We start from the raw sequence: 115,343 nt of genomic DNA on the forward strand, positions 1-115,343 counted from the left end.
CCTGAGAAACTCCTAGCTGTTGTACCTTTAGAACAAGAAGCTGTTACCACTTCTGGAAGCTATGAAAAATTTGTTGTTTTTAATGGTAAACACTATTCACACATTATAAATCCTGCAACAGGATATCCTGCAACTGGTTTATGTAGTGTAACTGTTTTTGGTCCTAATGCCGAAATGGCAAATGGTTTGAGCACTTCTATGATGGTACTAGGGAAAAAAGAGGGCTTATTATTCCTTAAAAAGTTTCCTAATTACAGCTGCCTGATGATTACTGATAAAGGAAAGGTTATAAAATCAGAAAACTTCCGTCTCAAAAAATTCAAGGCCAAATTATAGTTTACTAATCATAGCTACTATCTTCTTAAAAGTTAACAAAAACGAAATCTTCTTGTTTGTCTTTCGTCAAAATTAAGTTTACTTTTGCTTATATATACTTTGCATTTAGGCGTTACAAGTATGCGAGAAATTATCCATTAATTACTCTCTTTTGCCTAAACTACTAACTAAAATAGATTACTCACTCAGATAATCCTTTTAAATAAGTTGGTATGGGTATAAAACACAAATTTATAATTTAGAAAAAAATATTTTTATGAGTACAAAATCAATCTTAAACGATACTTCAATTGCTTTTCTAGAAAGCTATCTTAATAACGCTTCTCCTACTGGTTATGAAAGCGATGGTCAAAAAATTTGGATGGATTACTTAAAGCCTTATGTTGATACTTTTATTACTGATACATACGGAACTGCAGTGGGTGTTATAAACCCAGACGCTCCATATAAAGTAGTTATTGAGGGGCATGCAGATGAAATTTCATGGTATGTAAACTATATTACTGATGACGGATTAATATATGTGATTCGAAATGGTGGATCTGATCACCAGATTGCTCCATCAAAAAGAGTTAATATTCATACTAAAAAAGGAATTGTTAAAGGAGTCTTTGGATGGCCAGCAATTCATACAAGATTACGTGATAAAGAAGAGGTTCCAAAAATCAGCAATATTTTTATTGATTTAGGTTGTGAAACCAAAGAGGAAGTTGAAAAAATGGGAGTTCATGTAGGTTGTGTAATTACCTATCCTGACGAATTTATGATTCTAAACGAAAATAAATTTGTTTGTCGTGCTATCGATAACAGAATGGGTGGTTTTATGATTGCCGAAGTAGCTCGTTTGCTACATGAAAACAAAGTAAAACTTCCATTTGGATTGTACATTACAAATTCTGTTCAAGAAGAAGTTGGTTTGCGTGGTGCTGAAATGATTACCAAAACTATCAAACCTAATGTAGCTATTGTTACTGATGTTTGTCACGATTCAACTACTCCTATGATTGAAAAGAAAATTGAAGGGGATACAAAAATTGGTTTAGGACCAGTTATTACTTACGCACCTGCTGTACAAAATAATTTACGTGAACTGATAATTGATGCTGCTGAAACTAATAAAATTCCGTTTCAACGTTTAGCATCTTCTCGTGTTACAGGAACTGATACTGATGCGTTTGCATACAGCAATGGTGGAGTAGCTTCAGCTTTAATTTCTCTTCCATTACGATACATGCACACTACTGTAGAAATGGTTCATCGTGATGATGTAGAAAACGTAATTAAATTGATTTACGAATCATTACTTAAAATTGAAAACGAAGAAACTTTTTCTTATTTCAAATAAAATTTAAAATAGCTTCTTAATTAAAAAACCCCACAAATCCTGATTTAGATTTATGGGGTTTTTTATTAAAACTAACCTTAACTTTAATATCATATTATTAGTCTCTTTTTAAAAGTGCAACAGCATCTTTTGCATTAGACAACTCAGCATATTTTAATGCAGTAAAACCTTTTTCATTCTTTGCTTTAATATTTGCTCCATTTGATAACAAAATTTTTATAATCTCAACTTGATTATATCGTGCTGCAGTCATTAATGGAGTCAACTCATTTGATATTTTATTGACATCTACTCCATATTCAATAAACTTTTTAACTGTTTCGATATCCCCTTTTCTTATAGCTGTATTTAATGGTGCTGAATCAAAAGATGAAACAATAGCTTTGTCATTAATAAATGATTTTTGAACTGAATTTGAAGCTAAAGAAACATTAACAAAAGCTACTAAAGCTACTCCTAAATAAACGATTGAATTTTTCATGGTGATTGTTTTTTGATTGATGATTTTTGATTTTTTGAATTTCTATTAATTCTTATACAAATATATATTTAAAATTGGTATTATGCATTACAAGGTACTTTGTTTTAACTAATAATTAACATTTACTTAAAATTAGAGGCGGAACTTTAAATTATTGTTTTAAAATACAAGCGACTCTACTATAAAGACGCCTAAATAAAAAAAATGTTACACAATTTTAAAATAAAATAAGAGTCTGAATGTCAAATATTTAATAATTTTAAAATAACAAACCCAAAGCCCCAATAAAAACAACACCTCAAGTCTAAATTTAAGAATTGAGGTGTTGTTTAATTTAAGTTCATTATGATTAATATTCTTTTAAAATGGCTACGGCATCTACTGCTTTAGAAACTTCAGCAAATTTTAAAGCATTGTAACCATTATCGGCTGTAGTATAAGGATTAGCTCCTTTTGAAAGCAAAAATTTAATAATCTCTACTTTATTATATCTTGCTGCGGTCATTAATGGGGTAAGTCCTCCTGAAAACTTATTAACCTTAGCCCCATTTTCAATAAGCTTTTTAACTGTTTCTAAATCCCCTTTACAAATTGCATCATTTAATGGACTTACATCATAACTGATGTGCATATCGTTACTAAATGATTTATAATTTGAACCTGAAGCTAACGTCACATTTGCAAAAGCGACTAAAGCTACTCCTAAATAAATGATAGATTTTTTCATGATGATTGATTTTTGATTGATGATTATTAAATTCTAATACAAATATATAATTAAAAACAATAGTATGCATTACAAGGTATCATGTTTTAAAAGTAAAACATTCTTTAAATTGAAATTTTAACATACCTCGTATTATAACAAAGACAAAAACATTTATTATAGGACACACAAAAAAAATAAAAGTTACACATTTATATATAAAAAAACCTCAAATTGAAATTTGAGGCCTTCTACTACAATTTTAAATTAAAGCTATTTTTTAAGGATACTTTTTAAAAGTTCTACAGCATCTTTTGCTTTTGAAACTTCAGCATACTTCAAAGCAGTATATCCTCTCTCATTTTTAGTATCTAAGCTTGCCCCTTTTGAGATCAAGAACTTAATAATTTCAACTTTATTATAGCGAGCCGCTGCCATCAATGGAGTCATTCCATTTAATATTTTATTTACATCAGCTCCATAATCAATAAATTTTTTCACTGCTTCAATATCACCTTGACTGATTGCAACATTCAAAGGACTTCTGTCATAATTTTGAATAATGTATTTGTCATTAATGTGTGATTTAAAATTAGTGTTTGATGCATTTGCATTAGTCACTAAGGCAACTAAAGCAATCCCTAAATAGACGATCGACTTTTTCATGATGATTGATTTTTGATTGTTTTTTGATTGATTTTTTGATGATTTATAATGGGTGAAATTTCATAAAATTAAATTCTAGTTTTAATTAATTCAAAAAGCCCCCATCATACTAATATGACGCACAGAAAACAAAAAGGTTACATTATTAGCAGTAAAAAATTAAAAACAACACCTTATTTTTTATAACCAATTAAAATTCACAACAATAATTTTTATTTAACTTTACAATAAAAACTTAAAATGCAGTCATCAGCCAAAACAATCCAAGAATATTTATCATCACTTCCAGAGGAAAGAAAACTTTCTTTTTTTAAACTTCGTGAAACGATACTTACTAATATTCCAGAAGGGTTTACTGAAGAATTAAGCTATGGAATGCTGGGCTATCTCGTACCCCATTCAATATATCCTGATGGCTATCATTGCAATCCAAAATTGCCTTTGCCATTTATAAATATAGCATCACAAAAAAACTTTATAGCATTGTACCATATGGGAATTTATGCAAAACCTGAATTATTGCAATGGTTTGTGGCTGAATATCCCAAATACAGCAAACAAAAACTAGATATGGGAAAAAGTTGCATTCGTTTTAAAAAAATGGATGATATCCCATATGACCTAATAGCAGAACTTGTGCAAAAAATGACTGTTTCCGATTGGATTAATTGTTATGAAACACAGTTTAAAAAATCAAAATGATTATAAACCACTTAATTATAAAACTATGAATGTTATTAAAAAAATTATTCTCGGACTTTTAAGTATTGTAATGTTAGGATTGATAGTAGCGCTATTTTTACCAAATGAATATCATGTAGAGAGGGAGGTTACTATCAATAAACCAAAAGATAGTGTTTTTAACTATGTGAAATTTTTAAAGAATCAAAACAATTTTAGTGTATGGGCTAGATTAGATCCTGCAATGAGAAAAACCTTTTCTGGTACCGATGGAACAGTTGGTGCAATAGCAGGCTGGGATAGCAATGATAAAAACGTAGGTAAAGGAGAACAAGAAATAAAAAAAATTGTACCTGGCGAAAGAATAGAATATGAATTGCGTTTTATAGCTCCTATGGAATCAAATGATATGGCTTATATGACAACTGAAGAAGTTACTCCAACACAAACTAAAGTCAAGTGGGGGTTTGATGGTCGATCACCTTATCCTATGAACCTAATGCTTGCCTTTATGAATATAGATCAAATGTTAGGAGAACAACTTGAAACAGGACTTCAAAATTTAAAAGTAATTCAAGAAAGCCAGCAATAACCTAAAAAAACAAACCCCACAATTTTAAATTGCGGGGTTATTTTTTTAATTTCATTTGAGTAAATATTATTTGCTCAAGTATGCTATTACATTCTTTTCAATACGTTGATCAATATTGTCTATATCAGCCTTAACGAATTTTTCTCCTAGAATATTTTCATATAATTCGATATAACGCTCCGATACAGATTCGATATAAGCATCGTTCATATCAGGAATTTGTTGTCCTTCTTGTCCTTGAAAACCATTTTCAATTAACCAACGACGCACAAACTCTTTTGATAATTGCTTTTGCTCTTCACCTTTATCTTGTCTTTCTTGGTATCCATCTGCATAAAAGTAGCGAGAAGAATCTGGAGTATGAATTTCGTCAATTAAAACAATTACACCTTCTTTAGTTTTACCAAACTCATATTTAGTATCTACTAAAATTAATCCGCGACTTGCAGCAATTTCAGTTCCTCTTTGAAATAAAGCTCTAGTGTATTTTTCAAGAACCAAATAATCTTCTTCTGAAACTATTCCTCTTGAAAGAATCGCTTCACGCGAAATATCTGCATCATGCTCGCCATTATCTGCCTTTGTTGTTGGAGTAATGATAGGTGTTGGAAACTTATCGTTTTCCTTTAATCCTTCCGGCATAGCCACACCACAAATTTCTCTTTTTCCAGCCGCATATTCACGTGCCGCATGACCTGAAACATATCCTCTAATTACCATTTCTACCTTGAATGGGTCACATAAATGACCTACTGCTACGTTTGGATCTGGCGTTGCAATTAACCAATTCGGAACAATATCCTGAGTAAGTTCCATGAATTTAGTTGCAATCTGATTTAAGATTTGTCCTTTATATGGAATCCCTTTTGGTAAAACTACATCAAAAGCCGAAAGCCTGTCAGTAGCAACCATAACCAAAAGTTCATCGTTGATATTATAAACTTCTCTAACTTTTCCGCGGTAAACCGATTTCTGATTTGGAAAATTAAAATTAGTAGTTGTAATTGTATTGCTCATTATTATTTGTTGTGTTGTGTTTTATGAATGCAAATTTAAAATTATTTTACACTTTAAAATGATTATAATTACTCTTTTAATAGTGTTGTATTAAATAAATGCAATATTCTGTCATATTCATCAATCCAAGAGTAGGTTTCTTTAAATCCATGTGCTTCTACAGGAAACGATGAAAGGCTCCAATTCTTTTTGCCTAATTCTATAAAACGCTGAGACATACGTACAATATCTTTGTATTCTACATTATCATCTACCATTCCGTGAAGCATTAATAAGTTTCCTTTTAGATTATCTGCAAAATAAATTGGAGAGCTTTTTTTGTATGCATCTGGATCTGTTTCTGGAAAATTAAGAATATTCCCTGTATAGCCGTGATTGTAATGTGCCCAATCTGTAACAGATCGCAATGCTGCTCCAGAAGCAAATTCTCCCGGAGTAGTAAGCATTCCCATTAAAGTGATAAAACCTCCGTAAGAACCTCCATATATACCTACTCTACTAGCATCGATTCCGTAATTATCAACTAAGTATTTCTTTCCGTCTATTTGATCTGATAAATCTTTTCCTCCCATAAAACGGTATATTCCAGTTCTAACATCTCTTCCATATCCATCACTACCTCTATAATCTATATCCAAAACAGTATAACCTAAATCTGTCAACATATTATGAAACATATACTCTCTATGGTAATTACTCCAATAATTGTGTGCGTTTTGCAAATATCCAGCTCCATGAACAAATAATATTGCTGCTTTATTTTTCTTTTCCGTTTTTGGAGTATATAATCTTGCATAAACGGTAGTTCCGTCTTGTGCCTTAAATGTAATTACCTCTGGTTCTCTCCATTGGTATTTTTTAAACTCTTCTGTAGTCGAAGAAGTTATTTGCTGTAGTGTTGTATTCTTTTTATTCTCTCCAATATACAATTCCCAAGGTTTGTTTTTATAAGAATAACGTACCAGTACTGTTTTTTCATCTGGAGACAAACTTACTTCGTGTGCTCCATCTTTAGTTAAAATAGGCTCTAAAACACCATTAACTGTAGCTAATTTATAGAAGTTTCTATTTCCTGGATGTGTTGTGTTTGTTGTTAAATAAAATGTCTTTTTATCTTTTGACAAAATCAAATCTCTTACTTCCCAATTACCATTAGTAAGCTGAGATTTCTTTTTAGTCTTTACATTATAAGTGTACAAATGCGAATAACCTGTAGCTTCTGATTGAAAATAAACCGTTTCATTATCTGAAAGAAATCCTAGTGTTCCCGAATCAAAAGCATAAGACGGAATTCCTGGTCCACCAATCCAAGCTTCATCATGTTGGTGTTCGATTTCTTCAAAAGTTCCTTTATCTAAATTCAAACTAATCAACCATCGGTCTTTGTTATCCTGACTTCTAATTTCGGCTATAGCCAATGAACCTGTTGAATTATAAACTGGAGCTTGAACAACTATTAATTTATCTGATTTTTCTTTGTTCTTCAGTTTTTCATACGAATCATAATACTTAGGTACGTCCTGAATATGACTTAACGTTGAAAAATTCACAAAATAAACAGAGTCTTTGGCAACCGAATAAATTCCAAATCTAGTTTTCGCAAAATTGTCTATAGAGACTTTTTCTTTAGTATCTGGAGATTGATTATAACCATCTGCAGTTATAAAAACTTCCATTTTTTCTATTTTAACATCTAGTTTTTCAATTAAGTTAAATGTTGCGAAATTTCCGTTTGGATTAATTTTAAGACTTTGAAAATCTTCTTTTTTTCCATAGTAATACCCTTTAGGAAAATCAGATTTAATACTATTCTTTTTAGCCGCATTCCATTCTTTTTTAGCTTCTTTATCTCTAATAAATTGGAATAACTCTTTCTGCTGTGTTTTTAGAAACGAATCTTTGTTTGATTCTTTCTCTTCTTTGTCTCCGCTATTAAAATTAGAGATTTGTACAAGTGTACCTTCTTTGGTATTGTACTTAAACAAATTACCGTTTTGCTGAAAAAATAAAATTCCAGCTTCGAAGCCCAATTCTAAATTAGAAATCGGATTTGATTGCTGGAATAACTTTTTTGTAATCTTATTATTTATAGAATATGAATACAAACTTCCGTTATCGATATAATAAACAATATCGGATGTCCCATTTCTTTTAAAATCCATTTGAGAGAAAGCGGCTTCTTTTGGTTGGGCAAGTACTGGTTTTGTCATACCTTTTTCCCAGAAATAAGTACTTAATCCTAAGTCATTATTTGGATTCCAATCGAAGTAAACTTTTTTTCCATCTAAACTCCAATGTTGATTGATAGGTTGAACACCAACAAATGAGTCTCCTTTCATGATTTCCTCCAACTTTAGGGTCTGACTTTTACCTGATATTGAAAAAACCAACAAAGCAACTGCAAAGATATTTTTAGTCATTTTTATGTTATTTGATTGACACAAAAATACACTTTGAAAATTAATAATGATAAAAATAACTACATGTTAAAATTTTTGCACGCAGATTATGCAGATAAAGCAGATTTAATCCTTTTAATTGTTCTGATCTCTTGCTAAAAAATTAACCGCAAAGTTCACAAAGGTTTACGCAAAATACGCAACGTTAAATTTTCTTAATTCTTTAATGGTAAAAAGCAACTGAATGCAGTAAGCATAAGCACGCAGATTATGCAGATAAAAGCAGATTTAACCCTTTAATTGTTCTGGTCTCTTGTCAAAAAAATTAACCGCAAAGTTCACAAAGGTTTACGCAAAATACGCAACACTTTTAAATCTAGTGAATATAATCTGTGGCAAAAAAAATAATCATTAAACTATTAAGTTTCATTAAGTAGCAACGCTTAATTTTCTTAATTCTTTAATCGTGAAAAAGCTAACTGAATGCAGTACCTATAAGCACGCAGATTATGCAGATAAAGCAGATTTAATCCTTTAATTGTTCTGATCTATTGCAAAAAAATTAACCGCAAAGTTCACAAAGGTTTACGCAAAACACGCAACGCTTAATTTTCTTAATTCTTTAATAGTGAAAAAAGCAACTGAATGTAGTATGTATAAGCACGCAGATTATGCAAATAAAAGCAGATTTGATCCTTTAATTGTTCTGATCTATTGCAAAAAAAATTAACTACAAAGTTCACAAAGGTTTACGCAAAAGATGCAACGCTTAATTTTCTTAATTCTTTAATGGTGAAAAAGCAACTGAATGCAGTAAGCATAAGCACGCAGATTATGCAGATAAAAACAAATTTAATCCTTTAATTGTTCTGATTTCTTGCAAAAAAATTAACAGCGAAGTTCACAAAGGTTTACGCAAAATACGTAAGGAACACTATGCTTTTAAATCTTTTTAGCTGTTACTAAAAAGATTTAAAAGCATAGAAATATTGTTTGTAGAAAAGAGGATTCTCTTTGTATTCTAAATTGTTGCTGAAACTTTACCTAAGATTTTCTCTGATAAATATTTCGCTACACCATCTTCTTTATTTGTATTGATAACTTCCATATGTGACAACTCATTTTTTAAGTTTTGAGGTGCATTACCCATAATCAGTCCTTTTCCTGTAGATAATAACATTTTCACATCGTTAAAACCATCTCCAAAAGAAATTGCTTCATCAAAAGTTACATTTTCTTTTTCTAAAACTTTAGCTATTGCTACACTTTTATCTACAGATTTGTCCATAAACTCAAGGCAATTTGGCAAACTAAAAGCATGATGCAGTTTGTCTGAATTTGTGCTTAAGATAACATCTTTTAATGCAACTAATTTTTCATGATCATCATGTGTAAAGAATATTTTTATAGCACTGTAATCTTCCAATTTTGAATAATCTACCAATTCTGGGTGGTAAACTAAATCGGCTTGAAAACTATTTAATTTTTCACTCAATCTATTCGTAAGCCAAACATCTTCTTTGAATAAAACTGTAGTGATTTCTGGATCTACATCTACACTCAAAGCTTGTTTTACAACATCACTTTCAATATTAAAAGCAAAAAGTTCTTTCTTGTCTGGCGAGTGAATACGTGCTCCATTTGAGCTTACTAGATAAACTGGAATTTCTAGTGTATCAATAATTCCTAACGCATCAAGATGATGACGTCCTGTAGCTACAATTATTAGATAATTTTGATTGTAAAGTTCTTGAAAAACTGATTTTGTATAAGAAGAAATTTTATGTTCTGGATTAAGTAACGTACCATCTAAATCGGTAATTATTACTTTAATGTTTTTAGATTCTGAATTCATATGTAAGTGTCTACTATTTTTTGATTAACAAATTTAATGGTTTACACTCACAAGAGCAAAGTTAAACAAGCTATAAAGCTTAAAAATGGGCAAGTTTATTATTTATTTAACACTAAGTTAGAATTTAAAAAAGATATTCGTTTTACACAACTCGCTGAAGATTTGTGTAAAACGAATATCCCTAAAATTAAATTTATGTGTTGTTAAATACTAAAACATATTTTACGTTTCACATCTGACCTATCACAAAAATCTTTTCAAAAAATTAATCGTTGTTTTCTATTTGTTTATAAGCATCAATTACTTTTTTCACCAATCGATGGCGTACAATGTCTTTATCATCAAGATAAATAATTCCAATGCCATCAACATCTTTAAGTACCAATATCGCTTCTTTAAGCCCAGAGATCGTTCTTCTTGGCAAATCGACTTGACCAGGATCTCCTGTAATCATGAATTTGGCATTTTTCCCCATACGGGTCAAGAACATTTTCATTTGAGAATGTGTTGTATTTTGTGCTTCATCCAGAATTACAAAAGCATTATCAAGTGTACGCCCACGCATGAATGCTAATGGCGCAATCTGAATAATTCCTTTTAAGATATAATCTTCGAGTTTTTCATTTGGCAACATATCGCGCAAAGCATCGTAAAGAGGTTGCATGTATGGATCTAGTTTTTCTTTCATATCGCCTGGTAAAAAACCAAGGTTCTCCCCTGCTTCTACCGCTGGTCGTGTAAGTATGATCCTTTTTACTTCTTTGTCTTTAAGTGCTTTTACAGCCATTGCAACACCAGTGTACGTTTTTCCGGTTCCAGCAGGACCAACAGCAAATACCATATCATTCTTTTTAATGGTATCTACCAATAGTTGCTGATTTGGCGTCATAGCCTTGATGATTTTACCTGCAACTCCATGAACTAATATTTTGTCATGGTCGTATACTTTTTTTTCATCCTGACCATCACTCATAATCACGCGTTCAATTACATTATCGTCAATATTATTGTATCGTGTGAAATGAACCATTAATCTTTGAAATCTTTTTTCGAATTCATCTAAGACTTCTTTTTCGCCGAACGCTTTTAAAGTGGTCCCTCTTGCTACTATTTTAAGCTTTGGGTAGTACTTTTTGATTATTTCAAGATGAGTGTCTTGAGCGCCCCAAAAGTCTTTTGGAGCGATGTCTATTAGCTCGATTATTCTTTCGTTCAAATGAGGTAGTTTTAAATTAAAATTAATTCTTTTTATAAATCAAATGGCTGTCGGGTGTTTCTTTTTTTTAGTATTCAGTCTCAGTATGTCAGTGGCTATTTACGATTTTCACGAAATCTCACTTACTTTTCATAATTTAAAATATTCAATTTACAAATTAAATACTGCGATTGCGGCTGAAACTATTCTTATACTTCCATTACAAACTAAAAACCAAGACTATCATAACTATTTAATTATTTAAAAATATATTTTGTCTTTTCTTCTTTCTTTTTTGCGTTTACTATTATTAGCTTTGCATATCTCAAATTTAATAAAAATTAGATTTAAATACTACCAATAGTTATAAACAAAATGATGTCAATAATTACCCTTACTACCGATTACGGCTTAAAAGACCACTTTGTAGGCGCGCTGAAAGGGAAAATTTTATCCGAATATTCCGAAGCTACAATTGTAGATATTTCGCATGACATCGATCCATTTAACACTACTGAAGCGAGTTATATTATTGGTTCCTCTTATTTTAGCTTTCCAAAAGGAACTGTACATCTTATTGGTGTTGATATTGAACGTAATAAAGAGAACCAACATATTGCTATGCAATGGAATGATCATTACTTTATTTGTGCTGATAATGGTATATTAAGCATGCTTACCCAAAAGATTGTTCCTCAAAAAATTGTCGCCATCAATATTCACGATCGTTTTCCTGTGGAATCAACAGATTTAGATATTTTTATACAAGTTGCTTGCCATATTGCCAAAGGCGGTTTACTAAATGTTATTGGTAAAGAAATACCAGCAGTTAAAGAAGTTACTGAGTTGCAGGCTGTAGTTGCTAGCGATGGAAATTCTATTAAAGGATATGTAATTTATATTGATCATTTTGGAAACGTTGTAACTAACATTTCTAAAATACAGTTTTTAAAAATAGCAAGAGGCCGTCCGTATGAGATCGCAATGAAACCAAAAAGCATCAAAACTATTTTGCCCAATTATTCGGCAATAGCCAGCTCTGAAAAATACCCAATCAAAACCTATGAAGGGGAAAAACTAGCTATTTTTAATGAAGCAGGTTTTCTGGAAATCGCAATCTTCAGAAGCAATCCTTCTAAAGTAGGTTCTGCAAATAGTCTTTTAGGTTTAAATTATAGAGATGTAATCACTATAAAATTCCATTAATAAATTTAACCCTTAGATTTTACAACGTTTATCTTTTTGACAAAGAAAACTCAAGCAGTAGCAAATGGACGAGAAAATCATGTCTAACATGTCTTCCATTGTGGGTGTAACTGTGATTTCTCCTTCGTCGAAATGACAAAAATGAGAAAGCATTATTTTTTTATAAAAAAGAACAATCTAATTTGGTATTTTTGCGCGCACATAAGCCATTTCTCAATATGAAATCTAAATTCAGAAATCTAAAATTATAAAAATGTTTGTTCGAATAGTAAAAATGAGTTTCCACGAAGATAAAATCCCCGCTTTCATGGAAAATTTTGACGGTGTGAAAGACAAAATACGAAATGCTCCCGGAAATCGTTTTTTAGAATTGTATCAAGACAAAGAAAATAAAAGTATATTTTTTACTTATAGCTATTGGGAAACTGAAGCCGACTTGGAAAATTACCGACAATCTGAACTTTTTAATAGTGTATGGGATTTTACAAAAAAACTATTTAATGCAAAACCTGAAGCTTGGAGCGTAGACAAACTAGTAAGCTTGGAGTAGTTCTCAGTTTGCAGTCACAGTTTTCAGTATTCAGTCGCAGTTTTCAGTCTCAATTTTAACTTGAAATAAAAACAACAATTAACCAAATCAACGATTAAACAAAAATAAATGAAATCAATTGTTTTACGAGAAATAAAATCCTTTTTTGGATCTCCCATTGGCTACTTGGTCATTGCCATCTTTTTGATTAGTAATGGCTTATTTTTATGGGTTTTTCAAGGAGAATACAATATCCTTAATACTGGTTTTGCCGACCTTACCCCATTCTTTACTTTGGCTCCTTGGATTTTAACGTTCTTAATTCCTGCTGTTACTATGCGTAGTTTTTCGGATGAAAAGAAACAAGGCACAATCGAATTGTTACTTACAAAACCTTTGAGCATCTGGCAAATTGTAAACGGAAAATTCATTGGTTCGTTGCTTTTAATCATAATGGCAATTATTCCAACTTTTATTTATGTAAAGGTAATTTCGAGTTTAGGATTACCAGAAGGCAATATCGATATGGGAAGTACAATCGGTTCTTACTTCGGATTATTATTTTTAATTGGAGCTTATACTGCCATCGGAGTTTTCACCTCTACATTATCAGAAAATCAAATCGTTGCTTTTATCATAGCAGTATTTTTATGCTTCTTTTTCTATTTTGGTTTTGACGGTTTATCCTCTATTGTTCCTGCTTCTATGAATTTCATTTCATCATTAGGAATGCAAAATCATTTTAAAAGTATGAGCCGAGGTGTTATTGACACACGCGATGTAATTTATTTTTTAAGTATAACGGTGCTTTTTCTTTCGTTTACTGTATATCAACTAAAATCTTTTAAATCGTAATGAAAATCTCCTCTCAAAAAAACATAAAAACGTTACTGGTTACTATTGCGGTTTTAATTGCGTTGAATATTGCAGGTACTTTTATCTTTCACCGTTTTGATTTAACCAAAGACAAACGATATACTTTATCTCCTACTTCATTAAACATCCTCAAACAGGTACATAATCCGTTGTCTATAAAAATTTATATGCAAGGTGATTTACCAGCTGAGTTTAAGCGTTTAGAGCAAGAAACTCAACAGCTATTAGAAGAGTTTCAGGCTTACAACAAAAACATATATTTTGAATTCGTTAATCCTATGGAAAACGAAGACGAAAGCATGGATATCATTAAAGAATTGTATCGAAAAGGACTTACTCCTATTAACATTACTGTTGATGACAAAGGAAAGCAATCGCAAGCCATGGTTTTTCCTTGGGCAATTGCAACATACGACAATAAAGAGGTTAACATCCCTTTATTAAAAAACCAAATGGGTGCTTCGACTACTCAAAAAGTAATTGGTTCGGTACAACATTTAGAATATTCGATTGCTGATGCATTGAATAAAATCACAAAAGAAAAACAAAAAAAGGTCGCAATTATAAAAGGAAATGGTGAAATGAAAGAGATTTTCATGGCTAAATTTCTAATGCAAATTCGCGAAAGCTACCATATTGGTCCGTTTACTTTAGACTCTGTTGCTAAAAATCCAATGGGTACTTTGGACGCTTTGAAAAAATATGATTTGGCTATTATCGCTAAACCTACTGAAGCTTTTACTGATAGCGAAAAACAAGTTCTGGATCAGTTTATCATTAATGGCGGAAAAACATTGTGGCTTGTTGATCAAGTAAATGCCGAAATGGACAGTTTATACAATCAATCTGGAGCTACACTGGCTTTTCCAAGGGATTTGAACCTTAATGATATGTTCTTTAAATACGGCTTCAGAATTAATCCTGATTTGGTAAAAGACGAACAAGGAAGTCCAATTAAATTGGCATCAGGTGAACAAGGAAGTGCCACTCAATACCAACAATTTAACTGGAAATATGCACCACAGGTTTATCCTGAGAGCAAACATCCGATTGTAAAAAATTTAGGAGGAATCAAATTTGATTTTGCAAACCCAATCGATACCTTAAAAAATGGTATTAAGAAAACGGTACTTTTGCAATCTTCTCCTTATTCCAAAAAAATTGGTACTCCTGCCGAAATCAATTTGAATATTGTAACTGAAGAAACTTCACCTAAAGATTACGTCAATAAAGGAAACCTTCCTTTGTCTGTTTTACTAGAAGGAGATTTCCATTCGATGTACGAAAATCGTGTTTTACCTTTTGAACAAAAAACATTTTTAACTAAAGGAAAAGCAACCAAAATGATTGTTATTTCTGATGGCGACTTGGTGCGTAATCAGTTGGATAAAAATTTGGCTCCAGTAGAATTAGGCTATGATCAACGCTCAGGAAATTTGTATGACAACAAAGATTTCTTAATGAATTGCGTTAATTATTTGCTAGATGACACAGGACTTATTAACATTAGAAGTAGAGATCTTAACTTACCTTTATTAGATAAAGAAAAAGTTTACCAAGAGTATAGCATTACGCAATTCATAACTATCGGACTACCAATTCTAATTTTATTAGTCTTTGGTATAGCCTTTACTTTCCTTAGAAGAAGGAAATACAGCAAATAGATGTTAATAAAAAATTTGCAATACTAGGATTGTTTACGATATATTTGTAAAATGTATCCTAGTTTTTAATCGGACTAAAATATATACCACAAAATAAAACAAAAGAGATGAAATTTATAGTATCGAGTTCGTACTTATTAAAACAATTACAAGTTTTAGGTAGTGTAATCAATAGTAACAATACGTTACCTATTTTAGACAACTTTCTATTTGAATTAGACAATAATGAATTAACAGTTTCTTCATCGGATCTTGAAACGACGATGTCTGCAACTTTAGCGATTGATTCTACAAGCAAAGGAAGTGTTGCAATACCTGCAAAATTATTACTCGAAATCCTTAAAACATTTCCAGAACAACCTTTAACTTTTACTGTTGAAGACAATAATACTGTAGAAATTAGTTCTAACTCTGGAAAATATGCTTTGGCGTATGCAGCTGGAGAAGAATTTCCAAAATCTGTAAACTTAGAAGAGCCATCGGTTACTCTAGTTCCTTCAGATGTTTTGGCAACAGCTATTAGCAAAACAATATTTGCTGCTGGTAACGATGATTTGCGTCCTGTAATGTCAGGTGTATTCTTCCAGTTTTCACCAGAAGGATTAATATTTGTTGCTACTGATGCTCACAAATTAGTAAAATATGCACGTACTGATGTTAAAGCATCTCAGGTTGCTGATTTTATTATGCCAAAGAAACCTTTGAATATTTTAAAAAGTATCTTAGGATCTTCTGATGCTGAAGTAAAAATCGAATACAACGATTCTAATGCAACTTTCTCATTCGACAACTACATTTTAATGTGTCGTTTAATTGATGGAAAATATCCAAATTACGAAGCTGTAATTCCAAAAGAGAATCCTAACAAGTTAATGATAGACCGTTCTTTATTTTTAAGTTCTGTACGTCGTGTTGCTATTTTCTCTAATAAAACTACACACCAAATTCGTTTGAAAATTGCTGGAGCTGAATTAAATGTTTCTGCAGAAGATATTGATTACTCAAACAAAGCCGAAGAAAGATTGACTTGTGATTACCAAGGTGATGACTTGCAAATTGGGTTTAACTCACGTTTCCTTACTGAAATGTTGACTAACCTACAATCTGATATGATAATGCTAGAAATGTCTTTACCTAACAGAGCAGGAATCCTGACTCCTGTAGATGGTTTAGAAGATGGAGAGACCGTAACCATGTTGGTTATGCCAGTAATGCTAAACAGTTAACATTTAATTATGTTTTTGTTATATTAGATTTTTGATATTCAAATATAATACTTATTATTGCATAACAAATACGCTATTAACCAACCATTTTTATACTTAAAAAACCGCAGCTTCTTTTTGAAATTGTGGTTTTTTTATGTTTTAAAGTATAGTTTGAGTAAAATTATCTCGCAAAGTTTCGCAAAATTATTTCGCAAAGTTTCCCAAAGAAAACAAAGAATCACAAAGTAGTCTTCAAATCTTTACGCAAAGAATTCAATACAACTTCAACGATTTTATCATTCTGAGCGGAATCGAAGAATAACTGCTGGTTGCTCGGTATAGTTTGGAGAGCTATGTAATGAGATTCCTCCTGCGTCGGAATGACAAGTTTGTGTATAATCTTTACTCGATATTAGAGCACTCAGTAGCTTTCATCACACATCTTATAAAAACATTTCACCTTTCACGTTTAACATCTCACGTTTCACAAAAAAACTTCTCACACTCCCCCTACTATATCACTCCCATTTTTTGCATTAAGAATGTTGCGCTTTTATTTTTACAAATTCCTTCACGTAGTGTATAGTCAAAATGCAATTCATTATTCTTTATTTCAACTTCAAAACACTGATTGGTTAAAACATCAGGATATTCGTTTGTTGTCAGACATACTTCAATATCGTGTGTTGCAATTGCTCCTATTGCTTTTTTTGCAATAATCTTTTTCACTACTTCAATAGTTCCATTACGTTTATCATCTGAATTTGTACCTCTTAAAATCTCATCTAAGAGCACAAAAGCAGGTTTGTCCTCCAATGCATCCATAATTTGTTTTAAACGCTTTATTTCGGCGAAAAAGTAGGATTCACTATCTGATAGGGAATCTGATAGTCGCATGGAAACCAAAACTGGCAACGGATGCATAGTAGCCTTATTAGCACATACTACTGAACCTATTCCTCCTAAAACCATATTGATTCCTAAACTGCGTAAAAAAGTACTCTTTCCTGACATATTTGATCCCGTTAATATCATAAACGATTCTGGGAAAAATTTCACTTCGTTCCCTACTCTTGTTTCTGGATTTAGTAAAGGATGACTTAAATTTGAAAAACCAATCTTAAAATCTGTGTTTAACTCTGGAAAAACAAAATCTTTGTTATTATATGAAAAGTTAGCTAAGCTATTCAGCATTTCAAATTCTCCTATAACATCCAGCCACTCTTCTAAAACAGCAGCGTGATTGGTTTTCCAATTTAAAAGATTTTTTAAAACGTGAATATTGAATAGGAAAACACCATTAAACAATAACGCAGCTACAATGTTATTAATCGTATCCATGTTTGAAAACAACTCTGACAATTGTTTTAAGTGTGTACTCGCCTTAGCATTTTTGTAAACTAATCTCTTTTGTAGTTCAACTAATTTGTCTGACTTAAAAGTTTCGTTTTCTATCTCCTTTACCAATAAGCTATATTGCTTGATAATTTTATCAATATTTTCAGCTTTGGCTATTTCAGTTTGGATTCTTTTAAAAAACATTCCCAAAACTGTTGTGTTCAAGATAAAAGCAAAAGTTAGATAGGATAAAAATATTGTATTAGAAGTCACAAAATAAGCAATTAATAGTCCACCAAAAAGAGCTGGTAAGGCATACATTAATACTGACATTACTTTTGAGAAAGGAGCACTCTTGCTATCCTTCCACTTTAACAATGCCTGATACGCTTCTTTTGTATCCTGTCCTATTATTGCAAGTGCAAGAAATTCTTGACGCCAATCTAGCTTAGATTCTAATTCAAGTATCGCTTCTTGATTCTGCTTTATTTCACTGGATTTCAATGTATATAGCAACTGGTTTGCTAATGTTTTTTTTCCAACAAAGGTTCCTGTTCTATTTAGACTTTGAAACAAAGAATGATCTCCAAAAATATCTAAATCGTATGCGTATGGGTGGTGAAAGTCTATAAACTCTTGTCCGTTTTCAAAAAGTAGTTTTTCTCTTTTTAGAAAAGTAATTTCGTTCTTATTTATTTTTAAAAGCGTCTCTGTTAGTTTCTTTTGGAAAGACAAACTCGAATGAATACGCATTAAAACAATAAAACCTAGGAATGATAAAATAGCAGAAATAATATATACAGAATCATCTGTCTTGATATAATAATACCCTAAAACCAAACACAAAACAATACTCAAAAGTCGCAATAAACTAATGCTATTGTATTTTTTATTGATTGTATTTAAAGCATCTGAATAACTGCTGACATTTTTTTGATATTGTTCCATTGATTTAAAGTAATTATTCCTTTTAGAAATTATATTGAAATACAAATATAAGTTTACAGCAACGAAATAACTACTTTAAATTCTAGGAATATTACTATTTAACAAAGTGATTTTATTAAATCTGCCTTGAAATTATTGTTCATGCATTATCAAAACTGGTATTGCTATATCTTTTGTTAGTTTCTTAGTAAAACTCGGACTAAACAAACTTTCGAAGAAGCTTCGCTTGTAAGCAATCATAGCCAATACATCGATGTCTTTATACAAAACAAAATCTAGAATGGTTTCTTTAACTTCTTCACATGGAAGCACCAAGAATTGAACTGGCTCGTCTTTAAAATCATTTTCCCATTCTTTAATTGTTACATTCGTAACATCTGAGCTCTGGGTTTTTACATACAAGCATTTAATTTTAGCATTCATTTTTTTTGCTATACCCAAAACTTTTCGAAGTTCTTTTTTGTCTTTCTCACGGTAACGTGTGGTGAATCCGATTGTTTTTACTTTTTTAAATTTAGATTCTATAGGAACACATAAAATTGGTACTTCTACTCCTGATATCACTGCATCGGTATTTGTTCCTAAGAAAAAAGTATTCCAACCTGCAACACCTGAAGTTCCCATTACTACAAAATCTATCTTGTCTTCTTTAATCGCTTTTTTCATATTGTAAACCAAATCTCCATCCATCAGACGGTGATTCATTACAATATCATCGAGCTTACGTTCTGCCGCAATTGCTCGAAGTTTGGGAATTTCATCTTTAAACATTTCGAATTTAGCTAACTCTAATGAATTATATATAATTGCAAAATTTTCTGGGAAAAACTGGCTATCATAAACTGGAATCTCAAATGTGTGTAACAAAATGAGCTCGCCTTTAACCTGTTTTGCAAATTCTAAAGCATGCACAAATGCATTTGTAGCTACTTCAGAGAAATCGGTGGGGAATAATATTCTTTTCATCGCATTATTTAGATTAAATGTTAGTTTCTCAAATTTAACCATAAAACAGCCTCTTCGACATGACAATTATCAGTTATTTAACATTTTACAATTTCTTAAAACAAGGTTTTTTTTAGTATCAGTTTTCGGTCTCGGTTTACAGTTTCAGTTTGCAGTCTCAGTTTGCAGTCTCAGTTTACAGTCTCAGTTTACAGTCACAGTTTGCAGTCGCAGTTATCAGTTTACAGTTTACATCTTTCATTTCACTATTCACAATTCACTTTTTACATTTCACTTTTTACAATCCTCCTTTTACAATTCTCCTTTTACAATTCTCTCTTTCGGAATTTCTAGGCTTTTTTTATACCTTTGCCAGATGATAAATCAAGATTCTATAGTAGCTCTAGCAACGCCTTCGGGAGCTGGGGCAATTGCCATAATCCGAATTTCGGGTAGCGAAGCCATTACAATTGGTAATGGAGTTTTTCGTTCTATTAAAAATAAAGATTTAACTAAACAAAAGACACATACCCTACACTTAGGTCATATTGTAGATGATTCGAAGACTCTTGACGAAGTTTTGGTTTCGGTTTTTAAAGGACCAAACTCATATACTGGCGAAAACACCATCGAAATCTCTTGCCACGGCTCTACTTATATCCAACAACAAATCATACAACTATTGCTTCGAAAAGGCTGTAGAATGGCTGATCCTGGTGAATTTACACTTCGTGCTTTCTTAAACGGAAAACTAGATTTATCTCAAGCCGAAGCTGTAGCTGATTTAATTTCGTCTGACAATGAAGCTTCACACCAAATTGCTATGCAGCAAATGCGTGGTGGTTTTAGTAACGAAATTGCCAAACTACGTGAGGAATTATTAAACTTTGCTTCGCTTATTGAACTTGAATTGGACTTTGCTGAAGAAGATGTTGAATTTGCCGACAGAAGTCAGTTTCATGAATTATTGAATCGTATTGAGTTTGTATTAAAACGTTTGATTGATTCTTTTGCTGTTGGAAATGTAATTAAAAACGGAATTCCTGTAGCTATTGTAGGTGAGCCTAATGTTGGAAAATCTACTTTACTGAATGCTTTATTAAACGAAGAACGTGCTATCGTTTCGGAAATTGCTGGTACAACTCGTGATACCATCGAAGACGAATTGGTTATTGGTGGAATCGGTTTTAGATTTATAGATACCGCTGGTATACGCGAAACTGTTGATTATGTAGAAAGTATCGGAATCAAAAAAACTTTCGAAAAAATAGAGCAAGCACAAGTTGTCGTTTATTTGTTTGATGGTTTAAAGTTTCAGGCTTCTGGTACCGAATTCATTACTGAAATTGAACAAATTAAAAATAAATACCCTTTAAAACCTTTATTAATTGTAGTTAATAAAAGAGATATATTATCTGAGCAAGAAGTTTCAAATATTACAAATCAGCTTGAAAATTTAAATGCTAAACTGCTATTAATTTCTGCAAAACAGAAAATTGGTGTTGAAGAGTTAAAGAATGAATTGTTGTCTTTTGTGAATACTGGTGTCTTACGAAATAATGAAACAATCGTAACCAATACAAGACATTACGATTCTTTATTAAAAGCTCTAGATGAAATACAAAAAGTAAAATATGGCCTTGAAACTAATCTTTCAAGCGATTTAATGGCTCTCGATATTCGCGAAGCTTTATACCAATTTGGATTAATCACTGGTCAAGTTTCTAATGATGAATTACTAGGGAATATATTTGCTAATTTCTGTATTGGAAAGTAGTACAACAAAATAATGCAAAGCAATAACAAGAAAAGAGTTAAAATATTAAAAAACAATATTTTAACTCTTTTTCATTTATACTTCCTTTTGGATATTGATTGTTATTTTGATTAAATTCATACCTCTATTGTACCTCTTTTTTTGAGGAATAGAGAATATTTTTTTGGTCAAATAATAAGTTTCATCCATACTCCAACTACTGCTAGCTCTTAGTTTACTTTCTTCATCTATGCCATAAATAAAAGGTATAAATTTATATACCCAACGTTGAATAGTAGAATGGTCAACATGAACCCCACGCATTTTCATTATTTCCTCAACGTCTCTATAACATAGGGTAAATCTTAATTTGAAATACACAGCTTGAAGAATTATAGTTTTAGGATAACAATGCCCTTTGGTGTTCATTAAATTAAGAATTTAAAGGAAGACCTAAAGAAAAATCACCAGCGTTTTCTATTCATAAAAATTAAAAATTAACCGGTGCGGCACCTAAGGTCAAGGAAGAAACAATTATATTTACTATTGGTATTGACGAAAAACCAAGATGGATTAAAATTAAAAAATGAGAAAACTAATTATATCAAGCTTAGTATTACTGTCGGGCATGGCTTCATGTCAGCAAAAACAATCATCAGGTACAACTATTAAAAGTCAGGTAAAGATGGATCAGAAAATGCTGGATATTTATAAACAGGTAAAGACATACGATTACAACCCATTGTATGAGGTGGAATTTAGTCAGGATGCCTGTGGTTATGAAATTTTAATCAATGATGTCCCCCTGCACCGCTATTTGTTATTGGGTAGTGCCAATGAGCAACGTATTCCTGTTAATGATTATATACTAACAAGTGGAAAACAGGAAATTATCATACGTTTGTTTCCGCCTCAGCTGTCAGACCAAAGTTGGTCTCCTACACTTGTGGATGCTTCTAAGTTTAAGATCAAAGTAATTCATCATGCCCCTGATGCCCCTACAGAAAATTATAAACAGGTTTTTGAATTCAGCACCTCCAATAAGCCGGGAACAGAAAAATTCCTCGCCAGCGGGCAAAAGACTTTTGAGTTTAAAGGCTCTTTTGAGGCAGAAGTTCCTTATCAGTTAGTAGGATGGCGCAATTCTAAAGACCTGAGTAAAGAGAATCAGGATGAATTACTGAAAGAAGCGGTTGCAGCATATAACAATTTTAGAAATATACTGATAAAAAAAGATGTGAATGCTTATGCATCATTAATGTATGATAAAGAAGTGGAACTGGCAAAAGCTTTTTACTGGGCTACTCCTGCAGATTCTAAAGCGCGTTGGGATAAAATGAGTGATGCAGTCCTTGAGAAAAGGGACATTTTACCTTTAAAAGATTTTAAAATGGTGCTTTATGCAGGTGGAAAAGTGCTCTCTTTACAGCCGACGAGCGAGATGTACAAAGATTATCTGTCTGCCATTCATGCCCAAACTAAGGATGATGATATTCAGGTTTCTTTCCTGCTTCATAAAAAAGCGGGTAGTAATGAACTGACACCTATACGGTAACGTTATGAAACAAAAATATGGCTTTACTGATATCAGTTATACACACTAAATTATTTTCTTCAAATTCCATTTCTAGAAAATCCTGCGCCTTATCAATTTGAGTACCAGCGTGAGTGTTTTTAAAAAGATGTTACCGCAAGTTATCAAAGTAGTCTACCTTTTATTAAAATAATGAATAAGTGTTTATTTGTTGTTGTTGTTTTGTTCAGATTAGTACCTTATTTGTACCGCTTCATCTGAAAACCCTAGTAAACACTGAGGTGCTAATTTCTGTATTGGAAAGTAAATGTTCTTTTCTTAAATTTCTTTTTACTTTCTCTTATTTGACTATCACTGATTTAACGTGTTTTTCACTTTCTTGTATTGTCTTTAGTTTGTACATTTTATCTTCATGTGCACCATATGATAATTAGTTTAAAGAAGAAAAACTGCAAAATGGATAAAGAAATAGAACACAAAACACTTTGCATCAAAAAAAGTGCATAAAACACTATTTACTTTTACTAACTAATTATTTATATTTAAAATAAAAACAATGGCAAAAAATCAATTCAGTAAAAACTTCAAAGCAAAACCAGACAAAGAAAAATGGAATAAAATATGTCCACCAATGGAATACCGTGTTATTAGCGGAACAGATGCCTATTCTTTAGGAATTGTACCAACAGGAATGACAAGCATAAACACTGTTGTAATTGGTGCCTCTGGGAGCACAGCCGAAACAATTATGTATTTTGCAAACTATTTCCGAATAGACGGAACAGAAATAGACCAAGAACCATATTTTGAGTTATACGAAAGTGGTGCAACACATTCTTCTTTATATGGAATATTTCATCACGCAAACTTCGACGGAAGAACAGAAACACTAAACACAAATGAACTTTTCAAAATTTCTGCAAGTGGTTCAACTGCCGACATTCAATTTACCGCCAAACCTGACAAAAGTTCTGGAACATTAGATGAATTGAGGACACAAGGGAAAATATCAGGATTTGAATACACTTGGGGACAAGGAATGAAGAAAAATGGCGCAAAGTAAGCACAGCCTATAACGCATGCTACAAGCAAGCTGGGCATTTGGCTAAATTTAAAGTTAGTTTTGCACTTGTAAAATTTGTGTTTAATGGAAAAAACTCGCATCTTTAATCCAAAACCTCATGTAGCACCAAAACGTTATGTGACATTTGCCCAAAAACGACGAAATTATGAAACAAATCTATAATTCTGACAAACCAATTTTAGCCAAAGAACAAGATAGGTTTAACAGATATAAATTTTCAAAAAGAATTGCTGAAACAATAACTAAAAGAAATGATAATGATGGACTAGTTATTGGTTTATACGGAATTTGGGGAGAAGGTAAGTCTTCAGTTTTAAATATGATTGAAGAAGAACTAAATATCAATGAAGATGTTTTAATTGTAAAATTTAATCCTTGGAGATTTAAAGACGAAGATGCTTTAATTTTAAATTTTCTTAAAAATATTTCAGAAGTACTAAACAAAGAATTAAATACAAAAGCTGAAAAATTTGTAGATTTTTTTAAAAAATATGGAAGTATTACAACTATTTTCAATTTTGATTTATCAAAATTAAGTGAAAATTTTTCTGACACACAATTAGAAGATTTAAAAAATAGAGTAAACGACTTTCTAAAAGAAAGTGATAAGAAAATAGTAGTGATAATCGATGATATTGACCGTCTTGATAAACAAGAACTATTTTCTTTATTTAAACTAATTAAACTAACAGGTGATTTTTCAAAAACATATTATATATTATCGTTTGATGATGAAATGGTAGCTTCTGCAATTGGAGAAAGATTTGCAGAAGGAAATAGAAATTCAGGATATAATTTTCTTGAAAAAATAATTCAAGTTCCTCTTAGAATACCTCAAGCTTTGAGTAAAGATTTATTAAATTACACTTTTGAGTTATTAAATAATATCTTAGATGAAAATAAAATTGATTTAGGAACAAACGAGGAGCAAAATGTTGGATTTTTTATTTCACAAAATTTACTTTTAAAAATAAAAACTCCAAGACTCGCTATTCGGTTTTCAAATTCTTTATCATTTTTAATTCCTCTTTTGAAAGGAGAGGTTAATATTTCTGATTTAATTCTTTTTGAAGGTGTAAAAATATTTTACCCTGAACATTATGAATTCATAAAAAATTCTCCAGAATATTTTATCGAATCATATAATGATGAATTCTCCGACAATAAAAATAATTCAAAAGTTGAAGAATTTAAATCCAAAATTGGAGAATTAGATAGTAACTTATCCAAAAAAGAAAAACAAGCAATATTAAATTTACTAAAAAAAATATTTCCTTATGTAAAAGAAGCTACGGAAAATTATAATTTTAAAAATAGAGATCAAGATTGGACAAAAGAAAAAAGAATAGTTTCCTCTAAATACTTTAACAGATACTTTATTTATAGTGTCCCAAAAGATGATATTTCAGATATTTATTTTGACAATTATATAAGCAGTCTTAATTCAAAAACATTCGATGAAGTTTTAATTGAAACAAGCGAAATATTTAAATATATTGAACCTACTGAATATCTAAACAAAATATATTTTTATGAAGACAATTTAGATTGGAATTCAAGACAAATCGTTTCAAAAATAATTTGTCACAATGAAAATAAGTTTGAAGGTATGAAAGGTGGAGTTTTTATGTTTGCATCTAATAATCCAAAATCTCAAGCTGCAATAACAATTAGTAGAATACTTTTAAAACATATTAATTATTCAGAAAGACTTGAGTTTTCAAAATATTTAATGAAAAGCGGAATACCTTATGATTTTTCAAAAGAAATAAATAGATGGATGCAAGTAGGTCAAACTGAAGACGAAAAAGCAATCAAAACTGCTGATATTTATTTATTGAATAATTTACTTCTTGAGAGAGCCTTAACAGATAGCAATAAAAATAATACTAACATTTTTGAAAAATACGAAAAAAATATTTTTTCATTACTTAATATTTGGTCTGAAAAAAAATTGCAAGAATTGAGAGAATATATAACAGAGTTAATTAATTTGAATCCAAAAATTGTTTCTAAAATAATATATTCATTAACATCAACAATATACAGTTCCTCTAATCCAAATCCTTATAAAATAGATTTTAAAAAAGAGAGTTTTGAATTGCTAAAAAAATATTGTGACATTGTTAATTTTTACAACGTTCTAATTGAGGAATATTCAACCGAGATAGAAGACAAAGAAGTAATCTTTTTTGATGTAGATGAAGGGCAAAGTATTCAAAATGCAATGCGTCAATTTATACATTGGTATAATTTAGAAATTAAATCTTTAACGACTGAAATTAAGGAAAATTAAAAACGTCACATAACAGCCGTTACAAGAGATTTGGGTATTTGGCAACATTTAGAGATGGTTTTGTATTTGTAAAATTTGTACATAATGGAAAAACCTCACATCTTTAGCCCCAAACCTCTTGTAGCACCAGGGCGTTAACCGTTATTTTGCCTCAGAAACTTAACAAAATACAATATTTATGACATTAATTGTTTCTTGGATTGGAGTTGACTCTAGAAAAACATCATCATTATATATTGCTGGAGATAGCAGAATTTCTTGGGCAGATAAAGCAAAATTTGATAATGGAAAAAAAATATTTGGTTGCAAAAATCATCCAGTTATAATTGGATATTGCGGAGATGTTCAATTTCCATCTCTTGCGATTAATCAAATTGTTGAGCTAGCAGATAATGGTTTATTATTTCCTGAAAATTCAACAAATAAAGAAAAGTTTTATTCTTTCAATTTAAAATTAAAAGAGTTATTTGATAAATATCCATCTGAAATAAGGGGTGTAACAGATAAGTCACTAGAAATTATTTTTGCAAGTAGAAATGAAGAGACTGACTTTTTGTGCACAAAAATAAAATGGCTTAAATCAAATAATTCATGGACATTTGAAACCTTACCTTTTTCAAAACATTCTGATAAAATATTTGTTATTGGTTCAGGAAAGAAAGAATTTGAAGCAAAATTTGATGAATTTTTAAAAAGTAACGAAGCAAAAACAAGCAGAGCAGTTTTTCAATGTTTTTGTGAAACGCTGGAAAATATAAATGATACATATTGTGGAGGAGCTCCGCAACTTATAGGATTATACAATAGGTTTAATTCACAACAATTTGGAATTATACATCAGGATAAACTATATTTGAATGGTTTTGAATTAGAAAGTTCAGAAGCTAACAATAAAATTGAATGGAGAAATAAGTTATTTGAAATTTGCGATGGTAACACTAAACTAATAAAACCTAATTCTCAAAAACAACCCAGAACTTTGGCAAGGTAAAGAAGCGATTCTTTAGGCGTCCACTAAAATGAATCCAATATAATGCAAAGGGCATGCTAGGGCTTGGTAACTTGGTGGGAAGCTATAAAGTTTACCTACTAGGGTAAATAAAAAAACAACAGCTAACAATCGTTACAATAGATTTAGGCATTTGGCTGAATTTAAAGATAGTTTTGTACTTGGAAAATTTGTGTATAATGGAAAAATCTCACCTCTTTATTCCCCAACCATGCAAATCGCCAAGATGTTGGCAGTAATTTTAAAAACCGACCAGAAAAGAATAAACTATGACAGACAAATTTACTTTAAGAGACATTCTTGTTTATACACTTTTAGGATTAATAGTTCTATTTTTTTCTTATTTGTATTATCCTTGTGAAATAACTTGTATTATTAAAGACTCAAAAGACTTTTCAGATTTAACAATTTTGTTATTAATACCTATTTGCTATTTAATCGGACATATACTGATGAGTTTGGATGATGTAATTTTCAATGGTATTCTATTGCGCTTTTTTCCAAAAGGCAATCAATTAAAAAATAAATACTGGAAGCTTTACAATTTTTTATTTTTTGGCTATAGAAATATAGGAATAAGAAATCAAGAGGAAATAACCAATAAAATTTTTCTTAAGACTTGTGACAAATTAATTTCTGAAAATAAATATGGAAAAGCTGAATATTATCAAGTAATGAGTGATTTGTTTAAAGGCATTTTTCTAATCATATTTTTAAGTATTGCTTTTGACCTTTTCCATTGGAGTTTTAAATTCTGGAAACTTATACTAATTTTCTTGATTTGGTATAGAGCTAAAATGTTTTCAGCTTACTATGTTAGAATGATAAAAAGAAATATATAACAACTACTACTGTCAACAGCCATTACAAAAGATTTGGGCAAAAGGCTGAATTTAAAAATATTTTTATATTTGAAAACTTACTCAAAATCGAAAAAAATCGCATCTTTAATTCCTAAGCTATCTAAGTATTAGAGTATCACAGACAACCTTAAAGACATAATACCAATGGAAAATATAATTAAATATTTTGATAAATATCTTTCGTTGGAAGACAGTGAAAAAGAAGCTTTAATGAGTTGTCTGGTAGAGCGAAAAATAAAACGTAGACAATTTATTTTGCAAGAAAGCGATACCTGCAAATATTTCACTTATGTTGTTGAGGGCTGTTTTAAAATGTATGGAGTTGACAAAACAGGTAAAGAACACAATCTCTTGTTTGCGACCGAAAACGATTGGGTCGCCGACATTGATAGCCTTCACAAAGAGAAACCTTCCAAGCTCTATATTGAAGCAATTGAACCTTCCATCATTCTTCAAATTTCTAAAGGAGATCTTTGGTATTTATACACTAACTATCCGAAGTTTGATAGAAACTTTCGCGTAATTATTGAGGATAAATACATTGAACTTCAAAACCGACTGTTGCATACTTTTAGCTCGACAGCATACGAGCGATATGAATTTTTCCTAGAGCAATATCCTAAACTTTCCTCCCGATTACCCAACACACAAATAGCATCCTATCTTGGTGTGACACCAGAGTTTCTCAGTAAAATTAGAAAAGACAGAATGGGTAAATGACATTTACCCTTAATCTACATTAAGACTATTTCTTAAAATAGTTCATAGGTACAGGAGAAAGGTTCATCGCATCTTTGTAATGTCAATAATGACATAACAATTTAATAAAGATAAAATGAAAAATTCACCACAAACTAAAGTAGCCATAATCGGACTTGGTAACATAGGTACAGCTCTTGCAACAAACCTTACTAAAGGTAATCACTGCGTAATTGTAGCATCAAGAGAATTTGAAAAAGCGAAAACATTTGCTGACAGTTTAGGTACTAATGCTATTGCTAAAACAATTACTGAAGCCATTGATGAAGCTGATGTAATAGTACCTTCAATAGGCTTTAATTTAATCAAAGAATTTCTAAAAAACTATTCTAAAGAACTTTCAGGTAAAATAATTATTGATGTTTCTAATCCTATTGCACCAGATGGAAATGGCGGTTTCAAAAAAATCATTGGAGAAACTGAATCATCTGCAAAAATTCTTTCTGAATTATTACCTGCTAATGCTAAACTCGTAAAAGCATTCGGAACATTAGGTGCCGCTTCACTAAAGAATGATGCCTTTAAAGCCCCTACCAAAATGACCTTGTTTTATGCTTCAGATAGCACAAACAGTAATCCACATATTGAGGAACTAATTTCAAGTGCTGGTTTTGAACCTCTTCACATTGGTGGTATTGACCAAAGTATACGCATTGAAGTGTTTGGCGACCTACATCAGTTTGGAGCACTTGGTAAAACCGTTTCACTTGAAGAAGCTAAAGCAGCAATTGCAAAATCATAAATTGAAATAACAACCTGATGAAAAATATAATACTTACAGTAATGCTATTGGTGACACTAGTATCCTGTCAAAACAAAATAAAAAATAATTCAACCAAATTAAATCAAATCACAATGAACAATCAAATAGAAAAATCGGCAATTGAGAAACTACTTTTCTCTTATCGTGATGCATTGAATACTTCTGACGTAAATAAAGTACTGCCACTCTATACTCATGATGGAATTTTTATGCCTTCCAACGCACCATCGGCAATTGGACAAGAACAAATAAAAGGTTCTTACGAATTTGTTTTCAAAACAATTCAGTTAAACATCGAATTTTACATTGACGAAATCATAGTTCATGGAGACTTTGCTTTTGCACGAACAACATCAAAAGGAACAACCTTGATTCATGCCAACAGACAAACTGTAGCCGAAGAGAACCGAGAGTTATTTGTATTTCAAAAAACAAATGGACAATGGAAGATTGCTCGATATATGTTCAATAAAATGAAATAATTACTATATTACTTTACCACTAGTCTTCTTCTTTAATTCCGCCAAACGTTATATCGCTTGGCGGGTTTGGGGATTTAGGCAGAATTTGAAGATGGTTTTGTAATTAGAAAATTTGTGTTTAACCGAAAAAACTCGCATCTTTAATTTCAAATTTCTTGTAACGCCAGAACCTTGGCAGTAATCTTACCGTAGAATTATGAAAAACAAAAAGTTACATTTTATAATTATTCCATTTTTAGCCTTAGCTTTTTTAAGTTGTGCAAGTTTCTCAAAAAAAAGATTTCGTAAAGAAGTTCAAAATTTAGAAATTGAAAATATCTCCCAATTAAATGGAAGTTATACATATAATCCAATAAAAAGATACTATAGTTTTGAAAAACCTAAACCAAAAGATATTATTCCCGATTCTTTAATGAATAATAACGCATATATGTTTTTGTTAGGTAAATATTTAAATGAGAAAGATAAGTTTGACTCGATTAGTCAATTAAAAAATAATTTCAATATAGATTTAAGGCTTGAGAACAATAACTTATTAAAAATTAAAATTTCAGACAATTCAAAAGTAATTAAAGACACTACACTGACAGGGAAATATAAAAAAGGAATGTTTTATTTAGACAATAGTTTTTTAGATTGTAACGGTATTCCTTATCTTTTTGGTGGGTGCAGAAATAACAAAAGACGAATTGGATTGACAAAAAATGGAAATCTATTAATAAATGAAGCTGTTTGTAATGAAGGAGCCTTTTTATTAATTATAGGAAGTGGTTATAGCTATAATCTAACCTATGAATATAAACGAATTAAATAAAAAAACTACTGCCAACAGCCGTTTGTATTGATTGGTTTTTTGGGCTGAATTTAAAGATGGTTTTGTATTTGCAAAAAAAATTTGTTTAATGAAAAAAACTCATTTCTTCAATCCTAAACCTCTTGTAGCACCAAGACATTAGCAGATATTTTAGAAAATCAGAATATGAAAGATCAACTAGAACAAATAATAGAGCAAGTTTACAATAAATCAAATAGAAATCTTTTCACGTTTTTGACAGGCGCAGGAATTTCTGCTGATAGCGGAATACCAACTTATAGAGGAATAGATGGAATTTGGGTTAAAGGAACAAAGTTTCATAAACCAGAAGAATTTGGAACTTTTAAATATTTTTCTAAAAACCCAGAAGAAGTTTGGCAATATTCTCTTTTTAGAAAAAAAATGTTTGAAAATACAAAGCCAAACAAAAGTCACTTTGAATTAGTAGAAATAGAAAATATTTTGCAAGATAGATTTAATTTAATTTAATTACTCAAAATATTGATAATTTACACAAACATGCTGGAACTAATCGAATTTATGAAATACATGGAAATAATAGAGAAATAAAATGTTCAAATGGTTGCAAAGAGATCATTAATCTATCTGGTGAAATTAAAGGAAAAGATATAGACGAAGATTTAACTGAAAGAGAGATTGAATTATTGAAATGCAAAGAATGCGGAAGCTGGATGAGACCAAATATTTTGTGGTTTGATGAATATTATGATGAGAAAACAAATAAAAGATTCAGTTCATTAAAAATCGCTAAAAACTCTGGTATCCTATTTATTGTTGGAACTTCAGGAGCAACTAATTTGCCAATGGAAATTGCCGAAACAACTTTAAAATATGGAGGAACAATCGTTGATATTAATACCGAAGATAATCTGTTTACAGAACTAATTAAGCACAAAAAAAATAAAATTATCATTCGCCAAACATCAACTGAAGCGCTAGAAACAATTAAAAGAATAATAAAAAACATCTACTAACAGCTCTACAAGAGATTTGGGTATATGCATCGGAAAGTAGTACCACAAAATAACGCAAAACAACAACAAGAAAAAAAAGAGTTAAAATGTTTTAATCAACACTTTAACTCTTTTTTTCATCTAGACTTTCTTTTGATTAACAATGGGTTATATTTATGAATAAGTAAAGCTGTCTGAAAATTAACTTTAAGATAGCCACTTCTCCTGTAAATAATACTTTAGAATGATTCAATCAAAAAAAGACTCCTACTTATGGGTTTATACTTTAAAGTTTCTTGCCATGCCTACCAAAACTTTTCGTGGACCTTCATAACGCTCTCTACCATGTGTAAATAGCATATTATCTAATAATAAAAGGTCGTTTTTTTCCCATTGAAAAGAAAATTTTGTTTTTTCGTAAACGTCTCTAATGATATCAAGGGCTGCTGGATCAATTGGAGTTCCATCACCAAAAAAAGTATTTCTAGGTAAATTATCTTCTCCTAAAACTTCTATTAAGGCTTCTTGCAATTCTTCTTCCAAACTACTAACATGAAATAAATGAGCTTGATTAAACCATAGTTTTTCTTTAGTTGTAGGATGAATAATAGAAGCTTGATTTACCTGTCTGGTTTTAAGTCCTTCAGGTGTCCATTCAAAATCCAATTTATTTTCTTTACAAAATTGTTCAACTTCATTTTTATTGCTCGTTTGAAAAACTTCTTGCCAAGGCAAATCAATATTGGAATAGTTTCTTACATACATTATTTTTTTTCGCTCAAACTCTTCTCTAATTTCTTTAGGGATTTCCTGATAAGCAATACGGCTATCTGAAATTGGTGTATTCCCCATTTTACTTGCTGGTGTTTCACATAAAAAACCAATTCTCATCGGCCAAGAGTTAAAATAGGCATTTTCATTATGCTGAGGAATCACTTCAGAAGCATGATATTCTGTAGCAGTGTATACTTTGTTTTTCAATTCGGTTCGAGGAGTAGATCTATATGCATAATTATCTAAGTCTTCACCAAAGAATATTTTTAATATTGACCCAAAGTCATCTGCACCATTAATGTTTAAACCACGGATTAAAAGTGCGCCTTCTTGGGAAATAAAATCTTCAAAGTCTTTTTTATTATCTTCTGCCCAATTTAATAGTTCCTCTCCTTGATAATTTTCAACATTTAATAACATCTTTTTTCCAGAGATTGTCTGGATTTCATCTATATTTAGTAGCATATTTTTAATGGTTAATTTTTTGATTAATATGTTTTTTGATTTAAATTATCTTTTTTTTCATTTATTAAATGCGTCCAATCATTTTCTTGAATCCGTATGAAAGACCTGAAAAAACAGCTAAAAGAGGCATTAGAAAGGATATCTTTCTAAAAGGTTGTAATCCGCCTTTGTAAAATTGACGAACAAAATAATTTGAAAAATTTCCAAATTTATGGATTGGGGTTTTCCAGCAATGAGCGTAAGTAAATCCAACTACATTATCATCTGGCATAACAGCATGTAACCAATAAGGGGGAATATATAAGGCATCTCCTTCTTGAACATAGGCAATGACAGGTTTCAAATCAATTGAACTGTCTAAAACTTTTCCATCTAAATAAGAATCATTTCTAAAAAATTCAACAATTTCTTTTGCATTAGGTATTTCAGGTGATAATAAAGCCACTTTTTTCGCTCCACTAACCTGACACATTAAAGTTTCATCTGTAATGTGATGATGCCAAGCTGTGGAGGCTCTACGATACAAAAAAAACCTTTTTTGCTCATAAAGTCTTGGTTTTATCGAACTGTTAAGAAAAGCGAATCCAGGCATCTCGTTTATTAATTTCGAAAAACGATTATCATCGGTAATTTTTTCAGCAGGCATGCTCAAAATAGGGTCTTCATTGTTGAATAACCTTTTTATTGCTTTATGAAATGTAACCTCTTCACTATTAATCTTATGTCTTTCCCAACTAGCGTGATTCATATGTGGATAGATTGTAATTTTAAAATCATCACAAGCTGTTAACCAATACTCTTCACTTTTAAAATGTTGAATAGCAGGCCAATGTTTTACCGCACCTTTAATAAGACATGGTTTATTGGGGGCTACCCAATCTTTATTAAACTTTTTTCCACTTAAGTCATTAACCATAACAACTTGTACCTGAGTTGCATTTTCAATTCCCGGAATCATTGAAAATAAATCATCAATAATTACTTCAGGTTTTGTTTCCGTTTGAGGAGTTACTAGAACATTTTCCATATATCTTTTTTATAATTTTATTTTATCTAAAAAAACATTTACTACCCTTGGATACTCTAAATTAATGCGAGTTTTGAAATTTATATCGATTAAATTATTGAACAAATATTAATTTCATTCATTGAAACGGTATGATTCCCATTATATACAACATAAGCACTATAACTTTCATTTATATTTAATTTTTCAAAACTCCATAACTGATTACAGCATAGTAATTTTTCATTGTATATTTCAATATCTTTCAATGGCATCATAAGTCCTTTTCCATCTGCTTTTAAAGCAGCTTCTTTTAATGTCCATGTATCATAGAATAACTCTAATGGCGTTTGTGTGTTTTGAAATCTTTTATCATCCTCGTCATTAAAAACAATTTCCTTTATTTCATTTATATCAATATTTTTAATTTCTTCAATATCAATACCAATCCTCGATTGCATTGAAATGGCACATATAACATAATTTCCTGAATGAGAAATATTAAAATCAATATCTTGATTTATGTAAGGGCGATTATTTTCATCAATTTTAATTTCGTCTAATACTCTTTTTGAATACCCACTTTCCATTAATAATTTTCTTAAAACCAATTTTCCAAACAAACATCTTTTTTGATCATTCTCTTTAATATAGCTGTTTACCTGTTTTTGGATAAACTCAGGAACATTGGGTATGAGATTCTTGTAATCATCAATAAGATCAATATTTATGTAATTTATTAAAATCATTATTCTTCATTTACTTGATCTGTACTATTGCATCTTTTCAGTTAATAAGTCTAAAGCTTTTTTGGCTACATTTTTTTTATAGCATTTTTTTATTATGCTACATAATTTTTCTGCATTATTGAATATAAAAAAGTGGTTTCCAGTAAGTATTTCATAATTAAAAAACGATGTTGTGTATTTGGACCAATTCGTTATGTCTTCAACATGTTTTTCAACATCACCCATTATAGAATAAATTGGGGTTTTAATAATAGACTCACTGCCTAAATTGTTTTCTTCGGAAATTTCAAAATCTGCTTTTAGAATAGGTATAAAATAATCTAATAACTCTTGACTTTTTAAAAACTCTAAAGGCAATCCTCCCAACTTTGTTACTTCCACAATAAACTCTTCATCTTCGAGCAAATATCTTTTTTTATTCTCTTTTATTTTTGGCCCAGCATTTCCTGATACGATTAAACATAGGGGTGTTATACTATCTTCTTCAAGCATTCTTGTTACTTTGAAAGCAAGTGAAGCTCCCATACTATGTCCGTATATTAGAAAATTCTTAGAGGTTAATCTTTTTTTTATTTGTGTATAGATATAATTTGCAGCTGTAGTAAAATCTTTGATCAAAATCTCATCCGAACTTGCCCCTCTCCCTGGAAGCTCAATTGCTTCTAATTTAAATTCTCCCAAATATGAATTCATGAAATTAAAGGAGTCACTGTTTCCTCCTGCAAAATGCAACATAAATAATTGTGGTTTTGACATGTTTATTACTTTAAAGGATTTAATATTTTAAATTATAATTTGAATTGCATTTGTCCTTAATCTTTCATTTTTTGGTAAAAAAATATTGCTATAAACCCAAACACACCGCTAAATGCTATAACTCTTTGTGGACCAAACAAATCAACGCAAAAACCTGCCAATAATCCTGCTAATGTGCTTGCCAGTTGATTTACCATACTCATCGTCGATATTATTGTTGCTCTAAATTTTCCTGGAATGACTTGATGCAAATACGACTGAATTAATGGTCCTCCCAAATTTAACATTCCACTTTTGGTAATAATAATTATTACAGCAAGAATGAAAAATGGTGGATAAATAAATAATAATGAAAAAAGTAATCCTATAACAATTAGAATTAGAATTGACAATACATTTTTAGATTTAAACCTTGTAAAGAGACGTGAAGCAAACGAAGAACCAATACTAACAACTGATATGATTGAAAAAACATACCCCATTTGGTATTCTTTTAATCCTAAGCTTATTAAAAATGGTTGTGTTCCTATTGCTCCAGCTTTTACTATACACATAAATATACCTGCCACTATAGAGAAAAACAATGTTTTCTGGCGTATTGAAAAAGCAATACCAATCTTACTGGTTTGAAATGATTCTTTAAAAAGATCCAATACTTTTGATTTTTTCGGTTTAAAGCTTTCTTTAGTGAAGAAAGTTATTATGATAGCAGTAAAAAAGAAACCTAGACTATATATATACCAAAGAATTTTTATGGAATATACTTTAACCAATAAGGCTCCTAAAATTGGTGCAAAAACGGCCCCCAAAGCCATAAAACTAGCACTCTTAATAAAATACTCCTGATGGAGGTCTTTTCTTTTTTTAACATTTAGATTATCAATAACTAAAGCTTCCTGAGCGCCTGACATAAAGGTATCTCCAATCCCTGTCATTATATATAAAAGTAGAATGACATAAAAGTTTTTTACAATTGGAATAAACAATACTGCAATTGCAATAATTAAAGATCCTACTACTACGGAATACTTTCTACTAAATCCATCAGCAAAGGCTCCTGTTGGAATTTCAAATAAAAATGCAGCTACCCCAGCACACGACATGATAACGGAAATTTCGAAAAAAGAATAGCCTAAATGTAAAAAATAAAGCAAGTAAAACGGTGTTATCATTGTTGATAGCCCTGAAACAAGTAAATACAAGTAAAAGGGCCATAAATGCTTTAATTCGTCTTTTTTAAATAGCATGTTTTATAGGTTAATTGTCTTAAAAAAAAGTGTTTACTATTTTAATTAAAATCCACTACTTCTTGATTCACGTAATCATAAAATAGTTCTTTTTCACCAAAAAGTCTTTCGGCTATAATATTTCTTTTCAGACACTCTTCAATAAGACGGTTGGATTGAACAATTGGATTAGATTCGTCAGTATATTTGATACTACTAATAAATTCTAACCAAGGTTCTTGTCCCATTGCATATACATATACTTCTTTTGGGTTGAAAATTTCAACTAGAGGCATTCCTTTTGAAAAATCAGATCCTGAAAGTCTACGTGATTGATCTTTATCTCTTGCTAAATCTTCCGTAAGTAATGGTCCATATAACCATGACAAAGGTGCACCATCACATTCCATTCCTAAAAACACAACATCAACATCACCTACAACTCGCTGAACATGTTTATATAAAAATGGTTCCATTACTCTAGAATCAGCAACAAACAAGAACGAAAACTGCTTAATAGCAACATGAAAACAAGCTTTTGCTCTTACATTTAAATCACTATGTTCTCCTGTAAATGGTATAGCTGTAATAGAGACGTTATCGAATACATTTCTATCCATTTCATCCATTTCGATAACATTTTTGAACCCCATACTTTTAAATGCTAGTTTCAAATTAGGATCTTGCAATGCACCACTTGTGGTTATAGGAACTACAATATTTTTAATTTTATGTCTCAATGGCAATAATGTTTCCAATAAGACATGATCTTGATGGTTATGTGTTATAATTACATAATCAATTTCATCTGGTAAATCATAATCTGAGTAATGAGATACGGTTGATTCATAGCCATAATAACTGATTACTGGATCTAATAAAACACTTACTTCTTTAGTTTCAATCAAAATACAAGCATGTCCAAAATAACGCATACGTGCTTTTTCTCCGTCGTATTTCTTGTATCTAGGGCTTTGTTCTTCTGTGAAAAAAGTATCAAATAGCGCTCTATCATCAGGAGATACCCCTAAAATGGTTGCTATTTCATCGATACATCCCGGATTTCTCTTCATTTTACTTAAAGCATCAATACCTGTATGATTTAAAGGAATATTTAAATGTAAAACATTAGGGCTATCAAGTTTTGGAGTACTCAAACAAAAAGGTCTTGAATCATTATCAGTAATCCACAATGCTATACTTTGAGAAGAAATATCATTGAATTCACTTGTATATAATAGTGATTCGAAAAGACGGAAAGAAGGATTATTATTTAAATCATAAACCAACTCAACATATCCTTTTAGTAAATCTGGAACTTTTTCATATAAAGGTTCTAAAGAAAAACCTTTCGCATTACTCTTTAGCATTTTATCCAATTCGACTATAGCTGCCTGAAGTTCTATAGATTTAGCTCGACGCTCTATTGTATTTTGTTTTAGTTCTTTTACTTCATCAATTCTACCTCCATTATAATCGATAAATGGACCTCCCAACATTTTTGGATTTTTGACTGCAGCAGCATGTATCTGAGGAGCTTGAAGATAAGAATTCATTATTTTTAAATGTCTCCCTACAATATTCATAGCAGCTGTAGCAGGTGATATAAGATGCGACCAAGCATACCAACGGTCAATTAAAGGTTCTATAACGACATTAGGCTTCAGGAAGAACGTTTTTTCTTTCATAGTGTTTGTTTCTAATTATTATTATCTTTTTGTATTTAATCTTTGTATTTATTTTTAAACTTATAAGGGTATTTATATCTTTTCAATATTTTCTAACTCACTTATTTTTATGTCAACTTTGTTTGATAGGGTTAAAATAAAATCGCAAATAATAGTACTACTTGTCTCTAAAATATTATCATGATGACAATCGAGACCAATTAATTGAATTTTTTCCGTTACTAAACAATCATCACTTTCTAATACTTTATCCAAACCATTATACATTGATTCGACATAAAATTTTTGAGAATTGCGAAATATTGTTGGCAAAATCTCGCTGTTATTTTCTTCTTCCGACACATTCATCTTAGAAGCTTTAAACAAAACAATATTCAGATTTTGCGTATTATATTTAGGATTATATCTATAATGAATTATTTTTTTGAACTCTTCAATACAACTTTGTGGCAAACAATTTTCAATACTTCTAAAATCAAAATAGCTATCAAGTAAGATTAGGTCACTTTTTTCTACTCTGTTCACCAATAGTTTATTAAAAATTTCAAATGCCAAAACTCCTCCAAAACTCCAACCAACAAATGTATATTTACCTTTTGTCTGTAATTTTTGAATCCAAATTCTATAAAAATTAGCCAAATCTTCCATTTTCACAGTTGATGCATAATTATCAACCTGCGTCTTCATAAATGCGAAAAAATTATTAAATAAGACTAGTTTTCTATTATTAAGCCTTGGAACTAAACTGTTATAATAGGATTCGGCTCCACTACCTCCTGGAGGAAATATGAATATTGGATCTTCTTCTAAGTGTTCATTAAAAATTTCATAAGGAATAAATTCAGGGAAATCAGTAGGAGTATGAGTTACTCCTTCTTTTTCTAGCTTATCAATGCAATGATTAATAATCTTTGTGAGGTTCGTTTTAAAACTTTCGCTTAAAAGTGCTGTAGTTTCCTCTCCTAATTTTGTGACAACATCAAAATGCATTTTATTATCACTAACTATCCCGTTGATATTTATAAGATTGTGTCCAATGTTATCTGGATGCATGCTATAACCGCTGCTTTCTGAAGCAAATTGCCAATCTTTGTGCTGAGTTTCGAATTGCCCTAAATAATTAAAACTAATAGGAATTAAATCTTTTTGTGAATAATTTGTCTCTTCAGTTACTGCAAAGGCACCAAAACCTATTCCTTTGTTAGGAATGTTTCGCAAGCTCTCTTTAATAAACGGAATACTTTCTTTGTAATTCTTTTGTATTTCTAACTTTACAGGGAACATTGTTGTAAACCAACCTACTGTTCGGCTATGATCAATAGTTGGATCTATATCAACTCTACCATGTCCTTCTAATGTTATTCCTTGAACATTTTGATTGTTAATTTCTTTAAGTGCATAAGCTAAGGCAGTTAATAATAAATCGTTTACTTCTGTATGGTATGCTTTAGAAGCTTCTTGCAAAAATGATTTGGTTAATACTGTATCTAATTCAATCGTTTTTGAACTTATTTCTTTTATTTCAGAATCCAATTGATAGTTTGGCATATCTTTCAATTGCTCTTCCCAATAGGCTTCTTCAGAAGGATGTTGAGTTGAGTAATTTTCTACACTTGTAATCCATTGACGGTAACTGCTGGATTTAGATGGCAATGCTTTTCCTTGAAACAAGTCCTTAACATCTTCAGCCAAAATACGCCAGCTTACTCCATCAACAATCATATGATGCAATGCAAAATAAATTCTGGCACTATTATCAGCATATCCGTGTAAATATCCTATTTGAAATAAAACACCTTGCTCTAGATCAAAACCACTTTGCCAATTGGTTAGAATTTCATGAACTTCAGTTTCTGAATGTTGACTTACATCTAAAATCTTGATTTCCTGTAATGGAATATTGGATTGATAAACCTGTTTCCAGTGCATCTTTCCTGTTTTAGAATCTTGTTCTTTATTATATCGAATACGCAACACGTCATGATAAGAAACTAGTTGCTCAACAATTTCTTCTAATTTCTTAGTTTCTAACTCAGGTACTCTAATTAAAAAACTTTGATTCCAGTGATTTGATTTGGCTAATTCTCCATTTTCAACTTTGTCTATGAACCATTGCTGAACTGGTAGAAAATTCAATTCTCCTGTTAGGAGTCCTTGCTCTGCAATAATATCAATTTCTGATTTTTTTGTACTTAAGTATTCGGCAAGTTTGACAATTGTTTTGTATTCAAAAATATCTTTTACTTGACAACTAAATCCTGCTTGTTTAATACGGTTTGTTATCTGAATACTTAAGATAGAATCTCCTCCTATTCTAAAAAAATCATCTATAATGCTTACTTTTTCTAATCCTAATACTTCTTGCCAAATTTCAGATATTTCTTTTTCAACTTGGGTTTTAGGCGCTATATAATCGTTCACTGATGAAGTGAACTCAGGATTTGGCAAAGCATTCTTATTTATTTTACCACTACTGTTTAATGGAAAAGATTCTATTGCGACTAATGCCGCAGGAATCATATAATCGGGCAATACTAGGGTTAGTTTTTCTAAAATTACCGTTTGATTAATTATCTCTTCACCGCTTTCTACAACATAGTATGCAGCTAAATATTCTGAACCGTCAATTTCTGATTTTCTCTTTTTAGCAAAAACACAAACTTGTTTAATTCCTTCAATTTGAGACATGGCATACTCAATTTCACCTAACTCAATACGATACCCTCGTATCTTGACTTGATCATCATTTCTACCAATGTATTCAATAGTACCGTCTGGTAACCAGCGAACCAAATCACCTGTTTTATACAATCGGGTATAGCCATTCTCTTTATCTGATTCTGTTGCAAAAGGATTAGTAACAAAACGTTCTGCAGTCAGTTCAGGACGATTTAAATATCCTCTTGATACTCCTGCTCCTCCAATATAAAGCTCACCAACAATCCCAATAGGAACTGGCATATTGTTGGAACTTAAAACGTATAATTTTTTATCTGATAACTGTTTACCTATTGGCACTATTTTTTCGGTATTACAGTCATTTAATTCACAATAAGTAGCATAAACTATATTCTCGGTTGGCCCATATACGTGTATTAAAGAGGCCGTTTTATACTGTCTCTTAAATTTGTTTACTATCTCTAAATTGCAACGTTCTCCACCAAATAATACTTGTTGCAAGCTTTCAAAACATTTAGACTTATTCTGTACTAAAGAATTAAACAATGCAGTTGTAATAAAGACAGTATCTATTTTAAATTTAATAAAGTCATCGTCTAATTTAGATAAATCCAATAGGGTGTCCTTATCAATAATGACCAGTTTTTTTCCATTTAGCAATGAGAAAAACAAATCAAAAATACTAGCATCAAAGGAATAATTTGAGACTCCAGCAATAACATTTACTTTTTCATAATTTATAAAATTATTATCAAGCACTAATGATATTATTTGACAATGCTCTACCATTACTCCTTTAGGCTGACCTGTCGTACCTGAAGTATAAATTATATAAGCTAAATCATTTGGATTAACATTTTTCTTAATTGACTGCATTGAAACATCAATAGCATCTAATTGTACGTCTATTGCAAATAGATTTCCTGAATAAAAATCAAGGTCAAAAATATAATCTGTTTGTGTAATTAATATGTTAAGTGAGGTATCTTGTATGATATATTCTTTCCTTGCTATTGGGTATTCTGAATCTATGCATACATAAGCAGCTCCTGCTTTCATTATACCCAAAATAGCTATAATCATCTTTTCTGATCTATCAAGCATGATGCCTATAAAATCGTTTTCCTGTACATTATAGTTTTCAATTAGATAGCCTGCCAATTTACTAGACTCCTCATCGAGTTGCTTGTAGGTTAGTTCTTTGTCTCCAAAAACGATTGCAATAGTATCTGGAGTATTAACAACCTGTTCTTCAAATATATCTATAACAGATTTATTCTTAGAATACACCTTACTTGTAGCATTCCAATCATAAACAACTTGATTGTATTCATCAGAACTAAGCAAACTAATTTCACTGTAAGGTTTACTCGGATTTTCTATTAATTGTTCTAGAAGATGTAAGTAGCGTTGATTAAATTTTGTAATTGTATCTTCATGAAATAAACTAGTAGCATAGTTTATTAATCCGAAAAATTCTTCACCGCTATCATCTATGGTAATGCTTAAATCAAATCTAGCATTTTGGTAAGCATCATTTGTCTGATAAGGTTTGAAATAATTTTTCTGAGGTTCTGAATTTTTTTCATGATCATTAAAACTTCGAACACTAAACATAATTTGAAAGATTGGATGTCTTGACGCATCACGTTCAATACCTAATTCGGCAACTAACTTTTCAAAAGATATATCCTGATGCAATTGAGCCTCAATTTGGTCTTTGTGAGCCGCCAATATTAATTCTTCGAAACTTTGAGTTGAATTCAGTTGTGCTCTACTTACTTGTGTATTTACAAAGAAACCTATTAGTTCTTCTGTTTGCTTATGATGTCGATTTGCTATTGGACTACCTATTGTAATATCCTCTTGTCCAGTATATTTATTTAATAGAATATTGATACCGCTAAGTAGCACACTATTTAGTGTAACACCGCAACGTTGTGTTAATGCGTGTAGTTTTTGACTAATTTCTTTGTCAATTTTAAACCATTGGTCAGCACCGCTATAATCTGTTTTAATTGGTCTAGGATAATCTGTTGGAAATTCTAACGTCTGATAACCTGATAATTTATTCTTCCAATGATTTAATTGTTTTTCTAATACATTTCCAACTAAATAAGATCTTTGCCATTGCGAATAATCTTTATATTGTATCTCTAATGCAGGAATACTGAACGTTAGATCCTTATTGGCATAGGCTTCATAAAAAGCAAGCAATTCTTTTTGAAATATACCTATTGACCAACCATCAGAAGCAATATGATGTCTATTGATAAGTAGTAGTGTTTTACTAGACAAATTATTGGAAGATGATTCAATAGTATAAAATTTTGCTCTTATAGGATATTCAGTAGCAAAATTGAAAGGCTTATTAATGTCTTCTTCTATTAATAAATCATAATCTTCTGTATCCGTTAAATAAACCTCTTCTATTGAAAGTGGGGCATCATGTACCGTTTGAGTACTAAACTCTTGATTATCTTCTTGTTTAATAGTACTTCGCAAAACTTCATGTCTTGATACTATTTCTTGCAAGGCATATTTTAAACCCTCTTTATCCGTATCGGCTTCAAGTTCTAATACGACTGGCATATGATAAGCATTAGTACCTTCTTCATACTGTTCAATAAACCATAAACGCTCTTGTGCAAAAGAAAGCGGAGCTTGCTTAGAATTTATTTTAGGTATGCTTATTTGCATCTGGTCTGCAGTATGAATTAGTATTTGAGCTATAGTTTTATGCTTAAATATATCTGCCACTTTTACACTATATGTCAAAAACTTACTCATACGGTGTGATACTTTTATCGCTAGAATCGAGTTCCCTCCTATTTTAAAAAAATCATCAGTAACTCCAACTCTTTCAATACCAAATGCCAGCTGCCAAATTTCACATAATTGTGCTTCTGTTTCATCTTTAGGAGCAACGTATAAATCTTCGGATGAAGTAAAATCAGGATCAGGTAAAGCTCGTTTGTCTAATTTACCATTGATTGTTAACGGAAATAACTCCATCGCTACCAAAGCACTAGGAATCATATATTCTGGTAGTATATGAGATAGCTTTTCCAAGATAACTGTTTGACTAACTGTAACATTATTATCTTCGAATACGTAGTATCCAACCAGGTATTTAGTTGTACCTGTTTCAGTTTCTCTATTTTTAATTAAAACAGATGATTGTTTAATCCCGTCAATTTGTTTTAGAGCATGTTCTATCTCTCCTAACTCTATTCTATACCCGTTTAACTTAATTTGATCATCGTTTCTTCCGATATATTCCAAATTACCATTCGATAACCATTTGACTAAATCACCTGTTTTGTATAATCTGTTGTATCCATTGTTTTTATCAGATTCTGTTGCAAATGGATTATTAATAAACCGTTCTGCTGTTAACTCAGGACGATTTAAATAGCCTCTTGATAACGCCGCTCCACCAATATACAATTCACCAACTACGCCTACAGGAAGTGGTTTGTTGTTTTTATCTAGTACAAAAATTCTTTTGCCTTTATATGGTTTTCCAATAATTTGCTGCTCTATTTTGTTATCTATTTTATATACCGTAGTCCCAACTGTAGACTCCGTAGGGCCGTATTGATTAAAAAGAGTAATATTTTTGTTTGAGATAACATCATTAACACATTTATAAGAAATCATCTCACCTCCCAATACAATATTCAATTCCTGATTAATATCACTAAGGTTCAGAGATTCAAGCATGGAAGGTGTTAATCTTAGTGTATCGATTTTATTTTCTTGAATATAATGCTCAATACCTTGATTCAAGAAAATGTCTTTAGTTGATATATGTGTTGTTACATCTCCAATTGCTCCAGACAATAAGGTTGGCAAAGCAGCATCAAAACAATAATTCAATACAGAAAACATATTTACATGTTCTTTTTGAATTAGTTTCTTGAAGCAAAGTAAATAACAGATAACTGAATCATGTTCTACCATTACTCCTTTGGGTTTGCCAGTTGTCCCTGAAGTGTATATAACATAAGCAAGGTTCTTACTTTTACTATATAATGGAAGATTACTGTTGTCTTCTATTGTGTAGAGCTCTTCAGTAAGATCAATGCAAATAACCTTATTTTGTGGGAATTGAATAGGGCTATTATCTTTTAACTCTTTTTGAGTAAGGATCAATTCTGCTCCTGTGTCTTCTAATATATAATTTATTCTGTCTTGCGGATAACTTGGATCAATAGGCACATAAGCTCCGCCAGCTTTTAATATAGCGAGTATTCCAACAATCATTTCTAAACTTCTTTCTAAACATATCGCAATTAATGTATCTGCTGGAAGTGGTTGTTTTACTCTATCTTCATATTGTGCTCTGATGTGACTTGCTAGCTGATTGCTCTTTTCGTTTAATTCATTATAGGTAAGTTGCTTTCCTTCATATACTAACGCAATATTATTTGGTATTTTTATTGCTTGCTCTTGGAACAATTCATGAATTGTACTCTCAAATGAATATTCTTTGTCGTCGGCATTCAACTTGTAAACGATTTGCTCATATTCTTCAGAATTGAGCAAGTTTATTTGACTATATGCTTCTGTTGGAGCTTGAGCTAATTGCTCTAAAAGATGCATATAATGATTTGCTAATCTAGCAATCGTATCTTTATGGAATAAACTTGTAGCATAACTAATTTCTCCTATTAGTTCCTCTTGATTATCACTTATTGTGACTAATAAATCAAATTTTGCTACTTCGTAAACTTCTTCTTCCTGATAAGGTTTAAAGTAATCTTTTTGGAGTTTTGAATTTTCATTTTGACTACCAAAACTCTCCATGATGAACTTTATCTGGTAAACAGGATGTCTTGAAGAATCACGTTCAATACCTAATTCATCCACTAACTTATCGAAAGGCAAATCCTGATGCAATTGAGCATCAATTTGGTCTTGATGAACCAGTTGAATCAGTTGTTCAAAAGTTTGAGAGTCGTTTAATATTGTTCTATTTACCTGCGCATTTACAAAAAAACCAATCAGTTCCTCTGTTTGTTTATGATGGCGATTTGCTATTGCAGTACCAATAATAATATCGTCTTGTCCTGTATATTTACTTAACAGAATATTCATACTGCTTAGCATAACACTATTTAGCGATACACCATGTTGTTGTCCTAATAGGCGTAGTTTTTTGCCAACTTCACTATTTATTTTAAACTTTTGGCTAGCTCCTTTATAATTGATTTCAGAAGGTCTTGCATAATCAATTGGAAATTCTAAAAGCTGAAATCCGGATAACTTATTCTTCCAATAATTTAATTGGTTTTCCAAAATTTCTCCCACTAAATAAGATTTTTGCCATAAAGCATAATCTTTATATTGAATTTCTAATTCTGGTAAACTAAAGTTCTCATCATTATTACTATATCCTTCGTAAAATTGATATAATTCTCTTTGAAATAATCCCATCGACCAGCCATCACTAGCAATGTGGTGCATATTAATTAATAATAGCGTTTTATTTAATGAAGCTGCAGATGATGATTCAATGGTATAAAACTTAATACGAATGGGATATTCTGTATTTAAATTAAAAGGACGATTAATATCCTCTTTTATCAATGCTTTATAATCTACTGTATCAACTAATGTTATTTCTTCTATAAAAAGAGGCTCTTCATGTACTTTTTGAGTACCATTTTCTTGATTTTCTTTTTGTTCAATAGTACTTCTTAAGATTTCATGTCTTGAAACAATCTGTTGCAGGGCATATTTTATCCCATCTTTGTTAGTGTCAACATCAAGTTCCAGAACATTTGGCAAATGATACGCATTACTACCTTCTTCATATTGCTCAACAAACCACAAGCGCTCTTGAGCTGGGCTTAATGGATAATTTATTGTTTCTTTATTTCTGAATATAAATACGTTTGAAAAATCTTCTTTTGAAAAAATTTTATTTTCTTTCAGAACCGATATCAGTTGATTTTTATTATTTAAAATAAAATCTTTTGTTTCTTGGTTTTTTAATTTTTCGGTGACAAAAATCTTTATGGTGTCATTCTCTAGCCAAATAGCTCCAGAATTAAGTTTTAGTTTGTTAAAGAATAAATTAATATTATACATTATTATTTTTAAATTAAATTAAATTGTGTTAATTACTAATAATTAAAAAACTTATGAAAAATGAGACTAACCTAATCATTTATTAAGAGTTTTTCTGACTTTTAAATAAAATAAAGATATTGTTTTTCTTGATAAAATAATTTGGTTTTAGGATTTAGTAATAAAAAAAATTAAAATTCCCACTCATCACCTTCAATTCCAGCTTCTGCTAAAGCAAAACTTTCTAATAAAGCCTTAATCACTTTATGCTTAAAAATATCAGCTACTTTCACATCACATTTCAAAAACTGACTCATACGATGTGAAGCTTGCAAAGCCAAAATAGAATTACCTCCTATTTTGAAAAATTCATCAGTAATACCTACTCGATCTAATCCTAGTAGTTCCATCCAAATCTCACAAACTGCTGTTTCTATTTCTGTGCTTGGAGCAACATAATCTGCTTCAGAAGAAGTAAATTCTGGATCAGGTAAGGCACGTTTGTCCAATTTACCATTGATTGTTAATGGAAAAGATTCCATTGCCACCAAAGCTGCGGGAACCATATAATCTGGTAAGATTTCCAATAATCTATTTTGAATATCAATCGAATTCATATCGTAATCCGATATATAATAACCTACCAAATATTTAGTATTGGATGTCTCTGTCTGTCTGTCTTTAGCCAACACACACACCTGATTGATTCCATCAATTTGAGATATAGCATGTTCGATTTCTCCCAACTCGATACGATACCCTCGGATTTTGACCTGATCATCGTTTCTACCAAGATATTCTATATTCCCATCTGCCAACCAACGTACCAAATCGCCTGTTTTATACAATCTGGTGTACCCTTTGGCTTTATCAGCTTCGGTAGCAAATGGATTGTTTACAAAACGTTCAGCAGTTAACTCCGAACGATTCAGATATCCTCTAGATAAACCTGCCCCTCCAATGTACAATTCTCCCATTACACCAATAGGAACTGGGCTGTTTCCAGAATCAAGCACATACAGTTGTTCGTTGAATAATGGTGTTCCGATATATGGTTTGTTTGAATTTTTCACTTCAAACGATGAACTCCAAATAACAGTTTCTGCAGGGCCATAAACGTTAATTACTTTTCTAAAAGCATGAATTAGCTTTTCTGCAATCGACGAAGGCAATGCTTCACCACCTACAAGACATACACTATTTGATAACTTGTCAGGATATTGGTTAACCAAATGAAGTAAAGCACTTGGTGTTTGCTGAATGATTTGATGATTTAAAAGATTTTCTTCTTTTACTTCTTTAATGGAAGATAAAGTGACCTTGCTTCCGAAAATTAAAGGAAGAGCATATTCCAATCCAAAAATATCAAAAACATAATTTGTCAAACTCAATACATTTCTTTCCACAACATCTACTTTATCTTCCAAACTATCATGGAAATTATAGATAAATTGGGCAAAAGCCTGATGTTCAACCATCACTCCTTTAGGTCTACCTGTAGTTCCTGAGGTGTAAATTACATAAGCCAGATCAGTAGATTGACTGTGCTGATCAAGGTTTGTATTGTCGTTTTTATACAGTTCTTCAGCTAAATCAATGTAGACTACTTTCTCTTGTGGTAAACTATTATGACCGTCAATATGTCTTTGGCTCAATATAATCTGTGCTTGGGTATCTTCCAATACAAAATCAATGCGCTCTTGTGGAATTGTAGGATCAATAGGCACATAGGCACCTCCGGCTTTTAATACCGCCAATATTCCAATAATCATTTCCAAACTTCTGTCCAAACACAAGGCAATGAGTGTGTCGGGAGTAAGTGCTCTTTGCGTTTTTTCTTGATACTGTTCTCGAATGTAACGTGCTAGCTGGTTGCTCTTTTCATTAAGTTCATTGTACGTTAATTCAGCGCCTTCATAAACCAAAGCAATAGCATTTGGAGTCTTTAGCACCTGTTCTTCAAACATTTGATGAATTGTCTTCTCCTTTGGATATTCCTTGTCCGTTGCATTCCAATTGTAAACAAGCTGATCATAAGCTGTTGGAGATAACAAACTAATTTCATTATGTGGTATATTCGGATTCAATAATACCTGATTCAAAATATGTACTAAAGTCGCCAAATGCTCTTTCGCTTTACTTTGCGTTAGGTAATTACCATCATAATTGAACTTAATGGTCAACAATTCGCCTTGCTCAAAAGCCATAATATTTAATGGATAATCTACTTTCTCTATTGCGTTTCTTAAACTTACACTCGATGTTTCTTGGCCCTCATCTCCTTCAGGCACAGGGTAGTTTTCAAAAATGAATAAACTATGAAAAAGGCGCTCTCCTTCTTTTTGTAATTTTGCCAAGTCAGCAAAACTATGCGTGTTCATCTCTATAATCTTCTTTTGGATTTGCTGCAATTGATCCAAGATACTGCCCTCATTATTCCAATCAATAATCAATGGTAAAGTATTGATGTACAAACCAACACTTTCCTCTATCCCATCAACAGGTAGTTCTCTTCCTGATATTGTGGTTCCAACTATACTCTTTAGATTATTGCTATACACATGCAGTAGCTTATGCCAGATAAACTGAATCATTACATTGACAGTAATCCCTTCTTTCTGTGTAAAAGCTTTCAATTGATTGTACAATTCTCCTTTGATTTCACAACTGCTATTGGCAGATACTTCTACTTGCTTATAACTCTTAAAATCAATCGGATTGCTAAGCAATGCACTGATATCGTTGCTGCTTTCTACTTCCGTTAAAGTATTTTTCCAATAACGATCTACATCATTTTTATGTCTACCAATATATTCTTGGGTTTGAATATAAGCCGTATCTTCTTTTATTTTTACCGCTCTATTATTGATCAAATCATGGTAATAAGAGTCGATATTCGTTAATAAAAGAGGTCCACTCCAACCATCTGATATACTATGATGCTCTGTTTTTAATACTGTATAATAGTTCTCTGCCTGTTTGATAATATACAACCTGAGCAAGGTCGGCTGGGTCAAATCAAAGTTTTGTTTTCTATCTTCAATCTGAATAACTTCTATTGCAACATCTCTCTCCTCTTGAGTAAGAAGATGGCTAATATCATGTAACTGATAATTTAGTTTTCCATTCTTATAGATAATCTGAATTATATCTTCTTCCCAATTGAAAGCCGTACGCAAACTCGGGTATTGAGCAATACAATATTCCCAAGCATTGATGTAGGCATTGACATCTAGATATTGGTGGTAATCAAATAACAATTGCACACGATAAGCATCGTCTTGGCTCTGGCTTACTGCATGGTAAATAAATCCTTGCTGCAGACTCGTAGCTGGGTAAATATGTGTTATTTCGTTTTGAGTCGATTTAGCAATTACTTCCAACTCACTTAATAAAGCTTGGCTAATTTTTATTGACTTAAAGTCACTTGGTGTGTAACTACTGCCTTCTTCTTCAAGTTGCTCTTTACAATGTTTGATGATTCTTGTTATCGCTGTTTTAAAACTAGCTGCTAGCTGTTTTGTGGTGTGCGCTCCTAACTTGGTCACGATATTAAAGCCTATTTGACCATGACGAACATTACCATTTATACTGATAATATGATGATCTAGATTTTCAGAATCAATACTAACACCACTACTCTCTGAAGCAAACTTCCACTCTTCCTGCTGGGTATCAAATTGACCCAAATAGTTGAAATTTATTGGAGGTAGATTTTTATACGTGTACTCGCTTGTACTCTGGGTCGCAAAAGAACCAAACCCTAATCCTTTGTTAGGAATCTTACGCATGCTTTCCTTAACAAACTGTATGCTCTCTTTCAGACTGTTTCTTACTTCTAATCTAACTGGAAACATTGTAGTAAACCAACCTACTGTTCGACTGTGGTCAATAGCCGAATTGATATCTTCTCTACCATGTCCTTCCAAGGTAATTCCTTGAATATCCTGACCGTTAATCTCTTGAAGAGCATAGGTTAAGGCGGTTAATAATAAATCATTAATCTCTGTATGATAGGCTTTGGAAGCTTCCTGAAGTAACGATTTGGTAAGTTGTGTGTCTAACTCAAAACTCTCTTCGCTAGGCTCATTATCATGCTCTTCCAAATGATAATCTGGTAGCCCTTTTAATTGCTCTTCCCAATAAACCTCTTCTAATGGATGTTCCTGCGGATACCCTTTAGCACCTTCAACCCATTGACGGTAACTACTGCCTTTGGATGGCAAGGTCTTTCCTTCATATAAATTTTTAATATCTTCAGCTAAAATTCGCCAACTTACCCCATCCACAATCATGTGGTGTAGGGCAAAATGAATTCGGGCACTACCGTCTGCATATCCATGCAAATAACCTACCTGAAATAAAATACCTTCTTCTAAATCAAAAGCGCTTTGCCAAACAGTAAGAATATCATGAATTTCATCCTCTGTATGTTGGCTTACATCCAAAGTCTTCAGTTCTGGCAAGATAATTTCTGGTTGGTATTCCTGTTTCCAATCCAGTTTTCCTGTTGTTGGATTCTGCTCTTTGCTGTAAACAATGCGTAACACGTCATGGTAAGCAACCAACTCTTTGATAACTGTTGTTAGTTGATTGGTGTTTAATTCCCCAACTCTGATTAAAAAACTTTGGTTCCAATGGTTGGGTTTTGACAAACTTCCATCTTCGATTTGATCAACAAACCATTGTTGTATTGGCAGAAAATCTAACGCTCCTGTTAATACACCTTGTTCTGTTTTAAGGGTAACTTCGGATTTCTTTCTGCTTAGATGGTCGGCTAACTTTTCAATGGTTTTGTATTCGAAGATATCTTTTACCTGACAAACAAAACCTGCCTGACGAATGCGACTTGACACCTGAATACTTAATATTGAATCTCCTCCTATTCGAAAGAAATTATCTGTTATACTAACCTTATCTATATTTAGAACTGTTTGCCAAATCTCACATAATCTCACTTCTATTTCAGAAGTAGGTCCAACATAATCTACTTCTGAAGAAGTAAATTCTGGATCCGGTAAGACGCGTTTGTCTAATTTACCATTGATGGTTAATGGAAAGGATTCCATTGCTACCAAGGCTGTAGGAACCATATAATCTGGCAAAACTTGGGACAACTTCTCCGTAATTGATGCCTGATTAATTGTAAGCTCATGTGTATCTAATACATAATAACCTACCAAGTATTTAGTGGTAGCTGTTTCGGTCTTTCTTTCTTTAGCCAACACACACACTTGCTTAATTCCATCAATTTGTGACATGGCGTGTTCAATCTCACCCAGTTCGATACGATATCCGCGAATCTTGACTTGGTCGTCTCCTCTACCTATGTATTCTAAATTTCCATCTGACAGCCAGCGCACCAAATCTCCTGTTTTATACAATCTGGTGTACCCTTTGGCTTTATCAGCTTCGGTAGCAAATGGATTGTTTACAAAACGCTCCGCTGTTAAGTCCGAACGATTCAGATATCCGCGCGATAAACTTGCACCTCCTATGTACAACTCTCCTATCACTCCAACTGGAACTGGAGCATTGTTGTTGTCTAAAACATAGGCATTTGTATTGCTTATCGGTTTTCCAATTTTTGTATTTAAATCACCTTCGCTGTATTGGTGCATCGTAGTGTAAACTGTACCTTCGGTTGGTCCATAAGCATTTATCAATTTGCGACCAGTACTCCATCTGTTCAAACATGCAACAGAATTAACTCCTCCACCAACATGAATCGTTTTTAATTTATTTAATGCTAAATATTCAAACGATTCTAATAAATCTGCAGGAACAGTAAGATGTGTGATTTCTTCAGAGGCAATGTGTTTCATTAGATTGCCATTTTGCTTAATCTCTTCAGAAACAATATGAAGTGTACCACCTGCAATTAATGTAGGATAAATTTCTGAAACAGCACCGTCAAAAGAAGTTGAGATAATCTGAGAAGATATCGTTTGCTCATCAATATCAAAAGCTTCAATGATATTGAATGACAAATTGTTCAAATTGGCATGTGTTAATTCAACTCCTTTAGGTTTACCAGTAGTTCCTGATGTATATATGACATATACTAGATCATCTGGCTTACTGTATGTATTTAAATTATTGTTGTTTACGTAACTGTATAGTTCTTCTTTTAGGTCTATACAGATGATTCTGTCTTGTGGTAATTGGATTGAATTGTTGTTATTTTCTCGAATAAGAATAAATTCAACTTTGGTATCTTCCAAGATATAATCAATTCTATCTTGAGGATAATTTGAATCAATCGGTACGTAAGCTCCACCCGCTTTTAGTACTGCCAACATTCCTATTATCATTTCCAAACTTCTGTCTAGACATAAGGCAATAAGTGTGTTTGGCACAAAAGTTTTTCCTGTTCTTTCTTCATATTGTACTCGAATGTAATGAGCTAACTGATTGCTCTTTTCATTGAGTTCATTATAAGTCAGTGATTGCTCTTCAAATACTATAGCCGTTTTATTCGGAGTCTTAGCTACTTGTTCTTCAAATAACTCTTGAATCGTTTTCTCCTTCGGATATTCTTTTTCGGTTGCATTCCAATTGCGAACAATTTCTTTGTAATCCTCTGAATCAAGAATACTTAAATCTGAGTAATTACTAGTAGGCTTTTCAACCAATTTTTCAAGTAAGAAAATATAATTCTTAATCAATTTTGCTATAGTAGTTTTACTAAATAAACTAGTTGCATAACTAACTAATCCTCTTAACTCATCCTGACTATCATCTATTGTAATTGATAAATCAAGTTTCTCTGTTTGAGAATCACTTTCAATTTCATAAGGTTTGAAATATTCTTTTTGTTGTGCTGTTTTTTTGTTCTGATTATTAAAACTTCGAACCATAAACATTATCTGAAAAATAGGATGTCTTGACATATCACGTTCAACACCTAATTCATCAATTAATTTCTCAAAAGGTAAGTCCTGATGTAATTGAGTATTTATTTGTTCTTGATGCACTTGTTGGATTAATGCTTCAAAACTTTGAGAATTACTAAGGTGTGTTCTGTTTACTTGTGTATTAACAAAAAAACCAATCAGTTCCTCTGTTTGCATGTAATGTCTATTTGCCATAACACTACCAATGACAATATCATCTTGCCCTGTATATTTGTTAAATAAGATATTAATACTACTTAGTAAGACACTATTTAATGTTATCCCATAATATTGAGTCAATGCGCGTAATTTTTGACTAAGCTCTTTATCAAGTGTAAACTCTAAACTTTCTCCCTTATAATCTATTTCTGCAGGTCTGGCATAATCCGTAGGAAATTCTAAAGTCTGGAATCCAGATAGTTTATCTTTCCAATAACTTAACTGTTTTTCTAAGGTTTCTCCAGTCAAATACGCTCGTTGCCACAACGCATAATCCTTATATTGAATCTCTAATTCAGGTAAACTAAAGTTTTTATCGTTGCTAATATAAGCTTCGTAATAAGCCGATAATTCTCTTTGAAATACTTCCATCGACCAACCATCACTAGCAATATGATGTGTTGTAATGAGCAATATTGTTTTAGTTAATGATTCATCAGATGTGGATTCAATAGTATAAAACGTAACGCGGATAGGATATTCTGTACTTAGATTAAAAGGACGGTTGATGTCTTCTTCAATCAAAGACTGATAATCATCGGTATCCATTACGCTAACTTCTTCAATAGAAAGCACTTCATTGTGTACTTTCTGAATACCATGTTCCTGAGCTTCGCTTTGTTCAATGGTACTTCGCAAGACTTCATGTCTGGAAACAATCTGTTGCAAGGCGTATTTTATACCATCTTTATCTGTAGTCACATCAAGTTCATATAAACCTGGCATATGATACGCATTGGTACCTTGTTCATATTGCTCGATAAACCACAAGCGCTCTTGCGCAAATGAAAGTGTCCCTTGATTGGAATCTATTTTTGGGATGATTATTTGTGATTGTCCAGTAGCATGAACCAATAATTTAGATATGGTTTTGTGCTTAAAAATATCAGCCACTTTAACATTAGATCCTAATAACTTGCTCATACGATGCGAAGCCTGTATTGCCAAAATAGAATTACCTCCTATTTTGAAAAAATCATCCGTGGTTCCTACTCGATCTAATCCCAATAGTCCCATCCAAATCTCACAAACGGCTGTTTCTATTTCGGTGCTTGGAGCAACATAATCTGCTTCAGAAGAAGTAAATTCAGGATCCGGTAAAGCGCGTTTGTCTAATTTACCATTGATGGTTAGCGGAAAAGATTCCATTGCAACCAAGGCTGTCGGAACCATATAATCTGGCAAGGCTTCCAATAATCTATTTTGAATATCCACCGAAGTCATATCGTAATCCGATACATAATAACCTACCAAGTATTTAGTAGTTGCTGTTTCGGTCTTTCTTTCTCTAGCCAACACACATACCTGATTGATTCCTTCAATTTGAGACATCGCATGTTCTATCTCGCCCAACTCGATACGATACCCGCGAATCTTGACTTGGTCGTCGTTTCTACCAAGATATTCTATATTCCCATCTGCCAACCAACGTACCAAATCGCCTGTTTTATACAATTTTGTATACCCTTTTGCTTTATCAACTTCGGTAGCAAATGGATTGTTTACAAAACGCTCCGCTGTTAAATCAGGACGGTTCAGATATCCTCTGGATAAACCAATACCTCCTAAATACAATTCGCCTATAACTCCTATAGGAACAGGTCTTTGATTAGATGACAAAACATATACTTGGGTGTTTTGAATAGGCTTGCCTATGTAAACATTTTTAGTTGAATCAGTCTCATAAAATGTAACATCAATCGAAGCTTCTGTAGGCCCATAAAGGTTGTGTAATTTTGATGATTGATTACAAATATTCTTATATGTTTGTTCAACGGTATTTTTATTTAATGCTTCTCCACTACAAAATATCTGTTTAATGGAAGTATTAAATTTGTCTTCTTTACTAAATAAATAATGATTGTAAGCCTCTAACATACTAGGAACAAAATGTAGAGTCGTCACTTTTTCTTTCTTAATCAGTTCATGTAAATAATCACTATCCTTATGCCCTTCTGGTTTGGCTATAACAATTTTAGCTCCATACCAATTAGCCCATAAAAGTTCCCATACAGAAACATCAAAAACATAAGGTGTCTTTTGTAAAACAACATCCTCCGAATTTAAAGGATACAAATTTTGCATCCATTCTATTCTATTAACAATACCTGAGTGATTTAACATCGCTCCTTTAGGTCTGCCTGTAGTTCCTGAGGTGTAAATCACGTAAGCCAAATCCCTAGATTGACTGTATTGATCAAGGTTTGTATTGTCGTTTTTATACAGTTCTTCTGATAAATCAATGAAGACTACTTTCTCTTGTGGTAAGTTATTAAGACTATCCAAATGTCTTTGACTCAATATAATCTGTGCTTGGGTATCTTCCAATACAAAATCAATGCGCTCTTGTGGAATTGTAGGATCAATAGGCACATAGGCACCTCCTGCTTTTAATACCGCCAATATCCCAATAATCATTTCCAAACTTCTATCCAGACACAAGGCAATGAGCGTGTTGGGAGTAAGTGCTCTTTGCGTTCTTTCTTGATACTGTTCTCGAATGTAACGTGCTAACTGGTTGCTCTTTTCATTAAGCTCATTGTACGTTAATTCCTCTCCTTCATAAACCAAAGCAATAGCATTTGGAGTCTTTAGCACCTGTTCTTCAAACATTTGATAAATTGTCTTCTCCTTTGGATATTCCTTGTCCGTTGCATTCCAATTGTAAACAAGCTGATCATAAGCTGTTGGAGATAACAAACTAATTTGACGATGGGATTTGTTAGGAGCTGACAACACTTGATTTAGAATATTCGTCAAGGTCGCCAGATGCTCTTTCGCTTTACTTTGCGTTAGGTAATTACCATCATAATTAAACTTAATGGTCAACAACTCGCCTTGCTCGAAAGCCATAATATTTAATGGATAATCTACTTTCTCTATTGCGTTTCTTAAACTTACGCTCGATGTTTCTTGACCCTCATCTCCTTCAGGCACAGGGTAGTTTTCAAAAATGAACAAACTATGAAAAAGGCGCTCTCCTTCTTTTTGTAATTTTGCCAAGTCGGCAAAACTATGCGTATTCATCTCTATAATCTTCTTTTGGATTTGCTGTAATTGATCCAAGATACTGCCCTCATTATTCCAATCAATAATCAATGGTAAAGTATTGATGTACAAACCAACACTTTCCTCTATCCCATCAACAGGTAGTTCTCTTCCTGATATTGTGGTTCCAACTATACTCTTTAGATTATTGCTATACACATGCAGTAGCTTATGCCAGATAAACTGAATCATTACATTGACAGTAATCCCTTCTTTCTGTGTAAAAGCTTTCAATTGATTGTACAATTCTCCTTTGATTTCACAACTGCTATTGGCAGATACTTCTACTTGCTTATAACTCTTAAAATCAATCGGATTGCTAAGCAATGCACTGATATCGTTGCTGCTTTCTACTTCCGTTAAAGTATTTTTCCAATAACGATCTACATCATTTTTATGTCTACCAATATATTCTTGGGTTTGAATATAAGCCGTATCTTCTTTTATTTTTACCGCTCTATTATTGATCAAATCATGGTAATAAGAGTCGATATTCGTTAATAAAAGAGGTCCACTCCAACCATCTGATATACTATGATGCTCTGTTTTTAATACTGTATAATAGTTCTCTGCCTGTTTGATAATATACAACCTGAGCAAGGTCGGCTGGGTCAAATCAAAGTTTTGTTTTCTATCTTCAATCTGAATAACTTCTATTGCAACATCTCTCTCCTCTTGAGTAAGAAGATGGCTAATATCATGTAACTGATAATTTAGTTTTCCATTCTTATAGATAATCTGAATTATATCTTCTTCCCAATTGAAAGCCGTACGCAAACTCGGGTATTGAGCAATACAATATTCCCAAGCATTGATGTAGGCATTGACATCTAGATATTGGTGGTAATCAAATAACAATTGCACACGATAAGCATCGTCTTGGCTCTGGCTTACTGCATGGTAAATAAATCCTTGCTGCAGACTCGTAGCTGGGTAAATATGTGTTATTTCGTTTTGAGTCGATTTAGCAATTACTTCCAACTCACTTAATAAAGCTTGGCTAATTTTTATTGACTTAAAGTCACTTGGTGTGTAACTACTGCCTTCTTCTTCAAGTTGCTCTTTACAATGTTTGATGATTCTTGTTATCGCTGTTTTAAAACTAGCTGCTAGCTGTTTTGTGGTGTGCGCTCCTAACTTGGTCACGATATTAAAGCCTATTTGACCATGACGAACATTACCATTTATACTGATAATATGATGATCTAGATTTTCAGAATCAATACTAACACCACTACTCTCTGAAGCAAACTTCCACTCTTCCTGCTGGGTATCAAATTGACCCAAATAGTTGAAATTTATTGGAGGTAGATTTTTATACGTGTACTCGCTTGTACTCTGGGTCGCAAAAGAACCAAACCCTAATCCTTTGTTAGGAATCTTACGCATGCTTTCCTTAACAAACTGTATGCTCTCTTTCAGACTGTTTCTTACTTCTAATCTAACTGGAAACATTGTAGTAAACCAACCTACTGTTCGACTGTGGTCAATAGCCGAATTGATATCTTCTCTACCATGTCCTTCCAAGGTAATTCCTTGAATATCCTGACCGTTAATCTCTTGAAGAGCATAGGTTAAGGCGGTTAATAATAAATCATTAATCTCTGTATGATAGGCTTTGGAAGCTTCCTGAAGTAACGATTTGGTAAGTTGTGTGTCTAACTCAAAACTCTCTTCGCTAGGCTCATTATCATGCTCTTCCAAATGATAATCTGGTAGCCCTTTTAATTGCTCTTCCCAATAAACCTCTTCTAATGGATGTTCCTGCGGATACCCTTTAGCACCTTCAACCCATTGACGGTAACTACTGCCTTTGGATGGCAAGGTCTTTCCTTCATATAAATTTTTAATATCTTCAGCTAAAATTCGCCAACTTACCCCATCCACAATCATGTGGTGTAGGGCAAAATGAATTCGGGCACTACCGTCTGCATATCCATGCAAATAACCTACCTGAAATAAAATACCTTCTTCTAAATCAAAAGCGCTTTGCCAAACAGTAAGAATATCATGAATTTCATCCTCTGTATGTTGGCTTACATCCAAAGTCTTCAGTTCTGGCAAGATAATTTCTGGTTGGTATTCCTGTTTCCAATCCAGTTTTCCTGTTGTTGGATTCTGCTCTTTGCTGTAAACAATGCGTAACACGTCATGGTAAGCAACCAACTCTTTGATAACTGTTGTTAGTTGATTGGTGTTTAATTCCCCAACTCTGATTAAAAAACTTTGGTTCCAATGGTTGGGTTTTGACAAACTTCCCTCTTCGATTTGATCAACAAACCATTGTTGTATTGGCAGAAAATCTAACGCTCCTGTTAATACACCTTGTTCTGTTTTAAGGGTAACTTCGGATTTCTTTCTGCTTAGATGGTCGGCTAACTTTTCAATGGTTTTGTATTCGAAGATATCTTTTACCTGACAAACAAAACCTGCCTGACGAATGCGACTTGACACCTGAATACTTAATATTGAATCTCCTCCTATTCGAAAGAAATTATCTGTTATACTAACCTTATCTATATTTAGAACTGTTTGCCAAATCTCACATAATCTCACTTCTATTTCAGAAGTAGGTCCAACATAATCTACTTCTGAAGAAGTAAATTCTGGATCCGGTAAGGCGCGTTTGTCTAATTTACCATTGATGGTTAATGGAAAGGATTCCATTGCTACCAAGGCCGTAGGAACCATATAATCTGGTAAGACTTGGGACAACTTCTCCGTAATTGATGCCTGATTAATTGTAAGTTCATGCGCATCTAACACATAATAACCTACCAAATATTTAGTCTTGGATGTTTCTGTTTTTCTTTCTTTGGCCAACACACACACCTGCTTGATTCCATCAATTTGAGACATGGCGTGTTCAATCTCACCCAGTTCGATACGATATCCTCGAATCTTGACTTGGTCGTCATTTCTACCAAGATATTCTATATCTCCATTCGATAACCAGCGTGCTAAATCTCCTGTTTTATACAATTTGGTGTACCCTTTGGCTTTATCAGCTTCAGTAGCAAATGGATTGTTTACAAAACGCTCCGCTGTTAAGTCTGGACGGTTTAGGTATCCTCTGGACAATCCTTCTCCCCCAATATATAATTCTCCAGAAACTCCTATAGGAACAGGTGTTTGATTAGTAGAAAGAATGTACGTTTTTAAATCGGCTATTGATTTACCAATGTTCGATTGTATGATTTCATCTTTTTTAATTTCTTTGTATGTAACATGCACCGTGGTTTCTGTAATACCATACATATTGATAAGTCTAGTATTTAGATTACTTTTCAATTGATAATCCCACCAGCTACTTAATTGATTAGTGTTTAGAGCTTCTCCTCCAAATATTATATATCTTAAACTCAAATCAGATTGCCCCAATCCATTAGCAATATCCGCGAATCGATAAAAAGCAGAAGGCGTTTGGTTTAAAACACTCACTTTTTCTTTTCTACATAATTGATAAAAACCTTCTAGGTCTTGTGCTTGTTCTTTAGAAATAATGATTAGTTTACCTCCATAAACTAATGCTCCCCATAATTCCCAAACACTAAAATCAAATGCATAGGAATGGAACAATGTCCATACATCTTCTTCATTAAAACCAAACTGAGAATCAGTACTGGTAAACAAACGCATAACATTACAATGCATCTGCATTACCCCTTTAGGTTTTCCTGTGGTTCCTGATGTATAAATCACATAAGCCAAATCAGTAGATTGACTCTGTTGATCAAGATTTGTATTGTCCTCTTTTTTATACAGTTCTTCTGTTAAATCGATATAAATAACCTTATCCAGCGGAAGTGCCTTTTCATCTAAGTGTCTTTGGCTTAAAACAATCGCTGCTTGGGTATCTTCCAAGATATAATCAATTCGTTCTTGTGGAATTGTAGGATCAATAGGTACATAAACACCACCGGCTTTTAAAGTCGCCAATATTCCAATAACCATTTCCAGACTTCTGTCCAAACACAAAGCGATGAACGTGTCGGGAGTAAGTAATTGTTGTGTTTTTTCTTGATACTGCTCTCTAATGTAATGTGCTAACTGGTTGCTTTTTTCGTTTAGCTCCTGATAAGTCAACGATTTGTTTTCGAATACTATTGCTACATTATTTGGAGTCTTTTCTACCTGTTCTTCAAATAATTCTTGAATCGTTTTGTCTTTCGGATGTTCCTTATCCGTTGCATTCCAATTGTAAACAAGCTCATCATACGCTACCGAAGTAAGCAAACTAATTTCGCTATACGCTTTATTAGGTGCTTTAGTTAACTCATCTAAAAGATGGATGTAATGATGGATTAACCTAACTATTGTCTCTTTATCAAACAAGCTAGTAGCATAGCTAATCTCACCTGCAATTTCTTCCCCGCTATCATTAATAAAAATTGACAAATCAAATTTTGCTACCTCATAAACATCTTCTATCTGAAAAGGTTTAAGGTAATTTTTCTCTTGATTAGACGCACTCTCAGAAGTACCAAAACTTTGTACTCCAAAAAGAACCTGAAAAACAGGATGTCTTGAGGCATCACGTTCAACTCCTAACTCATCAATTAATTTCTCAAAAGGTAAGTCCTGATGCAATTGAGTGTTTATTTGTTCTTGATGCACTTGTTGAATCAGTTCTTCAAAACTTTGAGAGTTGGTAAGCTGTGTTCTGTGCGCTTGCGTATTGACAAAAAACCCAATAAGTCCTTCTGTTTGTCTATGGTGACGGTTGGCTGTTGCAGTACCAACCACAATATCATTCTGTCCTGTATATTTACTCAAGAGAATATTCACACTACTTAACATCAAACTGTTTAAGGTTATCCCGTACTGATGAGTTAATGCGCGCAATTTTTGACTAAGCTCTTTATTAAGTGTAAACTCCTGATGGTCCCCACTATAATCTATTTCTGCGGGTCTGGCATAATCCGTAGGAAATTCTAAAGTCTGGAATCCAGACAATTTCTCTTTCCAATAACTTAGCTGCTTTTCTAAGGTTTCCCCAGTCAAATACGCTCGTTGCCACAATGCATAATCCTTGTATTGAATCTCTAATTCAGGTAAACTGAAGTTTTTATCATTGTTAATATAAGCTTCATAATAAGCCGATAATTCTCTTTGAAATACCTCCATCGACCAACCATCACTAGCAATGTGATGTGTTGTAATCAGCAATATTGTTTTAGTTAATGATTCAATAGTATAAAACGTAACGCGGATAGGATATTCTGTACTTAGATTAAAAGGACGGTTGATGTCTTCTTCAATCAAGGACTGATAATCATCGGTATCCTTTACACTAACTTCTTCAATAGAAAGCGCTTCATCGTGTACTTTCTGAATACCATGTTCCTGAGCTTCGCTTTGTTCAATAGTACTTCGTAAGACTTCATGTCTTGAAACAATCTGTTGCAAGGCATATTTTATACCTTCTTTATCTGTAGTCACATCAAGTTCATATAAGCCTGGCATATGATACGCATTGGTACCTTGTTCATATTGCTCGATAAACCACAGACGCTCTTGGGCAAATGAAAGTGTGCCTAGATTGGAATCTATTTTTGGGATGATTATTTGTGATTGTCCTGTAGCGTGAACCAATAATTTAGATATGGTTTTGTGCTTAAAAATATCAGCCACTTTAACATTAGATCCCAATAACTTGCTCATACGATGCGAAGCCTGTATCGCCAAAATAGAATTACCTCCTATTTTGAAAAAATCATCGGTGATTCCCACTCGGTCTAATGCAAGTAAGTTCATCCAAATCTCACAAACGGCTGTTTCTATTTCGGTGCTTGGAGCAACATAATCTGCTTCAGAAGAAGTAAATTCAGGATCAGGTAAAGCACGTTTGTCTAATTTACCATTGATGGTTAATGGAAAAGATTCCATTGCAACCAAGGCTGTCGGAACCATATAATCCGGCAAGACTTCCAATAATCTATTTTGAATATCAACCGAAGTCATATCGTAATCCGATACATAATAACCGACCAAGTATTTAGTGGTAGCTGTTTCGGTTTTTCTTTCTTTAGCCAACACGCATACTTGATTGATTCCATCAATTTGAGACATCGCATGTTCTATCTCGCCCAACTCGATACGATATCCTCGGATTTTAACCTGATCGTCGTTTCTACCAAGATATTCTATATTACCATCTGCCAACCAACGTACCAAATCGCCTGTTTTATACAATTTTGTGTAGCCTTTTGCTTTGTCCGATTCGGTAGCAAATGGATTGTTTACAAAACGCTCCGCTGTTAAATCAGGACGGTTTAGATATCCTCTAGATAATCCTACTCCTCCTAGATACAATTCACCTATAACTCCTATAGGAACAGGAGCTTGATTGGGAGAAAGAATATAAACTTGGGTGTTTTGAATAGGCTTGCCTATGTAAACATTTTTAGTTGAATCAGTCTCATAAAATGTAACATCAATCGAAGCTTCTGTAGGCCCATAAAGGTTGTGTAATTTCGATGATTGATCGTAAATATTCTTATATGTTTGTTCAACAGTATTTTTATTTAATGCTTCTCCACTACAGAAAATTTGCTTTATTGAAGAACTAAATTTATCTTCTTTACTAAATAAATAATGATTGTAAGCCTCTAACATACTAGGAACAAAATGTAGAGTCGTCACTTTTTCTTTCTTAATCAATTCATGTAAATAGTCACTGTCCTTATGCCCTTCTGGCTTGGCTATAACAATTTTAGCTCCATACCAATTAGCCCATAAAAGTTCCCATACAGAAACATCAAAAACATAAGGTGTCTTTTGTAAAACAACATCCTCCGAATTTAAAGGATACAAATTTTGCATCCATTCTATTCTATTAACAATACCTGAGTGATTTAACATCGCTCCTTTAGGTCTACCTGTAGTACCCGAGGTGTAAATCACATAAGCCAAATCCGTAGATTGACTATATTGATCAAGGTTTGTATTGTCGTTTTTATACAGTTCTTCTGATAAATCGATGTAAATAACCTTATCCTGCGGTAAGCTACTAAGACCGTCAATATGTCTTTGGCTCAATATAATCTGTGCTTGGGTATCTTCCAATACAAAATCAATGCGTTCTTGTGGAATTGTAGGATCAATAGGCACATAGGCACCTCCTGCTTTTAATACCGCCAATATTCCAATAATCATTTCCAGACTTCTGTCCAGACACAAGGCAATTAGCGTATCGGGAGTAAGTGCTCTTTGCGTTTTTTCTTGATACTGTTCTCGAATGTAACGCGCTAGCTGGTTGCTCTTTTCATTAAGTTCATTATAGGTTAATTCAGCGCCTTCATAAACCAAAGCAATAGTATTTGGAGTCTTTAGCACCTGTTCTTCAAACATTTGATGAATTGTCTTCTCCTTTGGATACACCTTATCGGTTGCATTCCAATTGTAAACAAGTTGATCATAAGCTGTTGGAAATAACAAACTAATTTCATTATACGCTTTATTAGGCGCTTTGGTTAACTCATCTAAAAGATGAACGTAATGATGGATTAACCTAACTATGGTGTCTTTATGAAACAAGCTAGTAGCATAGCTAATCTCAACTGCGAGTTCTTCTCCACTATCATCAATAAAAATTGACAAATCAAATTTTGCTACCTCATAAACATCTTCTATCTGAAAAGGTTTAAGATAATTTTTCTCTTGATTGGACGTACTCTCAGAAGTACCAAAGCTTTGTATTCCAAAAAGAACCTGAAAAACAGGATGTCTTGAGGCATCACGTTCCACTTTCAACTCATCAATTAATTTCTCAAAAGGCAAGTCCTGATGCAATTGAGTATTTATTTGTTCTTGATGTACTTGTTGGATTAATGCTTCAAAACTTTGAGAATTACTAAGCTGTGTTCTGTGCGCTTGAGTATTGACAAAAAAACCAATCAGCCCTTCTGTTTGCCTGTGAGGACGGTTACCTATTACAGTACCAATCACAATGTCATTCTGTCCCGTATATTTACTCAAGAGAATATTCACGCTACCTAACATCAAACTGTTTAAGGTTATCCCAGACTGATGAGCTAATGAGCGTAATTTTTGACTAAGCTCTTTATCAAGTGTAACCCTCTGATGATCCCCACTATAATCTATTTCTGCGGGTCTGGCATAATCCGTAGGAAATTCTAAAGTCTGGAATCCTGACAGTTTCTCTTTCCAATAACTGAGTTGTTTTTCTAAGATTTCACCAGTCAAATAATCTCGTTGCCACAACGCATAATCCTTATATTGAATCTCTAATTCAGGTAAACTGAAATTTTTATCGTTTCTAATATAAGCTTCATAATAAGCCAATAATTCTCTTTGAAATACCTCCATCGACCAGCCATCACTGGCAATATGATGTAATGTAATGAGCAATATTGTTCTATTTAATGAATCATCAGATGCTGATTCGATAGTATAAAATGTAATGCGGATAGGATATTCTGTACTTAAATTAAAAGGACGATTGATGTTTTCCTCAATCAAGGACTGATAATCATCGGTATCCTTTACGCTAACTTCTTCGATAGGAAGCGCTTCATCGTGTACTTTCTGGATACCCTGTTCTTGAGCATCGCTTTGTTCAATGGTACTTCGCAATACTTCATGTCTTGAAACAATCTGTTGCAAGGCGTATTTTATACCTTCTTTATCTGTAGTCGTATCAAGTTCATATACGCCAGGCATATGATACGCATTGGCACCTTGTTCATACTGCTCGATAAACCACAGACGTTCTTGAGCAAAACTTAAAGGGAAATACAATTGAGTTGTATCTTTTAGAATTTTATTCTTCAGAAATTCTTTATCTGATGAAATATTATTATCCTCAAGGATTTTAATGATTTGATTTTTATTGGTACTTATAAATTCATTTGTTTCTTGATTTTGAAACGCTTTTGGAGCAGAAAATTTAATTTTATCATTATCTACCCAAATTGCCCCAGCGCTTAATCTTAATTCATTAAAAAAAATAGTAATACTTCTTAGCTTATTCATAATTTATTATATTTTATTATGGATATTTAATTAAAATTCCATTTGAACATTCTCAGATGCAATCTCCAAAACCTGAATATTTTCAGCTAGGGCTTTGCAATTTTTAAATCGAAAAATATCTGCAATTTTTACATCAGCATCAAACATTGCGCTCATACGGTGAGAAAATTGTGTTGCAAGAATTGAATTCCCACCTAGTTTGAAGAAATCATCATGAATAGATATTTGTTCTAAGCCAAGGATATTGGCAAATATTACAGCCACCTGAAATTCTTTTTCTGAATAATCATCTTCTATAATTTTTATCTCTTGATTATCGGATGGGGTTTCGTTTTGGCTGAATAATGTTGATTTTAATGTGTGTATGTCTAATTTTGACACGACAACTTGGTCATAACTCGTTTGATTGATTAATCTATAAAACAATTCAGCCCCTTCATTCTGGTTTACTGTATTCAAATGAAGAAGGTTACTTAAACCCGTTAATGGTTTTATCGTTTCTATTGAACTGATACTATCTTCTCTAACCATACCTGTATCAGACCAACCCGGCCAATTGACAGCAAGAGTGTTTATATTTTTAAAGTTCTTTTTATCCATTGCCAAATAATCAAGATAGCTATTAGCCGCACAATACTCTAAGCGGTTAATATCTCCCATAATACTTGATAAAGATGAAGTAAAGGCTATAAACTTAGTAGAAGTCAAATCAATAACATTTAATATATTATCGATACCATAAACCTTACCTCCCAAAACATTTTTTATGTTAGTTAAATTGTATTCTTCTATGTCTAGGGATTTGACACCAGCAGTATGAATAATTCCTTTGATAGAACCATAAACATTTTGCATGTTTTTGATTAAGGTTTCTACTTGTTGAGAATTGGAAATGTCGAAACACTGAATATCTACAGATGAATTATTTGCAATAATTTCTTCAATTATTTTGAATTTGGACCTAACATAATTAGATGGATTCTGTTCGTCATATATATTTTTTCTACTGACTAAAATAAACTTAACGCGGTTCTTTTCCGAAATGTATTTAGCAATAGATAATGCAACACCGCCTAGACCTCCAGTTATTAAAATAACATCTCCATCTTCAATTATTCTTTCTTCTACTACTGAATTGTCTATTTTCTCAAATCGTTCAATCCATAATTTTCCGAACCTTACAGCTAATAGTTCATCTGATTTTTTATAGGCTTCATTACTTACAACTTGAGAAATACTTGATTCAACATTACTGTAATTGTATCCAATATCAATCGTCCTAGCATCTAAATTTAGAAACTCGTGATTGATATTTCGGATTGCTCCAACTAAAGTACCATTGAATGGGTTAATAGTATCTTCACTAGTAATTTGTGTTAATCCGTTTGTTAATACAACTAATTTTTTGAAACCGTTGCTGTTTAATAAATATTGGCGAATTAAAAATAAAGAGTAAAAACTATTATTCAATTTATCCTCTGATTGGGAAGTATTATCAATTGAACTGCAATGGATAATCATATCAAAAGTAATCTGCTTGGTCTTGAAATATGAACCTAGATTTTTAAAATGATCTTCATTTTCAGAATTAATTTTTATGGTTTCAGAATAATCAATTTGATTTAGATTCGAATCTATTATAACCAATTGAATTTCCTCGCATAAACTATGGAAATCAAGTATATCCTTTTGATCTTCTCTAATAAAAATCAGGGCTTTTTTAGCAACAGAATTAATCACTTTATTAGCTTTAAAACTCGATACTGCTGACCACACTGGAGCACTCAGCCATTTTTCTTCAGGGAGCAATGCCAGTTGATCTTGTGATTTGGTTTCTTTCCCTTTTTCTAACCAGTATTTTTGAGAATCAAATTGATACACTGGCAAATTACTAAGCAACTTTGCTTGTTTAAAGAATTGAACTTCGTTAGGTTTTTCAATAACTCCATTCATCCAAAGTTTAGCAATAAGTTGCTCTTTGTTAAGTAAACCATTTTCTACATTTTCATGTACTTCTCTTGCAGAACATAATAACTGTACTGATTGTAGGTATTTGTAGTTATTTAGTTTTTTATACGTATTGATAAATGAACCCAATCCTTTACCGGGTCCCACTTCGATGAAGCTAACTTGATGGTTAAATTGTTTACTTAAGGTGTTGATTCCTTCTGCAAATTGAACCGTATTTCGAAGCTGATTACACCAATATCTTGGAGAAGTAACTTCTGCTGTAGCGAACTCTCCAGTTAAATTTGAAATGAATTTCTTCTTAGGTGCATTTAACTTTACATCTGAAAATTCCTTTTCAAATTTATCCAAAATCCCTTCCATCATAACAGAATGATAGGCATGAGATACGTTCAATTTTATACTTATAATTCCTTGATTCTCTAATGCCGTTTTCAGGTTTTGAATCTTATCATGGCTACCCGAAATCACAATGTTTTCTAAAGAATTGATAACAGCAATTTCACAATCGTATTCTTTTACTATTTCCTGAATATCGCTTTCAGAAGAATGGATAGCAATCATACTGCCCGACTCCATGGACTGCATAAGTTGCCCTCTAGAAATTACCGTTTTTATGGCATCTTCTAAACTAAAAACTCCAGATAAAGTAGCCGCTACATATTCTCCTATACTGTGACCAATATAAGCGTCTGCTTTAACTCCTAAATGTGTCAAGTACTCCGACAAACTATATTCGATAATAAATAAAGTGATTTGAGACCACTGTGTTTGGTTGATATCGTATACATCTCCTGCATTGGGATACATAACCTGATGCAAGTCGACTTCTAGGTGTTGGTTAGCAATGGAAATACATTTATCAATAGTAGCCTTAAAAATCGGTTCATTCTCATACAGCGCTTTTGCCATATCGATGTATTGTGCTCCTTGTCCCGGGAACATGAACACTGTCTTAGCATTGCTTTCTGTATTTACCTCAGTGGTAATGGTATTTTCTTTTAATTCAGCAATTAAATCATCAATTGTCTGGGCAGAATAAACACTTCTATACTGAAATTGCTCTTTCTTTTCTTGTAAACTATAGGCAATATCTCGAATAGTAACTGCTTGTTGCGTATTTTGTATTCCTGTTAAATAATTTAATAAGGCCGTTTTGTTCTGTTCCAATGATGGTCCGCTTTTGGCAGATACAGGAATGATATACTTTATCGAATGATGTTCCTCTGTTATTGTGGTTTCCTGCGGCTCTTTTGTTGGAGCAATATAATCTCCAATAATCACATGCGCATTAGTACCTCCAACGCCAAAAGAACTCACTCCTGCCAAACGTTGCTTGCCATGGTTAGGCAACCATTCTCGGTTTTGTTTAAGAATCTCAAAGTTGGTTTGTTCTAAACCAAGCTCTGGATTAGGGTTTTCAAAGTTAACCTGTCCTGGAAGAATATTATTTTGAAGCATCGCGCAAACTTTGATCAAACTTGCCGTACCTGCAGCAGAATCTGCATGACCAATATTGGCTTTCACTGCTCCCAATACTGTTTTACGACTTAATGGTTTTTCCTTGTCTTCATTGAAAGCAAAAGCTTCTCTTAACGCCTGTACTTCTATCGGATCACCCAAATGAGTAGCAGTACCATGGCACTCCACATAATCAATTTCGTTAGAACTCACCCCTGCCATGCGTTGGGCATTAATAATACACTCGCTCTGACCAATTAGTGAAGGTGCGGTATAACTCGTTTTACGATCCCCATCATTATTGGTAGCATAGCCTTTGATAACTCCTAAGATGGTGTCCCCATCTTTGATAGCATCTTCCAATCGTTTTAGCAAAACAACTCCAACTCCAGATGTTCCAATTGTACCAGAAGCCTGATCATCAAATGTTCGGCAATGACCATCCTTAGATGAAATCATTCCTTCTTCGTATAAATAACCAATACCATCTGGTTCACCAAAAGATACTCCGCCCGCCAAAGCCATATCGCAAAAGCCAAGTTGCAGATTTTTACAGGCTTCTACCACAGAAACCAATCCTGTTGAACAGGCAGTATTAATCGAAGTCGCAGGACCAGATAGACCTAGAAAAAAAGCCGTTTTTGTCGCTAAGGCGTCCTTGCTGTTTGAGGCAGCTGCTTCCCACATATTGATTTGATCTGCCTTTTCTCCATTTAGAATATGCTCATAGAAATAGTCACTATTTCCACTTCCAGCAAATACCCCTATGTTATGTTTTTTTCGCTCTTGAGAATATCCCGATGATTCTAATACGAACCAACTGTGCTCGATAAATTTACGAATTTGAGGATTCGTTTGTTTTGCCTCATTGGGTGATATACCCCAAAATACTGGATCAAAATTTTCTATACCTTCCACTTGTCCCAATACTGGAACAAAATTTGGCATCTCTAATAACCATTCTTCCACTCCTCGTTGTAGACACTCTTCTTTACTGTATAATTCAATCCCTTCTTGCTGATTAGCAATTAAGTGCCAAAATTCTGTTGTATTCTCCGCTCCACTGAACGCTCCCGAAGTACTTATAATCGCAATCTCATGAGCTGTGCTCTCTAAACTGCTCGTTTTAAGTTGATATTTTGGTAAAGTAGTAGGACGAATGCTTTGAATGAGTTTTATAATCGAATTGTACTCAAATAAATCCGCAATACTAATCTCTCTAAATTCATCCAATTGGTTCAATTTCTGCTTCAATTGAAGACTCAAAATCGAATTACCTCCCATCTTGAAAAAGTTCTGATGGATACTGACTTGATCGCTTGACAAACCAAGAACTTCAGAATAAATAACACAGAGTTTGATTTCTAATTCCGTCTCGGGCTTAACATAATCTACTACAGTATTAAACTCAGGATCCGGTAAGGCGCGTTTGTCTAATTTACCATTGATTGTTAATGGAAAGGATTCCATTGCTACCAAGGCTGTAGGAACCATATAATCCGGCAAGACTCTGGACAACTTCTCCATAATTGATGCCTGATCAATTGTAAGCTCATGTGTATCTAATACATAATAACCTACCAAGTATTTAGTGGTAACTGTTTCAGTCTTTCTTTCTTTAGCCAAAACAGACACCTGCTTGATTCCATCAATTTGTGACATGGCATATTCGATCTCGCCCAACTCAATACGATATCCTCGAATTTTAACCTGATCGTCTCCTCTTCCTATGTATTCTAAATTTCCATCTGGCAGCCAACGTACCAAATCTCCTGTTTTATACAATCTAGTGTACCCTTTGGCTTTATCAGCTTCGGTAGCAAATGGATTGTTTACAAAACGCTCTGCTGTTAAGTCCGAACGATTCAGATATCCGCGCGATAAACTTGCACCTCCTATGTACAACTCTCCTATCACTCCAACTGGAACTGGAGCATTGTTGTTGTCTAAAACATAGGCATTTGTATTGCTTATCGGTTTTCCAATTTTTGCATTTAAATCCCCTTCTTTATATTGGTGCATCGTGGTGTAAACTGTACCTTCGGTTGGGCCATAAGCATTTATCAATTTACGACCATTGCTCCATCTATTCAAACATGCAACTGAATTAACTCCTCCTCCAACATGAATCGTTTTTAATTTATTTAATGCTAAATATTCAAACGATTCTAATAAATCTGCAGGAACAGTAAGATGCGTGATTTCTTCAGAGGCAATGTGTTTCATTAGATTGCCATTTTGCTTAATCTCCTCAGAAACAATATGAAGCGTACCACCTGCAATTAATGTAGGATAAATTTCTGAAACAGCGCCGTCAAAAGATGTTGAGATAATCTGAGAAGAAATAGTTTGCTCATCAATATCAAAAGCTTCAATGATATTGAATGACAAATTGTTCAAATTGGCATGTGTTAATTCAACTCCTTTGGGTTTACCAGTAGTTCCTGATGTATATATAACATACGCTAGATCATCAGGTTGAATAACTTTTTTAGATAATTGATCTGAGATACTAATGGAATCCAATTGCACATCAATTGAAAACAAATTCCCTTGATAAAAATCTAAATCAAAAATATAATCTACTTGTGTAATTAAGATATTAAGCGATGTATCCTCAATAATATGTTCCTTACGATTTAAAGGATATTCAGGATCTATGCACACATATGCTGCGCCGGCTTTCAAAACACCTAAAATGGCTATGATTGTCATTTCAGACCTATCTAGCATAATACCTATCAAATCATTTCTCTGAGTATCATAACTTTCAATTAAATAGCTAGCCAATTTATCAGATTCTTCATTAAGTTGCTGATAGGTAAGTTCTTTTCCTCCAAATACAATAGCACTATGATTTGGTGTTCTTACCACCTGTTCTTCAAATAAATCTATAACTGACTTGGCTTTCTCATACTCTTTATTTGTAGTATTCCAATCGTAAACAAGCTGATTTAATTCTGTTTCACTTAGTAAATTGATTTGGGAGTATGGCTTCTCTGGTGTTTTTGTTACTTGCTCAAGTAGATTTATAAAATGACTAAGAAGTCTTTCTATCGTCTCATCTTTAAATAAACTTTTAGCATAACTTAAAATCCCAGTAAGCTCCTCTTCGCTATCATTAATATAAATGGAAATGTCAAGTTTTTCAACTCCGTCTACATTCCCCACATCGTATGGATTCAGAAAGTTCTTCTCTTGATTTATCGTTTTATCTTGTCCTTCAAAACTTTGAACTGCAAATAACACCTGAAAAATAGGATGTATAGAAGTATTGCGTTCTCCTCCTAATTCATCCACTATTTTTTCAAAAGGCAAGTCTTGATGCAATTGGGCATCTATTTGATTTTGATGAACTTGCTCTATTAATTCTTTAAAACTTTGACTTTTATTAAGTAGTGTTCTATTCACTTGGGTATTGACAAAAAAACCAATAAGTTCTTCCGTTTGGCGATTATGGCGATTGGCAACAGGGCTACCAATCACAATGTCATCCTGATTAGTATACTTACTAAACAAAATATTTATACTACTTAACATAACACTATTTAATGTTACGCCACATTGCTGAGCTAGTCCTCTTAATTTTTCACTAACTTCTTTACTTATCGTAAAAGACTGACCTCCCCCATTGTAATCGATTGAAGCTGGTCTGGTATAGTCCTTCGGAAATTCTAAAGTCTGATATCCCAACAATTTCTCTTTCCAATAACTTAGCTGCTTTTCTAAGATTTCCCCAGTCAAATAAGATCTTTGCCACAACGAATAATCTTTATATTGAATCTCCAATTCAGGTAAACTGAAGTTTTTATCATTTCTAATATAAGCTTCATAATAGGCTCGAAATTCTTTGTGAAATATATTTTTAGACCAACCATCACTAGCGATATGGTGTGTCGTAATTGTCAATAACGTTTTATTTAATAAATCATCCGATGCTGATTTAATGTTATAAAGCTTTATACGAATAGGATATTCTATATTTAATTTAAAGGGCTGTTTAATTTCTTCTTTGATTAGATTTCTGCAATCCTCTAAATCAGACACTACAATTTCTTCAATAAATAGGGAATCATTATGTACTACCTGAATACTGGTATTTTGATTTTCTCTCTGTTCAATAGTACTTCTTAATACTTCATGTCTTGATACAATCTTTTGCAGAGCGTATCTTACACCTTCTTTATCAGTATCCGATTCTAATTCAAACACTTCATACAAATTAAAAGCGTTAGTTCCTTCCTCAAACTGTTCGATAAACCACAAACGTTCTTGGCCAGGACTTAATGGATAGTATGTTAGCGTACTATCCTTGAATATTTCCGTATCTAAGAACTTCTCTTTCGAAAAAATTTGATTTTCATTAAGAATGGAGGCTATTTTTCCTTTATTGTTTACAAGGAAATTTTTTGTTTCCTCGTTTTGAAATTTTTTGGGTATTGAAAATTGAATTGTTTCATTATGAAGCCAAATAGCACCTTCATTAATTCTAAATTCATAAAACATGATCTCTATATTATCCATTCGTTTCTTACTTAAAATTTTTATATTATTGACAACTCAAAACTGATATTCTCATCATTGACCTTTTTTGCCTTACACTTTTCAATTATTAGACTAATCATTCTAAATTTAAAAACATCAGCTACTTTAACATTAGATCCTAATAACTTGCTCATACGATGCGAAGCCTGTATCGCCAAAATAGAATTACCTCCTATTTTGAAAAAGTCATCCGTGATTCCCACTTGATCTAATCCCAGTAGTCCCATCCAGATTTCACAAACTGCTATTTCCATTTCAGTAGTTGGAGCAACATAATCTACTTCAGAAGAAGTAAATTCAGGATCCGGTAAAGCCCGTTTGTCTAATTTACCATTGATGGTTAATGGAAAAGATTCCATTGCAACCAAGGCTGTCGGAACCATATAATCTGGTAATACTTCCGATACTCTATTTTGAATAGCAACCGAAGTCATATCGCAATCTGATACATAATAACCTACCAAGTATTTAGTGGTAGTCGTTTCAGTCTTTCTTTCTTTAGCCAACACACATACCTGATTGATTCCATCAATTTGTGATATAGCATGTTCGATTTCACCCAACTCGATACGATACCCTCGAATCTTGACTTGGTCGTCGTTTCTACCAAGATATTCTATATTACCATCTGGTAACCAACGTACCAAATCTCCCGTTTTATACAATTTTGTGTAGCCTTTGGCTTTATCAGCTTCGGTAGCAAATGGATTGTTTACAAAGCGTTCCGCTGTTAAATCAGGACGGTTTAGATATCCTCTGGATAAACCCGCTCCTCCAAGATACAATTCGCCTGTAACTCCTATAGGAACAGGTCTTTGATTAGAAGACAAGACATACACTTGGGTATTTTGAATAGGCTGACCGATTTGTTCTACCTCATCTGTTAGTATTTGTTTTCCTATTGCATAAATACTAGCTTCAGTTGGACCATAATAATTAAACAGTTTTACTTTATCTGACCATAATTTTGCTGTTTGTTTATCACAAGGTTCTCCGGCGTATATCAAGCTAATTAAATCTGAGGTTATGTTTTGATCTAATTGACTTAATAAAACGGGTGGTAAATAAGCTAAATTAATTTTGTGAGTCGAAAAATAATTGGATAAACCAATACTATCAATCCTAATCGAATTGGAAAGAATGTGCACCTCTAATCCTTGTAAAAGACTGCTGAATAGTTCGGATACAGAAACATCAAAAACATAAGAAGTATAGGCTGTTACCTTTTTAATTTTCTGGTGGTCATAAACACTAAATAAATCATTAATAGTATTGGAAGCTGCCTTATGTTCAATCATCACCCCTTTAGGTTTTCCTGTGGTTCCTGAGGTGTAAATCACGTAAGCCAGATCAGTAGATTGACTCTGTTGACCAAGATTGGTATTGTCTTCTCTCAGGTAAAATTCTTCTGATAAATCGATGTGAATAACCTTATCCTGCGGGAGTTCCTTTTCATCTAAGTGTCTTTGACTTAAAACAACCGCTGCTTGGGTATCTTCCAAGATATAATCAATTCTTTCCTGAGGATAACTTGGGTCGATAGGCACATAAGCACCACCAGCTTTTAAAACTGCCAATATTCCAATAACCATTTCCAAACTTCTGTCTAGAAATAAGGCAATAAACGTGTCTGGAGTAAGTAATTGTTTCGTTTTTTCTTGATACTGCTCTCTAATATAACGCGCTAACTGATTGCTCTTTTCATTAAGTTCATTATAAGTTAATTCAGCTCCATCATAAACTAAAGCAATATTATTTGGAGTCTTAGCGACTTGTTCTTCAAATAATTCTTGAATCGTTTTGTCTTTCGGATATTCCTTATCCGTTACATTCCAATTGTAAACAAGCTGATTATACGCTACCGAAGTAAGCAAACTAATTTCGCTATACGCTTTATTAGGTGCTTGAGTTAACTCATCTAAAAGATGAACATAATGATGGATTAACCTAACTATTGTTTCTTTATCAAACAAGCTAGTAGCATAGCTAATCTCACCTGCAATTTCTTCCCCACTATCATCAATAAAAATCGACAAATCAAATTTTGCAATCTCATAAACATCTTCTATCTGAAAAGGTTTAAGGTAATTTTTCTGATCATTGGACGTTCTCTCAGAAGCACCAAAACTTTGTACTGTAAACAGAACCTGAAAAACAGGATGTCTTGAGGCATCACGTTCAACACCTAATTCATCAATTAATTTCTCAAAAGGTAAGTCCTGATGCAATTGAGCATCAGTTTGATCATGATGAACCTGTTGAATCAGTTCTTCAAAACTTTGAGAGTTAGTAAGCTGTGTTCTATGTGCTTGTGTATTGACAAAAAAACCAATAAGTCCTTCTGTTTGCCTATGGTGACGGTTGGCTGTTGCAGTACCAACCACAATATCATTCTGTCCCGTATATTTACTCAAGAGAATATTCACACTACTTAACATCAAACTGTTTAAGGTTATTCCGTACTGATGAGTCAATGCGCGTAATTTTTGACTAAGCTCTTTATTAAGTGTAAACTCCTGATGGTCTCCACTATAATCTATTTCTGCTGGTCTGGTATAATCCGTAGGAAATTCCAAAGTCTGGAATCCTGACAGTTTATCTTTCCAATAACTTAACTGTTTTTCTAAGGTTTCCCCAGTCAAATACGCTCGTTGCCACAACGCATAATCCTTGTATTGAATCTCTAATTCAGGTAAGTTGAAGTTTTTATCGTTGCTAATATAAGCTTCATAATAAGCCGATAATTCTCTTTGAAATACCTCCATCGACCAACCATCACTAGCAATATGATGTGTTGTAATCAGCAATATTGTTTTATTTAATGATACACCAGATGCAGATTCAATAGTATAAAACGTAATGCGGATAGGATATTCTGTACTTAGATTAAAAGGACGGTTGATGTCTTCTTCAATCAAGGACTGATAATCATCGGTATCCATTACGCGAACTTCTCCGATAGAAAGCGCTTCATCGTGTACTTTCTGAATACCATGTTCCTGAGCTTCGTTTTGTTCAATGGTACTTCGCAATACTTCATGTCTTGAAACAATCTGTTGCAAGGCATATTTTATACCTTCTTTATCTGTAGTTACATCAAGTTCATATAAACCTGGCATATGATACGCATTGGTACCTTGTTCATATTGCTCGATAAACCACAGGCGCTCTTGGGCAAATGAAAGTGTGCCTTGATTGGAATCTATTTTTGGGATAATTATTTGTGATTGTCCAGTTGCATGAACCAATAATTTAGATATGGTTTTGTGCTTAAAAATATCAGCCACTTTAACATTAGATCCTAATAACTTGCTCATACGATGTGAAGCCTGTATTGCCAAAATAGAATTCCCTCCTATTTTGAAAAAATCATCTGTGATTCCCACTCGATCTAATGCAAGTAAGCTCATCCAAATCTCACAAACTGCTGTTTCTATTTCGGTGCTTGGAGCAACATAATCTGCTTCAGAAGAAGTAAATTCAGGATCAGGTAAGGCGCGTTTGTCTAATTTACCATTGATGGTTAATGGAAAAGATTCCATTGCTACCAAGGCTGTCGGAACCATATAATCTGGCAAGACTTCCAATACTCTATTTTGAATATCCACCGAAGTCATTTCGTAATCCGATACATAATAACCGACCAAGTACTTAGTGGTCGCTGTTTCGGTTTTTCTTTCTCTAGCCAACACACATACCTGATTGATTCCATCAATTTGAGACATAGCATGTTCTATCTCGCCCAACTCGATACGATACCCTCGGATTTTAACCTGATCGTCGTTTCTACCAAGATATTCTATATTACCATCTGGTAACCAACGTACCAAATCGCCCGTTTTATACAATTTTGTGTAGCCTTTGGCTTTATCAGCTTCAGTAGCAAATGGATTGTTTACAAAACGCTCTGCTGTTAAATCAGGACGGTTTAGATATCCTCTGGATAAACCCGCTCCTCCTAAATACAATTCACCTGTAACTCCTATAGGAACAGGTTTTTGATTAGAAGACAAAACATACACTTGGGTATTTTGAATAGGCAGACCGATTTGTTCTACCTCATCTGTTAGTATTTGTTTTCCTAGTGCATAAATACTAGCTTCAGTTGGACCATAATAATTAAACAGTTTTACTTTATCTGACCATAATTTTGCTGTTTGTTTATCACAAGGTTCTCCAGCGTATATCAAACTAATTAAATCTGAGGTTATGTTTTGATCTAATTGACTTAATAAAACGGGTGGCAAATAAGCTAAATTAATTTTGTGAGTCGAAAAATAATTGGATAAACCAATACTATCAATCCTAATCGAATTGGAAAGAATATGCACCTCTAATCCTTGCAAAAGACTGCTGAATAGTTCGGATACAGAAACATCAAAAACATAAGAAGTATAGGCTGTTACCTTTTTAATTTTCTGCTCGTCATAAACACTAAATAAATCATTAATCGTATTGGAAGCTGCCTTATGTTCAATCATCACCCCTTTAGGTTTTCCTGTGGTTCCTGAGGTATAAATCACATAAGCCAAATCAGTAGATTGACTCTGTTGACCAAGATTTGTATTGTCCACTTTTTTATACAACTCTTCAGTCAAATCGATGTGAATAACCTTATCCTGTGGAACTGTCTTTTCATCTAGGTGTCTTTGACTTAAAACAACCACTGCTTGGGTATCTTCCAAGATATAATCAATTCTTTCTTGAGGATAACTTGGGTCGATAGGCACATAAGCACCACCAGCTTTTAACACAGCTAGTATACCAATAACCATTTCTAAACTTCTGTCTAAAAATAAAGCAATAAGCGTGTCGGGAGTAAGTAATTGTTGCGTTTTTTCTTGATACTGTTCTCTAATGTAACGCGCTAACTGGTTGCTCTTTTCATTAAGTTCATTATAAGTTAATTCAGCTCCGTCATAAACTAAAGCAATACTATTTGGAGTCTTAGCTACTTGTTCTTCAAACATTTGATGAATTGTCTTCTCCTTTGGATACACCTTATCGGTTGCATTCCAATTGTAAACAAGCTGATTATACGCTACTGAAGTAAGCAAACTAATTTCGCTATACGCTCTATTTGGCGCTTGTGCCAACTGATCTAAAAGATAGATAAAATGATTCGATAGTCTCGAAATACTCTCTTTATCAAATAAACTTGTGGCATAACTAATTTCACCTGCAAGTTCTTCCTCACTATCATTTATAAAAATGGAAAAATCAAATTTTTCAACCTCATAAACACCTTCTATTTGACGTGCTTTAAGATAATTCTTTTGTTGTTCAGAATTATCACCTTGATCTCCAAAACTTTGCACTCCACACATTACCTGAAAAATAGGGTGTCTTGAGGCATCTCGCTCAACACCCAATTCATCAATTAGTTTTTCAAAAGGTAAGTCTTGATGCGATTGAGCATCAATTTGATCCTTATGAACGTGTTGAATCAGTTCTTCAAAACTTTGAGAGTTAGTGAGTAATGTTCTATTGGCTTGCGTGCTAATAAAAAAGCCTATTAAGTCCTGTGTTTGCCTCTGACTTCTACCTGCGTTAATACTTCCAACAACAATATCATCTTGTCCCGTATATTTACCTAAAAGAATATTCACACTACTTAGTATCAAACTATTCAAGGTTACCCCATTACGTTGAGCCAATGCTCGTAATTTTTGACTAATTTCTTTATTAATTCTAAAATTATGAAGAGCTCCACTATAATTTATCTCAGCTGGTCTTCTATAATCCGTAGGAAATTCTAAAGTTTGAAATCCGGATAATTTTTCTTTCCAATAGTTTAATTGTTTTTCTAAAATTTCTCCAGTCAAATTAGACCTTTGCCATAAAGCATAATCCTTGTACTGAATCTCTAAATCTGGTAAACTAAAGTTTTTATCTTCCTTAATGTAAGCTTCGTAATATGCTGATAACTCTTTTTGAAATACTTCAATTGACCAACCATCACTAACAATATGATGTGTAGTAATCAATAATAAAGTCTTCAATGAAGTGTCAGAATCAGATTTAATCGTATAAAACGTAACACGAATAGGATACTCTTTATTTAAGTTAAAAGGACGATTAATCTCTTCTTTTATAAGTAAATTGAAATCGTCAGTAGCATCTAAGACAATTTCTTCAAAAGACAAAGGCTCGTTATGCAAGACTTGAATACCTCCTTCTTGTTTTTTCCCATATTCAATGGTACTTCTAAGCACTTCATGTCTTGAAACTATCTGCTGCAAAGCATACTTTATACCTTCCTTATCAGTTGTAGTATCTAATTCATATACTGCTGGTAAATGATAAACATTCGTTCCCTGTTCATATTGCTCAATAAACCACAAACGTTCTTGAGCAAAAGAGAGAAGAGATTCATGCATATCTGTTTTAAAGATGCGTTTATTTAAAAAATCATCTTCAGAAAAAATTTTATTATTAAATAAAAATGATTTAATCTCTGGTTTTAACTTAATTATGATTTCTCTTAATTCAGGACTTTTAAAATCATCTGATATTAATAAATGGATATCATTTTCTTCAATCCATAACAAAGAATCATTTTTCTTAAAATCATATATTAATTTGATTACTTCTATATTGTCCATTTTTCTCTTTTAACATTAACTTTAATAGTATCCTTAACCAAAATATTCTTTAAATTATTTGTGCATTTATGTTTAAACAAATCGGCAATGCCAATGTCTACATTAAATAATTCGGTAATTTGATGTGATGCGCGTATCGCAAGAATTGAGTTTCCTCCAATTTTAAAGAAATCGTCATAAATTGATATTTCTTCTAATCCAAGTATATTGGCAAATACTTTGGCTATTTTGAATTCAGTTTCCGAATAATCGTCTTCTAAAATCCTAATTTCTTTATCAGTTGGTTTGTTGCTATTAGAACTAAACAGTTTGTCTTTTAATTCTTTTATATTCAACTTAGATACTGCAAGTTGTTCGTATTTTGTCTGATTAATTAAATGGTAAAACAACTCCGAACCTTCATTGTAGTCAACAGAATTTAAATACATTAATCGATCTAAATCTTGTGAAAAATTTTGTGTTTTTATGTTTTCAGATAATTCCTCTTTACTTGTATAATTATCGTACCACCAAAGCCAATTGACAGAAATGATTTTAGTGTTTTTGAATTTTTTCTTATTTACAGATAAATAATCTAAATAACTGTTAGAAGCACAAAATTCAATTCTATTTGCATCACCAATAAGGCTTGATAGTGATGATTTTGAAGCAATAAAATTCAGGTGATTTAAATCGACAGAATTAATTAAATGGTCTAATCCATAAATTCTTCCTTTGAAGGCATTTTTAACATTTTCTAATTGATATTCATTAATATCTAGTGGAGATGCACCTTCGGTATGTATAATACCCGTTATATTGCCATAAGTCAATTTTGTTTTCTCTATAAAAGCATTTACTTTTTCAAAACTGTATAAATCAACACATTCAAATTCAAATGAAGAACCAAATGCTTTAAGTGTTTTAATTATTTCAAATCTTTCAATTTCATAAGCTGATAATATTGACTCTTTATAAATATCATCACTACTTATTAAAATAAATTTCACTTTGTGTTTACTAGCAATATATTTTGCAGTTGGTAAAGCAAAACTGCTTAAGTTACCAGTAATTAAAATAACGTCTCCATCCTTAATTCTGCTTTCATTCGTTGATACGTTAGCTACATTTTCAAATCGTTCAATCCATAATTTTCCAAATTTGATAGCTAATAATTCATCCGATTTTTTATAGTTCACCTCTTTAACAAGATGATTAATGTAGTTGAAAATGTTTTCATTTTCATAACCGATATCAATTATTCTAGCGTCTAATTTTAGAAATTCGTTATTGATATTTCTAATAGCACCAACCAAAGTTCCATTGAATGGATTAATAATATCATCATTCGTAATTTGTACTAATCCGTTTGTTAACACCAATAAATGGTCCCTATCAATATTGTTTAACAAATATTGACGAATTAAAAACAAAGAATAAAAACTATAAGATAATGCATTCTCTGAATCAGACGGATTGTTAATTGAACTGAGATGAATAATCGTTTCAAAGGCAATATTGTTTGCGCTTAAATATTCAGATAACTCTTTAAAATGATTTTCTTTTTGAGGGTTAAGCTTAAACTGATTATTATCTGTTATAAAAATATTTGTATTCTGATGGTTTACATCTAATACTACTAAATGACTGTTTTTTGCTATACGATTAAAATCATATAAATTAAGCTGATCTTCTTTTATAAAAATAAGCGCATTTTTATAAACAGTTACATCAGTTCTATATTGTTTATCCAAATTAAAAGCTGGAACCCACACCGGTGCGCTCAACCATTTTTCTTTAGGAAGCAATGCCAGTTGGTCTTTTGTTTTAGTCTCTTCAACTCTTTCCAACCAACATTTTTGAAGATCAAATTGATACACTGGTAAACCTTGCTGCAACTTTGCTTGTTGAAACAAATCTGGGGGGTTCGGTTGATTGATAATACCATTGATCCAAAGTTTGGCAATAAGCTCTTCTTTACTACTTAACTGATTCTCCTTGTTTTCCTCTGCTTCTTTTACTGATGCAAATAACTGTACTGAATGGAGGTATTTATAGTTATTCGATTTTTTATAAACATTCATAAAAGAGCACAATCCTTTACCAGGACCCACTTCAATAAAACTAACCTGATGGTTGTATTGCACACTTAAAGTGTTTATTCCTTTTGAAAATTGAACTGTATTTCGAAGTTGGTTGCACCAATATCTTGCAGAAGTAACTTCAGCTGTAGCAAACTCTCCAGTTAAATTTGAAATGAATTTCTTCTTAGGTGTATTTAATTTCACATCCGAAAATACCTTTTCAAATTTATCCAAAACCCCTTCCATCATAACAGAATGATAGGCATGCGATACGTTCAATTTTATACTTATAATTCCTCGATTCTCTAATGCCGTTTTCAGGCTTTGAATCTTATCATGGCTACCCGAAATCACAATGTTTTCTAAAGAGTTGATAACGGCGATTTCACAATGGTATTCTTTTACTATTTCCTGAATATCACTTTCAGAAGAATGAATAGCAAGCATACTGCCCGACTCCATAGACTGCATAAGTTGTCCTCTGGAAATCACAGTTTTTATAGCATCTTCTAAACTGAAAACTCCAGATAAAGTAGCCGCAACATATTCTCCGATACTATGACCAATGTAAGCATCTGCTTTAACCCCAATCTGAGTCAAATATTCAGACAAACCATACTCTATAATGAACAAAGTAATTTGAGACCATTGGGTTTGATTAATGTCAAATTGTGATGGTTTCTGGGTTGGGTACATCACCTCATTCAAGTCTACCTCTAGATATTGATTCGCAATACCAATGCATTTATCAATAATAACCTTAAAATTCAGTTCATTATCATACAATGATTTTAGCATACCTGTATATTGTGCTCCTTGACCCGGAAACATAAATACCGTTTTTGCATTGTGCTGCGTATTGACTTGGTTTTCAACAACACTTCCTTTTAAAGCAGCAATCAATCCCTCAACTGTTTCGGCGCAATAGGCACTTCTATGACTGAATTGTTCTTTCCTTTGTTGTAAACTATAGGCAATATCCCGAATAGTAACTGATTGCTGGGTATTTTGTATTCCTGCTAAATAATTTAACAAGGCTGTTTTGTTCTGTTCCAATGATGATCTACTTTTTGCAGATAGAGGAACGATGTATTTTATCGGTGAATGCTCTTCGACTATTGTTTTTTCTTGCTCTTTTGGTGTCACAATATAATCCCCTATAATCACATGGGCATTAGTACCTCCAACTCCAAAAGAACTCACTCCAGCCAAACGTTGTTTTTCCTGATTAGGCAACCATTCTCTGTTTTGTTTAAGAATTTCAAAGTTGGTTTGTTCTAAACCAAGCTCTGGGTTAGGACTCTCAAAATTAACCTGCCCTGGAATAATATTGTGCTGAAGCATTGCACAAACTTTAATTAAACTGGCTGTACCTGCGGCAGAATCGGTATGACCAATATTAGCTTTCACTGCTCCTAATACCGTTTTATGATTCAAGACTCTTTTTTTGTCCTCATTAAAAGCAAATGCTTCACGCAAGGCCTGTACTTCTATCGGATCACCTAAATGAGTAGCAGTACCATGACATTCCACATAATCAATTTCATTGGAACTCACCCCTGCCATGCGTTGAGCATTGATAATACATTCGCTCTGACCAATGACTGAAGGTGCTGTATATCCTGTTTTACGGTCGCCATCATTATTGGTAGCATATCCTTTGATAACTCCTAAGATTGCATCACCATCTTTCACTGCATCTTCCAAGCGTTTCAATAAAACAACTCCAACTCCTGAGGCACCAATAGTACCAGAAGCCTTATAATCAAAGGTTCGACAATGACCATCTTTTGAGGAAATCATTCCTTCTTCGTATAAATAACCAATATCTCCTGGTGTACCTAAAGATACTCCTCCGGCCAAAGCCATATTACAAGTACCAAGTTGTAAATTTTTACAAGCCTCCACAACCGAAACCAATCCAGTGGAACAAGCCGTATTAATGGAATTGGCTAGACCTGATAAGCCTAAGAAAAATGCTGTTTTGGTTGCCAAGGCATCTTTACTGTTCGATGCTGAGGCTTCCCACATGTTAATCTGCTCAGACATTTCTCCGTTTAGAATATGATCATAGAAATAATCATTGTTACCACTTCCGGCAAAAACACCAATATTATGACTCTTGCGCTCGCGAGAATACCCTGTAGATTCTAATACAAACCAACTGTGTTCAATAAATTTACGGATCTGAGGATTCAATTGTTTCGCCTCATTGGGTGATATACCCCAAAACAAAGGATCAAACTTGTCTGTTCCCTCTACATCGCCTGATATTGCAACGAAATTAGGTAAATCCAATAAAGACTCCTCTACTCCAAATTCAACACACTCTTCTTTATTATAAAACTTAATTCCTTCCTGTTGATTAGCAATCAAGTGCCATAATTCTGTAATATTATTTGCTCCACTAAACGCTCCTGAACTACCTATAATGGCAATTTCATGGTTACTGCTAGCAAAGCTATTGCTCTGAAGTTGATACTTAGGCAACGTATTTGGACCAATACTTTGAATGAGTTTTAAAATCGAATTGTGTTCAAATAAATCAGCAATACTGATGTTAGTGAATTCATCCAATCGGCTTAATTTTTGTTTGAGTTGAAGGCTTAATATTGAATTTCCTCCCATTTTGAAAAAGTTCTGATGAATGCTAACCTGATCGCTAGCCAAACCTAAAACTTCAGCATAAATAACACACAATTTAATTTCTAATTCTGTCTCAGGCATCACATAATCCTCAACCGTATTAAAATCAGGATCAGGTAAGGCACGTTTATCCAATTTGCCATTAATGGTTAATGGTAAAGATTCCATCGCAACCAAGGCAGAAGGAACCATATAATCAGGTAAGCTCTGAGATAATTTTTCTAAAATGGAAGTCGAATCAAGGTTTACATCTTGCATACCATCCAATACATAATAACCAACTAAGTATTTGGTACTTCCTACTTCTGTTTTTCTTTCTTTGGCCAAAACACATACTTGCTTGATGCCTTCAATTTGAGATATAGTATGTTCAATCTCACCTAATTCGATTCGGTAGCCACGAATTTTAACCTGATCATCATTTCTGCCTAAATATTCTAAACTACCATCTGACAACCAACGTACCAAATCTCCCGTTTTGTACAATTTGGTATACCCTTTAGCTTTATCAGATTCAGTAGCAAATGGATTGTCGATAAAACGCTCCGCAGTTAACTCTGGACGATTCAAATAACCACGAGATAAACTCGCTCCACCTATATGCAATTCGCCAATCACTCCTACAGGAACTGGGACATTGTTAGCATCTAAAACATAATTTTTAAAATTAAAATAAGGCTTACCAATTCCCTTAGAACCTATTCCTTTTTTATTTATATATGTTGTCCCAACTGTTGCCTCTGTTGGACCATATTCATCTATTGGGTTATCAACATACTTCGAGATGTGAGCTAATTGAAATTCTTCTAATTTTTCCCCACCAATAAAGGCTTGTTTTATTCTATAATGATCAAAATAATTCAAAGACAAATTGGCTAATAATGAAGGGGTGCCTTTGACAAAATCAATTTTATTTTCAACTAAATACTGTGCATATAAATCAACATCTGTTAACGTATCTGAATAAATAAATATCTTTTTTCCCAATAACAATGAAGAAATAGTTGTTGTTACGCTCAAATCGAATGCTAAATTTGTTGAAAAATCAACATTCTTTATTTCAGGTAATAAAACTTCATTTACATTATTTGAATAATTAATAACTGAATGATGCTCAATCATTACTCCCTTAGGTTTACCAGTTGTTCCTGAGGTATAAATAATATAGGCCAGATCAGTAGATTGAGAATATTGTCCAAGGTTTGCAGTATCTTCTTTTAGATAAAGTTCTTCTGACAAATCAATAGCAATAACCTTATCCTGTGGAAGTTTAACCTGATTGTTTTCTTTTAACTTTCTTTGGCTTAAAATAATAGTAGCCTGAGTATCTTCTAATAAATAATCAACCCTATCCTGAGGATAACTTGGATCGATAGGCACATAAGTTCCGCCAGCTTTTAGTACTGCCAATATCCCAATAATCATTTCCAGACTTCTGTCCATACACAAAACGATGAGCGTATCTGGAGTAAGAGCACTTTTGTTTTTTTCTTCGTATTGCGCTCGAATATGACGCGCTAACTGATTGCTCTTTTCATTAAGTGCATTATAGGTTAACTTCTCTAAACCAGAAACCAAAGCAACATCATTAGGCGTTTTTAGCACCTGTTCTTGAAATAATTCTTGAATGGTTTCATCCTTTGGATACGCTTTATCAGTAGCATTCCAATTGTAAACTAGCTCTTGGTAATCCTTTGAAGATAGCAAACTAATTTGACTGTACTCTTTATTGTGATCCTTAGTCAACTCATCTAATAGATAAACATAATGATTGGCTAGTTGAATAATACTCTCTTTAGTAAACAAGCTTGTAGCGTAACTAATAATTCCTAAGAGCTCTTCATTACTATCGTCAATGAAAATTGATAAATCAAATTTAGCTACTTCGTAAGCATCTTTAAGTTCATACGATTTAAATGGTGTAGTAACATTGTACTCAAAACCTTCTTTACTAGAACCAAAATTCTGCACCCCAAACATTACCTGAAAAATAGAATGCCTAGAAGTATCTCTATCGACTTCCAACTCGCTTATTAATTTTTCAAAAGGCAAATCCTGATGCAATTGAGCATCAATTTGTCCTTGATAAACCTGTTCGATTAGTTCTTTAAAATTTTGGGAAGCATTGAGTTGTGTTCTGTTTACTTGTGTATTTACAAAAAAACCAATTAAACCTTCTGTTTGGCTATGATGACGATTGGCTATTGCGGTACCAATCACAATGTCCTTCTGTCCAGTATATTTCCCCAAAAGAATATTCACAGCGCTTAAAAGCAAACTATTCAATGTAACTCCTTCTCGCTGTGCTAAATCACGTAATTTTTTACTACGTTCTTTATTCAATGAAAACTCTTCGCTTGCACCTCTGTAATCGACAACAGAAGGTCTAGCATAATCTGTAGGAAATTCAAGAGTCTGATAACCTGTCAGCTTTTCTTTCCAATATTTTAATTGCTTCGCTAAAATATCTCCTGTTAAATACTCTCGTTGCCACAATGCATAATCCTTATACTGAAGCTCTAATTCAGGTAATTTAAATGTTGTGTTGTTTTCTAGATAGGCATCATAATAGGCTAATACTTCTTTTTCAAATACCTCTTTTGACCATCCATCTGAAGCGATATGATGTATGTTGATTAATAATATCGTCTTATTTATTGTAGCATCAGAACTTGAACGGATGTTATAAAAATTAACTCGAATTGGGTATTCATTACTTAAATTGAATGGACGATTGATTTCTTCTGTAATCAACAATTCATAGTCATCTGTTTCACTCCATGTAATTTCTAAAATAGAAAGAGGTTCTTCATGTACTTTCTGGATAGCATATTCATCATTTTCTCCTTGCTCAATAGTACTTCGTAATACTTCATGTCTAATGACAACTTGTTGCAAAGCGTGTTTTAAGGCTTCTTTATTTATTGTAGCATCAAGTTCATATAAAGCTGGTATATGAAAAGCATTTGACCCTTCTTCAAACTGTTCGATGAACCACAGGCGTTCCTGAGCAAAAGAAAGTGTCCCTTGATTTGAATTTATTTTTGGGATAATTATTTGTGATTGTCCAGTTGCGTGAACCAATAATTTAGATATGGTTTTGTGCTTAAAAACATCAGCCACTTTAACATTAGATCCCAATAACTTGCTCATACGATGCGAAGCCTGTATCGCTAAAATAGAATTACCTCCTATTTTGAAAAAATCATCAGTGATTCCTACTCGGTCTAATGCAAGTAAGTTCATCCAGATCTCACAAACGGCTGTTTCTATTTCGGTGCTTGGAGCAACATAATCTGCTTCAGAAGAAGTGAATTCGGGATCCGGTAAGGCACGTTTGTCTAATTTACCATTGATGGTTAATGGAAAAGATTCCATTGCAACCAAGGCTGTAGGAACCATATAATCCGGTAAAACTTCCAATAATCTATTTTGAATATCCACCGAGGTCATTTCGTAATCCGATACATAATAACCGACTAAGTATTTAGTAGTTGCTGTTTCGGTCTTTCTTTCTCTAGCCAACACACACACCTGATTGATTCCATCAATTTGAGATATAGCATGCTCGATTTCGCCCAACTCGATACGATATCCTCGGATTTTGACTTGATCATCGTTTCTACCAAGATATTCTATATTACCATCTGCCAACCAACGTACTAAATCGCCTGTTTTATACAATTTTGTGTAGCCTTTGGCTTTGTCAGCTTCAGTAGCAAATAGATTGTTTACAAAACGCTCTGCTGTCAAATCAGGACGGTTCAGATATCCTCTAGATAATCCCACTCCTCCTAAATACAATTCGCCTATAACTCCTATAGGGACAGGCCTTTGATTGGGAGAAAGAATATAAACTTGTGTGTTTTGAATAGGCTTGCCTATGTATACGTTTTTAGTTGAATTAGTCTCATAAAACGTAACATCAATTGAAGCTTCTGTTGGACCATAAAGGTTGTGTAACTTCAATGATTCTCCAATACTATTCTTATACGTTTGTTGAACCGTATTGTTATTTAAGGCTTCTCCACTACAGAAAATTTGCTTTATTGAAGGACTAAATTTATTCTCTTGTTCTAATAAATAATGATTGTAAGCCTCTAACATACTTGGAACAAAATGAAGTGTCGTCACTTTCTCTTTTTGAATCAATTGATGCAAATACTCACTATCCTTATGACCATCTGGCTTGGCTATAACAATTTTAGCTCCATACCAATTAGCCCATAAAAGTTCCCATACAGAAACATCAAAAACATAAGGTGTCTTCTGTAAAACAACATCTTCTGAATATAAAGGATACAAATTTTGCATCCATTCTATTCTATTAACAATACCTGAGTGATTTAACATCGCTCCTTTAGGTCTACCTGTCGTTCCTGAAGTGTAAATCACATAAGCCAAATCAGTAGATTGGCTGTGTTGATTAAGATTTGTATTGTCGTTTTTATACAGTTCTTCTGATAAATCGATGTAGACTACTTTCTCTTGCGGTAAAATGCTAAGACTATCCAAATGTCTTTGGCTCAATATAATCTGTGCTTGGGTATCTTCCAATACAAAATCAATGCGCTCTTGTGGAATTGTAGGATCGATAGGCACATAGGCTCCTCCAGCTTTTAATACCGCCAATATCCCAATAATCATTTCCAGACTTCTGTCTAGACACAAAGCAATTAGCGTGTCGGGAATAAGTTCTTTTTGCGTTTTTTCTTGATACTGTTCTCTAATGTAACGTGCTAACTGGTTGCTCTTCTCATTAAGCTGAGTGTAAGTTAATGACTCTCCTTCATAAACCAAGGCAATATTGTTAGGCGTTTTTTCAACCTGATCCTCAAATAACTCCTGAATGGTTTTATCCTTTGAATAGGCTTTATCAGTAGCATTCCAGTCGTGAATAATTTGTTGGTAGTCTTCAGAATTCAATAAACTAATTTCATTATGAAACTTATTTGAATTTTGAGTGAGTTCATTTAAAAGATAAATATAATGATTGGTCAATCGAGCAATACTCTCTTTTGTAAATAAACTTGTAGCATAACTAATCTCTCCTAAAAGCTCTTCCTGACTGTCGTCTATAAAAATAGATAAATCGTATTTAGCTACTTCATAAACATCTTCAAAGTCATACGTTTTAAATGGTGTAGCATCATTGTACTCGAAACCCTCTTTGCTAGAACCGAAACTCTGTACTCCAAACATTACCTGAAAAACAGGATGTCGTGAAGCATCACGCTCAACTCCTAATTCATCTATTAACTTTTCAAAAGGTAAATCTTGATGCATTTGAGCATTAACCTGATCGTTATGAATTTCTTGGATTAAATCTTCAAAACTTTGCGAACTATTTAAAATAGTTCTATTGGCCTGCATATTGACAAAAAAGCCTATCAAACTCTCTGTTAGTCTGTGATGACGATTGGCAATAGCAGTACCAATAACGATATCATTTTGTCCAGTATATTTACCCAAAAGAATATTAACACTACTTAAAAGCAAAGTATTTAATGTAACTCCTTCTCGCTGTGCTAAATCACGTAATTTTTTACTAAGCTTTTTATTCAATGAAAACTCTTGGCTCGCACCTCTGTAATCGACAACAGCAGGTCTAGCATAATCAGTTGGAAATTCAAGAGTCTGATAACCCGTTAACTTTCCTTTCCAATATCCTAATTGTTTTTCTAAAATGTCTCCCGTTAAATAATCACGTTGCCACAGTGCATAATCCTTATACTGAAGCTCTAATTCAGGTAAACTGAAGTTTTTATCGTTGCTAATATAAGCTTCATAATATGCTAATACTTCCTTTTCAAATATCTCTTTTGACCATCCATCTGTAGCGATATGATGTATGTTGATTAATAGTATCGTTTTATTTAAAGAAGCATCCGTCTCGGATTTAATAGTATAGAAATTAACTCGAATTGGATATTCACTACTTAAATTGAATGGACGGTTGATGGCTTCTGTAATAGATAATTCATAATCATCTGTTTCACTCAATGTAATTTCCAAAATAGAAAGAGGCTCTTCATTTACTTTCTGAATAGCAAATTCATCATCTTCTCCTTGCGCAATAGTACTTCTCAATACCTCATGTCTAGTGACAATTTGTTGTAAAGCATGTTTTAAGCCTTCTTTATTTATTGTAGCGTCAAGTTCATATAATACTGGAATGTGATAGGCATTAGTTCCTTCTTCAAATTGCTCGATGAACCACAAACGTTCCTGAGCAAACGAAAGAAGTGATTCTTGTGTATTGTGCCTAAAAATTAACTTACCTTGGAATTCAGCTTTTGAAAAAATTTTATTAAAAATCAGAAAATCAAATATTTCAGTTTTAAATTCAGTGATTGTATTTTTTAGCTCATTACTTTTAAAATGGTCGGCAACAAACAACCTAATGCTGTTATTTTCAACCCAAAGCATTGAATCATTATTCTTAAAATCATTTATAATTTTTATTATGCTCATTATCTTAATTTTGTTACAATGAAATTTCCCAATCTTCTCCTTCAATACTTTCAAAAGAAAAACTATTCACTGAAATATCTTTTAAATTATTAATTGTTTTATATTTAAATACATCAGCCACTTTTACATCTTTCCCCAATATTTTACTCGTACGATGTGAAACTTGTATTGCCAGAATAGAATTACCTCCTATCTTGAAAAAGTCATCAGTAATACCTACTCGCTCTAAGCCAAGTAAATCACTCCAAATTTTACACATCTCTTTTTCCTCGTGCGTTGTAGGTTCAACATAATCTGAGTCTGAAGAATTAAAATCTGGATCAGCAAATACACTCTTGTTTAACTTTCCATTTGCAGTTAATGGGAAAGAATCCATCTCGACAAAGGCGCTTGGTATCATATAATCTGGCAATACTAGAGTTAGTTTTTCTAAAATTACCGTTTGATTAATTATCTCTTCACCACTTTCTACAACATAGTATGCAGCTAAATATTCTGAACCGTCAATTTCTAATTTTCTCTTTTTAGCAAAAACACAAACTTGTTTAATCCCTTCGATTTGAGACATGGCATACTCAATTTCACCTAACTCAATACGATACCCTCGTATCTTGACTTGATCATCATTTCTACCAATGTATTCAATAGTACCGTCTGGTAACCAGCGAACCAAATCACCTGTTTTATACAATCGAGTATAGCCATTCTCTTTATCTGATTCTGTTGCAAAAGGATTAGTAACAAAACGTTCCGCAGTCAATTCAGGACGATTTAAATAACCTCTTGATACTCCTGCTCCTCCAATATAAAGCTCTCCAACAATCCCAATAGGAGCTGGCATATTGTTGGAACTTAAAACGTATAATTTTTTATCTGATAACTGTTTACCTATTGGTACTATTTTTTCGGTATTACAGTCATTTAATTCACAATAAGTAGCATAAACTATATTCTCGGTTGGCCCATATACGTGTATTAAAGAAGACGTTTTATACTGGCTCTTAAATTTGTTTACTATCTCTAAATTACAACGTTCTCCACCAAATAATACTTGTTGCAAACTTTCAAAACATTTAGACTTATTCTGCACTAAAGAATTAAACAATGCAGTTGTAATAAAGACTGTATCAATTTTAAATTTGATAAAGTGATCGTCTAATTTAGATAAATCCAATAGGGTGTCCTTATCAATAATGACCAGTTTTTTTCCATTTAGCAATGAGAAAAATAAATCAAAGACACTACCATCAAAGGAATAATTTGAGACTCCAGCAATAACAGTTGCTTTTTCATAATTTATAAAATTATTATCAAGCGCAAATGATACTATTTGACGATGCTCAACCATTACTCCTTTAGGCTGACCTGTCGTACCTGAAGTATAAATTATATAAGCTAAATCATTTGGATTAACATTTTTCTTAATTGACTGCATTGAAACAGCAATAGCATCTAATTGTACATCTATTGCAAATAGATTTCCTGAATAAAAATCAAGGTCAAAAATATAATCTGTTTGTGTAATTAATATGTTAAGTGAAGTATCTTGTATGATATATTCTTTCCTTGCTATCGGGTATTCTGAATCTATACATACGTATGCAGCTCCAGCTTTCATTATACCTAAAATAGCTATAATCATCTTTTCTGATCTATCAAGCATGATGCCTATAAAATCATTTTCCTGTACATTATAGTTTTCAATTAGATAGCCTGCCAATTTACTAGACTCCTCATCGAGTTGCTTATAGGTTAGTTCTTTGTCTCCAAAAACGATTGCAATATTATTTGGAGTATTAACAACCTGTTCTTCAAATATATCTATGACAGATTTATTCTTAGAATACACCTTGCTCGTAGCATTCCAATCATAAACAACTTGATTGTATTCATCAGAACTAAGTAAACTAATTTCACTGTAAGGTTTATTTGGTGCTTGGGTTAACTCATCAAGAAGATGTAAATAGTGTTTTGAGAATCTTATTATTGTTTCTTTGTTAAACAAACTTGTAACATAACTAAGCTCTCCTAAAATCTCTTCCTGACTGTCATCTATAAAAATAGATAAATCATATTTAGCTACTTCATAAACATCTTCAAAGTCATACGTTTTAAATGGTGTAGTATCATTGTACTCAAACCCCTCTTTACTAGAACTGAAACTCTGCATTCCAAACATTACCTGAAAAACAGGATGTCTTGAAGCATCACGCTCAACTCCTAATTCATCTATTAACTTTTCAAAAGGTAAATCTTGATGCATTTGAGCATTAATCTGATCGTTATGAATTTCTTGGATTAAATCTTCAAAACTTTGCGAACTTTTTAAAATAGTTCTATTAGCCTGCATATTGACAAAAAAGCCTATCAGACTCTCTGTTTGTCTGTGATGACGATTGGCTATTGCGGTACCAATCACAATATCATCCTGTCCAGTATACTTACCTAACATGATATTCACAGCACTTAATAACAAAGTATTTAATGTAACTCCTTCACGATGTGCTAAATCACGTAATTTTTTACTACGTTCTTTATTCAATGAAAACTCTTCGCTTGCGCCTCTGTAATCGACAACAGAAGGTCTAGCATAATCAGTTGGAAATTCAAGAGTCTGATAACCTGTTAACTTTTCTTTCCAATATCCTAATTGTTTTTCTAAAATGTCTCCCGTTAAATAATCGCGTTGCCACAATGCATAATCCTTATATTGAATCTCAAGTTCAGGTAATTTAAATGCTTTATTATTTACTAAATATGCATCATAGTATGCTAATACTTCCTTTTCAAATATCTCTTTTGACCATCCATCTGTAGCGATATGATGCAGGTTAATTAACAATATCGTCTTATTTAAAGAGGCATCCGTCTCAGATTTAATAGTATAGAAATTAACTCGAATTGGATATTCATTACTTAAATTGAATGGATGGTTGATGGCTTCTGTAATAGATAATTCATAATCATCTGTTTCACTCAATGTAATTTCTAGGATAGAAAGAGGCTCTTCATTTACTTTCTGAATAGCAAATTTGTCATCTTCTCCTTGCTCAATAGTACTTCTCAATACCTCATGTCTAGTGACAATTTGTTGTAAAGCATGTTTTAAGCCTTCTTTATTTGCTGTAGCATCAAGTTCATATAAAACTGGAATGTGATAAGCATTTGTTCCTTCTTCAAACTGCTCGATGAACCACAAACGTTCCTGAGCAAAAGAAAGACCGATTTGATCTCCATCAATCTTTGGTATTATGATTTGGGACTGATCAACAGCATGGGCTAATAATTGTGTTATTGTTTTATATTTAAAAACATCAGCCACTTTTATATCTTTCCCTAATATTTTACTTGTACGATGTGAAACTTGTATTGCCAGAATAGAATTACCTCCTATCTTAAAAAAGTCATCAGTAATACCTACTCGGTCTAAACCAAGTAAATCACTCCAAATTTTACACATCTCTTTTTCTTCGTGTGTTGTAGGTTCTACATAATCTGAGTCTGAAGAATTAAAATCTGGATCAGCAAATAAGCTCTTGTTTAACTTTCCATTTGCAGTTAATGGGAAAGAATCCATCTCCACAAAGGCGCTTGGTATCATATAATCTGGCAAAATACCAGATAAAGATCTCTCAATAGCATCCACAGTTAAGCCAAATCCATCTTCGTTCAAAATATAATATCCTACAAGATATTTAGAACTACCACTTTCGATAACTCTATCTCTAGCATGAACGCTTACTTGCGCGATACCTTCAACCTGTGACATTGCATGTTCGATCTCACCCAATTCGATACGATAACCTCGTATTTTAACCTGATTATCACCTCTACCAATATATTCTAGGGTCTCATTGGCTAACCAACGAACCAAATCACCTGTCTTATATAATCGAGTATAGCCTTTTTCTCTATCAGTATCGGTAGCAAAAGGATTGTCGATAAAACGTTCGGCAGTTAATTCTGGACGGTTTAAATAACCTCTGGATAAACCAGCTCCACCTATATATAACTCCCCGATAACGCCTACAGGAACAGGACACATATTTAAATCAAGGACGTAGACATTTCTGTTATTAATTGGTTTTCCAATAGGTACAGTTTGACCTTCTATTTCATTCGCCATATCATAAGTACAGGCAAACGTTGTACTTTCAGTTGGACCATATCCATTTAAAAAGTGCTTCGGTTTTGAAGAACTACTAATTAACTTATTGACTGCATTCTTATCTAATGCTTCTCCACCAATAATCAAATATTCTAAGTCTGAGAAAAGCGTATTATCTAAATAATATAAATTATCAAATAAAGTTTTTGTAAGCCATAGAATTGCTATTTTGTTTAATTCTAAAAACGTTTTAAATTTTGTTGCACTCGAAACAATAGCATTAAAATCTGTTGGTACAATTAACTTATGGCCATTTAATAAAGGGGTAAATATTTCAAAAATACTAGCATCAAATGCAGGAGAAGATAAAAAGGCAAACACCTCGTTATCAGATAAATTAATATAATTATTAAATACTAAACTCAAGACCGCACCGTGCTCTACCATTACACCTTTAGGCTTACCTGTTGTTCCTGATGTATATATTACATAGGCCAAATTGTCTTGCTTAATGTCTTTTTTAGTAAATTCTATTGAAGTATCAATATCATCTAATTGAACATCTATTGCTATTATACTTCCTGTATAATAATCTAAATCAAAGAGATAATCCGTTTGAGTTATAAGCACATTAAGAGATGCGTCTTCAACTATAAATTCCTTTCGTGCTGTTGGATATTCAGAATCAATGCACACATAGGCTGCCCCAGCTTTTAATACTCCAAAAATACTAATCAGCATTTTTTCTGACTTATCAAGCATAATACCTATTAAGTCATTTTCCTGTATATTGTGATTTTCAATTAAGTAATGAGCTAGTTTATTTGACTGATCGTCTAATTCTTTAAACGTGAACTCTTTGTCTCCAAATACAATAGCAATATTGTTTGGTGTTTTTTTGACTTGCTCTTCGAATATATCTATAATAGATTTATTCTTTGGATATGTCTCATCGGTTGCATTGTAATCGTAAACAATTTTTTTATAATCTTCTGAGTTAAGTAAACTTATTTGGCTGTATGCTTTATTTGGTGCTTGTGTTAACTCATCAAGAAGATGCAAATAGTGTTTTGAAAATCTTGTTATAGTCTCTTTGTTAAACAAACTATTTGCAAAATTAATTCCTCCTAACATTTCATCTCCATGATCACTTATGGAGATAACAATATCAAATCTTGCGTTTAGATAAGCCTCATCTGTATTATACGATTTCAGGTATTTTTTTTGTTGTTCCGATTTTTTCTCTTCTTTACCAAAACTATCCATTTCAAACAATATTTGAAAAATTGGATGTCTTGAAGCATCACGATCAATTCCTAGATCGTTTACTATCTTTTCGAAAGGCAAATCTTGATGTAATTGGGCTTCAATTTGATCACGTTGAACTTCTTGAATTAGTTCAACAAAATTTTGAGAATTATTAAGTATCGTCCTGTTAGCTTGAGTATTAACAAAAAACCCTATAAGCTTTTCTGTTTGTATTTGCTGTCTGTTAGCATTAAGAGTACCTATAACAATATCATCCTGTCCAGTATACTTACCTAACATGATATTGATACTGCTTAACATTACATTGTTTAAAGTTAAACCTTCCTGTTGTGCTAAAGCGCGTAATCTTTCAGTAATCTTACTATTAATTTTAAAATCGTAATCTTCACCTTTATAGTCTATTGTAGCAGGTCTTGCATAATCAGTTGGAAACTCTAAAAGCTCATAACCTGATAATTTCTCTTTCCAATAACTTAATTGGTCTTCCAAAACTGAACCAGTCAAATAAGATCTTTGCCATTGAGCATAATCCTTGTATTGAATGTCTAATACTGGCAAGCTAAAATCAATATCTTTTTTAACGTAAGCTTCATAGTAATCAAACAATTCACTTTCAAATACTTCCAACGACCAACCATCACTAGCAATATGGTGTATTGTAATTAATAATAGAGTTTTAGGTTGCAAAACTTCAGAACTAGACTTGATTGTATAAAATACAACACGAATAGGATATTCGGTATTTAGATTAAAAGGACGATTAATCGTTTCATTAAGTAGTGAATTATAATCATCAGTCTCCTCTACTATAATTTCCTCAATAAATAGAGGTGAATTATGTACTATCTGTATACCATGCCCCTCGTCTTTTCTTGGCTCAATAGTACTTCTCAATACCTCATGTCTAGAAACGATTTGCTGTAAAGCATATTTTAAACCCTCTTTGTCGGTTTCCTTATCAAGCTCATATAAAAAAGGCATATGATAAGCATTTGTGCCTTCTTCATACTGTTCGATAAACCACAAGCGTTCTTGAGCAAATGAAAGAATAGATTCTTGCGTATCAGTTTTAAATATTAATTTATTTAGAAAATCATTCTCCGAATATATACCATTGAAAACAAGAATATTGAATATTTCAGTTTTAAACTCAGTAATTGTTTTTTTTAATTCTTCACTTTTAAAATCTTCAGAAACAAATAACTTAATCCCATTATCTTCAACCCATAACATTGAGTTATTTTTCTTGAAATCATCAATAATGCTAATTATATTCATTTTAATTTTTTTATCCTTTAAACAAATATTTCCCAACTTTCCCCTTCGATATTTTTACTTTTTTCGTGTAAATTTTGCAACAAAACATCTTTAAGATTATTAATTGTTCTATTCTTAAACATATCCGTCACATTTACATTACATCCTAATAACTTGCTCATACGATGCGAAGCCTGTATCGCCAAAATAGAATTCCCTCCTATTTTGAAAAAATCATCGGTGATTCCTACTCGATCTAATCCCAGTAGTCCCATCCAAATCTCACAAACTACTGTTTCTATTTCGGTAGTTGGAGCAACGTAATCTGCTTTAGAAGAAATAAATTCAGGATCAGGTAAGGCGCGTTTGTCTAATTTACCATTGATGGTTAAAGGAAAAGATTCCATTGCCACCAAGGCAGAAGGAACCATATAATCTGGCAAGACTTGGGACAACTTCTCCATAATTGATACCTGGTCAATTGTAAGCTCACCAGCATCTAACACATAATAACCGACCAAGTACTTAGTGGTCGCTGTTTCAGTCTTTCTTTCTTTAGCCAATACACATACCTGATTGATTCCATCAATTTGAGACATCGCATGTTCGATTTCGCCCAACTCAATACGATACCCGCGAATCTTGACTTGGTCGTCGTTTCTACCAAGATATTCTATATTACCATCTGGTAACCAACGTACCAAATCGCCTGTTTTATACAATTTTGTGTACCCTTTGGCTTTATCAGCCTCAGTAGCAAATGGATTGTTTACAAAGCGTTCCGCTGTTAAATCAGGACGGTTTAGATATCCTCTGGATAAACCCGCTCCTCCTAGATACAATTCGCCTGTAACTCCTATAGGAACAGGCCTTTGATTGGAAGACAAAACATACACTTGGGTATTTTGAATAGGCTGACCGATTTGTTCTACCTCATCTGTTAGTATTTGTTTTCCTAGTGCATAAATACTAGCTTCAGTTGGACCATAATAATTAAACAGTTTTACTTTATCTGACCATAATTTTGCTGTTTGTTTATCACAAGGTTCTCCAGCGTATATCAAGCTAATTAAATCTGAGGTTATGTTTTGATCTAATTGACTTAATAAAACGGGTGGTAAATAAGCTAAATTAATTTTGTGAGTCGAAAAATAATTGGATAAACCAATACTATCAATCCTGATTGAATTGGAAAGGATATGCACCTCTAATCCTTGCAAAAGACTGCTGAATAGTTCGGATATAGAAACATCAAAAACATAAGAAGTATAGGCTGTTACCTTTTTAATTTTCTGGTGGTCATAAACACTAAATAAATCATTAATAGTATTGGAAGCTGCCTTATGTTCAATCATCACCCCTTTAGGTTTTCCTGTAGTTCCTGAGGTATAAATCACATAAGCCAGATCAGTAGATTGACTCTGTTGACCAAGATTTGTATTGTCTTCTCTCAGGTAGAGTTCTTCTGATAAATCGATGTGAATAACCTTATCCTGTGGAAGTGTCTTTTCATCTAAGTGTCTTTGACTTAAAACAACCGCTGCTTGGGTATCTTCCAAGATATAATCAATTCTTTCCTGAGGATAACTTGGGTCGATAGGCACATAAGCACCACCAGCTTTTAAAACTGCCAATATTCCAATAACCATTTCCAAACTTCTGTCTAGAAATAAGGCAATAAATGTGTCTGGAGTAAGTAATTGTTTCGTTTTTTCTTGATACTGCTCTCTAATATAACGCGCTAACTGATTGCTCTTTTCATTAAGTTCATTATAAGTTAATTCAGCTCCATCATAAACTAAAGCAATATTATTTGGAGTCTTAGCGACTTGTTCTTCAAACAACTCTTGAATCGTTTTGTCTTTCGGATACTCCTTATCCGTTGTATTCCAATCATAAACAATTCGTTTATAGTCTGTATCTATTAATAATTGAAAATCAATAATTAACTTGTTGGGATTACTAATAATCTGCTCTAAATACAAAATCATGGAACTTAGTATCTTTTGACTGGTATCGATATCAATAAAGTCGGTGTTCCCTACAAGACTTAAGCCGAATGTCTCTTGAGATCTTGTTACATCCAATAATAAAGGCACACTTGATCTTGTTGCAGAATATTCTTCAATTAAAGACTTATTAGAGATATTCCCTTCAGCAATATGAAAATGAACATAATTATAGGCGCACTGATAGATATGTCCTTGAACGCCTTGATCAGCTTTTATTTTTCCAAAAGGATATAACTTATGTTCATTTACCTCCAATTTCATATTTAATAAATCCAAAAAATAACCCTTTGCACTTTTATGCTGACTAGTTTCTGTTTTAAATCGCATTGGAATAGTATTCAAGTGCAACCCAAATACTCTATCTCCTCCTTCTTCTTCTAAACGATTATTAGTTACTACACCAACAACTAAGTCGTTTGTATTATATAATATTGAAAGAATTATATTGTACAAGCCTAAGAAAATAATATCAGGTGAGATTTTCAGTTCTCTCGCAAAATCAACTACTTTTTTACTAAGCGCCAATCCCAATTCCTGGTCAATTATAATCTGGTCATTGCCTGCTTTAGATTGATGATTAATAAGTAGATTTTTAGATTTTAATTCATATCCAGATAAATAATCAAGCCAAAACTCTTTATTAGTATTATTTTCAACTGCAGTGAATTCATTACTTATATACTTACCATAATCTGGTAGAGCACTCATATTAACAGAGTTACCATATACATAAGCATCTACAAACTCTGATATTATTGAAGCAACACTCCAACCATCTGTTATTGCATGATGTAATGAGAAAATGAGGATAAAGTTTTTATCATCTTCACTTGGTAATATCAATAGTCTAAATATCCCTGCACATGTAAATTTAAAATCAATATGCTTCTCAGTGTTCACAACCTGTTCTAAATTATCCTGCTTCGATACTAGTTTTATTTTAGAATTAATATCAACCGATGTATGTATTACATTAAAATATCCTTCTTCATTTGAGACAAATTCCGATCTTAGATTTTCATGTTTAGTAATAAGATCAGACCAAATTTCCTGAAAATGATTGTTATCAAATTTTTTATTAATAACATATGAAATAACATCATGGTAGGTGTCATTCCTGTCCTCTACCAAAGATTCAATCAACATACCTGATTGTAAGTAGCTCGCAGGATAAATATCCTGTAATTGATCCAACTGTAAATTATTTTCTTTTAAAATGCTACTTTTTAGCTCACTGCTAATAAGTGAAAAAGGTTTATAATCTATTTCATTTAAAAAATCAACCTTACTAATTTTCGGTAAAATGTCTTGAATGATTTTATATTTAAAAATTTCTTGTACGGAAATATTAAAACCTAATTGTCTAATTTTTGAAACCAAACGGATACTTAAAATGGAATCGCCCCCTATCCTGAAAAAATCATCAGTAACCCCTACCCGCTCTAATCCTAATACATCTTGCCAGATATTGCATATTGCTTTTTCTGTTTCTGTTACTGGAGCAACAAACTCTTCTGATAATGCGCTAAAGCTTGGATCAGGCAAAGCATTATTATCTAATTTGCCATTAATCGTATATGGAAAGAATTCCATGGCTACGAATGATGCTGGAACCATATAATGAGGTAAAACTTGGGATAAATTTTCTAAGATTATAGCTTGATCAACTATTTTATCACTATCATCCAATACATAATAAGCAACTAGATATTTTGTATTTCCAGTTTCAGTTTGTCTTTCTTTAGCTAATACATGCGCTTGCTTAATCCCTTTAATCTGAGATATTGCATGCTCTATTTCTCCTAGTTCTATTCGATAGCCGCGTATCTTTACCTGATTATCGATACGACTAATATATTCTATATTACCATCTGCTAAACGACGTACTAAATCACCAGTCTTATACAATCTTGTATGTCCTTTATCTTGATCTAATTCTGTAGCAAAAGGATTTGTAATAAAACGCTCAGCTGTTAATTCAGGACGCTTCAAATAGCCTCTTGCTAAACCAGCTCCACCAATGTAAAGCTCTCCTATAACTCCAATAGGAACGGGACTATAATTTGAATCAAGAATATAAATACTTCTGTTATTAATTGGCTTACCAATAGGCACTATAAGTCCCTCTATTTGATTAACCATATTATAAGTACAAGCAAATGTGGTGCTTTCTGTTGGGCCATAACCATTTATAAAATGCTTAGGTTTTAAAGAACTGCCGATCAGTTTATTTACGATATTCTTATCCAATGCTTCTCCCCCAATTATTAAATAATTAAGATTTCCGAAAAGACTGTTATCTAAATAGTATAAATTTTCAAATAAAGTTTTTGTCAGCCATAAAACTGAAATTTTATTTAATGCTAAAAAGGCTTTAAATTCTTTTGTATTCGAAATAATAGTATTGAGTTCCTTTGGTATGATCAACTTATTTCCATTCAGTAATGGAGTATAAATTTCAAAAGTACTGGCATCAAATGCAGGAGAGGATAAAAAGGCAAAAACTTCATTCGTAGATAAAGAAATATAATCATTGCATATTAAACTCAAAATAGCTTTATGCTCTATCATTACACCTTTGGGTGTGCCTGTAGTACCAGAAGTATATATAACATAAGCAAGATCATCTGATTTAATGACCCTTTTTTTGGATTGCGTTTGAGTATCAATAGAATCCAATTGCACGTCTATTGCAAAAACATTTCCATTATAAAATTCAAGATCAAAGATATAATCTGTTTGGGTGATTAATATCTTAAGCGATGCATCCTCTATGATAAATTCCTTTCGTGATTCAGGATATTCAGGATCTATACATACGTATGCTGCTCCCGCTTTCAATATCCCGAAAATAGCTATCAACATTTTTTCTGATCTATCAAGCATGATACCTATTAGATCATTTGCTTGTGTATCATAATTAGCGATTAAATAATTCGCTAATTTATTAGATTCCTCATCGAGTTGTTGATAGGTGAGTTCTATCTCTTCGAATACAATAGCAATATTATTCGGTGTTTTTCTTACCTGTTCTTCGAATATATCTATAATTGACTTATCTCTCGCGTATTCTTTATCCGTTGCATTCCAATGATGAACAACCTGATTGTATTCATCAGAACTTAGTAAACTAATTTGGCTATAAGGCTTATCTGGAGACTCACTTAGTTGCTCAAGAAGGTATAAATAGTGCTGAGTGAACCTTGCTATTGTATCTTTATGGAATAAACTGGTAGCAAAATTAACTTTCCCTAAAAGTTCTTTACCACGGTCGTCGATGGTGATAATTAAATCAAATCTTGCATTAAGATAAACATCTTCGGTTTTATAAGGTTTAAGATATTTTTTTTGCTGCTCTGAATTTTTATTCTCTTGGCCAAACCCCTGAACTCCAAACAACACTTGAAAGATAGGATGTCTTGATACATCGCGATCAATTCCTAAGTCATTAACCAACTTTTCAAAGGGTAAATCCTGATGAAGGTGAGCCTCTACCTGGTCCCGCTGAACTTCTTGCACTAACTCCTTAAAGCTTTGAGTTTTATTAAGTAGTGTTCTGTTTACCTGTGTGTTGACGAAAAACCCGATAAGCCCTTCCGTTTGTCTTTGCTGTCTGTTAGCATTAAGACTGCCAATTACAATATCGTAATTCTCGGTATATTTACTGAATAAAATATTAACACTACTTAATAACAAACTATGTAGTGTTACTTCGTAATATTTACATAGTTTTCTTAAGTTTTCGCTGATTTTTCTACTGATTACAAAGTCATGATCTGCCCCTTTATAGTCTATCTTTGCTGGTCTTGTATAATCGGTTGGGAATTCTAAAGTTTGATATCCAGTCAATTTTTCTCTCCAATAGCACAATTGCTTCTCTATGATTTCTTCAGTTAGATAAGACCTTTGCCAAAGTGCATAATCCTTGTACTGTATATCTAAAGCGGGTAAATTAAATGCTGCCTCTTTGTTAGTATATGCTTCGTAAAAAGTAAATAATTCCTCTTCAAGAATATTAGTTGACCAACCATCACTTGCTATATGGTGAATATTGAGTAATAAAAAAGTTTTACCTACTTCTTCATTTGACTTAATAGTATAGAATTTAATTCTAATAGGATACTCTTTACTTAAATCAAAAGGACGGTTAATGTCTTCTTTAATTAATAATTCATAATTCTCTTTATTCATTAAAGTGATCTCATCAATAATTAATGGATCATCATGTACAACCTGTATGCCCTGACCTAAATCATCAACCTGAACAATTGTAGTCCTTAATATTTCATGTCTGGTTACTATTTGTTGAAACGCATATTTTATTCCTTCTTTATCTGTATCAACCCCAAGTTCATATATTTCAGGTAGATGATAAGCACTAGACCCTTCTTCGTACTGATCAAGAAACCATAAACGTTCTTGAGCGAAAGAAAGAGCAACTTGATTGGAGTTTATTTTAGGTATAATCAGTTGTGATTGACCTGTTGCATGAATTAGTAATTGAGTAATGCATTTATATTTAAAAATATCAGCCACTTTTACATTACATTCTAGCAACTCACTCATGCGATGTGATACTTGTATAGCCAAAATAGAGTCGCCACCTAATCTAAAAAAATCATCCGTGATTCCCACTTGATCTAATCCCATTAGTGCCATCCAGATCTCACAAACTGCTATTTCTGTTTCGGTGCTTGGAGCAACATAATCTACTAAAGAAGAAGTAAATTCCGGGTCAGGTAAGGCACGTTTATCTAATTTACCATTGATTGTTAATGGAAAGGATTCCATTGCCACAAAAGCTGTGGGAACCATATAATCTGGCAAGACTTCCAATAATCTATTTTGAATAGCAATCGAAGTCATATCGCAATCCGATACATAATAACCTACCAAATATTTAATACTGGATGTCTCTGTCTTTCTTTCTTTAGCTAGTACACACGCTTGCTTAATTCCATCCACCTGACACATCTCATACTCTATCTCCCCTATCTCTACACGATAGCCACGTATTTTTACCTGATCATCATTTCTACCAATGTATTCTATATTGCCATCTGCTTGCCATCTCACTAAATCACCTGTTTTGTACAAATGCGTATATCCTTTAGCTATATCTGCTTCGGTAGCAAAAGGATTTATAACGAAACGCTCAGCTGTTAGCTCTGGACGATTCAAATACCCTCTAGCCAAACCTGCACCGCCAATATGTAATTCGGCAATTACACCAATGGGAACAGGGTTTTTATCTAAATCAAGGACATAAATTCTAGTATTATCCAAAGGTTTCCCTATTGGTATATTTTTTTCTAATCCACTTAATTTACTGGTACCATTTATTTCAAAACACGTTGCATCAACAGTATATTCTGTAGGACCGTAGGTATTAATAATTGAAAGTTCGGATGGGAGATTTTTTCTTAAAAAATTGGAAACCACATCTGTTAAAAGATTCTCTCCTCCAATATTTATTAATTTTAAATTAAAATCTTGATAATTATCAAATGGTAATATCAAATACGAAAATAGTATTGGTGTTATTTCAAATACCTCAATTTTATTTACTTTCAAATAAGTATTAAATTCTATTGGACTTAATAATAAACTATTAGATATTATATGCAGTTTGTGTCCAAATAAAATAGTGCTGAAAATTTGTTGTACCGAAAAATCAAAAATATAATTTGATAGTAATGCTACCTGAAGATAGGTGGATAATTTTGAATATCTCTCATTATGAAAATTAATTAAATTAACAACTGATTGATTATTTATTAATACTCCTTTTGGTTTACCTGTTGTCCCTGAAGTATAAATCACATAAGCAAGATTGTTAACTGCACTATATTGGGGTAGATTTACTTTAGACTCTTCTTTATATAATTCTTCTGTTAAATCAATATGTATTACATCCAATTTAGGGAATTGATTACCAGTAGCCTCTATAAGATGTTTTTGAGTAAGTAAAATTTCTAACCTAGTATCTTCAAGTATATAATCTATCCTTTCCTTAGGATAACTTGAATCCATTGGTACATATGTAGCCCCTGCTTTTAGAACTGCTAGTATACCTACCACCATTTCTAAACTTCTATCGAGACATAAGCCAATAAGCGTATCAGGAGTAAGGGATTTTTGCGTTCTTTTTCTATATTGAGCTCTAATGTGTCTTGCTAACTGATTGCTCCTTTGATTAAGCTGATTATAAGTTAATTCCTTTCCTTCACATTCTAAAGCAATACTATTTGGTTTCTTTTCTACCTGTTCTTGAAATAGTTCTTGAAGGGTTTTATTTTTAGGATACTCTTTGTCAGTTGCATTCCATTCATAAATAATTTTATTGTATTCCTCTTGACTTAAAATAGAATGATTATTTTCTGGGAGATTGGTCGTCTTTTGTGAAATATTCGAATAATTTAAGTTTTTCTTCATATAAAAATGGTATGCAATAAGAGTTCTTTTTTTGGAATAATTTTTCAGTATCCGTTTGCTAATGTATGTATCGTTAAGGGTTCGGACAATACCCACTTTTAGTGATTTTATAACTAAAAGCATAAACATAACACATATATGTAACAAATTTGTTATTTAAATACTGATTTTGACTTTAATTTCCAAAAAAAACGAATTTACAAAATCACATTAAAAAGACTCATATCCCAATAATAGCAAGACTTAATCAAGAATTAAAACTACATTAATGTAGTTTTAATTCTACAACAAGCTCATCACTCTCTTTTGCAAAAAAATAACTTTGTAATAAACAATTGATAAAATAAAATAGCAATACACCAATTTTAATTTTTAAATTATTGTAAAAAGAGTAGCAATTTTTGGGGACAGTATGTCGGATTTTGGCATAAAAGAAACCACCATGACGGGTAGAATGGCAAGATTATTCGGCTTGATAAGTGTGAATAGTATTGGTAAATATAGTGATTCCAAAAATTGGGCAGATTTCTTCCAACTAAAAACTTGGTCGCATAATTGTGAGAACAAAATCTCTGTTCTTTTTTTTGATTTCTAAAAAAACAAAGTTGTGTCTTATCGTTTTTTTGATTCTTCTTTTTTAGAATTTCCAATTGAATATTTGCAGTTTGAAATAAATTCAATTGAATTGTCTCAGATAAATATTCTCTATCTCCAAGAACTAAAAAAAACGACATTTCTTGTTTTATGTTCTTCAAAAAATAAACACCGTGAACTTCTGCATTTGTAATATCTAAAGAATGAAAAATCCAAATGCTAAACATCATTTTCGTAAACGATCAAAAGGCGCTTTAGAAACTATTTTAATTGGATTGTGAAAGTGGAAAAGGTTTTATAAATACTAAAAATGAATAACTTGTATTTACAGAGAATCAGGCTTTACTATTCCAGTAAATAAATCTCATTTCTATAATTCTAATTCTTTTAAACCTTGGTGTGTCTATTGGATTGATTATAAGGGTACAGAAACTTTATTACGTTCATCTGAATCCCTTTTAATGGGGCTAAATTCTGCATTGTGGAGTAACAGAACAAGTATTACAAAAAAACGAGTTAAATATCTTAACTCGTTTTTTTTATTTTTTATTTTCTGCTTTTAATTTTTCAATGTAACTACTTGAATTTCCATTCCAATAACATTTTACACAACGATTATTTACGAATTTATGTTTGCAATTTTCATAACCATATAAAATGCTTGAACATTCAGAGCAAATATGTTTCATTGAAGATGAATCTTTGTAAAATTCACTTCCACATTCATCACAACTATTCATTTTAGATATTTCAGAATTCATTTATTTTTAGATAATTTTAGGTCTTATAATCTTCATTTTGAGTATATCTACTAACTTTTATTACGATTCATATTTTCAACCACCATTTCATTGTTTGTATTTTTTTTGTTTGTATATCATTCAATTTTTGAGCATCAAATTCAGTCAACGCATTTTTGAGTGATTCAAGCCCATAATTTTCCTTTAACCAAAAAGGAAATTCTTCAACGCTTTCGTTCCAATTTTCGATTGTGGATTTTAGAACAATGTTTAAATCAATTTCTGTTTTGAGTTTTAACTTATTCAATATTATTCCAGCATTTTTTTGGTCAATATATTGAGTATTTGGTCGGTTAACATTTTTGAATATTTTAATTATTCCGCTTACTATTATTTCGTCCATAACTTTATCTAATCTATAAATAAGTTGTCCGATTCTTAAATCTCCTATTTTATCCATTAGGTCAATAGATGAATAAAATTCATTTTGAAAATCATCTGCAGTTTTTGGAATATTCATCTTTTTTCAGCTTGTAGGTAACTAGTATATAGGCAAAACCAAGCCTTGGTATGTACATCAGTTTTGACTCATTTAAGCAAAAGTTTATTTCGCCTTATTCATATTTCAAATATAAAATTACTCATCAATATCTTCAAATTTCAGTTCGTTTTCAATTTTACTTATTGACACTCTCCTAAAAGTTGGTGCATACCCTTTTTGTCCGCTTGGCTTAAAATATTCTGTAACATATGAATTTTTAGTTTCATAGTTTTGAGTAATTTTTGATCCAAAATATCTATCTTGTTCTTGATAAAGTAAATTCTTAATTAAAGAATTTTCAGTTTTGAAATTGTTATCATTTTTTATTTTCAAGATTGCATTTTGTTTATCACGCTCTGATATTTTTAATGTAAAAGTGTGATAATAGTCGCCAATTGCTGACATAGATTTATTTTCTTTCAACTCAAATTTGTCTTTCAATAAAATTTGCTGTTCTTCTACAAGTTCTTTTGCGTTGCTTTTTGTAAAAAGGTCATCTTCAAAAACAGTCCATAAAACAATTGTCAATACAAATAGTCCAAAGATTATTGTCAAATACTTTCCTGTCTTTGGATATCCAAGCTTTTTTGGAACAAAATAGAATAAAAGCCCTAGTCCGATTGGAAGTCCAGCTAAAATTAAAAGTCCTATAAATAGTATTGAATCCAAATGTTAATATCAGTTTTGCTGTTATTTAAATTTCATTTTAAGAACGCGGTTTAGGCAAGTTTCTGTCGTACATAATAATAGTACCTGCCACGGCTACGTTTAAACTTTTTTCAGATTTAAATTTTACTAAATGATGGCATTTATCCATTGCTTTTTTAGATAAGCCATGATCTTCTGCTCCTAATAAATAGACACAACGTCTTGGATGCTCAAAGGTTTCTAAATCGGAAGCATTTTCATCTAATTCAACACCAACCAATCGTGCTCCTTTTGGCAAGTTTTCAAAAAAAGCTTCAAAATTTTCATAATGAAAATAAGGAATTGCTTTTACGGCATCATGAGTATCACAGGCTTGTTTGGCATATCGATTACCTATAGTAAATATAAAAGTAGCGCCTAGGTTTTGAGCCGATCGCCACAAAACACCCAAATTTTCAGGAGTTTTACCATTTTGTATTCCTATTCCGAAATATTCATTTATAAAGTTATCATTCATAACCGCAAAAATACAAACTGTAAGTACATAAATCAATTTTTTATTAAATTGAAACAAAGAAATGTCTTTGATAATATACTGGATAAGATAGATTGATTTGCCTTAATTTAGCTAGATGGGTGCTAGCTACGATTTTTAATTCTTTTCTATTTTTAGAACATAATTATAACCTAAAATTCCTTTTTTAACTGTCAACAATACAATTTGATTGTCGTTTATTGATTCGTAAAACTCTTTTTCAATTTCCAATCTTTCATTATTGTCGTACTCAGTTTTGATGAAAATTTCATAACTATCTTCACCTCTTGAGTGATGATTTATATTTTTATAGCTAATTTCTATTTTCTGTTTATTTTCAGTTTGATTACTTACGTTTTTATTAATGAATATTCCAATATTTGGTATTAAAAGAAAAAAACAAATACTGATACTTACTATATTATAAAATCTTTTTTCATTTCTAAAATCATAAAACTTGTTTAAAATAAAAACACATAATACACTAAAAATCAGACTAAAGAACGAGAGTTTCCAAAATAAAACATAACCGCCTATAGTTTGTTCAAAATCTCTCAACGTAAAAAAAATTGATACAATGCCAATCATACAAATAAGCTCAAAGTTCTTATCTCTTTTATTCTTATTTTCTGTTTTATCCACAAATTTCAAAAACAAATCAGATAGATTATAGGATAAGATTAAAAAAATTGGCATTGACAAAAACAGATACCCAAATTCTTCAATACTGAAATAAAGAATAAAGATTGAGATAAAGATTAAGATTATATTTTTATACATTTTTTATTAAGTATCGATTTTTCAAAAGCAGGAACTACTATCCGATTTGTATTTTTAGTTATTATGTTTTCCAATTACGGAAATCAATAACCCTAAAGTCAATATCACAATAAAAATTAACCACCCATATCCTTGTGTGCTTTTTGAGTTTTGATTTTCAATTCTCAATTTAAAATATGATCTAGTAATGTTTTTTAAATTGGATGCTAGTAAATTGTAATTAGTTACTTCAAAAGATGTAATGACTATTTTTTTAGATTCAAACAACTCAAGTGTAATTTTTCGACCGTTATAAATTTCAACTTTTCTAAAATCTTGTGAAGATTGTACATTATAATTTCCTTCTGTAACCTTACGAACATCATCAAAATCAATTATTTTTGTTTGAAAAATATATGGATAGGTGATTGATAAAGTCTCAGCTGTTAATTCTACTCTTTTGGAACTTAATAACATATAAAAAGAGGCTAATGCAAAAAAACAAAATAAAGAAATGAGTATCCATATTAGCGTATTATCAGATTCTTCATCGATTATCCATTCAGAATCATAAATAAAATAGGCTATTGTTGAAAAAAAAAACATTCCGAAAATACTAAAACCTATTTGAAGTGTGCTGGGATTTGCAATTATTCTGTTATTCTCGTCCATCTTTGGTAATAATTAGTTGCTATTTTATTTTTTTGAAATTGTATATCCATCAACAAGATAATGGTTCCAAATTCCTTTGTGAACTTTAATCTCAAGTTTATAATTGTTAGAGTTTTCGTCTTCGTATTGTTTTATTACAGAATATTCTACTTTAAAATTTTCAGGTCTATCATTCAGTTTGAAATCAATTTTTGAGTTTCTTTTTGACCAAAATCTTTCTACGTCGCAAACAATTATTTCTTGAGGATTTCGCTGTGCTTCGCGATAGTTTATAGCATCCCAACCAATCTGGGCCAATTGACCAAAACTTAAATACGAAAATATAATTCCTTGAAGCAAAAAGAAGAAAATCATAAATGTACGTTCCCCAAATCCTTTGTTGTTTAAAAAATTATCTATTAAAAATTGCCTACGATATATGCCAAGAATTATCATTCCAAAAATTGTAGGAATCAAAAATACAAATATTGTATTTCTTAAGTCATGACCGATTGTTTTAGGCTGAATAAGAAAATGATACCCAACAGCTATAATCGCCAATACAATTATTATCCTATAATGTATCTCTTCAAGTTTTTTCTCTTTATTAATGAAATCTCTATTTTCAGTAGCTTTTTGTATTCTTCTTTTTTTCACTCTTGGATTTATGCAGTTGTTGGTAATAGCTACTAGCTAGTTTATAAACAAAACAAACCTTCGCTTATACTCCTATTTTAGGATAGAATATCGAAAGTTTGTTTCGCTAAATATGGGTTCAAATATATTGCATTTTTCTCGCAAACATTTAAATATTTTTTTCAAAAAAAAACATATTTAAATCTTCAATTACCCATCATTAAATTATTGCAAATCCAATATATAACACACTAATTCTTACTTTGATTTAGAAGGCTCTACAAAAAACATAACTCATTATTTATAAGCATCTTATAGGTCATAATTCTTTTTAAATTTTCCATTATTCAACCTGAATTTTAATTTAAAAATTGACACTTTGGAGAATTATTATTTTTAAATGGTATTACTTATAGATAAAAACTACTATTCAACGAGTATTTAAGTAATTCAAGGACAAATAAAATCAAAACAAAATAAACATTATAATTTTGATATCGTAATTAATATGTTAATTTTTTAAGATAACAATAATACCGATCTCAACATATTATCGCTCATAATTTTAATCAAACTCAAACTGATTAAAAAAGACAAAAATTTCATAGTACATAGTGTTAAAATTTAAAAATTAGAGATTATGAAAAACATTACTTCTTTTTTTAAAAATATGAAAAACGTTTTTATAACGTTAATTCTAATATTTAATATTCATTTTTCCTTTTCACAAGTAGATTTAAGAACATGCGGTTTTGCTTGTACATCAAACAATTACACTCTAACAGATGTGTACCTAAGTCTTACTGGTGTAAATGGAGTTCCTATCACTAATACAACCTGCACCATTGGACAAGTACAGCAGGTTTATATTTATCTTAATTATTCTTCAAACTCAAATTCTAGTATTCACTTCGCAAGACTAAATTCTGATTTAACTATTGGTGGAACTACCACTTTTTTAAATGTTTTATTAGGAGATATTGTCCCTGGTAGTAACACAAAGTTAATATATGGCCCATTTAATTGGACTTGTGGAGATGAATTAAGCCTTACAAATACAATAATAGCATGGAAAACGAATAGTAATAATGATCCTGGACCAAACTATCAATGTAGTAGCTTTTCAAATTCTCAATGTGATTTTACAAATTCATTTATTATTTCTAAACCTTTAGCTGTTCAATTCACATATAAAGCATGCAAGGTTGGTACAAATACGACAGTTAGCTTTACATCAACAACAAATGGAGGTAAAACTCCATATACCTATGCTTGGGATTTTAAAAATGATGGTGGAGTCCCCGATTCGACTTTACCTAATCCAACATATACTTACACAACTTCAAATAATACGGCAAAATTAACCGTCACGGACTCTCAAAACATATCAAATTCATATACCCTTCTGATAATTGAGCCAGCAGAGCTAATGTTAAGTGAAACCCATACTAATGTAGGTTGTAGCGGAGGGACCTCATCTATCACATTAAATGTTACTGGTGGTACACCCAATTATACTTATTTATGGAATACTGGTGCAACTACAAAAGATTTAGCAAATGTTGCTCCTGGAACTTATACTGTTACCGTTACTGATAGTAACAATTGTACAAAACAACTTTCTGTAACAATAACTAGTGGAGATACAATCAAACCAATAGTTGCTCCACTCCCTGCTCCTTCAACAATTAATTGTCCGAATGTACCTGTATTTGATCAAGCAACAGCTACCGACAATAGTGGAACAGTCACTTCTCTTACATTTGTTGATGTAAATACTCCTGGATCCTGTCTTGGTACATACTCAATAACTAGAACATGGACAGCAAAAGACGCCTGTAATAATATTTCACTTCCAGTAAGTCAAACAATAAATGTTGTAGATAATACACCTCCAACTTGGACTACTGCACCAACAGCGCTTAATGTAACTTTGGAATGCAGTGATACCGCAGGGTTAACAGCTGCCCAAAACCAAGCTCCTGTGGCAACTGATGCATGCTCTACTGTAACGTATACTAAAACTAGCGGAACTTTCGTAGTTTCTCCATCTTGTGCTAATGCAGGTACTTATACTAATACTTGGATTGCTAAAGATGTATGTAACAACTCCTCTACTGTTTTTACTCAAGTAATCACCATTCAAGATACCACTGTACCAACTTGGACCACTGCGCCAAGTGCACTTAATGTAACTTTGGAATGTAGTGATGCTGCTGGGTTAACAGCTGCCCAAGCTAGTACGCCTGTAGCAACTGATTCTTGTAGTGGAACTGTAACATATACTAAAACTAGTGGAACTTTCATAGTTTCTCTAACTTGTGCTAATGCAGGTACTTATACTAATACTTGGGTTGCTAAAGATGTTTGTAACAACTCTTCTACAATTTTTACTCAAGTAATAACTATACAAGATACCACTGTCCCAACTTGGACTACTGCGCCAACAGCACTTAATGTAACTTTGGAATGTAGTGATGCTGCTGGGTTAACA

The 115,343-nt window shown here is 32.4% G+C and carries 51 protein-coding genes and 3 pseudogenes (2 of these 54 only partly in view); 22 read left to right on the forward strand and 32 right to left on the reverse strand.

The features are described 5' to 3' along the window. Positions 1-336, forward strand: partial view of an FAD:protein FMN transferase gene (locus tag LNQ49_RS02455; RefSeq protein WP_229987196.1) — the final stretch only. Its footprint begins 684 nt before the window's first position; 336 of the gene's 1,020 nt are visible here — the last part of the coding sequence; its start codon lies off the left edge, out of view; the stop codon is at positions 334-336. A 256-nt stretch (positions 337-592) separates the two neighbouring features. Continuing rightward, the gene (locus LNQ49_RS02460) at positions 593-1,681 is read left to right on the forward strand and encodes a M42 family metallopeptidase (RefSeq protein ID WP_229987197.1); all 1,089 of its coding nucleotides are present in this window, start codon (positions 593-595) and stop codon (positions 1,679-1,681) included. 97 nt (positions 1,682-1,778) lie between these two features. Here the strand turns inward: LNQ49_RS02460 and LNQ49_RS02465 are convergent, their stop codons facing one another. From LNQ49_RS02465 to LNQ49_RS02475, 3 genes are all read right to left on the reverse strand, one after another. Then, positions 1,779-2,162: an ankyrin repeat domain-containing protein gene (locus tag LNQ49_RS02465; RefSeq protein WP_229987198.1), complete on the reverse strand. Its 384-nt coding sequence runs from the start codon at positions 2,160-2,162 to the stop codon at positions 1,779-1,781. A 349-nt stretch (positions 2,163-2,511) separates the two neighbouring features. After that, positions 2,512-2,889: an ankyrin repeat domain-containing protein gene (locus tag LNQ49_RS02470; RefSeq protein WP_229987199.1), complete on the reverse strand. Its 378-nt coding sequence runs from the start codon at positions 2,887-2,889 to the stop codon at positions 2,512-2,514. Between the two features lie 252 nt (positions 2,890-3,141). Continuing rightward, complete coding sequence (locus LNQ49_RS02475; RefSeq protein WP_229987200.1) at positions 3,142-3,534, reverse strand: ankyrin repeat domain-containing protein; 393 nt, start codon at positions 3,532-3,534, stop codon at positions 3,142-3,144. A 240-nt stretch (positions 3,535-3,774) separates the two neighbouring features. On the opposite strand from LNQ49_RS02475, the gene LNQ49_RS02480 reads away from it, so the two are divergent. Continuing rightward, entirely contained in the window at positions 3,775-4,236 is a 462-nt protein-coding gene (locus LNQ49_RS02480) for a DUF1801 domain-containing protein (protein WP_229987201.1), read from the forward strand. A gap of 25 nt (positions 4,237-4,261) precedes the next feature. Continuing rightward, the gene (locus tag LNQ49_RS02485) at positions 4,262-4,807 is read left to right on the forward strand and encodes an SRPBCC family protein (protein WP_229987202.1); all 546 of its coding nucleotides are present in this window, start codon (positions 4,262-4,264) and stop codon (positions 4,805-4,807) included. A gap of 66 nt (positions 4,808-4,873) precedes the next feature. On the opposite strand, the gene LNQ49_RS02490 is transcribed toward LNQ49_RS02485, so the two are convergent. From LNQ49_RS02490 to LNQ49_RS02505, 4 genes are all read right to left on the reverse strand, one after another. Beyond that, complete coding sequence (locus tag LNQ49_RS02490; protein WP_229987203.1) at positions 4,874-5,824, reverse strand: phosphoribosylaminoimidazolesuccinocarboxamide synthase; 951 nt, start codon at positions 5,822-5,824, stop codon at positions 4,874-4,876. A 68-nt stretch (positions 5,825-5,892) separates the two neighbouring features. After that, positions 5,893-8,244, reverse strand: coding sequence for a S9 family peptidase (locus tag LNQ49_RS02495; protein WP_229987204.1), 2,352 nt, complete (start codon positions 8,242-8,244; stop codon positions 5,893-5,895). 1,000 nt (positions 8,245-9,244) lie between these two features. Continuing rightward, positions 9,245-10,078 carry a Cof-type HAD-IIB family hydrolase gene (locus LNQ49_RS02500; protein WP_229987205.1) on the reverse strand — a complete coding sequence of 278 codons (834 nt, stop codon included), beginning with the start codon at positions 10,076-10,078 and terminating at the stop codon, positions 9,245-9,247. A gap of 265 nt (positions 10,079-10,343) precedes the next feature. Further along, positions 10,344-11,294, reverse strand: a complete 951-nt coding sequence (locus LNQ49_RS02505) for a PhoH family protein (RefSeq protein ID WP_229987206.1) — start codon at positions 11,292-11,294, stop codon at positions 10,344-10,346. Between the two features lie 357 nt (positions 11,295-11,651). Here LNQ49_RS02505 and LNQ49_RS02510 point away from each other — a divergent pair, with 357 nt between their 5' ends. From LNQ49_RS02510 to dnaN, 5 genes are all read left to right on the forward strand, one after another. Beyond that, positions 11,652-12,479, forward strand: coding sequence for an SAM hydrolase/SAM-dependent halogenase family protein (locus LNQ49_RS02510; RefSeq protein ID WP_229991311.1), 828 nt, complete (start codon positions 11,652-11,654; stop codon positions 12,477-12,479). A gap of 253 nt (positions 12,480-12,732) precedes the next feature. Further along, a complete protein-coding gene (locus LNQ49_RS02515; protein WP_229987207.1) occupies positions 12,733-13,029 on the forward strand; it encodes a putative quinol monooxygenase in 297 nt (98 codons plus the stop codon). A 108-nt stretch (positions 13,030-13,137) separates the two neighbouring features. Beyond that, a complete protein-coding gene (gene gldF / locus LNQ49_RS02520) occupies positions 13,138-13,863 on the forward strand; it encodes a gliding motility-associated ABC transporter permease subunit GldF (RefSeq protein ID WP_229987208.1) in 726 nt (241 codons plus the stop codon). Then, complete coding sequence (gene gldG, locus LNQ49_RS02525) at positions 13,863-15,548, forward strand: gliding motility-associated ABC transporter substrate-binding protein GldG (RefSeq protein ID WP_229987209.1); 1,686 nt, start codon at positions 13,863-13,865, stop codon at positions 15,546-15,548. The genes gldF and gldG overlap by 1 nt, the downstream gene beginning before the upstream one ends. Positions 15,549-15,655: 107 nt before the next feature. Continuing rightward, positions 15,656-16,774, forward strand: coding sequence for a DNA polymerase III subunit beta (gene dnaN / locus LNQ49_RS02530; RefSeq protein WP_035627362.1), 1,119 nt, complete (start codon positions 15,656-15,658; stop codon positions 16,772-16,774). 495 nt (positions 16,775-17,269) lie between these two features. Here dnaN and LNQ49_RS02535 read toward each other — a convergent pair whose 3' ends face one another. Both LNQ49_RS02535 and LNQ49_RS02540 read right to left on the reverse strand, forming a co-directional pair. Beyond that, complete coding sequence (locus LNQ49_RS02535) at positions 17,270-19,042, reverse strand: MutS-related protein (RefSeq protein WP_229987210.1); 1,773 nt, start codon at positions 19,040-19,042, stop codon at positions 17,270-17,272. A 132-nt stretch (positions 19,043-19,174) separates the two neighbouring features. Beyond that, on the reverse strand, positions 19,175-20,008 hold the full coding sequence (locus LNQ49_RS02540; protein ID WP_229987211.1) for a universal stress protein: 834 nt from the start codon (positions 20,006-20,008) through the stop codon (positions 19,175-19,177). Between the two features lie 355 nt (positions 20,009-20,363). Here LNQ49_RS02540 and mnmE point away from each other — a divergent pair, with 355 nt between their 5' ends. Further along, entirely contained in the window at positions 20,364-21,764 is a 1,401-nt protein-coding gene (mnmE, locus tag LNQ49_RS02545; RefSeq protein ID WP_229987212.1) for a tRNA uridine-5-carboxymethylaminomethyl(34) synthesis GTPase MnmE, read from the forward strand. Between the two features lie 75 nt (positions 21,765-21,839). Here mnmE and LNQ49_RS02550 read toward each other — a convergent pair whose 3' ends face one another. Beyond that, positions 21,840-22,172: a hypothetical protein gene (locus tag LNQ49_RS02550; RefSeq protein ID WP_428978333.1), complete on the reverse strand. Its 333-nt coding sequence runs from the start codon at positions 22,170-22,172 to the stop codon at positions 21,840-21,842. A 157-nt stretch (positions 22,173-22,329) separates the two neighbouring features. Here LNQ49_RS02550 and LNQ49_RS02555 point away from each other — a divergent pair, with 157 nt between their 5' ends. The 11 genes from LNQ49_RS02555 to LNQ49_RS23220 all read left to right on the forward strand — a co-directional run bounded on the left by LNQ49_RS02555 (position 22,330) and on the right by LNQ49_RS23220 (position 32,342). After that, positions 22,330-23,298, forward strand: coding sequence for a hypothetical protein (locus tag LNQ49_RS02555; protein ID WP_229987213.1), 969 nt, complete (start codon positions 22,330-22,332; stop codon positions 23,296-23,298). Between the two features lie 535 nt (positions 23,299-23,833). Beyond that, entirely contained in the window at positions 23,834-24,340 is a 507-nt protein-coding gene (locus LNQ49_RS02560) for a hypothetical protein (RefSeq protein ID WP_229987214.1), read from the forward strand. A 166-nt stretch (positions 24,341-24,506) separates the two neighbouring features. Then, a complete protein-coding gene (locus LNQ49_RS02565; RefSeq protein WP_229987215.1) occupies positions 24,507-26,657 on the forward strand; it encodes a KAP family P-loop NTPase fold protein in 2,151 nt (716 codons plus the stop codon). A 178-nt stretch (positions 26,658-26,835) separates the two neighbouring features. After that, entirely contained in the window at positions 26,836-27,648 is an 813-nt protein-coding gene (locus tag LNQ49_RS02570; RefSeq protein ID WP_229987216.1) for a hypothetical protein, read from the forward strand. A 287-nt stretch (positions 27,649-27,935) separates the two neighbouring features. Next, complete coding sequence (locus tag LNQ49_RS02575) at positions 27,936-28,508, forward strand: hypothetical protein (protein ID WP_229987217.1); 573 nt, start codon at positions 27,936-27,938, stop codon at positions 28,506-28,508. A 165-nt stretch (positions 28,509-28,673) separates the two neighbouring features. Beyond that, positions 28,674-29,249, forward strand: a complete 576-nt coding sequence (locus tag LNQ49_RS02580; RefSeq protein WP_229987218.1) for a Crp/Fnr family transcriptional regulator — start codon at positions 28,674-28,676, stop codon at positions 29,247-29,249. Positions 29,250-29,364: 115 nt separating this feature from the next. Beyond that, positions 29,365-30,030, forward strand: coding sequence for an NADPH-dependent F420 reductase (locus tag LNQ49_RS02585; protein WP_229987219.1), 666 nt, complete (start codon positions 29,365-29,367; stop codon positions 30,028-30,030). A gap of 113 nt (positions 30,031-30,143) precedes the next feature. Continuing rightward, the gene (locus LNQ49_RS02590) at positions 30,144-30,533 is read left to right on the forward strand and encodes a YybH family protein (protein ID WP_229987220.1); all 390 of its coding nucleotides are present in this window, start codon (positions 30,144-30,146) and stop codon (positions 30,531-30,533) included. 196 nt (positions 30,534-30,729) lie between these two features. Then, on the forward strand, positions 30,730-31,347 hold the full coding sequence (locus tag LNQ49_RS02595) for a hypothetical protein (RefSeq protein WP_229987221.1): 618 nt from the start codon (positions 30,730-30,732) through the stop codon (positions 31,345-31,347). Positions 31,348-31,512: 165 nt separating this feature from the next. Beyond that, positions 31,513-31,836: a Sir2 family NAD-dependent protein deacetylase gene (locus tag LNQ49_RS23215; protein WP_255680729.1), complete on the forward strand. Its 324-nt coding sequence runs from the start codon at positions 31,513-31,515 to the stop codon at positions 31,834-31,836. Positions 31,837-31,883: 47 nt separating this feature from the next. After that, positions 31,884-32,342, forward strand: a complete 459-nt coding sequence (locus LNQ49_RS23220) for a Sir2 family NAD-dependent protein deacetylase (RefSeq protein WP_346432482.1) — start codon at positions 31,884-31,886, stop codon at positions 32,340-32,342. Between the two features lie 258 nt (positions 32,343-32,600). Here the strand turns inward: LNQ49_RS23220 and LNQ49_RS02605 are convergent, their stop codons facing one another. The 22 genes and pseudogenes from LNQ49_RS02605 to LNQ49_RS02700 all read right to left on the reverse strand — a co-directional run bounded on the left by LNQ49_RS02605 (position 32,601) and on the right by LNQ49_RS02700 (position 112,870). Continuing rightward, the gene (locus LNQ49_RS02605; RefSeq protein WP_229987222.1) at positions 32,601-33,560 is read right to left on the reverse strand and encodes a TauD/TfdA family dioxygenase; all 960 of its coding nucleotides are present in this window, start codon (positions 33,558-33,560) and stop codon (positions 32,601-32,603) included. Between the two features lie 64 nt (positions 33,561-33,624). Further along, the gene (locus tag LNQ49_RS02610; protein ID WP_229987223.1) at positions 33,625-34,587 is read right to left on the reverse strand and encodes a cupin-like domain-containing protein; all 963 of its coding nucleotides are present in this window, start codon (positions 34,585-34,587) and stop codon (positions 33,625-33,627) included. A gap of 89 nt (positions 34,588-34,676) precedes the next feature. Next, positions 34,677-35,315: a 4'-phosphopantetheinyl transferase family protein gene (locus LNQ49_RS02615; RefSeq protein ID WP_229987224.1), complete on the reverse strand. Its 639-nt coding sequence runs from the start codon at positions 35,313-35,315 to the stop codon at positions 34,677-34,679. Between the two features lie 24 nt (positions 35,316-35,339). Further along, entirely contained in the window at positions 35,340-36,071 is a 732-nt protein-coding gene (locus LNQ49_RS02620; protein WP_229987225.1) for a thioesterase II family protein, read from the reverse strand. Positions 36,072-36,127: 56 nt separating this feature from the next. Then, positions 36,128-37,318: an MFS transporter gene (locus LNQ49_RS02625; protein WP_255680730.1), complete on the reverse strand. Its 1,191-nt coding sequence runs from the start codon at positions 37,316-37,318 to the stop codon at positions 36,128-36,130. A 41-nt stretch (positions 37,319-37,359) separates the two neighbouring features. Next, positions 37,360-38,985: an MBL fold metallo-hydrolase gene (locus tag LNQ49_RS02630; RefSeq protein ID WP_229987227.1), complete on the reverse strand. Its 1,626-nt coding sequence runs from the start codon at positions 38,983-38,985 to the stop codon at positions 37,360-37,362. A 72-nt stretch (positions 38,986-39,057) separates the two neighbouring features. Further along, positions 39,058-47,763 (reverse strand): non-ribosomal peptide synthetase, encoded by an 8,706-nt coding sequence (locus LNQ49_RS02635; RefSeq protein ID WP_229987228.1) that lies wholly within the window; start codon positions 47,761-47,763, stop codon positions 39,058-39,060. A 170-nt stretch (positions 47,764-47,933) separates the two neighbouring features. Continuing rightward, positions 47,934-66,902 (reverse strand): non-ribosomal peptide synthetase, encoded by an 18,969-nt coding sequence (locus LNQ49_RS02640; RefSeq protein WP_229987229.1) that lies wholly within the window; start codon positions 66,900-66,902, stop codon positions 47,934-47,936. 30 nt (positions 66,903-66,932) lie between these two features. Further along, complete coding sequence (locus LNQ49_RS02645; protein WP_229987230.1) at positions 66,933-74,855, reverse strand: non-ribosomal peptide synthetase/type I polyketide synthase; 7,923 nt, start codon at positions 74,853-74,855, stop codon at positions 66,933-66,935. Between the two features lie 20 nt (positions 74,856-74,875). Next, entirely contained in the window at positions 74,876-75,130 is a 255-nt protein-coding gene (locus LNQ49_RS23325; RefSeq protein WP_428978348.1) for a phosphopantetheine-binding protein, read from the reverse strand. A gap of 66 nt (positions 75,131-75,196) precedes the next feature. Continuing rightward, positions 75,197-76,750 (reverse strand): annotated as a pseudogene (locus tag LNQ49_RS23330) (non-ribosomal peptide synthetase); the annotation flags it as partial. Then, positions 76,733-81,481 (reverse strand): annotated as a pseudogene (locus tag LNQ49_RS02650) (amino acid adenylation domain-containing protein); the annotation flags it as partial. The pseudogenes LNQ49_RS02650 and LNQ49_RS23330, both read right to left, overlap by 18 nt. Continuing rightward, complete coding sequence (locus LNQ49_RS02655; protein ID WP_229987232.1) at positions 81,469-92,664, reverse strand: non-ribosomal peptide synthetase/type I polyketide synthase; 11,196 nt, start codon at positions 92,662-92,664, stop codon at positions 81,469-81,471. The gene LNQ49_RS02655 and the pseudogene LNQ49_RS02650, both read right to left, overlap by 13 nt. Before the next feature lie 13 nt (positions 92,665-92,677). After that, complete coding sequence (locus tag LNQ49_RS02660) at positions 92,678-99,319, reverse strand: non-ribosomal peptide synthetase (RefSeq protein ID WP_229987233.1); 6,642 nt, start codon at positions 99,317-99,319, stop codon at positions 92,678-92,680. 17 nt (positions 99,320-99,336) lie between these two features. Next, a complete protein-coding gene (locus LNQ49_RS02665; protein WP_229987234.1) occupies positions 99,337-107,745 on the reverse strand; it encodes a non-ribosomal peptide synthetase in 8,409 nt (2,802 codons plus the stop codon). A 543-nt stretch (positions 107,746-108,288) separates the two neighbouring features. Continuing rightward, a pseudogene (locus LNQ49_RS02670) lies at positions 108,289-108,551 on the reverse strand (IS982 family transposase); the annotation flags it as partial. Positions 108,552-109,167: 616 nt separating this feature from the next. Further along, positions 109,168-109,599, reverse strand: a complete 432-nt coding sequence (locus LNQ49_RS02675) for a hypothetical protein (RefSeq protein WP_229987235.1) — start codon at positions 109,597-109,599, stop codon at positions 109,168-109,170. A gap of 117 nt (positions 109,600-109,716) precedes the next feature. Beyond that, positions 109,717-110,289 carry a hypothetical protein gene (locus tag LNQ49_RS02680; protein ID WP_229987236.1) on the reverse strand — a complete coding sequence of 191 codons (573 nt, stop codon included), beginning with the start codon at positions 110,287-110,289 and terminating at the stop codon, positions 109,717-109,719. A gap of 37 nt (positions 110,290-110,326) precedes the next feature. Beyond that, entirely contained in the window at positions 110,327-110,785 is a 459-nt protein-coding gene (locus tag LNQ49_RS02685) for an RNA methyltransferase (RefSeq protein WP_229987237.1), read from the reverse strand. Between the two features lie 135 nt (positions 110,786-110,920). Then, complete coding sequence (locus tag LNQ49_RS02690; RefSeq protein ID WP_229987238.1) at positions 110,921-111,445, reverse strand: hypothetical protein; 525 nt, start codon at positions 111,443-111,445, stop codon at positions 110,921-110,923. A 192-nt stretch (positions 111,446-111,637) separates the two neighbouring features. After that, positions 111,638-112,234, reverse strand: a complete 597-nt coding sequence (locus LNQ49_RS02695; protein WP_229987239.1) for a hypothetical protein — start codon at positions 112,232-112,234, stop codon at positions 111,638-111,640. Positions 112,235-112,258: 24 nt separating this feature from the next. After that, positions 112,259-112,870, reverse strand: coding sequence for a hypothetical protein (locus tag LNQ49_RS02700; protein WP_229987240.1), 612 nt, complete (start codon positions 112,868-112,870; stop codon positions 112,259-112,261). A gap of 619 nt (positions 112,871-113,489) precedes the next feature. Here LNQ49_RS02700 and LNQ49_RS02705 point away from each other — a divergent pair. Then, positions 113,490-115,343 carry the 5' portion of an HYR-like domain-containing protein gene (locus LNQ49_RS02705; protein ID WP_229987241.1) on the forward strand. Its footprint extends 7,164 nt past the window's final position, so 1,854 of the gene's 9,018 nt are visible here — the first part of the coding sequence; the start codon lies at positions 113,490-113,492; the stop codon falls past the right edge of the window.

Source organism: Flavobacterium pisciphilum, from assembly GCF_020905345.1.
Classification (GTDB): Bacteria; Bacteroidota; Bacteroidia; order Flavobacteriales; family Flavobacteriaceae; genus Flavobacterium; species Flavobacterium pisciphilum.

Excerpts from the sequence above, each read along its gene's own strand:
- LNQ49_RS02550 (WP_428978333.1), bottom strand. The coding sequence starts at position 22,172 with ATGAACACCAAAGGGCATTGTTATCCTAAAACTATAATTCTTCAAGCT.
- LNQ49_RS02560 (WP_229987214.1), top strand. The coding sequence starts at position 23,834 with ATGGCAAAAAATCAATTCAGTAAAAACTTCAAAGCAAAACCAGACAAA.
- LNQ49_RS23215 (WP_255680729.1), top strand. The coding sequence starts at position 31,513 with ATGAAAGATCAACTAGAACAAATAATAGAGCAAGTTTACAATAAATCA.
- LNQ49_RS02460 (WP_229987197.1), top strand. The coding sequence starts at position 593 with ATGAGTACAAAATCAATCTTAAACGATACTTCAATTGCTTTTCTAGAA.
- LNQ49_RS02575 (WP_229987217.1), top strand. The coding sequence starts at position 27,936 with ATGACAGACAAATTTACTTTAAGAGACATTCTTGTTTATACACTTTTA.
- mnmE (WP_229987212.1), top strand. The coding sequence starts at position 20,364 with ATGATAAATCAAGATTCTATAGTAGCTCTAGCAACGCCTTCGGGAGCT.
- LNQ49_RS02610 (WP_229987223.1), bottom strand. The coding sequence starts at position 34,587 with ATGGAAAATGTTCTAGTAACTCCTCAAACGGAAACAAAACCTGAAGTA.
- LNQ49_RS02605 (WP_229987222.1), bottom strand. The coding sequence starts at position 33,560 with ATGCTACTAAATATAGATGAAATCCAGACAATCTCTGGAAAAAAGATG.
- LNQ49_RS02620 (WP_229987225.1), bottom strand. The coding sequence starts at position 36,071 with ATGTCAAAACCACAATTATTTATGTTGCATTTTGCAGGAGGAAACAGT.
- LNQ49_RS02695 (WP_229987239.1), bottom strand. The coding sequence starts at position 112,234 with ATGGACGAGAATAACAGAATAATTGCAAATCCCAGCACACTTCAAATA.
- LNQ49_RS02685 (WP_229987237.1), bottom strand. The coding sequence starts at position 110,785 with ATGAATGATAACTTTATAAATGAATATTTCGGAATAGGAATACAAAAT.
- LNQ49_RS02515 (WP_229987207.1), top strand. The coding sequence starts at position 12,733 with ATGTTTGTTCGAATAGTAAAAATGAGTTTCCACGAAGATAAAATCCCC.
- LNQ49_RS02485 (WP_229987202.1), top strand. The coding sequence starts at position 4,262 with ATGAATGTTATTAAAAAAATTATTCTCGGACTTTTAAGTATTGTAATG.
- LNQ49_RS02635 (WP_229987228.1), bottom strand. The coding sequence starts at position 47,763 with ATGTATAATATTAATTTATTCTTTAACAAACTAAAACTTAATTCTGGA.
- LNQ49_RS02595 (WP_229987221.1), top strand. The coding sequence starts at position 30,730 with ATGAAAAACAAAAAGTTACATTTTATAATTATTCCATTTTTAGCCTTA.
- LNQ49_RS02585 (WP_229987219.1), top strand. The coding sequence starts at position 29,365 with ATGAAAAATTCACCACAAACTAAAGTAGCCATAATCGGACTTGGTAAC.
- gldF (WP_229987208.1), top strand. The coding sequence starts at position 13,138 with ATGAAATCAATTGTTTTACGAGAAATAAAATCCTTTTTTGGATCTCCC.
- LNQ49_RS02665 (WP_229987234.1), bottom strand. The coding sequence starts at position 107,745 with ATGAAGAAAAACTTAAATTATTCGAATATTTCACAAAAGACGACCAAT.
- gldG (WP_229987209.1), top strand. The coding sequence starts at position 13,863 with ATGAAAATCTCCTCTCAAAAAAACATAAAAACGTTACTGGTTACTATT.
- LNQ49_RS02645 (WP_229987230.1), bottom strand. The coding sequence starts at position 74,855 with ATGGATAATATAGAGATCATGTTTTATGAATTTAGAATTAATGAAGGT.
- LNQ49_RS02615 (WP_229987224.1), bottom strand. The coding sequence starts at position 35,315 with ATGATTTTAATAAATTACATAAATATTGATCTTATTGATGATTACAAG.
- LNQ49_RS02565 (WP_229987215.1), top strand. The coding sequence starts at position 24,507 with ATGAAACAAATCTATAATTCTGACAAACCAATTTTAGCCAAAGAACAA.
- LNQ49_RS02570 (WP_229987216.1), top strand. The coding sequence starts at position 26,836 with ATGACATTAATTGTTTCTTGGATTGGAGTTGACTCTAGAAAAACATCA.
- LNQ49_RS02590 (WP_229987220.1), top strand. The coding sequence starts at position 30,144 with ATGAACAATCAAATAGAAAAATCGGCAATTGAGAAACTACTTTTCTCT.
- LNQ49_RS02535 (WP_229987210.1), bottom strand. The coding sequence starts at position 19,042 with ATGGAACAATATCAAAAAAATGTCAGCAGTTATTCAGATGCTTTAAAT.
- LNQ49_RS02625 (WP_255680730.1), bottom strand. The coding sequence starts at position 37,318 with ATGCTATTTAAAAAAGACGAATTAAAGCATTTATGGCCCTTTTACTTG.
- LNQ49_RS02510 (WP_229991311.1), top strand. The coding sequence starts at position 11,652 with ATGTCAATAATTACCCTTACTACCGATTACGGCTTAAAAGACCACTTT.
- LNQ49_RS02470 (WP_229987199.1), bottom strand. The coding sequence starts at position 2,889 with ATGAAAAAATCTATCATTTATTTAGGAGTAGCTTTAGTCGCTTTTGCA.
- LNQ49_RS02655 (WP_229987232.1), bottom strand. The coding sequence starts at position 92,664 with ATGAGCATAATAAAAATTATAAATGATTTTAAGAATAATGATTCAATG.
- dnaN (WP_035627362.1), top strand. The coding sequence starts at position 15,656 with ATGAAATTTATAGTATCGAGTTCGTACTTATTAAAACAATTACAAGTT.
- LNQ49_RS02490 (WP_229987203.1), bottom strand. The coding sequence starts at position 5,824 with ATGAGCAATACAATTACAACTACTAATTTTAATTTTCCAAATCAGAAA.
- LNQ49_RS02495 (WP_229987204.1), bottom strand. The coding sequence starts at position 8,244 with ATGACTAAAAATATCTTTGCAGTTGCTTTGTTGGTTTTTTCAATATCA.
- LNQ49_RS23325 (WP_428978348.1), bottom strand. The coding sequence starts at position 75,130 with ATGGAAATAGCAGTTTGTGAAATCTGGATGGGACTACTGGGATTAGAT.
- LNQ49_RS02480 (WP_229987201.1), top strand. The coding sequence starts at position 3,775 with ATGCAGTCATCAGCCAAAACAATCCAAGAATATTTATCATCACTTCCA.
- LNQ49_RS02660 (WP_229987233.1), bottom strand. The coding sequence starts at position 99,319 with ATGAATATAATTAGCATTATTGATGATTTCAAGAAAAATAACTCAATG.
- LNQ49_RS02555 (WP_229987213.1), top strand. The coding sequence starts at position 22,330 with ATGAGAAAACTAATTATATCAAGCTTAGTATTACTGTCGGGCATGGCT.
- LNQ49_RS02580 (WP_229987218.1), top strand. The coding sequence starts at position 28,674 with ATGGAAAATATAATTAAATATTTTGATAAATATCTTTCGTTGGAAGAC.
- LNQ49_RS02465 (WP_229987198.1), bottom strand. The coding sequence starts at position 2,162 with ATGAAAAATTCAATCGTTTATTTAGGAGTAGCTTTAGTAGCTTTTGTT.
- LNQ49_RS02675 (WP_229987235.1), bottom strand. The coding sequence starts at position 109,599 with ATGAATATTCCAAAAACTGCAGATGATTTTCAAAATGAATTTTATTCA.
- LNQ49_RS02500 (WP_229987205.1), bottom strand. The coding sequence starts at position 10,078 with ATGAATTCAGAATCTAAAAACATTAAAGTAATAATTACCGATTTAGAT.
- LNQ49_RS02475 (WP_229987200.1), bottom strand. The coding sequence starts at position 3,534 with ATGAAAAAGTCGATCGTCTATTTAGGGATTGCTTTAGTTGCCTTAGTG.
- LNQ49_RS02540 (WP_229987211.1), bottom strand. The coding sequence starts at position 20,008 with ATGAAAAGAATATTATTCCCCACCGATTTCTCTGAAGTAGCTACAAAT.
- LNQ49_RS02630 (WP_229987227.1), bottom strand. The coding sequence starts at position 38,985 with ATGAAAGAAAAAACGTTCTTCCTGAAGCCTAATGTCGTTATAGAACCT.
- LNQ49_RS02640 (WP_229987229.1), bottom strand. The coding sequence starts at position 66,902 with ATGAATAAGCTAAGAAGTATTACTATTTTTTTTAATGAATTAAGATTA.